Origin of the sequence: Hyphomicrobium sp. (assembly GCF_051860585.1) — a bacterium.
Taxonomy (GTDB): Bacteria; Pseudomonadota; Alphaproteobacteria; order Rhizobiales; family Hyphomicrobiaceae; genus Hyphomicrobium_C.
In genome coordinates this window covers 1-113086 of record NZ_JBHYDS010000005.1, presented here as the reverse complement: position 1 = coordinate 113086, position 113086 = coordinate 1, and the positions used below count along the sequence as shown (strand labels likewise).

Here is a 113086-nt window from a genome sequence, read left to right as displayed (position 1 = left end):
AAGTCCTCCGAGTGCCGAAGCGTCGAGCCCGCCTGCGCGCTGTGTTTGTCCGAGCACGCCCAACGCGACAGGGCCAAGCAAACCCATGAGACTCTTCGAAGTCCCCGCATCGATGCCGGCATAACGGCCGACTGCCTCTGTGAGCGTCGACATCGTCGTGCCGCCGAGAAGCGATGTAAGGGTGCCGGTGCCGCGATCGATAAGTGCTGTCTGCCCGGATCCACCGAGCATGCCGGATAGGCTCGAAAGCATGCCAGGGTCTTGCTGAGCCACAGCCTTGCTTAACGCAGTGGCGCCTGCAGGTTTTGAGACGAGCGAGGTTAACGCGGCCAGCAGTCCAGGGACACCGGCCTGGAACGCCCTCGCTACCTGCGCACTGTCAATGCCGAGGCTCGAGGCGACGCGCGTCGCGATATCAGAGCTGAGGACTTGGGTTATGGTGGAGACCAGATTTGTCGTCATGGGAACACTCCTTGCAGATGTGCAGATGTCCCCCCCGAAAATGCGACTCTCGATCTTTTCAATTGTAGACGGTTAAAAAAGCAAGTGAGGCTTCTTAATATATGTTCTTAGCTAGTTGATCTAGACGTATTCCGATGAAGCGGCGCTTTCGTGCCCGGTGGCCTCTGTCGCGGCGCGAGCGCATTCAAAAATTAACCGAGGACAACGACGACGCATTCAACGAAGGCCGCATCTCAACGAAGGATAGTGTCCAATGTCAGTTTCCCGAGCCGACGAACGCCGCGTTCTCAGTCATGAGCAGTTTGAATTGGTCGGTCAATCGCATCATCCGGCGATTTACGGCATTGACGCAAAGTCATTGCAGAGCCTTCAAACGCAGCTTCGCAACGAGCGCGATAAGGTGCGCACTCAGGTCAGGCAGAAGCTTCGCGAAGGGCGCGGCAAATCGGAAGCACGCGGCAAGAGCTTCCCCGGAAACACCGAACAGCCGCTCAAGCGCAAGCAGGCGCTCGCCAATGCGCTGAAACGGGTGAACAAGGAGCTGGAGCGCGTCAGGAAACTCGAAGCGCGCTCAGCCCATGTCCTCGAAGCGCGTACGGCCCATGTCGACGCCGCGCGCCGCGCGCTTGAGCTGCTCCGCAACGCCAAGTTCCATCCGACGCAAATGACGGACAAGACGCCCAAGGCGGGAATGGCGGCCCAACCGAGCACCAAACGGCGCCGGATCATCCCGGGCAGCCAGATCGGCAGCGTCTCTCAAGCAACCAAGAATGCCCAAGCCAAGAGGGATAACCGCGGCAAATCTTGAGATTGCCGAGGCGCCGGCGTCGCCTCATTTCAAGGCCGCCGCTGCCGCGCGCACGCCGGCCAGGGTTTCATTGGGCGTAATCGCCTCCGGGTCGAGCCGCACGTCGATGACGAACGGACGGTCGGCTGCCAGCGCCTCCGCGAGCACGCCGGCGAAATCCTCGCTCCGCGTCACGACTGCGCCCCCGGCGCCGTGCGCATGCGCGAACGCCGCGAAATCCGGATTGACGAGCGTGGTGCCGTTCGGCCGTCCGGGATAGCGCCGCTCCTGATGCATGCGGATGGTGCCGTACATGCCGTTGTTGGCGATCACGATCACGATCGGCAGATCGTACTGGACCGCCGTGCCGAGCTCGGTCGCCGTCATGGCGAAACAGCCGTCGCCCGCGAAGCACACGACGGGCGATTGCGGATGTTCGAGCTTGGCGGCGATGGCGGCGGGCAAGCCGTAGCCCATCGAACCGCACGTCGACGCGAGCCCGCTGCGGTACTCCTTGCACTGGAAGTAGCGGTGCACCCATTGCGAGTAGTTGCCCGCCCCGTTTGTCACGAGGCCCGTGTCGGGCAGCGCGGCGGAGATCGCGGTGACGACATCCTCCATGCGCACGGATCCGGGCGTTGGGCGCGGCACGAGGCTCGCTTCGTAGGCTGCGCGGAGATCTTGGCGGAATACACTCCACGCTCGATGGGCGCTCGCCGCCACCGCGCCGCCCCGTAGATGCGCCGCCACGTCGAGAAGCGCTTCCGCGAAGGCCGCGCTGGCGGCTGGAATGACGACGCTCGCCTCGCGGTACCCGAGAATGGCAGCGGGCTCCGGATGAACCTGCACGAACGTCTGGTCCGCCCCGCCGAGCAGCGCGTAGCTGTCGGTGGCGATATCGGCCACTTCCGCGCCGATGGCAATCACGAGATCGGATGCCTTGAGCCCGGCCTTGAGCTTGCGGTCCGTGACGAAACCGAGATGGCCGACGTAGCACGGGTGGCGGTTGTCGAAATAATCCTGGCATCGGAAGGCCGCCGCCACCGGCACGTCGAACGCGCGCGCGAAATCTTCGACGGCGCGCTTCGTTGCCCCGCTCCAGCCCGGACCGCCGACGATGACGAGCGGCCGCTCGGCCGCCGCGAGGCGCTGGGCGAGATCGCTCATGTCGCGCTGGGACGGCGCCGCGGGCGAGAGTGCCGCGGGCACGGAAGGGGAGACATCGCTCTCGGCCGAAAGCACGTCCTCCGGCAATCCGATCACCACCGGTCCGGGCCGCCCCGATAGGGCGACGCGGAAAGCGCGCGAGACATACTCAGGGATGCGATCCGTGGCGCGGATCACCGCCGTCCACTTGGCAATGCCGGAAAAGAGCGCCGTGATATCGATCTCCTGGAACGGCGCGCGTTCTTCGAGCGGGATCGTCGGCAGGCCAACGAACAGGATCATCGGCGTCGCGTCCTGCTGCGCCACGTAGACGCCGGAGACGGCATTGACCACGCCCGGACCGCGCGTCGCAAATGCAATGCCGGGCCTGCCGGTCAGCTTGCCCGTCGCTTCCGCCATCATCGCGGCGGCGCCTTCGTGACGGCAGATGATGGTGCGGATCGAGGGCGTGTCGGTGAGCCCGTCGAGCGCGGCCAGGAAACTCTCGCCCGGCACCTCGAATACGCGCCGCACGCCATGTGCCGCGAGTTGATCGATGAGGAGCTTGCCGCCGTGCGCCATGAGTAGGGATGTCCGTCTTGTGAGGGTTAGGGGAGGGATTGATTGAACACATAGGCCACGCGCTCCGCCCGGACCACCCCTTGATACGGGCAAGCGCCGAATTTGCTCTGAACCGCGCTGGCGGGAGGGAACGGATTAGTCACGTTGTAAACTTGGCGGTAACTACAAGTGGACGCGCGACATTTGGCAGGGCTCATGTTGCGCAAGCGCCGCTGGCGGCGGCCCCCCTCGGCCCGGTATTCTCCGCCCGACGGAGGCACGATGGCGGCGGCAATGAGGGCAGGGCAGACGTGGCGGATGCTCGTGGGCATCTTGCTGGCGTTTGCGCTTTCGGCCGTGAGCCTGAGCGGTTCCGAAGCCGGGACGTCCGCACCACCTGACGGCTTGCTCGCCGCGCGCGCACAAATCGTCCTGGAAACCTTTTGCGCCGAATGCCGCGACGCTGGCGCTGCCGCGATCGACATGGATGCCCTTGCGCACAACCCGCGTCTTGTCATGCCGAAGCGGCCGGACTCGTCGCGCGCCTACCTGCGCCTCTTCGCGCTCGTGGCGCCGACGCGCAGCAAGGCCGCCGATAGTAACGACAACAAACGCAACGGCGAAAAGAGCGAGAACGGCAAAGCCGCGAAGGACAAGGCGAACGGCGAGAGCTCCGCCCCCGAAAAATCCGAAGCGCCGCCAGCCGAGATCGCGCCAGCGCCGGCTGAGATCGAGAGCGTGCGCGATTGGATCGCCTCCCTCCCGGCGCGCGACGAGGCGTGTCGCGAGCGGTCACCCATCACGGCTGCCGAAGTCGAAGAGATGACCGACCGCTGGATGCATGCCGTCGGCCCGGCCGACGCAGCGGATACCCGGTTCCTCTCGCTCGTCCACCTGTGGAACGCGTGCGAGCCGGATGATCGCTTGCAGGCCGCGCGAACCGCTGCGATCGCGCTGCTCGCGGCCGTCGCGCGCAACCGCGGTGCACCGGAAACAGCGGAAATCGAAACCCTGGGAGACGAAAGCGCGCTTCTTGTCGTCCGCCCGAGCGCGCTCGCCATGCCGGCTGCGGAGTGGGATCGAATGACAGCGGCCGCGCCGTCCGCAATTCCGGACATCGTCCCTGCCGATTGGCTGGCCGCGCGCCTTCTCGCGCCGCCAAGCGAGACCGCTGACGACGCGATGAAGTTCGATGGCGCGATCCAGCAGCAACTCGAACCGCTGGCGCGCAGCTGGACGCAAAACGTCGACCTCGTGCGCGCGGCGGCCGAGCGCGACGTGAGCGCACGCGAGCTGGCCGAGACGCTGACGGCGCACGAAAACGACGACGGGTTCGATGCGCGGCGGCTCCTCAATCAATCGCTGTCGCGCGCGCAATGGGACAACCTCAATCGCACGCTCGACGGTGCCGCAGCGGCCGCGCCGCGCGAAAAGCCGTCACGTCCCGACAACGAGATCGACATCGTCGTCTGGACCGACAAACCCGTCTACCGCCCGCGCGATCTCGTTTCGATCGGCGTCTCCGTCAGCAAGGCCTGCCATCTGACCCTGATCGACGTCGACCGGGAGGGCAAAGCCCTCGTCCTGTTCCCGAACGAATTGCACCAAGACAATCTGATCGCCCCGGGGGTCGCGTTCCAAATTCCGGGCAACGATGCGGGATATCAGTTCCGGCTCGAGCGGGCGGGCGAGGAGACGCTGGTCGCGATATGCCAACGCCACGATCTGACCCCGGAAGGGATAGCCTACGACTACGAGAAGCAGCGCTTCCGGATTCTTGGCGATTGGCGGACGTTCTTGAGAACGGCCGCGGAGCACGAGCAGGAGATTCGCGCGGCAAGCAACGCCGAGACGAACCGCCGCCGCCGGAGAGGCCGCTCTGCGCCGAAGGTTGAAACGCCGGCAGCCGTAGCGCCCGCCGAGATCGCCGAGGGCCGCGCCGCCGCGCCCGTCATCATCGAGCCGGCCAGTCTTGCGCGCCCATAATCCCTTCGAATTAGAACTTTCCCTTCTCCAGCGCGTCGGCGGCGGGGTCGCGATCTTTCCCCTGTGTCCGGTAAAAGTGATCGCGCAGATCGGGAAGCGGCTCGGTCTTTTTCGTTGGCGGAATACCGATCGAGTTGGCCTGGTGCGCCAGAATAAGCCAGCGCCCGTCGCTCTGCTTTTCCAGGATGAACAGGGCCGCCGCAGCGTTTTCGTAGGTCTGTTGCGCGGCAAAAGCGTAGAAATACCCCCGCTCCCAAACGCTCGCCTTCGCGAACCGCTCGTCGATCTTGAGAGCATCCACGTCATAGGCAAACGTGAGGGCGCGCGCCGCAAGTTCATTCGAAATCGTGGGACTGCGCGCCCGGCTGTCAGGATAGATCTCGGTTTCACGCGGCCCGCCGTCGATGGCGCCCGGCGCGTAGAGCTGCCAGTGTTTTCGCTTCGCGAGGGAGGGGGGCTGCATCCCGCGCTCCTGCAGACTCGCATACCATTGTGCGATGACGTCGCGAATCGCCGCCTCGTCGGAATCCGGGGCCGGTGGTTCGGCGTGCGCGGGTAGAGCAAAGCTCAACAAGAGAACGAGAAGCAGAGCGCGCACGGCATTCCCTCAAGTTCGATGGGGAGAAGGCCTAAGCTTCACCCCCATCCCGACGAATTTTGGGCGGACGAATCGGATAACCGGGACGTCATGGTGGAAACGGCTCCAGATCGCCTGACGCAATGGCTCGACCTCCTGCGCGAACGCGTGGGACACGTCGCGGAAGGCCTCGATCCGATCGTGTTGGTCGGGTTGGGTGTTCTCGCCGCGCTTGGGTTCTGGATCGCGCTCGGGATGCGCCGGGCGACGCGGGCCGAAGCGCGGGCCGCCGCCCAGGCCGCGGAGTTCGCGGAAATCAAAGGCCGCCTGACCGCGATGAGCGAGATGACGGTGCGGCGCCAGTCCGATGAGGCGCATGCGTTCGACGATCGGATCGAGCAGGTCTCGTCTCGCGTCGGCAGCGCGCTCGAAGGCGTCAGCCGCCGCCTGTCGGAAAGCCTCGCCGAGACGCAACGCCAGAACGTCGACACCGTCGGCAGGCTGTCCGAACGCGTCGACATGCTCACCCGCCACATGTCGCAAACGCTCGACACCGCTACGTCGCGCATGGGCGACAACCTCGCGGAAGCAGGCAGGCGCACGACCGAAAGCCTCGCCACTCTCAACGAACGTCTCGCGGTCATCGCGGACGCCAAGCAGAGCCTCGCCGATCTCTCGTCGGAAGTGCTGTCGCTGTCGGGCGTGCTCGCCAACAAGCAGGCGCGCGGCGCCTTCGGCCAGCTCCGCATGGAAACGATCATCCGCGACGCGCTGCCCGCGAGCGTCTACGAGTTCCAGCCCACGCTCTCGAACGGCAAACGTCCCGATTGCGTGATCCGGCTGCCGAACACGCCTGAAACGCTCGTCATCGATTCCAAGTTTCCGCTCGAAGGGTTTGAGGCGCTTCGCGTCGCCCGTGCGCCCGACGAGGTGAAAGCCGCGCGCGACGCCATTCGCGAAGCGGTCGGCCGCCATATCGACGACATCGCCGAGAAGTATCTGATCCCGGGCGAGACGCAGGACACGGCGTTGATGTTCGTTCCCTCGGAATCGGTCTATGGCGACCTGCACGAACACTTTGCCGAACTGGTCCAGCGGGCGCACCGGTCGCGCGTGGTGATCGTCGCGCCAAACATTCTCATGCTCGCCGTGCAGACGGTCCAGGCGTTGATCAAGGATGCGAAAATGCGCGACCAGGCCGGCCTCATCCAACGCGAGGTGGGTTTGCTGCTCGGTGACGTGACACGGCTCGCCGAGCGCGTGACCGAGCTTGAACGCCATTTCGGACTGTCGGTCAAGGCATTGGAAAAGGTGTCGATTTCAGCCTCCCGCATCACCAGCCGCGGCGAGCGCTTGACGGCCTTGGACCTCGAGGACGAAGCTGCGCCGCCGGCGCCGGCCTCCTCGCAATTGACCTCCCGCGCCTCGTAGCCCTAACTGCGCGGCCCACACCAGAAGCACTTCCAGCAGGCACACTCATGGACAAGATCAATCAGCGGATTGCGGATGAATTGAGCGTGGGCGTGGGGCAGGTGGCCTCCGCCGTCGCGCTGCTTGATGAGGGAGCGACGGTTCCGTTCATCGCGCGCTACCGCAAGGAGAAGACCGGCGGGCTCGACGATACGCAGTTGCGCACGCTGGCGGAGCGCATCGTCTATCTGCGCGATCTGGAAGAGCGCCGCGCGATGGTTCTCAAAACCATCGACGAACAAGGCAAGCTCACGCCCGAACTCGCCCGCTTGATCAATGCCGCCGCGACCAAGGTCGAGCTGGAGGATCTCTACGCGCCCTACAAGCCGAAACGGCGCACCAAGGCGCAGATTGCGCGCGAGGCGGGGCTGGAGCCGCTGGCTGATGCGCTGCTCGCCAACCCGGCGCTCGATCCGGCGGCCGAGGCCGGGAAGTTCATCTCCGACGAAAAGGGCATCGCCGATCAGAAGGCCGCCCTCGATGGCGCTCGCCACATCCTGATCGAGCGCATTGCCGAGCGCCCCGATGTGGTCGGAACCTTGCGTGAATGGCAATGGACCGAAGGCGCGCTGACCTCGAAGGTCAAGAAGGCCAAGGAAACGGAAGGCGCGAAGTTCTCCGATTATTTCGACTTCGGCCAGTCGATCAAGGACATGCCGAGCCATCGCGCGCTGGCGCTGATGCGCGGTGTCAACGAGGGCATCCTCGAAATCGATCTCGACGTACCGCATGATGAGAAGCAGGCCCATCCCGCGGAGGCGAAGATCCGCGGCGCATTCGGCATCGCCGACAAGGGCCGCCCGGCCGATGCGTGGCTGGGCGAAACCGTTCGCCTCGCCTGGAAGGCGCGCCTCGCGACCACGACGACCGCCGACCTGCTGACGCGCTTGAAGGAGCGCGCCGACGCCGAGGCCATCTCCGTCTTCTCGTCGAACCTCAAGGATCTCCTGCTTGCGGCACCTGCCGGCCCGCGCGTCACCATGGGGCTCGACCCGGGCCTGCGCACGGGCGTCAAGATCGCCGTCGTGGATGGCACCGGCAAGCTCGTCGAAACGGCGACGATCTATCCGCATGAGCCGCGCCGCGATTGGCAGGGCTCGCTGGCTGCGCTCGCGGCCCTGTGCCTGAAGCACAAAGTCGATCTCGTCAGCGTCGGCAACGGCACAGGCAGCCGCGAGACCGACAAGCTCGTGGCCGAACTGATCGCCAAGATGCCCCAGATCAAGATCACGAAGGTCACGGTCTCGGAAGCGGGCGCGTCGGTCTATTCGGCCTCCGAGCTGGCCGCGAAAGAGTTTCCCGATCTCGACGTCAGCCTGCGCGGCGCCGTGTCCATCGCGCGCCGCCTGCAGGATCCGCTGGCCGAGCTGGTCAAGATCGAACCGAAAGCGATCGGCGTCGGCCAGTATCAGCACGACGTCGACCAGGGTGGCCTCGCCCGCTCGCTCGATGCCGTCGTGGAAGACTGCGTGAACTCGGTCGGCGTCGATGTGAACACGGCATCCGTGCCCCTGCTGACCCGCGTGTCCGGCCTCAACCAGACTTTGGCCGCGAACATCGTCGCCTTCCGCAATGAGAACGGCGCGTTCAAGGCGCGCACGGCGTTGAAGAAGGTGCCGCGCCTTGGGCCGAAGGCGTTCGAGCAGGCGGCGGGCTTCCTGCGCATCATGAACGGCACCAATCCGCTCGACGCGTCCGCCGTCCATCCCGAGGCCTACGCCGTCGTCGAGCGCATCTCGGAAAAAACGAAGCGCCCGTTGAAGGCGATGATCGGCGACCGCGCGTTTCTGAAAGCGCTGCGCCCTGCCGAATTCGCCGACGAAAGCTTCGGCATCCCGACCGTGACCGACATTCTGTCGGAGCTCGAAAAGCCCGGCCGCGACCCGCGCCCCGAGTTCAAGACGGCGACGTTCGCGGACGGTGTGGAAAAAATCTCGGATTTACGGCCCGGCATGCAGCTCGAGGGCACGGTGACGAACGTGGCCGCCTTCGGCGCCTTCGTCGATATCGGCGTGCATCAGGACGGCCTCGTGCACATCTCCGAGCTGGCCGACCGTTTCGTCAAGGACCCGCGCGAGGTCGTCAAGGTGGGCGACGTCGTGAAGGTGCGCGTCAAGGAAGTCGATGCGGAGCGCAAGCGCATCGCGCTCACCATGCGCTCCGGCGCGGTCGAGCGCGGCGCGCAGCCGGGTGGAAACGCCCCGCGCCCGCAAGGCGCGCCGCCCTCAAATCAATCCCGCACCTATGCTCCGCCGCCCCGCAAGGCCGAGCCGGAAGGCGAGAGCGCACTCGCCGCCGCTCTCCGCCGCGCGCGGGAAGGCAAATAGACCGGCGAAGCCGGTACGTTTGGCGGCGGCGCGGGTGTTTGCGGCCGGTTTGTCCGGTCGCCCAACCCCGCCGGCGCCATCGACAGACGACAGATCCGCTGTCGTCAAATTGTCACGCGATGTCCTTGGCGCCAAAGGTCTTTACATCGCGGCTCTGAGGTCCTAAATCCCCCTCACGCACGGCGGCCCTTCTCTCCCGCACGGCGCTTCTTGTCCAACCGTTGTTGGTGGAGGTCCGTAAGGATGGAGCGTTTTGCCTCGGCGGCTGATCTCATTGCCGCCCGCAAGCCCGAAGGCCCAGTCGTTTGCTCTCGCCCGCACGCTGCGGCGCGCGCGGCGCGTTGGTTCGTCGAAAATTTTAACGGCGACGTTGCTTACGCCTACAAGGCGAACAGCTCCGTCTTTCTCGTGGGCGCGCTGTACGGCGCGGGCATTCGCCATTTCGATGTCGCCTCGCTGCCCGAGATCGAGGATGCGGCGACGATCCCAGGCGCTGAACTGCACTACATGAACCCCGTGAAGTCGCGCGAGTCGATCCGCCGCGCCTATCACGAGCATGGCATCCGCAGCTTCGCCCTCGATACCGAAGACGAACTGAGGAAGATCCTCGACGAAACGCGCGGGCCCTCGGGTCAGGCGCGCGACCTCGTGCTGTTCGTCCGCATCTCGGTGCCGGCGATCAACAGCCGCATTCCGCTCGAGCGCAAGTTCGGCACCAGCGGCGCCAAGGCAGCCGACCTGCTCGTGAAGACGCGCCAGGCCGCGGCCGAGCTCGGCATCACCTTCCATGTCGGCTCGCAGACCATGACACCCGACGCCTACATTAACGCCCTCGCCGAGGTGCAGGGCTTGATCGGCAAGGCCGGTGTCGTCGTCGATCGCGTCGATGTCGGCGGCGGCTTTCCGTCGGTCTATCCCAACATGCAGCCCGCGCCTTTGGCGCGCTTTCTCTCGGCCATCGAGGAAGGCGTGAACCGGCTGCCCGTGCGCGAAAACGTTCGCCTAATGTGCGAGCCCGGCCGCGCGCTCGTGGCCGAGGCCGAGACCCTGATCGTGCGCGTCGAAGCCCGGCGTGGCAGCGACCTGTTTATCAATGACGGCGGCTACGGCGTGATGTTCGATGCGGCCCATCTCGGTTGGATCTTCCCCGCCCGCCTCGTCGGCCGCGAGGCCTCGTCCGACCAGCTCGTCCCCTACGAGCTGTGGGGCCCCACCTGCGATTCGATCGACCACATGAAGGGACCGTTCCTGCTGCCGTCGTGCATCAAGGAAGGCGACTATCTGGAGATCGGCAACGTCGGCGCCTACGGCCGCGCCATCGCCGGCGATTTCAACGGCTATGGCCGTTACGAGGAGGCGATCCTCGACGACGCTCCCATGATGACGATGTACGGCGACGCGAACGTGTCGCCCGCTCGGACGTCGTCGCGCTGATCGCAGAGGCCGGGGCGCCGCGTGGCGCTCCGCTGGCCCTGCAACTCAAGTCCATCCCTGAGCATAAGTCCGGCGCCGGTCTCTCAGCATGCTGGGAATCGGGTATCCGGGGTTATGCCTCAGCGAGAGCCCGTCATGGACAGCGACGCCGCCTTTTCCCGCATTCAATCCGCGTTGGAGACCTTCAACGCCGACGTCGGCAAGGCGACGGCGCAGCAAGCCGCGACCAAGGATACGATCGCCGCGATCGAGTACGAACTCGAACTGCTGAAGCAGCTGATCTCCGACAACCGCATGGTCGCCTGAGAGCTCACCCATGGCGGAGAAGCTTACAAAACTCGACGTTGCAAGACGGCAGTTGGTGACGGCGATCCGCCTACACTTCGCTGATCGAGATTCCGTCTCGGTCTTCAGTCTCGCGACGAATGCGCAAGAAGTTCTCTCAACGCTCTGCGCCAAAGGGAGCATCCGATCATTTCGAGAATGTATTGCTCGACCTGTTGGGATGTCGGACCAGCAAGTGCAGCGGACACTAATCAATCCAGTCCGCAACTTCTTCAAGCATGCCAACTATGATCACGATGCGGTTTCCGAGGAGTTCTCGGACAGCGACTGCGATCACGTCATTCTAATTGCGTGTATCGACATCCTTGAACTGGAGAGGAAATCACCAGTTGAAGTTCAGACGTTCCTCACATGGTACGCTGGGGTTTATCCAGACAAAGTGCCGCCAGATACTTTCATGGCAATCGCGGCCAACAATAAATTCCCTGGGCTGGCAGCACTTGATCGAGCGACACAAAAGGAGCGCGCGCTAAAGGTCCTTTCCATGGCACTAGACCACAAAGAACTCATGTCACACCCGGAGACCGACACTCGCGAGCTCGATCGCTGGAGAACTTCCGGATGAGAAATGGTGGGCGGTATAGGGATTGAACCTATGACCCCACGCGTGTGAAGCGTGTGCTCTACCGCTGAGCTAACCGCCCGATGTGCGCGTCTCGAAATTGACGGCGCCAGGAGTGTAAATGCGGCATGCGCGGCGGGATCGGCTGGAGCCAAACCGTGCGGCGCAAGACGCCCCTTATCGAAGGGGGCGACTCCGATGTCAAGGCCGCGCTCCGCGTCATGCGGCAGCGGCGAACGGAGCGGTTCAGCCTCCAGGCTCCGCCGGCGGCCCGGCCGATTCAATGAGGAAATGGTGGACGTTACCGTCCTGGGTCTGCGCGACGAGCCGGTGGCCGGTCACCTGGCACAACGCCGCGAAGTCCTCCGCAGCGGCCGGGTCGTTGGCAAGGACTTTGAGGACCCGCCCGGGCGCGAGAGCGGACAGCGCCTTGCGGGCCTTGAGCACCGGCAGCGGACAACGAAGGCCAAGCGTATCCAGCACCTGATCGGCGGCGACGTTCGGCATGGGTGGGCGGTTCCTCCGCGACGGCGGCAGAGGCGAAACTTAGGCCCATGCGGCCCGGTCCGCAACGCTCCGCCGGCATCCGGTAGCCCGGCTTGCGCCGTCAGCGGGGGAGGTGCGACCGTACGTCCCAAGCCGCGCGATTCGGGCGGTTTTTGACTTCGGGTTGTCGTGATGGTGATGGGGCGGTGAAGCCATTGTGCGGCTCGCGCGTTTGGTTGGGCGCGGCCGTGCGCAGTGAGACGAGTGCACAACGAGACGCGTGGCGCGAGACCTGTGCGCCGTGAGTTTCTGATTTCACAAGACGGGACCCCGCATGACCACACCCGAGATGCCGCGCCGGTCGTTTCTGTTTTCCTTTGGCCTGGAGCGCTTGGGCTTGGTGGCGCTGCGCGCGCCCTACGTCGCCGCGGCGCTGATCGTCATCCTGACGGCGCTCGCAATCCTCGGTGTCTCGAAACTGCGCGTCGACGACAGCCTGTCGGAGCTGTTCCGCACCGATACGGAGGAATTCCGCAAATACGAGCAGATCGACCGCCGCTTCCCGTCGAGCGAATACGACGTGCTGGTCGTCGTGGAAGGCAAGGATCTGCTCTCGCGTAAAAAGCTGGAGGCCTTTCGCGAGACGGTGATCGAGCTGCAGCTCACGGACGGCGTCGGCGGACTCGTGTCGATGCTCTCGGCGCGCGGCATTCCGGACGCCACGGGGTATGCGCCGCCGGTCGTGCCTGACGAGCTTCCGAAAAACGAGGCTGCCTACAAGAAGGTGATCGCGGCGCTGGCTGAGAACGACATCGTCAAAGGCAAGTTCCTGTCCGGCGACGGCGAGCTGGCCCTGATCGTGATTGCCTTGGACCGCGCGCAGGTGGAGCAGAAGACGGCGCGCACCGTGATCGGCGGCATCAAGGAGGTCATCGATCAGCAGCTCGCGGGCACGGGCCTCACCGCCAGGCTGACAGGCGCGCCGGTGATGCAACTCGAGATCCGCAATGCCGTCGAGCGCGACAGGCTCGTCTACAACGGGCTCGGCTTCGCCGTCGGCTTCGTCGTCGCCTATCTTTTCTTCCGCCGCCTCTCGCTCACACTGATCGCCGTGCTCGGGCCGACCATCGCCATCCTCTGGACACTCGGCGTGCTCGGCGGGTTGGATTTTCGCCTCAACCTGTTCATCAACGTCATCACGCCGCTGATCCTCGTGTCGGGCTTTTCGGACTCGATGCATCTCGTGTTTGCCATCCGGCGCGACATCCTCGCCGGGATGGATCGCATCGAGGCCGCGCGCAACGCGGTGCGCGAGGTTGCGCCGGCCTGCCTGCTCACGGCCATGAACCAGGCCATCTCCATCGTGTCGTTCGCGTTTGCCGACTCGGCCCTCATTCGCACCTTCGGTCTCGCCGCGCTGATCGCCGTCGGCATCTCGTACACTGCCGTTGCCGTCGTCGTGCCGACGTTGGCGGCCATCTTCGTCCGGCGCGAGCCGGCGGCTGCCGTCGATCCGCATGAGCGCGAGGAGGGCGGTGTGGGTGTCCTGCAGCGCCTCAGCGATTCCGTGATCGGGTTCGTCAGCGCCCGTCCGACGCCGTTCGTGCTTGCGGGCATCGTGGCGGTGCTCGTCACGGGCCATGCCTTCTTCAGCTTGAAACCCATGTACCGGCTGGCCGACCAGGTGCCGGACAAGGAGCAGGCGCTCGCCGCGACCGGCAGCCTGGACAGCAAGCTGACGGGCGCCAACCCCGTGCATGTCATGATCGAATGGAAAGGCGGAAGCGCTGATGCCAACGCCGGCTCAGGCGCGCCGCAACCAATTGGGCTCTATGACGTGGGCACGCTGGCCGTCATCGCCCAGGCGCACAACGTGCTCGAAAAGGAGGCCGGCCTCGGCAACGTGTGGTCGCTCGAAAGCCTGCGCCGCTGGCTCGACGCCGCGGGCGACGCGAGCATCCCGACCATCAAGAAGTATGTCGGCATCTTGCCGGATCATCTCGTGCACCGCTTCATCGCCGCGGACGAGCGCGCGGTGCTTGTGACCGCCCGCCTGCCGGATGTCGACTCGAGCGAGATCCTTCCCGTCGTAGACAAGATCGATCGCGCGCTCGATCCGGTGCGCAAGGCCAATCCCGGTTATGAGATTTCGGTGACGGGCCTGCCGGCGATCGCCGCGCGCAACTCGGCGACCCTCATCAGCGAGCTGACGTGGGGCCTGGTCGGCGACATCTTCCTGGTCTTCATTTTCCTAGGCATTGCGCTCCGCGCGCTCCTCGTCGGCGTGGCGAGCATCCTGCCGTCGCTGTTCCCGATTTTCGCGACGGGCGCGCTGCTGTTCTACACCGGGCAGGGGCTGCAGTTCGCCTCGATCGTCGCCATCACGGTGGCGTTCTCGCTCGCCATCGACTCGACGATCCACTTCCTCAATCGCTTCCGTCTCGAGGAAGAGCGCCTTGGCCCCGGTCCGGACAGCGCGCGCGAGGCGCTGTCCCGCACGGCGCATCACATTGGACCGGCCGTCATTCTCACCACCATCGTGCTGGCGCTGGGCCTTGGCGTCACGATGCTGTCGGACCTGCCGTCGCTGCGCCTGTTCGGCGAGTTGGCGTCGGTCTGCTTGTTCGCCTCGCTTCTCGCGCAGCTCGTCATCCTGCCGGCGGTCGTGGCGCTCTACCGAAAAAAATATCCGCTACGCGGCGAACCGCGCAGCGGACACATTGAGCGGAGTGCAGTCTGAGAATTACTCCGCGGCCTTCCACACCAGCGTATCTGTATGGATCTCGAGCAGGTTCGCCTTGCAGTAGTCGACATCGGCATCGAAATAGGTGCCGTCAACGAAACGGATCTGCGTCCGCACCGTGCACTTGCCCTCGGCGGTCTCGAAATCGAGGTTGACCGTGTCGCCCGGCTCGATGCGGTTCTCGACCCAGTTCTCGCTCCACTCGCCCTCTTCCTGCGTGCGGAATTCGACGACCGGCGAATTGCCCTTGTTGACGACATCAAACTTCCAGCTATCGGCGTGAGCTGGAGCGAACGCGGCAGAGACAATAGCTAACGGAAGCGCGAGTGTTGCGACGAGGCGAGCAAGAGTCATGGCAAAGGCTCCATAAAGAGAGATCATCACGGCGCGTCGTTTAGCACGGAAGCGCATCCGTAAATCCGGATACGGAAAATTACCTTGCTGAGTGTTCGCGTGGTCACACGGTTGAGTTGCACGTCAAAACCAACGCCTTACCAATCGTCCCGCCAAAGCGGATAGGCCATTGCTCCACGCGGGATCGTGATCTTGCCTGCGCGATCGATCTCGCCCGAGCCGCCCAGTTCCGCCGCGAGCTTGTTAGCGATGTCCACCTTGAGCCCGGCGCTCGCCGACTGCGTGTACTTGATCTGGTATTCGAACCGGCCGACCGCCTGCCGCACGATCTGGAACTGGAATTTCCCCTGGTCGGCCTTGGGGTTCTTGGAGCCGAGGCAGCGGGCACGAAGCTGGGCGAGCTTCTCCTCCGTGTACTCATAGATCGTGCCGGTGAACGTGAGAGTCACGTCCTCGACGTAACTGCCTTTGAAGTTCGCGTTGAGGAGGTTGGCCCAACCGGCCGAGAGCCCGAACGATTTCTGGTCCCGGATCGCGAATGCGGCGTTGTCGAGGTTCTCCTCGATACCGTCCTTGTCGAACGGAGCCCGGCAGCGCACGACGTTGAGCTTGAGCAGTTTCTCGCCGGTCCGCTGGAACGTGCGCTTGTCGAAATGACCGCGCGCGATGGTGCCGGGCGTGTAGGCCGCGAGCGGCGGGCTCATGCGGTAGACGTTGAGATTGTCCGCGATGGCGTCGGCCCGCGCATTCGCGCTCAGGCCCGTGATCGCAATTAAGCACGCCAGACCAAGCCGCATTGGCTTACACATTCTACTCACCCAACTGACCCCGCGAAACGAGGGCGGATGTTAGGCGGGCAGGGGGGCATCCCGCAATCGAGCGCGGCAAATGTTCGGCCGGTGTGCCGGGATTGTCACGGCTCTGAGCAAAGCCGGCGCGCATAGAACGAAGCGGCCCGGCGATGAACGCCGGGCCGCAAGTGTTTCATCATCTTGACCGGACGCGTCAATTGACGCGCGTGACCTCGACCAGATTGTCGGAGTACGTCGGCGCGCGACCGAGGCCCGACCAGGCGTCCGACGAGATCGAGTTCACCGATCCGTCCGAACGGTTGAGCGAGCGCCAGTATCCGAGCGTCGCGACGACGATGCCGGGATTGACGTCATCGGTGACCCGCGCCACGCCCTGGAAGTCGCCGCGGTTGTTCGCGACGCGCACCGGATCGCCTTCGCGGATGTTCCGCTTCTCGGCGTCCTGCGGCGAGATCATCACGAACTGCTCGCCCTGGCCGCGGATCTTGTGCGGCTCGTTGGCGTAGCACGAGTTCAGGAACCCGTGGCTCTTCGGCGAGATGATGTTGAGCGGATACTTCTTGGCGAGTTCAGGCAGCGCCTCGGCCGTCTCGCGCGGAGCGACATAGCCGGGCAGCGGATCGACCGGCGATCCGTCCTGCTCGCCGTCGTACATGGCGCGGAACGGGCCCGCGACGAAGTTCTTCATGTCGTCAGGCAGCAGCACCTCGACCTTGCCCGAAGGCGTCGGGAAGCGGCCTTCCGCGTGCGGCGTGCGCGTGTCCGCCGAGCCGACGTCGATTTTGAAGAAGCCGTGCTCCTTGAAGTAATCCATGCCCACGCCGGACATTTTCGGGTCGGCCCAGTTGATGTACTCGGCGCAGAGTTCGCTGTCCGTCATCTTGAAGACCGGATCGTCGAAGCCCATTTCGGCCGCGAGCAGCCGCCACATGTCGCTCGTCGGCTTGCACTCGCCCGGCGGTTCGACGGCCTTCTGATTGTACGTGAAGTAGAACGTGCCCCACGACCACATCATGTCCTCGGCTTCGCCGGCCATGGCGGCGGGAAGAATGATGTCGGCGTACTTCGCCGTGTCGGTGATGAAGTGCTCGGCGACGACCGTGAACAGGTCCTCCCGCTGCAGGCCCGCGACGATCTTGTTCGTCTCCGGCGTCTGGCTGACGGGATTGGTGCAGAACACGAACAGCGACTTGATCGGCGGATCGAGTTTCATGTTGCCGGTCAGCGCATCGCCGAGCCGCAGGTTGTTGACGACGCGCGTGCCGGGTTTGATGAAGTCAGGTCGCGCCGCCTTGACCCAATCGACCGGGAAGTCCCACAGCGGCAGCTGCAGCATGCCGCCGCCCACATGGCGCCAGGAACCGGCGAGGGCGGGAAGCGCATAGATCGCGCGCGAGGCCTGGGCACCGCCCGCCGAGCGCTCGATGGCGACGCCGATGCGGATGGCGGAGGGCTGCGCCGTCGCGAACTCGTAGGCGAACTTCCGGATGTCGTCGGCTTTGACGCCCGTAACCTTTTCCACATAGTCGGGCGTGAAGTCGGCGGCGCGCGCCTTCAGCTCCGGGAAGCCCTTCACGTAGTTGTCGACGTAATCCTGGTCGACGACGCCCTGCTCGATCATCGAATTGATGATGCCGAGCGCGAGCGCGCCGTCCGTGCCCGGCTTAGGGCAGATGTGCCAGTCGCCGGCCTTGGCCGTGCGCGACTTATAGGAATCGACCACGACGATTTTCGCACCGCGCTTCTGCGCCTCGAGCACGAACGGCCAGTGGTGCAGGTTGGTCGAGATCGTGTTGCACGCCCAGATCACGATGTACTTCGAATGCACGAAGCTTTCCGGATCGACGCCGCCTGTCGGCCCGTGCGTCATCAGCCAGGCCGTCGAGGAGCCCGACGTGCAGAACGTCTTCTCGTTCACCGTCGTGCCGAGTCGATTGAAGAAGGGGTCGCCGGAGTTGATGCCCTGCACGAGGCCCATGTTGCCGAGGTAGCTGTAAGGCATGATCGCCTGCGAGCCATACTCGGAGACGATCGCGCGCCACTTGTCGCCGATCGTCTTGATCGCTTCGTCCCAGGTGATGCGCTCGAAGGTGTTGCCGCCGTTCGGACCGGAGCCCTTGGCGCCGACGCGGCGCAGCGGATACATCAGCCGGTCTGGGTTGGCGTGATGGTCGTGGAAATCCTTCAGCTTCACGCACAGGCCGCCGCGGGTGAAGGGATGGTTCTTCTTGCCGCGAACCTCTACGAGCTTGCCGTCGCGCACATGGTAATCCATGGCGCAGGTATCTGGGCAGTCGTGGGGACAGGCGCCGTGAAAAATCTCGGATTTCAGCTGCTCGTTCATGCGTTTCCTCCGCCGCAATGTCTGCATGGCCCGTCTTTTGTCGTCCTCGCCGAGGACGCTGGGGCTCTATGCATTTCTGCGACACTCTGACACCTGAGCCGCGGATCATCAACCATCGTGTTGGCGGTTGTGAACCGGCTTTAGCTTCTGAAAAAGCTTGCCTATCCGGCGCATTTGCGCGCCTGCTGACGAGCGCAATGCGCGTGCGAATATAGCGCCTTACGGCGCGCACGATCCGTCAGTGCGATGCGTCGCGCCGCGCGGATCCGTGACCGTGCCGCCCGCGGCATCGACGTAAGCCGGCCCGATGGGCACCTTGCCGTGGCCGCCCGGGATATCGAGCACATAGGTCGGCATCGCCAGCCCCGACAGCCGCTGGCGCAGCGCGTGCATGAGGGCCTGCCCTTCGGCGACGCTCGTGCGGAAGTGCGCGGTGCCGGGCGCAAGGTCGCCGTGGTGAAGATAGTAGGGTTTCACGCGCGCCTCGACGAACGCGCGCATCAGCGCTTCGAGCGTGTCCACGGTGTCGTTCACCCCACGCAAAAGCACGCTCTGGCTCACGACCGGAATGCCCGCATCCACCAGCCGCGCGATGGCGGTTCGCGCCGCGCCGGTCAGTTCGCGCGGATGGTTGGCATGCAGCGCCACGTAGACAGTCGCATTGTCGGTGCGGAGGGCTTCGACCAACTCAGCCGTCACCCGCTCCGGCGCAACGACCGGCACGCGCGTGTGCCACCGGATGATCTTCACATGCGCAATCGCGCCAAGCGCCTGCGTCACGGCCGCGATCCTGCGGGGCGACATCACGAACGGATCGCCGCCGGTGATGATCACTTCCCAGATTTCGGGATGCGCGCGGATGTAGCCGAACGCGGTCTCAAGTTGGTCTGCTGTCAGGTTGGCCTCCGCACTGGGGCCAACCATCTCGCGGCGGAAACAGAACCGGCAATAGACGGGGCACACGCCCACGATCTTGAGCAGCACGCGGTCGGGATAGCGATGCACGATCCCTGTGACGGGGCTCTTCGCGAAATCTCCGATCGGATCGGCGCGCTCTTCCGCGCGCGTGTCAAGTTCACGAACGTCCGGCACGAACTGCCGCGCGATCGGATCGTCGGCGTCCTTCGTGTCGATCAGCTCCGCCATCGCCGGCGTGATCGCGATCGCGTAACGCGCGCCCACCTGCTCGATGCCGGCTTCCGCGCTTGCGGTCAGCAGGCCCGCATCGACGAGGTCCGAAGCGGAGGCGAGGGATTTGCGCAAATGCGTCATGCGGGTGGCCAGCGGTCGGTATCGTGATCGGGATGCTGAAAGGAAACGAGATCGGCGAGGAACGCCGCCGCATCATGATCGGCCTGGGTCGGCATCTGCGGCAACGCAGGCACATCGTCGACAAACGCGAGCTTGGCTTCGACACCCCATTGTATCTGGGGCGCGATGTCCTGCGGAGCATCGAAGGCGCCGATGGCGATGGCGACTCCGTCCGGCGCTTCGTAGGTGAGCGGCGTGCCGCAGTCAGCGCAAAAGCCGCGACGCGCCGCGTTTGAAGATTGGAACAGCTTCGGCGCACCACGCGTCCACGTGAGCGTGCCCTCGCGCACCGACACCAACGGCGCATAGAAGCTGCCGAACGCCTTCTGGCACATCCGGCAGTGGCAAACCGATGCATCGCCGAGCGGCCCGTCGACGCGGAAGCGCACCGCGCCGCACTGGCATCCGCCAGAGCGAGGCTGGCATCCGCCAGAATGGAAGTGGCCCCCGCCAGAGTGGGACTGGGTCATGACGATGCGTCTCCCTCTCCCCATTCGTCCTCTCGCGAATGGGGAGAGGGTCGGGGTGAGGGGCAGAAGCTGGTGTTATGGAGTGGGCTGCCCCTCACCCTAACCCTCTCCCCGCACGAGCGGTGAGAGGGGAGCAGCGCCCTACTTGCTCTCATCGGCCAGCGGAGTCCAGATCACCTGATCGACGGAGGACGCTCCCGCGGCGAGCATGACGAGCCGTTCGAAGCCGAGCGCGCAACCGGACGCCGCCGGCATGTGCGGCAGCGCTGCCAGGAAATCTTCGTCCAGCGGATAGCGTTCGCCGTAGATGCGGGCCTTCTCATCCATTTCGTGGGCAAGGCGCCTGCGCTGCTCCTCTGCATCCCCCAGTTCGCCAAAACCGTTGGCGAGCTCGACGCCCGAAACATAGAGCTCGAAGCGCTCCGCAACCTCGGGGCGGCCCGGCACCGGCCGCGCCAGCGCCGCCTCGGGTGCTGGGTATTCGTAAAGGATGGTCGGCCGCGGCGCGCCGAGATGCGGCTCGATCCGCTCGACCAACACGCGCGAGAAAATGTCGGACCAGGTGTCGTCGGATGCGGTGCGAATGCCGGCAGCAGTGGCGCGCTCCGCCAGTCGCGTACGCCCCTCCGCGACGCTGACCGTATCGAGCAGCGGAAACCCCGCAAAACACCGGAAAGCCTCGTCGAGAGAAATCCGCTCGAGCGCGCCGCCGATGTCCGCCTCGCGTCCACGAAACGTCCAGTGCATTCGTCCGGCCGTTTCGGCAGCGATGGCGAGCATCGCCGCGCAGTCGTCCCAAAGGGCCGTGTAGGGTGCGCCGGCGCGATACCATTCGAGCATCGTGAACTCGGAGGCGTGCAGCGCGCCCCGCTCGCGGTTTCGGAACACCGGTGCGAACGCGAAGATTTTCTGCTCCCCGGCGGCCAGCAGCTTCTTCATCGCGAATTCGGGCGAGGTGTGAAGGTAGAGCGGATGGCGGTCGAGTGCGGTCCCGATTTGCTCGGTGGCGAACGCGTGCAGATGCGTTTCGTTGCCGGGAGAAACCTGCAGCGCTCCGGCGTCGATCTCTTCGAATCCCTGATCCGCGAACCAGGCCCGCAGCGCGGCCTTGATCCGGTTGCGCAACACCAGCAACGGCCGCCGGTCCCGGTGCCGCTCGGCATCCCACCAGGGGGAGGGTGCTGTCATCTTGTCCGATCCTTCGGCCTGGCCAGGTTTCACGCGCACGAGTTTTCAAGCCAAAACGTTTCGGGTGCACCTTACTGACCGCCTCGCCGCCGTCTCAAGACGAATCCTCAAACCCTGTGGCTGCCGCGACGCGGCACCTTGCGACGCCCATGATGCGGAGCGTAACATCCGACGACGCATGAGATGCGTGTGGGGGGCACCATGAGCACGACATCCGCGACGGCCACGGAGCAGGGATTGCCCGCGCTCGATTCCCCGACCGTCGCGGCCGCCGGTGTCACGCTTGCCTTTGCTGTCCTGGCCGGCATTGCGATCGGCAACCTGCCTCAGAACGGCAGCCTCGGCGGGGCGCTCGATGCGCTCAAAAACGTCGTCTATATGCTGACGGTCCCGCTGTTCGATCTGTCGCGGCGGCATTTCGCCAAGCGCGCCACGCGCGTCGCGGCTGCGCCAACCTCGGCGGCCGAAGGCAAAGCGCCGGCCGAGCGTCCAAGCGTCCTGCGCACGGCGTTCGTCACCGCCCTCGTCATTTTCATCCTTGCCGAACTGATCGGCTGGCTCCTGGGCCTCGCGATGGCGATGACATGCAATGAACTCGGCCATCAGCCCGCGACCAGCGCGTTCGGAGTCTGCCTGGCGGAGGGCGTCGACGCGTTTATGAACGTCTTGATTGCGCCGATCATGGTCATGATCGCGGCCGCCGCGGGATGGCTCTGGCGCGGCTTGGTGCAATCTCGCTTCTGGGTCGCGCTTCTGATCTTCATGGTCGCGGTCGCGGCTCTCTTCGCCCTCGACTTCTTCATCATGCTTCAACAGACCACCCCCGCGACCGAAGCCGTCCGCGCCGACTACGCCGAGTTCGGGCCGGTGCGGCAGGTTGGCCTTGAGGTCTCGATTTTGACGGTGGGCCTGCTGATGGGATACGGCGCGCGCCGCCTATGGCAGGACCTGACGCGACGCATTGGCTAGCTGCCAACGGGACGCACCGGGCGAGAGATTGGCCCTGGGGCCCTTGGCCTCGCACCCGATCCAGAGTAAGAGACCCCCATATTTCCTGCCTGCACGGACGTTTTGTGGCGAAGTGGCCTTAACGGAGGCCGTCGGGCGCGGCCAGAACTTATGGAGAAGACCCGTGGTCAAAGTTATCGCCAGCTCGATCCGCAAGGGTAACGTTCTCGATCTCAACGGCAAGCTCGCCGTCGTCATCACCGCCGAGAACATTCACCCGGGTAAGGGCACGCCCGTCACGCATTTGGAACTGCGCCGCATCGCCGACGGCGTGAAGGTGACGGAGCGCTATCGCACCACCGATCAGGTCGAGCGCGCCTACCTCGACGAGAAGGACTACAACTACCTCTACGAGGACGACATGGGCTTCAATTTCATGCAGCCCGAATCGTTCGATCAGATCCTCGTCTCCAAGGACGTCATCGGCGACCAGGCCGTTTGGCTCCAGGAAGGCATGACCTGCAGCGTCTCGCTGTTCGACGGCAATCCGATTGCGATTGAGCTGCCCGCCCGCGTCACCTTCGAAATCATCGAGGCGGATCCGGTCGTGAAGGGGCAGACGGCGTCGTCGTCGTACAAACCTGCAAAGCTCGCGAACGGCGCTCGCGTCATGGTGCCGCCGCACATCGGGACTGGCACGCGCGTCGTGGTCATGACCGTCGACGGCTCGTATGTCGAGCGCGCGAAGGACTGATCTCTCGCATCTGGTCTAGCATCTAGAGGGGCGCTACAGCCCCGGCGGGAACGCGAACGGACCCCAAGGTCCCCACGGATACGCGTAATGGCGCCCGTGCTTGCGCGAGTAGTAGGCGCGGCGCCACTTCCGCTCGGAATACGCCCGGCGCGCGTCGGCGCGATCTTTGCTGCCGTAGGAATATTTGTAGGACCGGCCGCGATCGTCGCGATCGGCCAGCGCGGACGTGGTGGGAGCAACAGCCATGATCAGCGTTGCGGCCGCGGATGCGGCGAGAACGGTGGCGTACCGCATGGCATGACCTCCAGGGTTCGGCCTAACGACTATACCGGCTAAACGCACGGCCTCCCATTACGTTCGCATGCCGTCTGACGGCTCGTCCGGCGAGAACTCGTCGTCCGGTCCATAAGCGCCATAGTCGTCGTCATCACCGCCGTCTTCGTCAGAATCTCCATGTCGGCCATAGTGATCCGAAGGCCCGTCATCCTCATCGTCGTTGTCGTCCTGGTCGCCGTAGGTACGGCCGTCCGCGCGAAAGTCGTCGCCGCGATAATGCTCGCGAGGGTCCGCAGACACGGGCGTGGCGATCGAAGCGGGTATGGCAATCATGAGCACAAGAAGTAGCGGCGCAATTCTGGTCATGAGGGACCTCCTGAATACCGCCGCGACGGAGCGCGGCTGCCCCCGTCTAAAACCTGACCTGTGTCTAAAACTTGATGAGCGTCGCCGGTTCCTTTTCCCCGCTGCGCTGGGCGGCGATCTGCTGCACGCGCGGCACGATGTCCGCGGCGTCAACGGCGACGCTGAACGGCACTTCCAGGCCGGCGCGGATGAAGGCTTCGCTCTGCATGTGCGTGAGCAGCTCGAGGAACGGCGTCCAGAACCCATCGATGTTCGCGACGACGATCGGCTTGTTGTGCTGGCCCAACTGGGCCCACGTCATCTGCTCGACGAGTTCTTCGAGCGTGCCGATGCCGCCGGGCAGCGCGACGAACGCGTCGGAGCGCTCGAACATGAGTTTCTTGCGCTCGTGCATATCGGCCGTGACGACGAGGTCGGTCACCTCCTTGAGCATGTGCTCGCGCACGGTCAGGAAGTCCGGAATGATGCCGGTGACCTTGCCGCCCGCTTCGAGCGTCGCCCGTGCAACCTCGCCCATGAGGCCGAGGCCGCCGCCGCCGTAGACGAGGGCGATATCGTTTTTGGCGAGCGAACGGCCGAGCGTGCGGGCGGCCTCCGCGTAGATCGGCGAGCGTCCGGGGCCCGAGCCGCAATAGACGCAGATGCTGCGCACGGTGCTCGAATGGCCGGCGGGGGATGGCCGGGCGGCTCGCGCCGCCGCAGCTGGAGCCGTGCCATTCGCGAGGTCGTGATGTGAGGGAAGGGGAGTGAAACTATTTTCGCTTTTCAAATGTTTTTCCTTGTTGGAGCGGCGCCGGATAAACCTGCGCCGGGTCTTTCATAACATGGTGGCTCCACCGCACTTTGCAAATGAGAGCACGCCCCTAATGAGGCGGGCGCACGGCGGACAGGCCCTTTGGCCCGCGTAACCATAAAACCGCCAGTTAACTCCATTACGAAACGGGTGGGATTCGGCGCGGGCTCTTGTCCGCGATGGGGTAGAGTGCCGTAATATATGGGCCCGGCGTCTAGGAACGTGGTTCCGGCGGGTAAAAGGACGTGAGTGAGTTCGAGTGCGCGTGCGAAGGCTGAAATCTGCAAAATTGGCGAATGTGAGCGGCCGTTCGATGGGTCCGGCGGCTTTCGTCGTGGCTGTGCTGGCGCTCCTGCCCCTGGCCGGCGCGGGGGCTGCGGGCGAGGGCGAGGCTGCGGCGGCCAAACCTGCGGCGACGCCTGCCCAAACTCAGGCCGCGCCCGCCGCCGTCGATTGGCTCGAACGCGCCGCGCGGATCTACCAGGAAGAAATCGTCGCCAGGCTGGCCGTGCCGCGTCAGCCTGCTGCCAACGAAACCGTTGCGGGCGATAGCGATGACCGGGCGCCTCCGGGCGGGATTGCCGGCGCGCTCCGGCAAAGCGTGGCAGCGGCGCTCTCCTACATTTCATTCTGGGTGCAGCAGGCCAACGCCGTTCTGGGCGGTCCGCTCACCGAGCTGGCCTACGGCGTCGTCGGCACGCCGGCCGAGCGGGCTGCCCGCGAGGCCGATCAATTCGTCGAGGCGAGACGGCAGGCGGACGAGCATTGGAAACGCGCGGTCGCGCGCGCTGACGCGGCGGCTGCCGCGCGCCGCGTGGCGGGTCCCGGCGATTCGACGGGTGAAACGCCGGCCGAAGCCGAATTGAGGCGCGCCGAAGCGCGCAAAGCCGAACTGGCGAAAATCAAGGAAGACCTCGATCGGCGCATCTCCGAAGGGCTAAAGAAGCTCGAAGAGTTCCAGAAGCAGGAACGAGAGCGCCAGAAGATCGGCCTGCTCACGCCGCCTGCCGGACCGGATGCGGCCGAGCGCGCAGCGTCGGATGCCGAAAAGACGCGCGTTGCGGCTGAGGAGGAGCGGGCGCGCGCCGAGGCCGAGGCGGCGCAAAAGGCCGAGGAGGCGGGTCGCGCCGAGCAGGCGCGCCAACGAATGGTAGCCGAGCAGGCGCGCCAACAAAAGGTAGCCGAAGAGGCGACTAAGCAAAAGGCAGCCGAGCAGGCGCAGCAGCAAGCGGCAGAGAAAGGCCAGCGCGAAGCGGCAGCGAAAGCGGAACAGGCGCGACTGGCTCAGGACGAAGCGCGCAAGCTGGCGGAAGCGGAACTGGCGGCGCGCAAGGCCGAGGAGGCACGACGCTGGGAAGCGCAGGCCGCCGAGGAAAAACGACAGGCGGATACGAAAGCCGAAGCGGCTCGCGTTGCTAAGGACGCGGCTCGCGTTGCCGAGCAAGCCCGTCTTGCCGATGAACAGCGTGTCCGCGCCGAGCGCGAGGCGACAGAGCAACAGTATAAGCAAGCCGCCGAGGCCGAGCAGACGCGCCAAGCGGCAGAGGACGCGCGCCGGCGCGCCGACGCCAAAGCAGCCGAGCAGCGCGTCACCGAAGCACGCGAAGCGCAGGCCAAGCAGCGCTGGGCCGAAGCCCGCGCCGTTCCGGATAAGCGGCAGGCGGTCGAACCCGGCGCCGCCAAACGTACCGAGCCGCAACCGGCAGACCCCAAAGTGGCCGCGGCTCAATCGGCGGCGCCACAGGCGGCCGAAAACCCGGATGAAGCCGTCCGGCGACGCGGCGGAGACCTGCAAGCGTCCACGGGCAAGGAGGAGGCTGCGCGTCCGGTTCAGGTCGCGGACAACGCGGCCCCGAACGTCCGTCATCGCCGGACGGCCGCAAAGAAGGCTGACGTGCAGAGCGTCAGTCGCAAGAAAAAGCTCGCGTCGTCGCGTAGCCCTCGGCGCGACGTCGCCGGGCGCTGCATCCGCAAGAAAACAGCGCGCGCCGGCGGACGCCGCATCCATGTGGTTGAACGCGGCGAAACGCTGTGGACGATCTCCCGGCGCTACATGAAAAAAGGCGGGCGCTACGACGATATCCGCAGCGCGAACGGCCGTAAAATTCGCGATCCCGACCGCATCTATCCTTGTCAACGTCTACTGCTGCCCGCGCGCGCATAGCGCAGCCGGGCGCCGCGGCGCCGGTGTCGACGCGGCACCTGTGCCAAAATGCGCGTAAACAGGGCATCCCGGCAATCGAACGGCCCGCGACTGGTCACGGCACGCCAAAGAAGCTAAGTCTCCGCCGCCGGCCGCGTGCGAGCATCCAGCTGCGCCGCGCCGGTGATCGGCACGCGCGCGCCATCCGTAACGATCGAGAGATATGAGACCAACATCCGTCGCGACATCGTCGGCGAGCCGCAGCGAGCGCCCTGAGTTGCTCGGCCTGTCGGCTGACGCCAACCACTGGACCGTTCTTAAAAACCTGCTGCCTTTCATCTGGCCGCACGGTCGCCGCGACCTGCGCATGGAAGTGGCGGGCGCCTTTGTCGTGCTCGTCGTGGCCAAGCTGATCACCGTCGCCGTACCCGTCGCCTTCAAATGGGCGACCGATTGGCTGGCGCTCGATTTGGCGAAGCCCGAGGTCGCCGCGTCCAAAGGTCTCGCGCTCGGCATCGCCATGCTGATCGTCGCCTACGGCGCGGGCCGCGTCTTGATGATGGTGCTGAACCAGGTCCGCGATGTTCTGTTCACGCGCGTCGGCCAGCACGCCATTCGCGAGCTGAACAACCGCACGTTTCGCCACCTGCACAAGCTCTCCCTGCGCTTCCACCTCGAACGGCGCACGGGCGGCCTGTCGCGCGTCATCGAGCGCGGCACGCGCGGCATCGACCTCATCATGCGCATGGGCGTCATGCAGCTTGCGCCCACCGTGATCGAGCTCGTCCTCGTCGCCGGCCTGCTGGTCTACTACTTCGACTGGACCTACGTGCTCATTCTGATGGTCACCGTCGCCGCCTACATGTGGTTCACGTTCTCGGCCTCCGAACGGCGCATCGCCATCCGCCGCGAGATGAACGAAAGCGATACCGAAGCCAATACCAAGGCCATCGACAGCCTCCTCAACTTCGAGACGGTCAAATACTTCGGCAACGAGGAGGCCGAGGCGCGCCGCTACGACGTGTCGATGGCGCGCTACGAGAAGGCGGCCGTCAAAACCTACTATTCGCTCGGCTATCTCAACTCGGGACAGGCCGCCATCTATACGCTGGGCATGACGCTCGTCATGTGGCTGGCCGCGCGCGGTGTGATGGCGGGAACGCACACGGTCGGCGATTTCGTGCTGATCAATGCCGTGCTGATTCAGCTTTATCAGCCGCTGAATTTCATGGGCATGGTCTACCGCGAGATCAAGCAAGGCCTCGTCGATCTCGAGACGATGTTTTCGCTCCTCGCCGTCAAGCCGGATGTCGAGGACAAGCCGGGCGCGACGGAGCTTGTCGTCCGCGACGGCACCGTTCGGTTCGAGAACGTGTCGTTCTCCTACGACGCGGACCGGCGCATCCTGCACGACATTTCCTTTGAGGTGCCGGCCGGCAAGATGGTGGCGATCGTCGGCCCGTCAGGCGCCGGAAAGTCGACCATCTCGCGCATCCTGTTCCGCTTCTACGATATCGACAAAGGCCGCGTCACGATCGACGGCCAGGACATCCGGGACGTCACGCAGCAATCGCTGCGCCACGCCATCGGCGTGGTGCCCCAGGATACCGTGCTCTTCAACGATACGATCCTCTACAACATCCGCTACGGCCGCCCCGGAGCGCCGGACGCGGACGTGCACGAAGCCGCGCGTCTCGCCCAGATCGATACCTTCATCGCCACGCTGCCGCAGGGCTACAAGACCATGGTGGGCGAACGCGGCTTGAAGCTCTCGGGTGGCGAAAAGCAGCGCGTCGCCATCGCACGCACGATCCTCAAGGGGCCGCCGATCCTGATGCTGGACGAGGCGACCAGCGCGCTCGACAGCCATACGGAAAAGGAGATCCAGGACGCGCTCGACCGCGTCGCCGTGGATCGCACGACGCTCGTGATCGCTCATCGTCTCTCGACGATCGTGCACGCGGATTCGATCATCGTGCTCGACAAGGGGCGCCTGGTCGAGCAGGGCACCCATGCCGAATTGATCGCCAGCAACGGGCTGTATGCGAGCCTCTGGAGCCGCCAACGCCAGGCCGAGAAGGCGCGCGAGGAATTGGCCGCGGCGCTTGAAGCCGATGCGGCCATGATCTCCCCGCCCCTCGAAGGCGAACCACCGTCCGCGACAGAGTCGCGGACGGCAACTCCGGTAACGGAGCCCAGTCCTTTTGAATGACGTCTACTGAGCGATCTTCGCCTTCAGTTCCTCGAAGCGCTTGGTCGCCGATCCGGCAGGCTTGTAGCTTTCGAGCTGCGCCTTGTTGGTCTGGTCGCCGGCCACCACGGCGCCGATCATGCCCATCGGATAATGCGGCAGGCACTTGATGCCGTAGATGCCGGGCTTGTCGATGGTCAGCACGGCTTCCTGGTTGAGGTCGCCCTTGAACTCCGCCGCGCCCTCTGGCCAGAGGTCGGGGATCATTTCGGCGTTGTGCCCCTTGTTGGTCGGCACGAACTTCACGGTATCGCCAACCTTGGCGTGGACGACCTCCGGTTCGAACAGCATGAATTTGCCTTTGCCGTTCGCATTCATCATTTTGACGACATGCTCTTCCGACGAGGCGCTGCCGGCGAACGACCCGGCAGTCATGAGTGCAACGGCTGCTACAAGTGACGTACGTAAGATCATGGTTCCCTCGGGTTTCTGATTCTTGATCAAAAAAGTATAGAATATGAGCGTGCCTGTCAAATCGCGCATTCGCCGCGCCGGAGAACCATCGGCTTGTCTTGGCAAGACGTGCACGGAGGTCTCTTGTAAGGTCGTGTCGAGAGACGTGAGGCGGGCGTGACGGGAAAAATCACCGAAGGAATTGAGCATGCGTGGCAACGCATGCGCGCTGCTGTCGCGCACATTGGACCGCCGGCCGTGCGCCTGCTGCGTTCTTTCGGAGCATGGATCGCGGCCGCGATCGGCCTCGTGTTTCAAGTCGTTCTAGCCCTCATTCTCCTGTTCGAGGAATGGGGGTGGCGTCCACTGGCGGACGCGCTCGCCTGGCTGGCCCGGTTCAAGATCTGGGCACGCGCCGAACGCGCGATTGCAAGCCTGCCGCCGTACGGCGCTCTCGCAGTGCTGGCGCTGCCGACATCGGTGCTGTTTCCGCTGAAGCTGCTTGCCGTCTATCTCGTCGCGCAAGGAAAGCTCGTCGCGGCGGGACTTCTGTTCGTCGGCGCGAAGATCGCCTCGACCGCGCTCATCGCACGTCTCTTCATGCTGACCCGTCCCGCGCTGATGCAGCTCGGCTGGTTCGCGTCCGCCTACAACTGGATCATGCCGTGGAAGGAAGAGGTGTTCGCCCGCATTCGCGCCTCCTGGGCGTGGCGGTACGGGCGGATGGTCAAAAACCGCGTCCGCTTGGAGGCGAAGCAGGCTTGGACGCGGCTCAAGCCGAAGGTCGTGCTGGTCGTGGATCGCGTGCGCCTCGCCGTGCGTCACGCCTTCGGGCGGGCGTGAGGATGTGAGAGAGAAGTTACCTCCGAATATCGCTCTCAAGATCGGCGAGATCGACGAACTGGTCGGCCTGCCGGCGCAACTCATCGGAAACCATCGGCGGTCGAGTGGCCACTGTCGATAGAACGCTCACGCGCTTGCCGTTGATTTGCACCATCTCGACAAGGCGACGGAATTCGCCGGCCCCCGAAATGATCACGATATGATCGAGGGATTGAGCGAGTTGCATGATATCGACAGCGACCTCGACCATCATGCTGCTTTTCGCAGTGCGCCGGCTCAATTCGCAATCGGCCTTCGCGTGCTTTCTAACGGTTGTGTATCCGTTGTAGTCGAGCCAATCGAGAAGCGGGCGGAGAACGCAATCGCGCTCGTCCGTGATGATTGTGTAATAGAGTGCGCGCACCAGATGCGCCCGGTCGCGAAACAGATCGAGAAGACGTTTGAAATCGATCGGGATGTCGAGCGCCTTGCACGCGGCATGCAGGTGGAAGCCGTCTATGAACAGCCCGACGCGGTCCGACGGGGCGAGGAGCATTGTGTCGAGGGCGCTGCTGTTTTGTCGCTCGCGCCGGTCGGATTCGGTAATTGTGCGCGCCATATAGCGTTAAAAACTCGATCTTCAAGGTTGCTAAAAAAGTCTGCCGCGCGCTTTGCGAGCTCCACTCGAGCCGGACGCACGACAGCATCGCCGGCGAAGTAAGCGTGCGACTGACGCGACGCCCGGCTCAAGGGGGCTGGGTCTTCTGCGCCGTTTCGAGCGCCTCCCCCCGATCAGATCGGACCCAGCAATTCGTCGGCGGCTCTCGATCACGAAAGAGCAAGAAGGGGTGCGTCTCCTCCAAGCAGATATGATCTTGAACGTCGAAAGCCGCCGGTCTCGCATCGAAATGTCTCGCATCGAAATCGCGAGATCACCTAGCCGATGATTGTACGGATGGCCGTCGAGGCGCCATCCCCAGTTTGGGGGAGACTCTTACGGAATAGATATTATACTTGACGTACCACGCCCAATCTCCTATGCTGATTTGGATAGGAGATACCGCCATGTCTGACGTTCTCTCGCACAAGCGCTTTCACGACGAGGAAGCGGCGTACAAGTGGGTCGAAGCCCACCTCTGGCCGCACGGCCCCGAGTGCCCGCGCTGTGGCGGCACCGAGCGCAACACCAAGCTCCAGGGGAAGAGCACGCGCATCGGCACGTACAAGTGCAAGGACTGCCGCAAGCCCTTCACCGTCAAGGTTGGCACGATCTTCGAAGACAGCCACATTCCCATGCGCATGTGGCTGCAAGCGATCGCTCTCATGTGTGCGAGCAAGAAGGGCATTAGCGCGAACCAGCTTCACCGCATGACGGGCCTCACGCTCAAAAGCGCGTGGTTTATGAGCCATCGCATTCGTGAGGCGATGCGCGTTGGCGGTCTTAAGCCGCCCATGAGCGGCGATGGCGGCGTTGTCGAGGTCGACGAGACGATCTATGGCCGCACGTCAACGCACCCCAAAGGTCGTGCGCAGGGTCGTGGCTTCTACAATGCCATCCACAAGAACGTTGTTCTGTCGCTTGTTGAGCGTAACGGCGAGGTGCGTAGCTTCCACGTCGTGGGCAGCACCATCAGTCAGGTGATCCCGCTGGTGAATGAGAACATCGCGAAGGAAGCGATTGTCATGACGGACGGCGCGCCGATCTACGCGAACAGGCTTGGCAAATTTGCCAGCCACGATCGTGTGGACCACAGCGCGAAAGAGTACGTCCGTTACGAAGAAGGCCGCCCCGCGGTCCACACAAATACGGTCGAGGGCTATTTCAGCCTCTTCAAGCGCGGAATGCGCGGTATCTACCAGCATTGCTCTGAGAAGCACTTGCACCGCTATCTTGCTGAGTTCGATTTCAGGTATAATGCGCGCGTTGCGTTGGGTGTGGACGACAACCAGCGTGCCGCTAAGGCGCTCGTCGGTGCAAAGGGAAAGCGGCTCACGTATAAAGCCGCTGATAGGCCCTAACCCCGATCATGAGAAGCGTATAGCGGCCCGGAAATCGAGGGCCGATGCCAAAAAGAAAAGAACCTGAATTGACGCCCGCCGAGCAATCGAAGCGGTTTAACCAGGCCGCACGATCGGCGGGCGTCACAGAGTCAGAGGAAGAGTTCGGCGCGGTCTTCGCGAAGGTCGCACGCGGCGAACCTGCGACTAAGCCAAAGGCAAGCCGTTCTCGTCGAGGCGGGAAGCCACCTTCTGCATGAAACCCTTTGTTAGAGCGAATAGGTGCGTTGCCTCGTCATCAGTATAAGTGCTTTCGATATGCATCGTGTCGTCGCGGCACCCGTTTTTGATTGCAACAAGCATCATATGAGCCCCGTCAAAGAACTTTTTGTCGGCCAAATCTGTCCACTGCCTAAGGTGAGTAAGCTTCTCTCGCGCCTCGATCTCGGTCTTGATCACGTCCAGAGCAGCGCCCCATGCCTTGTGTTGACCTTTCGTCGGCCTCGGCAGACCAAGGCTCGTGCGAATACTTTCGAGCCCGATCTCTACGAGCCGCATTAGGTGGAACACGCAGGCCGTCGGCCTCTCAAGGGCTAGGCATTTTCCGGCCTCCGCAATCTCATGTCGGCCCCTCCTTTTGAACTTGAGATCAACATCGCCTCCGAAAAGCGGTGTGCTCTGGTCGTAAAGGTCAACTTTGTGACCGGGGACTATCAATGCGTTGCGCTCTTCGAGATCGGTTGGAATGCGGTTGCAAAGGTTACCTAGCGTGCTTTGAAGCCACTCCGTGTCCAAAGCCGAATAGGTTGCGCCCTCATTGTCGGTTGTCGCCCTGTCCAGCACAGCGAGCACCGCTTTCACATCAACAGATATGCCCCTCAGGCCAAGCTCATCGCCACATTCTTGAATCGCTTTCAAGTGCCCCTTCAACTGCGCCAAATCCGCAAGAGAGAAATGCACACTCGCTGGTGACGGTAGGTTCGCGGTCATCGTGTTGATGTTCGAAACCCAACTCGTAGCCCTAACAAGGTGGCCAGCGTTGATCAGATGCATAATGAGGTCCCGAAGGCTGACCAGCCTGTAGGGCATCTCGTCCCATGACGGCAGCTGACTGGCGCTATTCATCTAGCACCGTCTTGCGTGGTACGTAAAGTATAATATGCCCCTTACGGAATCAAATTGCGACGGATTGCCTGTGCGACGGCATGGGTCCGGGCTCGGACGCCGAGCTTGGATTGGGCCTTCTTGATGTGGCTCCGCACCGTCTCTTCGCCAAGGGCGAGCAGCTCTGCAATTTCGGCGGAGGGGTGTCCGATTGAAAGGAGACGCAGGACCGCCAATTCGCGTGGCGTCAGCGTGACGCCTTTTCCGATCCGGCTGACCTGCGGACCGATGACCTTCTGCAGGCGAATAGCCGCGAACGTGCCGCCCATGAAGAGAATGGCGCGAGCCTCGTCCGATAGGCGCTCGCACAGCACGTTCCGGGACCAGTAGGAAACGACCCAACGCCCACCTACGGGACAATTGAGCCGATCGCGCATGCCGTACTTCAACGCAAGCTCGAACGGCCAGCGGTCAATGGCCAGTGGCTCGATCATCCGCATCAGTTCGGACATCGTGAACGGCGCAAGCGACACCTGGGCGAACAAAAAGCCGTGGCCGGGGTGCGCGCGACTGAGCTCAATGTGTTCGTCCCACCATCCGGCTGGAACGCTTTTATGGAGAAAGACCGTCTTTCCCTTCTCGACGCTCTCCCAGTCGCCCCACTGCAACGGAAACAAGGCCGCGCCCAGTACATTGATTTGGCAGTTTGGGAGCGACACCTTGTGCAGACCATTCAGCACGGCCTCGGGAGTCGCACACTCGTCTATGCCGCAAATGAATTGCAGCATGTCCGCGCCGAGTTTTGAAACATCATCCTGCGTGATCGATGTCTTCATTGGCCGGAGCCGTTTCCCAGTCCCGATGGAGGGACTGCTTTGGAAAATGCGTAGACTGCCTTTTATTACCACGATGATTGAATTCGGTCGCTAGGATGATTTGAGCGAGTGCGAAGGCAATCAAGCGCGAAAGGCGTAAACCATAACCAAATTGGGCTCGCATCCGAAGCGGCCCTGCGCGCGCGGGGGGCGCTACGCAGGGCGCGGGCCGGTCCTGACCGGGGGGCGTTCAGGACCGTCACTGCACGATCTCACTTGTTGCCCGGCAGATCCTTCATTGCTTTGCCGGACAGGCTGTTGTCGCCTGGCTGCGCCGTCTGGGATCCCGTGCCGGTGCCGGAGTTGTTGCCCGGCTGGTCGCGCATTGCCTTGCCGGACTGGCTGTACTCTTCCGGCTTCTTCGTCGGATTGGCGGTTGTGCCGGCAGAATTGTTGCCAGGCTGGTCTCTCATTGCCTTGCCGGAAAGGCTATTTTCTTCGGGCTTCACGGGAGCACCGGCCAGTGCGACGGAACCGGTGAGGGCCAACAGAAGTGCGGCCACCAAAATGGGCTTGCTCATGATCATCTCCATTGTTTGTCGCACCATCGAGGTGCGTGTCAGATGTACGGAGAGAGACGGAGCGGGTTTCAAAAAAGCTGCGCTCAGGCAGCGAAGTTTTCGCGCGTATAGCCCTGCAGATAGAGGAGCGCGGTGAGATCGCCGTGGCGGATAACGGCCCCGTTGTCCGAAGCGCGCGCTTGTGCGGCGAGCATCGGCTTGGCGCGAAACGCGACGCCGAGGCCAGCGGCTGCCAGCATGGCGGCATCGTTGGCGCCGTCGCCGACGGCCAGTGTTTGGATCTGCTCGATCCCATGCGTGTTGGCCAAGCTGCGCAGTGTTTGAGCCTTTGCCTCCGGTCCCACGATCGGCGGTACGACGCGGCCCGTGAGGCGGCCGTTCTCGATTTCGAGCACGTTCGCGATCACGGTGTCGAAGCCGAGACGCTGCGCCACGGGCTCGGCGAAGATCGTGAAGCCGCCCGTGACGAGCGCGGTCTTGCATCCGTTTGCGCGCAGCGTCGCGATTAGCGTCTCCGCGCCCGGCATCGATGTGATGCGTTCGAGGAGAGGATGGAGCTTTGCGATCTCGAGACCGGCGAACAGCGCGACGCGGCGCGTGAGTGAGCCCTCGAAATCCACTTCGCCGCGCATGGCGGCTTTCGTGATTGCTTCGATCTCCGCGCGGCACCCTAAGAGGTCGGCCATCTCGTCGAGCATCTCCTGCTCGATGATGGTGCTTTCCATGTCGGCGCAGAGCAGTGTCTTGCGCCGCGCGGCGTCGCTTTGCAGAACAGCGACATCGACAGGCTGCGGGGAGATGGCGCGCTCGACGGCATCGCGTAACTGGGAAGCGCTCGCCGTCGTCACGATGCGCGCTTCCCACGCCTCACCCGGCGACAGCCATCGCACGCACGCGCCGCAGTCTCCGAAACCGGGAGCGCTGACCGCGCGGAGCGCCTTGGCTACGATCGCTTCACTGAGATGCCTCGATCCCGGCGCGGCAATGAGGACGAGCGTCAGGTCGGACGGCATTCCAATCAAACCTCGGCTTGCGGGAAGGGATGCGGAGGGCGGGCGGCTCGGATAGAAAGCGGCATGACGATACGCGCACCGATATTGATTGCAGGGCCCACCGCTTCGGGCAAGTCCGCTTTGGCGCTGGCTCTGGCCGAACGCCTCGACGGCACGATCATCAACGCCGACGCCATGCAGGTCTATCGCGAGCTGCGGGTTCTGACGGCGCGCCCCGGCGAGGCGGAAACGGAGCGCACACCGCATCGCCTCTACGGGCACGTGCCCGGCGCCGAGGCGTATTCGGCGGCGCGCTTCGCCACCGAAGCCGCGGCCGCGATCGCTGAGGCGCAGCAAGCCGGCCGCGTTCCGATCGTCGTGGGCGGCACGGGGCTTTATTTCATGGCGCTGACAGAGGGATTGTCCCCGATCCCGCCAATTCCGGACGACATTCGCGCGCACTGGCGTGGCCGGGCGGCCGAGATCGGACCGGCGGCGCTCCATGCTGAATTGGCGGAACGCGATCCGGAAATGGCCGCCCGCCTCCGCCCGTCCGATCCGCAGCGTCTGGTCCGCGCGCTCGAGGTGCTGGATGCGACCGGCGTCTCGCTTGCCGGCTGGCAGGCGAAGCCCGGCGAGCCGGTCGTGTGCTGGGAAGAGGGGCGCGCCTTCGTGGTCTCCCGCGAGCGCGACGATCTCAACGCCCGCTGCGACGCCCGCTTCGACGCCATGATCGCCGAGGGCGCGATCGAGGAGGTGCGGGCGCTTCTGCAACTCGGCCTCGACCCGGATTTGCCGGTCATGCGGGCGCTCGGCGTCAAGCCGCTCGCCGATGCGCTTGGCGGGCGGATGAGCGTAGAGGCCGCGTCGGAGGCGGCGAAAACGGAGACGCGCCGATATGTCAAAAGGCAGATGACTTGGCTGAGACGCAATATGATGTCGTGGCAATGGCTAAATGCGCAACAAATGGAAACATTACAGGTGACATTCGACAATTATGGCAAAGTGAGCCGTTGACCGCCCGCCGACTTCTGCTTAGGTTCCGCGCCAACATCGAACCAGGACCGCCCGGCCCGACGCGCCAGGGCGGTCGTCTTATTGCGCGGCTGGAGAATGGATATGACACGGACGATGACGGGCGCCGAGATGGTGATCAAGGCGCTCCAGGATCAGGGCGTCGAGCATATTTTCGGCTATCCGGGCGGCGCCGTGCTGCCGATCTACGACGAGCTGTTCCAGCAGGATAAGGTCAAGCACATCCTCGTCCGTCAAGAAGGCGGCGCGCTGCACGCGGCCGAAGGCTATGCGCGCTCGACCGGCAAGGTCGGCGTTGCGCTGGTGACGTCCGGTCCCGGCGCCACCAACGCTGTCACCGGCCTGACCGACGCGCTGATGGACTCGATCCCGCTCGTCTGCATCACGGGCCAGGTGCCGACCCACCTGATCGGCAACGACGCCTTCCAGGAATGCGATACCGTCGGCATCACGCGGCCCTGCACGAAGCACAATTGGCTCGTGAAGAACATCGCCGATCTGCCGCGCATCCTGCACGAGGCGTTCTACATCGCCAAGGCGGGGCGTCCGGGTCCGGTCGTCGTCGACATTCCGAAGGACGTCCAGTTCGCCAGCGGCAACTACGTCGGTCCGTCGAACATCGCCCACAAGACCTACAAGCCGCGCGTGAAGCCGGAGCCCACCGCCGTGCGCGATGCGGTCGAACTGATGGCGTCCGCAAAGCGTCCCGTGTTCTACACCGGCGGCGGCATCATCAATTCCGGCCCGAAGGCGAGCCAGCTGCTGCGCGAGCTTGTGCGCCTCACGGGCTACCCGATCACGTCGACGCTGATGGGCCTCGGCGCCTACCCGGCGTCCGACAAGCAGTGGCTCGGCATGCTCGGCATGCACGGCACGTACGAAGCCAATCTGGCGATGCACGACTGCGACGTGATGATCAACATCGGCGCGCGCTTCGACGACCGCATCACCGGTCGCGTCGACGCGTTCTCGCCGGGCTCGAAGAAGATCCACGTCGACATCGACCCGTCGTCGATCAACAAGAACATTCGCGTCGATCTGCCGATCGTCGGCGATTGCGCTTACGTGCTGGAAGAGATGCTGCGCGTCTGGAAGACGAAGGCGCCGCAGCTCGACAAGGCCGCGCTGAAATCGTGGTGGAAGGAGATCGATGGCTGGCGGGCGAAAAAGTCGCTTTCGTACCAGAACTCCAAAGATCACATCATGCCGCAATACGCCTGTCAGCGTCTCTACGAGCTGACCAAGGATCGCGACACCTACATCACGACCGAAGTCGGCCAGCACCAGATGTGGGCGGCGCAGTTCATCCATTTCGAGGAGCCGAACCGCTGGATGACATCCGGCGGCCTGGGCACGATGGGTTATGGTTTGCCCGCGGCCATCGGCGCGCAGCTTGCCCACCCGAAGTCGCTCGTGATCGACGTCGCGGGCGATGCATCGATCCTCATGAACATCCAGGAATGCTCGACCGCCGTGCAGTATCACTTGCCGGTCAAGGTCTTCATCCTGAACAACGAGTACATGGGCATGGTGCGCCAATGGCAGCAGCTGCTGCACGGCAATCGCCTGTCCGAAAGCTACACCGAGGCGCTGCCGGATTTCGTGAAGCTGGCCGACGCGTACGGCTGGACGGGCATGCGTTGCGACCACCCGGACGATCTCGATGACGCGATCAAGGAAATGATCAACACCAAGGGCCCGGTGATGTTCGATTGCCGCGTCGCAAAGCTGGCCAACTGTTTCCCCATGATCCCGTCCGGAAAAGCGCACAACGAAATGCTGCTCGGCGAAAACGTCTCCGACGAGGACGTTGCCAAGGCGATCGGCAAGGAAGGCAAGGTGCTGGTGTGATCAGGCTCCGCGCGTCTCGGAATGCAGTCATGGCCTTCGCCCGTGCGTTGACCGCCGGCGCATTGATCGCCGGCTGCGGCGCCGTGGCGCGCGCGGGCACCAACGCGGAGGAGCCGAAGCCGGCGCCGGTCTCGGAAGCCGCGACCTGGGATCAGGCTGCGAGCATCCGCGGAGCCGCCGAGCGCGTTGGACGTGTTCACCGGGCGCGCGGTGCAACGGCCGCCTATGAGCTGATCGAGAATTGCTACAAGACCCACAGTCTCGCATCGACCTATGGCGAAGGCTTCGAGTCGTGCATCGCCCAGGACTACCTGGAGACGCGCACGCTCATCCAGGTCTATTCGCGCATGCCGCCGGAAGCGCTGAAGCAGTCGGGCGTGCCGTCGCCTCAGCAGCTCGCCGATAGCATGGGGCACCGTATCTCGACTGCCTTCACGCACTACAAGAAGTCGCAAGCCTACGCCGACGAGGTGAAACGCCTTGTCGACGAGCACGGCCTGCCGATCTTCCTCTCCATCGTCTTTCCCGAGGCGGCGCAGGAGATCGAAAACAAGAGAGCCCAAGAGAAGAAGTAGACGCGATGATCAACACCAATCCCCAAACGCATTACGCCGGACCCTCCTTGAAGCAGGAGATCGAGACCCGCACGCTGTCGGTCATTGTCGACAACGAGCCGGGCGTGCTGGCTCGGGTCATCGGTCTGTTTTCCGGACGCGGCTACAACATCGATAGCTTGACGGTGACCGAGACGGAGCACGAGAAGCACCTCTCGCGCATCACCATCATCACCCGCGGCACGCCTGCCGTGCTCGAGCAGATCAAGCACCAGCTCGAGCGGCTCGTCCCCATCCACCGCGTGCGCGACCTGACCTTGGAAGGCGTCTCGCTCGAACGCGAGCTGGCGCTCGTCAAGGTCAGCGGTAAGGGCGAGAAGCGCATCGAGGCGCTCCGCATGGCCGAGATTTTTCGCGCCCAGGTGGTGGACACGTCAATCGATCACTTTGTCTTCGAGGTCACCGGCAAGCCCGGCAAGATCGAGACCTTCATCGGCCTCATGACCGAGCTTGGTCTCGTCGAGGTGTCGCGCACGGGCATCGCCGCGATCGGACGCGGCGCGGCAGCGATGTGATGCAGTCGGGCTTAGAGCCGCTGGCGTTTGCGCTTCGGGTCGGAGGCCGCATGCCGCTCCGCGACGGAAACGGCGAGACGCGAGAACACGAGGCTGCGGTCGTTCGCGAGCAGCACGTCCTTGCGCGAGGTCTGGAAACCGACGTCGTTCCCCTTGACCGGGTAGAGAGGCTCCGCGCGCGGCGTTGCGCCGAGCGTCACCATGAACGCCGAAAGACGGATGCGGTAATGCCCGGACGCGGAGCGCTCGCAGGCGCGCTCACCGACTGCTTTTTCGCAGTCTTCGAGGCTGGTGTAAGCCGTGGCCGTGGCTTCGTGGGCTTTGACGGCGCGCTCGATCGCGCCCGCGCAAGCGTCCACCGCGCCCGGTCCGAACGAAGCGCAATCCGAGGCGCTGGCGATCACGCCGCGCTCGTCTTTGGCGGCCGTCGGCGAACCGCTGTCTCCACAGCCGGCGAGGGCGGCAGAGATCCCGATCAGGGCGAAAACGTGAAGGATCGCGCGCATGGTAACCCACAATTCGCAAGGAAAATGGCGAGCTATTCTGGCGCGCGAAACGTTTCGGTTGGGTTAAGCACGTCTCCGATCCGCTCACTTCGGGGCACTGGCGCAAAAGCGCCCAGGCCCGTCTTGAGCGTTGAAACTGCGTCACGGGGCGGTGTAACGTCCGCCCACTTTTCCGGGGTGCCCGGTGGTTTAGCCATCCTGAGCCCCCACTCCACCTTCCTAGAGTCTCCAACCGCAAGAGAGAACGATGCGCGTCTATTACGATCGTGATGCCGACATTAATCTGATCAAGTCCAAGAAGGTTGCCATTGTCGGCTACGGCAGCCAGGGACACGCGCACACGCTCAATCTGCGTGACTCCGGCGTGAAGGATATCGCCGTCGCGCTCCGCAAGGGCTCGGCTTCGGCCCAGAAGGCCGAGAAGGAAGGCATCAAGGTCATGGAGGTGGCGGACGCCGCCAAGTGGGCCGATGTCATCATGATGCTGACGCCGGACGAACTCCAGGCCGACATCTACCGCGATCACCTCGCCCCCAACATGAAGCAGGGCGCGGCGCTGTTGTTCGCCCACGGTCTCAACGTCCACTTCAACCTGATCGAGCCGCGCGCAGACCTCGACGTCGGCATGATCGCGCCGAAGGGACCGGGACACACCGTGCGCGGCGAATACCAGAAGGGCGGCGGCGTGCCGTGCCTCATCGCGATCCACCAGGACAAGAGCGGCAACGCGCACGATCTCTTCCTGTCGTATGCCTCGGCCGTCGGCGGCGGCCGGTCGGGCGTCATCGAGACGACCTTCAAGGAAGAGTGCGAAACCGATCTCTTCGGCGAGCAGGCCGTTCTGTGCGGCGGCCTCGTCGAGCTGATCCGCGCCGGCTTCGAAACGCTGGTGGAAGCCGGCTACGCGCCTGAGATGGCGTATTTCGAATGCCTCCACGAGGTGAAGCTGATCGTCGACCTGATCTACGAAGGCGGCATCGCCAACATGAACTACTCGATCTCGAACACGGCCGAGTGGGGTGAGTACATGTCGGGTCCGCGCGTCATCACGCCGGAGACGAAGGCGGAGATGGGGCGCATTCTGAAGGAAATCCAGACGGGCCAGTTCACGAGCCAATGGATGCAGGAATGCAAAGCCGGTCAGGCGCGCTTCAAGGGTATCCGCCGCAACAATGACAGCCACCAGATCGAAGAGGTCGGCGCCAAGTTGCGTGCGATGATGCCCTGGATCGCGAAGAACAAGCTGGTGGACAAGGGCCGCAACTAGGACCGGTCCGTTTCCCGGGTCGCGAGCCGCGACCCGATATCGCTCGAAGCAGCAGCCCGCCTTTGTTGCGCGAAGTCCGCGCCGAAGGCGGGCTGTCGCGTTTTGGCGAACCTTCGCTGGAAACCCGGGCGGTTTCGGAGCATCCTTGCCGTGCATCAGCAAGTAAGGGAGTGCTGAAAATGAAACGAGCATTGTTGTCGTTGGGGATGGCTGCCGCTCTGGCGTTCGCCGGGACCGTGGCATGGGATCTGGCGCGGGGGCCCGATCACTCGGCTGCCGTCGCCGCGAAGGGGACGAAAACCTGCAAGGCGAAGACCAACGCAGGAAAAATGAAAACGTGGCGGTGCGGCGCGGATCAGGCGTGCTGCGTCAACCGCACCACCGATCAATATGTTTGTGGCATTCCGGGCTTGGGCTGCCTCTAACCGATTAATTCGAAACGCGAATTACGAACGGCCCGGCTCGATAAGCCGGGCCGTTTTCGTACCGGAAGGCTCGGCTTAGGGCGCTTCTTTCGAAAAAAAATCTCACAAAAATGATGCAGTGCAATGAAACGAAAGACAAAATTATACACTGTTCCCTAGCGGGAATTAGAATTTCAGCAACCGGTGGTGTGAAATAACAGGCGGATGTCGACTGTTTTTCAGGCGCTCCATTTCTGAAAAGAAATTTAGAGGAACAAGAAAATGCAGAGGCCCAGGCGGTGGCGCCTGGGTGAAGGAGAGGGCGCGGTGGGTTCGAGGAAGCGGAGCGAGAGCCGGAAAGTTGACGTTCGGCTCAGGGATCTGCAGCAGGAAGTTCTCGTTGCCGTGGCGTCTGGCGCTCCCCTCCCGAGCGTTATGAACCTGTTGTGCGAGCGCGCAGAGGTGCTTGCAGCAAGTGCCGTCTGTTCGATCATCCGGGTCGACGCCGCCGGTTGCCTGCGCCCGCTCGCTGGGCCGTCGCTGCCTAAGGAGTATTCCGAGGCCATCGATGGCGTGGCCATCGGCCCTATGATCGGATCGTGCGGATCTGCGGCGTTCCACGGCGAGGCCGTCGAGGTCACGAACATCAAGACCGACCCGCGCTGGCGCGATTTCAAGGACGCAGCCCTTTCGCTTGGTCTCAAGGCCTGCTGGTCGAGCCCAATCAAGTCCCACAACGGCCGGGTCGTTGGAACGTTCGCCTTCTATTTCCGCACGACGCGACGTCCCAGCCGGCTTGAAAAGCGCATCGTCGAATACTGCACGCACGTCTGCAGCCTGGCCATCGAGCATTGGGAAGCGCACGACCACATTCGCAAGTTGGCTTTCACGGACCCCCTGACGGGGCTGGGCAACCGGGCCTACATGGCCGAGACATTCCCGGAAATTCTGGCCCGCGCGAAGGAACGCGGCGAACCGGTCGCCGTACTCTACGTCGACATCGACGGCTTCCGGATGCTGAACGAAGCCCAGGGGCACAAGAACGGCGATCTCCTCCTTCGCAGCGTCGCCGATCGGATGCGCAAGATTGCGGCAAGCCAGGACGCCGTTGCCCGGCTCGGCAGTGACGAGTTCTTGATGGTCTGCGCCGGACGCGGACATCGCGTCGAGATCGAGGAATTGGCGACGAAATTGAGCAAGGCCCTTGCGGAGCGGCATGCGCTCGAGACCGGCCTGGACGTGAAAGCCGTCGCCTCGATCGGCATCGCCTGCTTCCCCGACAACGGCCACGACCTCCAGTCGCTCCTTGGACACGCCGACACGGCATTACGCCGCGTCAAGGCGAGCGGCCGCGCCGGGCACGCCTTCTACACCGCCCACATGGACGCCGAAAAGCTCGCGCAGCGCGCATTGGAACGGGATGTGTCCACAGCCGCGATGACGGGCCAGCTTTCGGTCGTTTACCAGCCGCAGGCCGACGCCGGAACCGGGGCGATTCAGGGCTTCGAGGCGTTGCTCCGCTGGAATCACCCGATCCACGGATTCGTTTCCCCGATGGTCTTCATCCCTGCCGCCGAGGCGTGCGGGGCGATCGAGGACATCGGCGCATTCGTTCTGCGTGAGGCATTGGCCCAGGCGGCCACATGGCCGCGCCACCTGCGCGTGGCCGTGAACGCTTCCTCGGCTCAGATTGTCCGCGCGGGCTTCGCCAAGCTCGTTGAAGACACGCTCGCCGCCACGGGCGTCGATCCCCGCCGGCTTGAGATCGAAGTGACGGAAAGCCTGTTCATTTACGACGCCCAGGCCGCCCTCGAGACGCTTCGGCGTCTGAAGGAGATCGGTGTCACCGTCGCCATCGACGACTTCGGAACCGGCTATTCGTCGCTCAGCACGCTGCGCTCATTTCCCTTCGACCGCATCAAGATCGATCGCAGCTTCGTTTTCGATATGACCGCCAACGGAGACGCGGCGGCGATCGTGACGTCCATTCTGGGATTGGGACGCGCCCTCGGGCGCCCGGTCGTGGCGGAAGGCGTCGAAAGCCAGGAGCAGCTCGATCTATTGCGCAGCCAGGGCTGCAACCAAGTCCAGGGCTATCTGATCGGCAAGCCACTGCCGATTGAATGCTATGCGAGCCTGACCGCAGCCAAAAGCAAACGGTCCAGTTCCTCCAACGCCAAACGTCCGGCGGCGCACAGCCGCGTCGCGATCGCCCGGCCGGCTGTCGCTTGATCGAGGCCGTGCTTCAGCCGCCGGTTCTTTAATCGCTCGTGCCGTACACGGAGACGCGATTGCGCCCGCCCGACTTCGCGTCATAGAGCTTCGCGTCGGCCCGCTGGACCAGCGCTTCCACGTCGTCACCGGGGCGATATTGCGCAACACCGAATGACGCGGTGAGCTGGCCGACCTTCTGGTTGGTTTCCCGTATCGTCAGTTTCTTGCCTTCGAATACCCGGCGCACCCGCTCGGCAACCATCTTCGCGGCGTCCTGGTCGGTCAGGGGAAGAATGATCGCGAATTCTTCGCCGCCATACCGGATCACGGTATCGCCCTCGCGGATGCCGGCCTCGATCACGCGCGAGAACATCTTGATGATCTCGTCGCCGACCTGATGTCCGAACGCGTCGTTGACGCGCTTGAAGTGGTCGATATCGCAAATGATGAGAGAGAGCGGCGTCTTCTTCTGCGAGCATTCGACGATCGCGCGCGCCATCGTGGCATCGAACGCGCGACGGTTGCCGACGCCGGTCAGCGGATCCTGCAGTACGAATTCTTGCGCTTCGTTGAGGCTCGAGCGAAGGGTCTCAACCTGCTTGCGCGCATCCTCGAGGTTCTTGACCAGCTCGGTGCTGTCGCGCCGCATGCGTTCGTTCTCGGCAACGAGAAGGCTCACGATCACGCGTACCTGCTCGGCTTCCGTCAAGCCCTGAAGACGCGATTGCGCCGTTGCCAGCGACTTCGCGTAACTGTCGTTGGTGGTGACGTGGGCACGGATCAGCTCCAGCACCTTGGACAGCTCGCCGTCGAGTTTGCGGCTGGCCTTTACGACGCGGTCCGTCGGTTGACCTCCGGCCGCGCCGGTAAGCTTCGGCATCAGCCAGAAGAAAAGCCCCGCGAGACCGCCGATGACCGCGAGGCCGATGGCAGCCACTCCCAGGATCGCGAGCGGATTGTAGGTCGTGTAAACGACCGTTCCGCCATCGCCGATGGTGGACGTTTGCAGCCTGCGAAGTAGCGTGAGGTCGAGGTCGGACGCGGCAATGAGAAATGAAAGCGTGACGCAAAGAACCGCGGCTCCGGCAACGAGCAACCCCCGCGGCGCATTCAAAAGGTCATCGAATGATTTCATGGGGCACTTTAAAAGGATCGGAATGAAACGTGGCCGTGGGATTTACGGCATGTCGACGCGCCGAACGCTGACATATGATGATGTAGACTATAAGCTAGACGAAAGTACCGTGCACGCCCTGCGGCGTGGGTCGACTGTCGAAACTCAGTATGAGCAGTATGCGGGCCACACCCGAACGAACGCACGGCACCAGCAATTGGGACCAGCATACCGTACGATCAAGTCCAGGTAGCCTAACCGATTCGCCGCAACAAGAAACGTCGCTGAAATTGCGCGCTGTCAAGGTGATCGTGCCGCGACGAACTCGTATAATTCAATTGGCTTGGGCGTAGGTTAGCGCAGGTCGTGTGTGCACGCCGAAGAAGATCAGCGGGCGGATCTAGCCTATCCGATTCGAGAAATGTCGAGCGCAAGATCGTAGGCCATCGGCGCCGCACTGGCGACGAGCAGCAGCGCCATGGTGAGATTGAATGCGAAGATGGCGCGCGGATTGTCGACCATTGCGCGCATAACGCCGCCAAATGCAGCCCAGACCGTGAGCGCGGCGAGGGCGACCACCGCGAAGATGGCGGCGAGCCAGAACAGGCGGTGCGGTTCAGCCCCTGGCGTCGAGAACGCCGCCGTCGCAGAGAGTGCGATGGCCCAAGCCTTCGGGTTCACCCATTGAAAGGCTGCTCCGGCGATCGCGGACAGCGGACGTGTGTCGTCGGACCCGGTCGACGAACGCGCATCCAGTGTCACGGGAGCGGTTGCGACCTTCCAGGCCAGCCAGAGCATGTAGCCGAGACCCGCGGCCTTCGTGGCCGTGTGCAGACCGGGATGGGTTTGGATGACGGCGCCGAGCCCGAACCCGACCGCCAGCACCATGAAAGCAAATCCGAAGCTGATCCCCGCAACCAGCGGTAGAGACGCGCCCACGCCGTGGTTGAGCCCGGATGTCATCACGAGCAGGTTGTTCGGACCCGGCGTGATCGACGACGCGGCGGCAAACCCGATGATCGCGATGAGAATGTCAGGTGACACGGCGGCCCTTCGAGAATTGAGATCGCATCGACCGGCGGCCCGCGCCCTACCGCCCGGGAGGCAGATCCCAAAACTTACGCCCCGCCTCACCATCCGCATCCGCGCGGCTGAGACCGATGTCTTTCAACGCGTCAGCATCCAACGCCATAAGCTGGCGGCGCTCGCGCGCAACTCGAAATGCAAGTTCGAGACGAGCGAAGACCCGGCCGGCGCGAACGGCAAGTCCGTTGTGGCGCGCGGCGGCAAAGGTGTCGGAGAGTGCGTGCTCCATTGACGTGCTCCAATCAAAAGGAAGCCTGTGGTAGGGCACATGTTGACATTAGTGAAGCAAATGTATTTCATCGGCGATATAACAAACGCTTATGGAGCGGTTGATGGCCCGAAACATCGACATCGGCTTGCTGCGTGCCTTCGCGACGGTCGTTGAAACCGGTTCGGTCACGGCAGCGGCCGGCGCGCTGAGTCTCACGCAGGCCGCGGTGAGCCAGCAGATCAAGCGCCTCGAAGACGTGTTCGGCACGGCCGTTTTTCTTCGCAAGCAGCGCAAGCTCGTGCTGAGCCCCGACGGCGAACGCCTGTTGACGTTTGCCCAGCGGCTGATTGCGCTCAATGATGAAACCTGGCGCGCCATGACCGCGCCCGCCTTCGAAGGCGAAGTCCGCCTCGGCGTACCCTACGATCTGGTTGCCCGCTTTTTGCCAAAGGTTCTACGCCGCTTCGACAAGCGCTTTCCGAACGTACGCGTGTCGCTCCTGACGAGTACGTCGCGGTTCCTGCTGGATGCGCTCCACCGCGGCGAGCTCGATCTCGCGCTGACGACGGAAATGACGAGCCCCGCGCGCGCGGAAAGCCTGCTCGTGGATCAACTTGTGTGGGTCGGCGGCATCGGAGGCGATGCCTACCTGCGCGACCCGCTGCCGGTCTCGCTCGGCGCGGAGACCTGCGCCTTCCGCCCCTATGCTCTGGCGGCTCTGGCCAAATGGCAGCGGCAGTGGCGCCCTGTGAGCGAGAGCAACAGCCTCGAGCCGATGATTGCGACCCTCGAAGCAGATCTTGCTGTCGCGCCGATGCTGACGTGCGCCGTGCCCAATGCGCTCGAGATCTTGAATGACGCGACGGGGCTCCCGAAATTGCCGGTGTGCCACGTCAATCTCTACCTCCCGAGAAACACGCAAAACGACATGGCGTCGGAACTGGCCGCCGTGCTGCGTGACGAGTTCGGCAGCGTCGCGACCGGGCAAAAAGTGTCCAAGCAGAAGAAGGCCGCTGCCGCCTAGATCGACCCTCCGTTTTTCAGAGCCTGCCGGCACGCCCGGCGGCGAACTCCAACCGAAGGACATCGCATGAACTTCGAACTCGCCAACAAGACCGCGCTGGTCAGCGCGTCCTCCGGCGGCATTGGCCTCGAAATCGCCCGCTCGCTGGCCGCCGAAGGCGCGCGCGTCGTGATCAACGGACGCACGCAAGCGAGCGTGGACAAGGCCGTGGCCGATCTTCGCGCCACCCAACCGAATGCGGTTCTCGTCCCGCTCGCTGCCGACAACGCGACCGCCGCCGGATGCGCCGCGACCATCGCCGCGCTGCCGGATGTCGACATCCTCGTCAACAACCTCGGCATCTACGAAGCGGTCGGGTTCTTCGAGGAGACGGACGAATCCTGGCAGCGCCTGTTCGACGTCAACATCATGAGCGGCGTACGCCTGACGCGCCATTATCTGCGCGGCATGCTCGACCGCGGCCATGGCCGCGTGGTGTTCATTTCGAGCGAGTCCGGTGTCACCCCCGCTCCCGAGATGGCCCATTACAGCGCCACCAAGACGATGCAGCTGTCCATCGCGCGCTCCCTCGCCGAGCTGACCAAGAATACCAATGTCACCGTGAATTCGGTGCTGCCCGGCCCGACGCGCACGCCGGGCGTCGAGGAGTTCATCGGCGGCATCTATCCGGGCGTCAGCCAGGCCGATGCCGAGCGCCAGTTCATCGCGCAGAACCGCCCGACCTCGCTGATCGGCCGTCTGATCGACCCCAAGGAGATCGGCGATACGGTCGCGTTCATGTGCTCGGCCCGCGCCTCCGCCATCAACGGCTCGTGTATTCGCGCCGAAGGCGGCCTCGTCCGCACGGTGTTCTAGTCATGGCCCAAGTCCAGAAACTCGTATCTGTTATGAGATGGAGCATCCGGTCGGGCCCAACGACCAACCGTTGAGTTTTAAAATTGAGCTGTACGTGGATCTCGCTTTACCGCGCGCGTGTTTCGCTACGACGTGTTCCGGTTGTCTCCAGCATTTGGCCCAGCGAGTAATACCGGGGCCGACCATGAGATGGCTGTGTTGGATCCAATGTTCGACAGGATTGAAGTCGAAGCAACAAACAGCGAAAAGGCGCTAGATGCCGTTTTAAATAGAATCCAATCGCAGTTCAGGGCGAGCTAGGACCTGGCTCATTGGAAACCCAATCGTGTCATGTGCCGAAATTTGCGTAGGTGCCGGCCTTCGCCGGCATGACGGGTGTATTGGCCTGACACCCAAACTCAACGTCACCCCGACGCAGGTCGGGGCCTACGCAAGCAAGCCAGGAGCGCGGCGGTTGTGCGCGTGCTGATCGCTATCGGCGGGGTAGCCAGCTCAAGTCCACCGCCATCAAATTGCCGGATCGGCGCGTTAGGTCGCGTGATGTGGCGAGGCGCACACCTTGCCAGCAATCGGAGCGGCTGTTATAGGGGCCGTAGCAACTCAACCCGGGAGGACAGCATGACGACCACGCGCTTGCTTCGCAGCCCGGTATCAATCCGCGTCCGCCACTCTTAAGTCGTACGCGCACGGGCTCGCCGAAGCGACCCATTGCCCTCAGGGGCTTTCTCACAATTTCAAATCGGATCGCCGGCGCCCCCGCGAGGAGCGCCCCCGTCAGCGGTCCCCATTCTTCGGAGTCGGCGCCTTGCGCCGGATAAGACATGACAACGCATCGCAAAAAGCCCACGCGCTCGGCCATGGGCGCCGTGTTCGCCTACACCGCGCGCCATTGGGCCCGCCGCAAGAGAATGCTGGCCACCGTCGCCGGCGCGATTGTGCTCGCCACCCTGGCCGACGTGTTCATCCCCTTCTTCTCGGGACGGCTCGTCGACGCCCTGCTGCTTGCCGATACGGCGCGCGATGTCGCGCTCTCTCGCGCGCTCGAGGCGTTCGCCGCCATGGTTGCGCTCGGCGCGGGCATGGTCGCGTTGCGCCACTGGGGCTGGATGGGCATGATCCCGCTGTCGCTCGGCATGATGCAGGACATCGCGCAGGAGACGTTCGCGCGCGTGCAGCGGTTCTCGACGGACTGGCATGCCAACAGCTTCGCGGGCTCCGTGATGCGCAAGGTCACGCGCGGCATGTGGGCCGTCGACCAGTTGAACGACACGCTGCTTCTGGCCTTGCTTCCGTCCGCCTTCGTGCTCGTCGCCACGACCATTCTCTTGGCTGTGCAGTGGCCGCTGATGGGCGCCGTCGTCGCCATCGGCGCGCTCATCTATGTGGCGACGACGGTCGTTCTTGCGACGACCTACATCGCGCCGGCCTCGAAACTCTCCAACGCGTGGGATACGCGCGTCGGCGGCACGCTGGCCGATGCGCTGGGCTGCAACGCCGTGGTGAAAGCCTATGGCGCGGAAGACCGTGAGGACGCGCGGCTGGCTGCGGTCGTCGCCCGCTGGAAGCGGCGCTCCGCGCGCACGTGGTATCGCCACACGTTGTCGGGCACCGGCCAGCACGTCGTGCTGCTCACGGTTCGTTCGACGCTGGCGGCTGTGGGCTTGTGGCTGTGGTGGCGCGGCCAGGCGACGCCCGGCGACGTGACCTACATGCTGACGACCTACTTCGTCGTGCACGGTTATCTCCGTGACGTCGGCATGCACGTGCACAACCTGCAGCGGTCCGTGAACGAGATGGATGAACTCGTGGAATTGCACGCAACCCCGATGGGTATTTCGGACCATCCGAATGCGGCGCCGATCGCCATCACGGCCGGCGAGGTGCGGTTCGATGCGGTCGATTTCCATTACGGCGCGCACACGACGCCGCTCTACGAAGGTCTCTCCATCACGATCAAGGGCGGGGAGCGCGTCGGTCTCGTGGGTCACTCGGGGTCCGGCAAGACCACCTTCGTCAAGCTCATCCAGCGCCTGTACGACGTCACCGGCGGGCAGATCCTGATCGACGGTCAGGACGTGTCGCAGGCGACGCAGCAATCGTTGCGATCACGGGTCGCTATCGTTCCGCAGGAGCCGATCCTGTTCCACCGCACGCTGGCCGAGAACATCGGCTACGGGCGGCCGGGCGCACGGATCGACGAGATCGAGCGCGCGGCGCGGCTTGCCAATGCGCACGATTTCATCGCCCGCCTTCCGAAAGGATACGAGACGCTCGTCGGCGAGCGCGGGGTGAAGCTGTCGGGTGGCGAACGTCAGCGCATCGCGCTGGCGCGGGCGTTCCTGGTCGATGCGCCGATCCTGATCCTGGACGAGGCAACCTCGAGCCTCGATTCGGATTCGGAGCAGCTCATCCAGGCCGCGATTGCACGGTTGTTGAAGGGCCGCACGGCGATCGTCATCGCGCACCGGCTTTCGACGGTTCGGACGCTGGATCGCATTCTGGTGTTCGACCAGGGCCGCATCGTCGAGGACGGACCGCACGGTGTGCTGATGCGCAACCCGAACGGCCGGTATCGCCACCTGTTCGAGCAGCAGACCGGCGACCTCCGCGCCGCGGAGTAACACTTTCCCTCTCCCCGTTCTCACGGGGAGAGGGCCAGGGTGAGGGGCAGCAAAAAGGACGGGCGAGGGGAAGTCGGGCCACACGCCGGTGCGAGCTTCTGCCCCTCCCGGTCATTGAGTGGAACATTCCGTTCGAACGCCACCTGTTCCTCCCCCCTCGCGCCGAAGGCGCGGCTGCGCCGCGACGTGGGGGATGTTAGGAGGGGGGGGGATTGCAGACCGGCTGTTGTCGGGCTTCCCCCCACCCCTAACCCCTCCCCACAAGGGGGAGGGGAATGGATCGCGCTTAGTGCATCGTCGCAGCCGTCGTTGCGAAGTTGCCGCGCTGGAAATCGAGCATCGCCTGCTTGATCTCGCCCACGGTGTTCATCACGAACGGCCCCTGCGCCACCACCGGCTCGTTGATCGGCTCGCCGGTGAGAACGAGGATCGTTGCATCACCGTTCGCTTCGACGGTGATCTCGCCGCCCGTGCGGTCGAACCACACGAGCTGCGAGCCGCGCACGACTTGCTCGACATTGACAAGAACCGTTCCGGCCAGAACCACCATGGCGGCCGTGTGGCCCTCCGGTGGTGCGAACGTCGTGGTCTTGCCGCGGTTGAGCCGCACGTCCCAGATGTTGATCGGCGTGAACGTCTTCGCCGGTCCCGCCTGGCCCGCAAACGCGCCCGCGATCACGCGCACCCGTCCGGCATCTCCGTCGAGTGTGACGGACGGAATGTTGCGGTCGAACAGCGTCTGATAGCCGGGGTTCGCCTTCTTGTCCTTGCCGGGAAGGTTCACCCAGAGCTGGATCATCTCGAGCGTGCCGCCCGTGCGCGTGAATGTCTCCGAATGAAACTCCTCGTGCAGAATGCCCGAAGCGGCCGTCATCCACTGCACGTCGCCGGGACCGATCGTCCCGCCGCCGCCGGTGGAATCCTTGTGCTCCAGCTCACCCTGGTAGACGAGCGTCACGGTCTCGAAGCCGCGATGCGGATGCTGACCCACGCCGCGTGGCTTGTCGGTCGGCGTGAAATGCGCCGGCCCCGCATAGTCGAGCAGCAGGAACGGACTGAGCATGCTATCGGGCGACAACAACGAGCGCACCGGGAAGCCGTCGCCAACCCAGTGCTGGCGCGGACTGTCGGTCACTCCAAGGATCTTACGCATGTTCGGATCTCCTTTCCGGCTGCACCCGCACGAAGCAGGGAGCCTGCTTGTTCAGGCAAGTTCCTGTGTCATTTCCAGGCAATGCCTGTGTCGACCGTTAAATGCGCATCGGTGGTCGTCGCAGCAAGGGCTCGGCGGTGCCGCACCGGTTCCGGTTCGGCACCAGTGAAAATCGCCGCGGCACCTTCTGCGGCGATGCGTCGGCGGCCCGTCCACATGCGGTAAACGCTGCGCGCGGCGTTCCGTGCCGCCGTCCTCGATCGGCAGGACGACAAGTCACTGCAAGGAGGACGTCGTCGTGAGCGATCGGGGCGGCATGACGCTGTCACCCGCGGTGGCGGCCGCGAACCGCGCCGTCCGCGCCGACCTCGAGCGATTCCGCCCCTATCTGTCCGGCGGCGTGCGGTTCGAAGCTGCGAATGCCTATGAGGATCTTTGCGCCGTGCTGGCCTAAGCCAGCGCCGGTCGATGCGGACTTCATCCGCCGTACCATTGCGGCCGCGCGCGACGTCTGGGCACAAGAGATTGAGCCGGGCGTCGCGCGTACGATTTGAACTCAGGACGTGCGGTCGCGCCACGCGCGCGGCCGGCCCACGTCTGCGGCCGGTTTGTCCTCGCGCAGTCCCTTGAACGCCGCATGCCGGAGCAGGCCGTCACCAGTGATACTGCGGTACGCGATCTGCGCCACGCGGTCGGGCCGGACCCACACGACGCCCCGGCGCTGATCGGCAGTCAGCCGGCCTGCAAATGGAGAGGCAGTGACTTTCGCGGGCGAAAGCTGCTGCCACAGCCGCCCGGCGACGGTGCGCGTGAAACCCGTCCCGACCCGTCCGGCATAAACGAGGCGTCCGTTCTCGAAGGTCCCGAGCACGAGCGCGCCCACGGCTTTCGCGTCCACGCTGGACACCAGAAATCCGCCGATGACGAACTCGTCGGTCAGAATGCATTTCGACTTCAGCCAGTCGGAGCGCCGCCCCGAGCGATAGGGAAGATCCGCGCGCTTCGAGATGATGCCTTCGAGACCAAGCTTGCAGGCGGCTTCCAGCATGGTCGATCCGTCGGATGCGAAGTGCTCGCTGTAGCGCAGCCGCTTCGAGCGCGAGGTTTTCATGATCGCAGCCAGCAGGCCTTTTCGGTCGCCCAGCGGCGCGGACGTGACATCGACCCCGTCGAGATGCAGAAGGTCGAAGGCGATAAACAGCATGTCGTCCGAGCGGCCGGCTTCGAGAGCGGCGACAAGGTCCACGAAGCTCGTCGCGCCCCCGGCCGTCTCGACCACAACCTCGCCGTCCAGCAACGCCGACGTGACCGCGAGTTTCGCAAGCGCCTTGGCGACGGACGAAAACCGCCCCGTCCAGTCGATGCCGCTGCGGGTGAGCAGCGTGACCCGGCCGTCCGCAATCCGCGCCTGCAGCCGGTAGCCGTCGTACTTGATCTCGTGGACCCAGTCTGTGCCGTCCGGCGGAGAGTTTACGAGCGTGGCGAGGCACGGCGGCACGAACGGGGGCGGCGGCGCAGACTTCTGCGCGGGCGCGCGGACCTTGCCGGATGCGGCGCGCGCCGACGTTTTCGCGCGCACGCGGTGCGATGCGGCTTTGCTCACGGGAACTTCCGACGTGCAATGAGCATTAGATACTGCCCCGTCGCCGGTTCGGGAGACGGGCGCTCCGGGAGACCATCCATGATCGTAACCACCGCCATTGGCACTTTCATCATCCTTATCGTTATCGGCATCGTCGTGGGGCTCGTCTTCAATCGATATGGTCGAAGCTGGCTCGGACGCCAGGTCGCCGGTGCGACCGGTGCGGGCGACATCACCTACGCCCTCGTCGGAATCGCAGGCTCGTTCATGGGCTTTCATATCGGCGTCATCCTGGGCCTGCTGCCCTCGATCCTTCTCTATGTCGCGGCCATTCTCGGTGCCGCGGTAACGCTCTGGCTCTGGCGCGGACGCTGAGCGCATCACTCAGGACGCGATCAGACGCTTGATCGCGTCCTTGAGCGGCCGGCCGGCTTTCGCATAGCCGTCCCACGCCTTCGATTTTGCGAGCAATCCCGGCACCGTCTTGATCGTGAAGCGCATCGGATCGAGGCCCTTGCGCACCTGCGCCCACGTCAGCGGCATGGACACCGGCGCGCCGGGTCGAGCCCGCGGCGAGAGCGGAGCAACCGCCGTTGCCGTGCGGTCGTTGCGCAGGTAGTCGAGGAAGATCTTCCCGTTCCGCAGCTTCTTGGTCATCGTCGTCAGGTAGCGGTCGGGGCTGTCATGGGCCATCGCCTCGCAGACCGCATGCGCGAACGTCTTGGCCTCGTCCCAGCCGAGCTTGTCCCGGGCGTTGACGACGAGCGGCGTCACGACGTGGAGACCCTTCCCCCCTGTGCTCTTGCAGAACGGCGTGAGCCCGAGCGCTTCGAGGCGGTCACGCAGCTCGCTGGCCGCGGCGACCACCTCGTCGAATGCGACATCCGGCGCGGGATCGAGATCGAACACGAACCGGCCCGGCGTTTCCGGCGCGCCCGGCGCACAGTTCCAGGGATGGAATTCCAGCGCCGCCACCTGGGCCATCGCGACCAGTCCCTCGACGGAGTCGATCTGAATGTAAGGTTCTCGGTCGCCGGCCACCTTGACGAGCGTGACGTGCTCGGACGTTCCTCGCATCGCGTGGCGCTGGAAGAAGGTCTGGCCGCCGAGTCCGTCCGGAGCGCGGACGACGGAGCAGGGCCGCCCGGCGATGTGATCGACCATCCACGCGCCGACGGCCTCGAGATAGCGCGCCAGATCGATCTTGCTGTGCGCGGCCTCGCCTTTGGTCTTGGGCCAAAGCTCCTTGTCGGGATTCGAGATCGTGATGCCGCGCACGACGTTCGGCCCCGTCGCCGCCGCGTTCGACGCAGCCGACGTGCTGGACGATGCGCCGGCGTTGGAATGCCACACGGCATCGGCTTTCGCTTTCGCGGCCTGTCCGAGCATGAACGGCTTCGGCGCGTTGCCCTTGCCTTTCGCGATGTCCGCCATGCTGCGGCCGGATGCAACGGAGCGATCCTGACCGAGAATACCTTCGCCATCGCCGGACTTGGCATAGTCGTCACGATGCTTGATCAGCAGCCAGTTCGTGCGTTTGCCGCCCATCCGGTCGCTCTTCATGCGAACCAGCACCCAGCTTCCCTGCAACTTTGTGCCCGCCAGTACGAACTTGAAATCGCCGTCGCGCAGCGCCTTTGACGGGGAGGCGTCGCCCTCGGGCAGCCAGAAGCCGCGGTCCCACAGCATCACCGTGCCGCCGCCGTATTCGCCTTTGGGGATGGTGCCTTCAAAATCGCCGTAGTCGAGCGGGTGATCTTCGACCTCAACGGCGAGGCGCTTCTCGGACGGGTCGAGCGACGGACCGCGCGTCACCGCCCACGATTTGAAGACGCCATCGACTTCGAGCCGCAGATCGTAGTGCAGCCGCGTGGCGTCATGCTTCTGGATCACGAAGCGGGGATACTTGGCGGCCGAGACGGCGTGTTTGCCGGACGGCTCCGCCGTTTTCTTGAAGTCGCGTTTGGCCCGGTATGTGGAAAGCTTTTTCGCGGCTTTGCCCATCTCCGGATCCGTCTGCCTCTACCTGCTCCGGCGTTGAGCCGCTCAAGCCCGCTTTTTCGTCGTCTTGGCTTTCGGTTTGCTGGGAGCCGGTGACTTGGTGGATTTGGGCGATCCGCTCGCGCCGACGCTCTTCTTGAGCGCCTCCATGAGATCGACGATGTTGCCGCCCTTCGGCCGGTCCTGCTCGTGCGCCACGATCTTGCGGCCCTTGAGCTTGTCCTGGATCAAAGCCTTGAGCGCCGTCTGGTAGTGGTCCTCGAACTTCTCGGGCTTGAACGCCGCCGTCTTCTTGCCGATCAATTGCACGGCGAGATCGACCATTTCCTTGTCGGGCTTGGTGCCGGGAACCTCATCGAAGAAATCGGCTGGCTTCCTGAGCTCGTCTTCGTAGCGCAGCATCTCCATGACGAGGCCGTCGTCCAGCGGCGCGATCGCCACGAGCCATTCGCGGCCCGAGATCGTGATCTGCGCCAGGCCGACCTTGCCCGTCTTTCGCAACGCGTCGCGGATCACGACGTAGCCCTCGCCTGAAAGCTCGTCGGTTGGCGTCACGAAGTAGGGGCGCTCGAAATAGCGGTAGTCGATATCCTCGGCGTCGACGAACTGCACGAGATCGATCGTCTTCTTGCTCTCGAGCTTCACGGCGTCGATATCTTCGGGATCGAGCGTGATGTAGGTGTCCTTGTCGACTTCGTAGCCCTTGACGATGTCGGCGTTGTCGATCTTGCCGATGCCCTGGACGACCTTCTCGTAATTCACCCGCTTGCCGGAGGGCTTGTGGATCTGCCGGAACGAGATGTCCGCTTTCGACTCCACGGCGTTGTAAACCTCGACTCCGATTGTCACGAGAGACAGCCGGAGAAATCCCTTCCAATAGGCGCGGGCGTGCTTGGGCATGACGCGGTACTCACGAGCTTGAGGCCTGCCCCACAACATCTGGGGGTGAGACCATGATAACAACGCCATATGGGCCAGCAAGGTTCAATCTTCTCGGTTTCACTGACGAGCGCGGTTAACGGCAGGCGGCCGCTCCATTTGGCGGGTCGCGTGTTGGCAGGAGGAGAACTGAAGGTTGACCGGAGGGGGCGCTGTTGCAACTCTCCGCGCGACCGAGCCGGGGGGCACCCATGACGACGAGCGACGCAAAACCGGATGACGCGTCCCCCACCGGGACGGAACCCGCTCTGCACCGCGTCATGGGGCCGTGGCTGCTGCTCCTCTTCATCGTCGGAGACATTCTCGGGACCGGCATCTATGCGCTGACCGGCAAGGTGGCGAACCTCGTCGGCGGGGCCGTTTGGCTGCCGTTCCTGATGGCCTTCTTCGTGGCGTTGCTGACGGCCTTCAGCTACCTCGAACTCGTCACGAAATACCCGCGCGCCGCAGGTGCCGCGCTTTATACGCACAAGGCTTTCGGCATCCATTTCATCACCTTCCTGGTCGCCTTCGCGGTCATGGCGTCCGGCATCACGTCGGCCTCCACCGCCTCGCGCGCCTTCGCCGCCAACCTGTCGGACGCCCTCGGCCTCGGGCTCGCCGGCGGCATCGGCATCACCGCCATCGGACTGGCGTTCATGGGCCTCATCGCGGCCGTCAACCTGCGCGGCGTCGGCGAAAGCGTGAAGCTCAACGTGGTGCTCACCGTCGTCGAGCTGACAGGCCTGCTCATCATCATCGTCATCGGCTTCTGGGCCATTGCGGGCGGGCAGGGCGATGTCTCGCGCGTATTCGAGTTCAAGGCTCCCGAAGGCAGCAGCTGGCTTTGGGCGTCCGTCGCCGCCACCACCCTCGCGTTCTTCGCCATGGTGGGCTTCGAGGACAGCGTCAACATGGCGGAGGAAACCGAAGACCCGACGCGCACCTTCCCCAAGATCCTCCTGCTCGGGCTCGTCATCACGGGCACCATCTACGTGCTCGTGTCCATTTCCGCGATCACGCTCGTCCCCCCCGCTGAGCTCGGCGAAGGCGAGACGCCGCTCCTCAAGGTGGTGGCCGCGGGCGCGCCGAACTTCCCGCTCGCCGTGTTTGGCTTCATCACGATGTTCGCGGTCGCCAACAGCGCATTGATCAACATGCTCATGGCGAGCCGGCTGGTCTACGGCATGAGCCGGGAGCACGTGCTGCCGCCCGTGCTCGGCAAGGTCCATCCCACCCGCCGCACGCCGTACGTCGCCATCGGGTTCACAACCCTTCTCGCGTGTGCGCTCGTGACGTTTGTCGGCGAGGTGCCGGCGCTGGGCGGCACGACGGCGTTGTTGCTGATCTGTGTGTTCACTGTCGTGAACGTCGCCGTGCTGATCCTGCGGCGTGACGCGGTCGAGCATAAGCATTTCCGGACGCCGACGGCGCTTCCGGTTTTCGGCGCGGTCTGCTGCGCCTTTCTCGCCGGGCCCTGGACCGGCCGCGATCCGGTGCAATACAAGGTGGCCGGCATGCTCCTCCTAGTCGGTATCGCGCTCTGGTTTGTTACGGTTTGGATCAACCGCAGGAGCGGCGTGCATCCCGCCGATCCGCTGCCGGAAGATCTGAGCGGCCGAGGCACCCGTAACTAGCCGATCCAATTGCGGAACCTCGCATTTTAAGCCGGAACCTAATCCCGGCTCGGCGCGTTGCTTGAGGGCTATCCTCAAATCCTCTCCCAAGGAGACGTGTGATGAAGGACCAAAAACGCACTCCTGCCCAGCAGGGCGGCGCTTCTCAGCGTGACCAGCAGACCCAGAAGGACAAGGACCGTCAGGCCGAGCGGAATAACCCCGGCAACCCGGCGCGGCCCGGCGAGCAGGCCCCGCGCCGCAGTCCGCAGCAGGGTGACAATGTCGATGAAGGTGAGCAGCAGCGTGCTCGCGATGAGCGCCGCGATCAGCATCGCTAGTCATTCGAAAAAACAACAAAAAGACTCGGACTGCAAACTCGTGGGGCCGCGTGAGCGGCCCTGAATTCTGTGCATCGCAGGGCGTCGGCTGCGGGAGGCTACGTATTGGTTCGTGAAAACCTAGTCGGTATAGAAAGTTGACCTCAGACAGCATCGCCCGCAGTCCCGCGGAAAACGCCCAGTCACCCTTGCGGCGTCGGCCCCGTTTCCCGGAGGTTAAAGCGATTAATTCATTCGCCGATCTGATGCGCCGCGCGACGCTACGCGGCCCATCCATCAAACCAAGCGCGGTCAACTCGATCAGTCTCATCGCGCGCTACGGTGCCATCGCTGCGGCGATCGCCGTACTGGCGATCACTTTGCTCGGCCCGCTGCTCACCTCATTGATCGACGACTGGTCGCGCCGCGATGTCGAATCCCGCTCTGCCCTCGTCTTCAATTCTATCGGCGGCCCGCTCTCCGCGATGCTGACGAACGGCGAGGGCGAGCAGATCAAGGCGCTCTTCGAGCGTGTCGTCGCCGATCCGCGCATCGTCGCCGTCGGCGTCTGCCGCGGAGCCAGCACGCCCCAATATGCAACGCCGCTGATGCCGCCCGCCATTTCCTGCGAAAAGATCGCGCGCACGGAGTCCGAAAGCTTCTCGTCGATTACCGTCAACGGCCGCCGCATGTTGATCGGCACATTCCCGCTCGGCACGGAGCCGGCCAGCGGCCACTTCATCGTCGTCCACGACCTGAGCTTTTCCGAGCATCGCGGCCAGGAAGCGCGCACCTACGTCACGATCATGCTGGGCGGCGTCATTCTCGTCGGCGGAGCTCTCGCGGTCGGCCTCGTGCTCTACTTGATCCGCAACTGGATGCGCAGCTTCCGCGAAGCCGTCATCGGCGCCGTCGCCCGGGGCGGGGTGCCGGAAATCGCTGGCTCCATCGGGCCGATGGACAAGGAAGTCCGCCAGATCCTGCGACAGCTCGAGATGAGCCATGTGAACGTCGACCGCGATCAGGCCAATTGGAGCAAGGAGACGCTGCGCGAGATCATGCAGGAACTGCCGGGCGTCGAGGTTCTGGTCGTTGCCAATCGCGAGCCCTACATCCACAACCACGGGGCCGACGGCATCGAGATCCAGACGCCTGCCAGCGGCCTCGTGTCAGCCGTCGAGCCCGTCATGCGTGCGTGCGGCGGGACGTGGATTGCGCACGGCAGCGGCACCGCCGACCGCGACACCGTCGATGCGCACGATCGCATTGGCGTGCCGCCTGAAAATCCCGAATACAACCTGCGCCGCATCTGGATCACGGAGGAGGAGCAGGACGGCTACTATTACGGTCTGGCCAACGAAGGCCTATGGCCGCTCTGCCACATCGCCTTCACGCGGCCGGTGTTCCGGGAAGCCGACTGGCGCACCTACCGCGCCATCAATCAGCGCTTCGCCGATGCTGTGGTCGCGGAGGCGAAGACAAGCGCGCCGATTGTTCTCGTGCAGGATTATCACTTCGCGCTGCTGCCGCGCATGGTGCGCGAGAAACTGCCTGACGCGACCATCATTACGTTCTGGCACATTCCGTGGCCAAACTCGGAGACCTTCGGCATCTTCCCATGGAAAGAGGAGATCATCCACGGCCTGCTTGGCAGCTCGATCATCGGTTTCCACACGCAGTTCCACTGCAACAACTTCCTTGAGACCGTCGACCGCTTCATCGAAAGCCGCATCGATCGCGAACAGGAATCCGTGACGCTACAGGGCCACGAAACGTTTATCCGGCCGTATCCGATTTCCATCGACTGGCCGCCGGCCGGGCTTGTCGGGCAGAAAAGCATCGCCGAGTGCCGGCAAAACGTGCGCGAACGGCTTGGCCTGCCGCAAGATACCAAGCTGGCGGTCGGCATCGAGCGTTTCGACTACACGAAAGGCGTGCTGGACCGCATCCGCGCGGTGGATACCTTGCTCGAGGAGCATCCCGAATGGCGCGGCCGTTTCGTGATCGTCCAAGCCGCGGCGCCCACGCGCAGCAAGCTGCAGACCTACAAGGCCTTGCAGGACGAGGCGCTGGCGCTCGCCGACGAGATCAACGCGAAATACGCCGACGTCACGCCGAAGCCGGTTCAACTCATCATTCGCCATCACGAGCCGCGGGAGGTCTTCGAACTGTTCCGAGCGGCCGATGTCTGTATCGTTTCGAGCCTGCACGATGGCATGAACCTCGTCGCCAAGGAGTTCATTGCCGCGCGCGACGACGAGCAGGGGGTGCTGATGCTGTCGCATTTTGCCGGCGCGTCGCGCGAGCTTGCGGAAGCGCTGATCATCAACCCCTACGATGCCCATGCCACCGGCGAGGTGCTGCACAGCGCGCTCACGATGCCCGAAGCCGAGCAGCACGAACGTATGCGCCTCATGCGTGCCTACGTCAGCTCGCGCAATGTCTATCGCTGGGCGGGACGCATGCTTCTCGACGCCAGCCGCTTGCGTAAAAAGCGGCACATTCTCGAAATCGCCGGCACCGGCGCGCACTAAGGCTGGCACGGACTAAGGCTGAGGCGGATTAAGACTAAGGAGCGTCGGCGCCCGAGCTGCCGAGCAGCGCCGCGACGTGGTCCGCGCACGCCGCGCGCTGGGTGGGGGCAATGTGCAGCCCGGCCTTTGTACGCCGCCACAGCACGTCGTCCGCCGTCAGGGCCCACTCATGATCGCGGAGGTAGAGGACTTCCGCCGCCGTGAGCGCGCTACCGATGGCGGGCCCCAGGTCGCCGTCCGACTGCGCGCCGCCGAGCACAAGATCGGCCCGCGTGCCGTAACGCTGGACGAGACGGCCGAGCGTATCGGGGGAAATGCCGGAGTAGCGGCGAAGCAGCGCCTGCCGATAACCCGCAACACCTCCCGGTCCAAAATCGCCGCCCGGCAGCGGCGCTTGCGCCGTCCATGCCGGACCCATGCCCGGAAACGTCGGCGCGAGGCGCGCGAGAACAGCCTCTGCCAGGCGACGGAACGTGGTGATCTTGCCGCCAATGACGTTGACCAGCGGCGCGCCTCCCGGCGGCTGGATCAGATCGAGCCGGTAATCGCGCGAGACGGCCGAGGCCTTGGCCGTGCCGTCGTCGACCAGCGGCCGCACGCCGGCGAACCGCCACACGATGTCGTCGCGGGCGAGCGGTTGCGCGAAAAACCGCGCCGCCGCGGCCAGCAGATAGTCTTCCTCTTCGGCGCTCGTCAGAAATCCGTCGTCGGGCGTGGAAACAGAAACGTCCGTCGTGCCGATCAGCGTAAAGCGCTGCTCGAAGGGAAGTGCGAACACGACGCGGCCGTCGCCATTCTGCAGGAGGTAGGCGTCGTCCGCCCCCGCGATGCGCGGCACGACGATGTGCGATCCGCGCACGAGCCGCAGTTTCGGCACACGATCCTGAGCGGCCTCGAGTCCCGCGACCTCTGCACACCACGGCCCGGCGGCATTGACGAGGGCCCGCGCACGAACCGTCACCACCCCGACTGGCGAGGAGGCCGTAACCCGCCATTCGTCGCCAACGCGCGCGATCTGCGTGACGGGAGTGCGCGTGCGGATTGATGCACCGCGTTCGCGGGCGTCGAGTGCGGCGGCGATGACAAGGCGCGCATCGTCCGCCCAGCAGTCGTAGTAGGAGAATCCGGAGTGCATCTCGGGCCGCAATGGGCGCCCCGCGGGATCGCGCGTCAGATCCAGCTCGCCGGACGCGGGGATGAGCCGCCGCGCCGCAAGCCGGTCGTAAAGGGCAAGGCCGATCCGCAACAGCGCCCGGGGCCGCATTCCTCTCGCGTGCGGGATCACAAAGCGCAACGGCCAGATGAGATGCGGCGCGCGCTGCAGCAGCACCTCGCGTTCCGCCAGCGCCTCGCGTACCAGCCGGAACTCCCAATGCTCGAGGTAGCGCAATCCGCCGTGAATGAGCTTGGAGCTGGCAGACGATGTGCCGCCGGCCAGATCGCCCTTTTCGAATAAGACCACCTTGAGCCCGCGGCCAGCCGCATCGGCCGCGATGCCCGCGCCGTTGATGCCTCCGCCGATTACCGCCAAGTCGAAGAGTGCGTCGCTCATGGCCCCCGCGCGTCGATCCGCCGTGGAATCACGTTTCAGCACCATACGCGAGGCGAAAGAAAAAGGCCCCCGACGGTCGGCCGAGGGCGCAAAGTTTAAGTCAGGGGAACGAAGCCCGGGCCGTGAGGGTCGATCGCCAGCGTCGGGCTCGGCTGCTCAACAACTGACGATGGTCAAGGGTTCCCCGCGCGGCTCGAAGCTACCGCTTCGGCAAGCCGTGCCCACGCCGATCGCGTGCAGCGTCCGGGGGTTGCATTCGCAAGAAATTCGCTTCGGTGTGGAAGGAGTCGTCGTCTTTCCTCGCAACTCCCATGCAGGCGGCGAGGAGAAAACCTACGGCGCCTCCGATCTGCAGACCGATCAGAAAGTAGGTCATCGAAACCTCCATTTTTCCGCGGCCGTAAACGTCTCAATGCGCGGAGTATGACCCACAAACCATTGAATGGTTGAGATTTAGGAAGCGGAGAGTGAATTCATGTAAACGATCGATGAATGCCCGGCGGGAACCGCCTCCCTCGGCGACGTGTTGTGCATGACCACGCCAAGGAGGCCGCCGTCATGAAAGCTCTCGTCGTCGCCACGATGCTGATCCTTGCCGCGCCGATTGCCATGGCCGAAGACGCGAGCACGTCCGGCCCGGGCGTCGAGCCCGCGCCTGGCGTCGGTAAGACCGAAAAACCACCAACCCTCGATGCAGCCGGGCCGAACATCACCGCGTCCGATCCCGAGAAGGGCTCGCAAAGCTCTGGCGAGAACGCGGCGGACATTGCGAAAGGCGAGCGCGGCGCGGAGCATGGCCAGCGCGACCAGGACAACACCGCCACCCCATCGCAGGACTCGAGCGGCCAGCAAGGCCCGCCCGACACCCGCACCGGCCCGTCGACAAAAAATCCCTGATCTGAGCATCTTGCCGCGGTGAACACCGTGGTTCAGGATGGCGGCCATCCGTGCGGTGAGCGCACGTCCGATCCAGGCTGGAGGCCATGCCATGAGGCGCGCCACGATTGCAGCAATGGCGCTGTCGCAGGTGACGGCCGCGTTTGCCGGGCAGGGCGGAATCCCAAGCGCTGTCTCCGTCGCCCGCGCGACGGCCATTCCGGCCTGCACCGTTTACGTGGATGCGGCCGCAAAAGGCGGCGACGGCACGGCCCAATCGCCACACAAGACGATTGGGCAAGCGCTTGAGGCGGCGGAGTCCGGAGCGGTCATCTGCGTCGCAGAGGGCATCTACGCCGAGCAATTGAAGCCCGGCGAGAAATTTCTGACGCTCGCGGGGGGATTCCAAAGTGGCTCGGGCTTCAAGGTCCGCGACAGCGCCAAATATGCCAGCAAGGCGAAGGGGAAGGGTGGGTCATTCATCCGATATGAAGACCCTGCGCCGAACGGCCAGCTCACCGCGATCGACGGCTTCGACATCAGCGGCTACTCGCAGGCCATCAACCGCGATTTCTACGAGTCGCAACGCTTCGACATCACCAACAATTTCATCCACGACAACACCTGCAGTGATGAAACCCTGGCCGGCGCGGGCGTTGCGCTCGCGAACGTCTCAGGCACGATCAAGGGCAACGTCTTCGCCGCCAACGCGTGCGGCCGGGGTGGAGCGATCTTCCTTAACGACGGCAAGAACGAAAATGAGGTGGCGATCGAAGACAACCTCATCACGGGCAATTCCGGGACAGAAGCCTCGGGCGCCCACGGCGGCGCGCTCTATCTGTTCGGAAACACGCTCACCATCACCGGCAATGCGTTCATCGGCAACAGCGTGACGCAATGGGGGGGCGGGCTTTACATCGGCGCGTTCACGCCCGGCAATCAACCGACCACGGCGACCATGAGCAGGAACCTCTACCGAGGCAACCGCGCCGGTGACGGAGGCGGCGGCTTCTTCTGCGACGATGGCGCGACGTGCATCGCCTCGCACGAAATCTATGACGGCAACTGCGGCGGCAACATCCTGGTCGACGGCGGCTCTAACGGGTCGGGTCCTACGACGACGCGTTTCGATCACATCACCAACGTCGGCGCCCTCGCGCCCGGCTGCAAAGGACCGGGCATCGGATTTTTCATCGACACCTATCAAGGTGTAGCGCCGGATTCGCACACGGTCACCAACGCCATTTTCTGGGGCAACGCCGAGGGCCAGGATTTTGCCGTGGCCTGCGAAAGCGGCTGTGCGCAGTTGAAGGTCAGCGTTTCGCAGTCGATGGTTCAGACGAAATATGCCGATGGCAGCGTGAAAATCGCGTTCGGCGCAGGGATTGTCCCGCCGGCCGATCCAATGTTCGTCGATCCCGCGAAGGGAGATTTCCGGCTGAAGCCCGGTAGCCCCGCGTCGGGAAAAGGCAAGTCAGGAACTGACCTTGGCGCCTTGCAAGGCGGCGGCGCGGCAACCGCGCCACCGTCAGATGCGCCCGATGCAGCCACGCCACGCAGAGACGAGCTTCCCGTGGAAGCGAACACGCCCCCTGCAGAAGAGCCGGCGAGCGACGCCGCGCCAGTTGAACCGGCGAAAAAGACTCCTCCGCCCAAGAAGGCGGACGCGCAACCGAGCCACGCGGAGATCCCCGCCAAGGATGCGTTCGAAGCGGCTAAAGAACTCGGCACGGTAGACGCCTGGACCGCCTTCGTGGAAGCCTACCCCGACGGATTCCGCGCCAACCTCGCCCGCGCCTATCTCAAGAAGCTCGGCGCAAAGTAGCAGCGACGCAGCAGGAGCCTCGCGTCCGCCACGCGACCCATCACGAGGGCTTGGGCAACATGCGATCGCTGATGATGCGGCGCTGGATCTCGCTCGTGCCTTCGAAGATCGTCGTCAGCCGCGCATCCCGCCAATAGCGCTCGACCCGCCGTTCGGTCGTGTAGCCGTTGCCGCCGTGCAATTGCATGGCCTGATTGGTGACGCGCACGGCCATCTCCGTCGCCAGCAGCTTCACCTGCGCCGATTCCGCCTCCGCAGCCTCGCCCTGGTCCAACAAGTGCGCGACCTGCTGCCAGAACGCGCGCGCCTGGGCCACCTCGGCCGCCATGTCCGCGAGCGCGAACCGCAGCGCCTGGAAGTCGCCGATCGGATGGCCGAACTGCTCGCGCTCCTGCAGATACACCCAGGTGTCTTCGAGCGCGCCCTGCGCGACGCCGACCGCGCGCGCGGCCGTATGCACACGGGCGATGTTGAGGCCGCGCTGCACGGCTGCGAAGCCGCCTGAGTCCGCGTCCGCCCCGCCGTCGCCGTAGAGCCCCGTCAGCCGGTCGCCCTCGGGCACGCGCACCCCGTCGAGCTCGAGATGCCAGGTGAGGAAGCCGTGGTAGCCGATCTTGTCGATGACGTGCCCCGTCATGCGCTCGGGGAACGTGCCGGGCGTCTTGACCACGAGGAACGGCTCGAGTCCCGCCGAGCGGGGTTCGCCGTCCTCAGGATCGCGCGTCCGCGCCAGCACTTCGATGAAATCCGCCGCGAGCGCAAAGCCCGCCCAACGCTTGGTGCCGGTAAGCACCCAGTGATCGCCGTCGCGCACGGCGCGCGTCTCGACGCCGGCGAGATCGGATCCGGCCGTCGGCTCGGAGAGCGCGATGCCGCCGATCCATTGTCCCTTCGCCGAGCGTTTCAGCAGATCGCGCCGCCGCTCGTCGTCGAGCGTCTGCGTGCCAAGCCCCTGGCCGCGCGCCAGGATGCTGCCGACGGAGAGCCATGCGCGCGCAAGCTCTTCCGACACGAGGCAGTACTCGAACACGCCGAGACCGAGACCGCCATGCTCGGCGGGAATGGTGATGCCGAACCACCCCTTGGCGGCCATCTGCTCGATGAGCGCGCGGGGCATCTCGGCTTTCTGCGGATCGAGCGTGTCCGCGATCGGCAGCACCACGTCACGTGCGAAGGCGCGTGCCTCGGCTTGAAGCGCCACGCGCGTCTCGGTCTTCCACGGTGACATCAACTCGGCGGGTCGAGGATTAACGCTAGGATCGCGCGTCTCGATGTTCGGCATGCAACCTCTCGGAAGGTGAAATCAATTCCGGCGCAGGGGCCGGGCGGATTGCGCCGCAGGCACCCGAACACCCGCCTGGGATGCTGGTCTCGCGTTCGGGGGTGGAGGGCATTGAGGCGGGTGCGGTTGGGCGGGCAAGTGACGGCCAATGAAACTCCCGAGCCGCATCTGCGTTCCATAACGGCTGACTGCACAAAGGAAAACGCGATGGACAATCCCGACGAAACGACAGCCTTGATCTCCGCCGGCAAGGTGACGGGCACCCCCGTCTTCAACACCGGCGGCGAACAGCTTGGCGAGATCTACGATGTGATGCTCGACAAGAGGTCGGGTCGCATCGCCTATGCCATCATGTCATTCGGCGGCGTGCTCGGCATCGGACTGCGCTACCATCCGCTGCCCTGGGACTCGTTGAAGTACGACACCCGCCAGCAGGGATACGTCGTCGGTCTGACGATCGCGGAGCTCGAGGAGGCGCCGGAATTCGACGTGGCCGTCACGCCGCTATGGGCCGCCGGTGCAGTCTAGCGGCAACGCTGCGCGACGCGGGTTAGAGCAGACGCGTGTTAGAGCAACTGAATGTCCTGGGCGCGAACGACGATGCTCGTCTGTTTGAAGGCCCGTTCGAGACCTTTGCGATACTTTCCCCACCACTTGGGATCCAGCGTCCCCACCATGACCTCGATGACGACGATGTCGTCTTCGCTGGCCGGATGCTCCCCCGGCTTCCATTGCCCCTCGGCCGGCGTGCGCGTGAACGACGTCACGCCGCCGAAGAGGTCGGTCAACTCGGCCGCAACCGCTTCGTACTTGGATTTCGGGAATCCCCGTCCCTTGGCGTCGTGAAGCGGCAGAAGAATTTGCACGAGGTGCATGGGGTGACGTCCTGTCCTCAAGGCATTTGCAAAACAACTGAGACCGGTGCGTGATCGCTTGCGCCCTCCATGCCCCGCACGGCGCGGTCAACACGCGCGCTGACGAGCCGGGACGCAAGCTCGGGGCTCAGAAGGATATGGTCGAGGCGCAGGCCCGCGTTCCGCTCCCACCGTTTCCGCAGATAGTGCCAGAAGGTATAGACCCGCTCGTCGCCGTGCAGGGCCCGCACCGCATCGGTCCAGCCTTGGTTCAGCAGCCGGGCATAGGCGGCGCGGCTTTTGGGCTGCACGAGTGCATCGTCGTCCCACGACTTGGTTGGATAGATGTCGATGTCGGTCGGCGCGACGTTGAAGTCGCCGGCCAGCACGACCGGCGCGCCCGAGCGCAGCAGCCTGCGGGCGTGAGCGTTCAGCCGCCGGAACCAGGCCAGCTTGTAGTCGAACTTGGGACCCGGCTGGGGATTGCCGTTCGGCAGGTAGAGGCTGCAGATCAGAATGCCGCCCACGGCCGCCTCGATATAACGGGCCTGCTGATCGTGCGCATCGCCGGGAAGCGCCGTGCGGGTGACGATGGGCTCCCCCCGCCGGGACAGAATGGCGACCCCGTTCCACGTTTTCTGCCCCTGCCACACGGCCTCGTATCCCGCCTCTCGCAATTCCGCGGCGGGAAACTGATCATGCGCCGCCTTGAGTTCCTGGAGGCAGACCACGTCGGGCGTGGCGGCCTTCAGCCAGCTCAGCAAGTTCGGCAAACGCCGGTTGATGTTGTTGATGTTGAAGGTCGCGACCGTGAGCGTCGCGGCCCTCGGCTGTCTCTTGGTCGGCTTGGCCCGGCGTATGCCCACGCTGCCTCACATCGGAAGTTCCAGCTCCGGCATCACCCTAGCAGGCTCTGCCGGGGACTGCTGCTCGCGGCGCGAGGCCGGTGCCGGGAAAAATCGGCAATCCGCCAATCGGTTGACCGGCGCAGTCATCGGGAAGAGCGCCGGTTCGGCCGCGCGGCTTGACGAGAGCGGGAATCTCAGCCCTTCACTGAGACGTCTTACAGGATCGTTAAGCGGGAACGCTGCGAAGATCCGCACGAGCCGAGTTTTTCGAAAAGCCAGAAAGGCACTGACACCATGATCAATGACAAGCGCTATTACATTCCAGCTCTCGCACCGGTTTACGGCTCGTTCCACGAGATCGCAGAGACGCTGCTGAGGGTCTTTGTCGGCTTCCTGCTGGTGCTGCACGGCGCACCCAAATTCGGGAATCTCGACGGCGTGATCGGAATGGTCGAAAGCCTGGGCTTTTATCCCGGCGGCGTGTGGGCGCCGCTGCTGGCCGCCACGGAAACCATCGGCGGTTTGCTGCTGATCATCGGCCTCTTCACCCGGCCCGCCGCCTTCGCCACCATGATCGTGCTGCTGGTGACGGTCTACTTCCACTGGGTCTTCAAGGCCGAAGGATTCGGCGGCGCTGAAAAGTCCCTGATCTGGGCGGCCGTGCTGTTCTTCTTCGTCATTCGAGGCGGGAACGCCCACTCGGTCGACGCAAAGCTCGGCCGAGAATTCTAGTCCGCACAACGGAAACGGCGGCGATGCGTTCGCCGCCGTTGTTTTGCGATCAGGCCGCTTCTTTCGTCTCAGGTGTCCCGCGACCTTCGCGGAGCCGCTGGAACACGACGTACAGCATCGGGATGAGGAAAATTCCGAACACCGACGCGAAGGCCATGCCCGCGAGCACGGGAATGCCGACCGCGATCATGCTGTCTGCGCCGGGACCCGTCGCAATCACGAGCGGCACAAGTCCCATGATGAACGCGATGCTCGTCATCATCACCGGCCGGAAGCGCAGGCGCGCGCCGTCGACCGCGGATTCCAGCAGCGTATCGCCGGCCGCCCGCCGTTCGATCGAGAACGCGATGATGAGGATGGCGTTCTTCGCTGCCAGCGCGATCAGCACGACGATGCCGATCTGGACGTACAGGGTAAAGCTTTCTCCCAGCATCCAGAGCGTACCAACCGCGCCCATGATCGACACCAGCACCGACAGCAGCACCGGAATTGGAATGTTCCAGCTCTCGTAAAGCGCGACCAGAAAGAGGTAGGCGAACAGCAGCGCGAGCCCGATCACGATCGGCGTCTGCCCCGCCGATTGAAGCTGCTCGAGCGCCTGTCCCGTCCACTCGAACGCATAGCCGCCCGGCAAGCTGGCGTTGGACACCGCGGCCATCCCATCGATGGCCTCGCTCGGCCCGCGCCCCGCACCGGACGAGCCGTTGATCGGCACCGCGCGATAGTTGTTGTAGCGCGTGAGTGTGCGCGGCCCGACCTCGAGCTTGGCGACCGCGATGGCGGACAGCGGCGTCATTTCTCCTGCGGCGTTTTTGACGTAGATGCCCGAGATGTCGTTGATCGATCCCCGGAACGCCTGCTCGGCCTGCAACTGCACCGTCCAGGTTCGGCCGAACAGGTTGAAGTCGTTGACGTAGTAGCCGCCGAGCGTTGCCTGCAGCGCGGTGAAGACGTCCGACAGGTTGATGTTCAGCGCTCGCGTCTTGTCGCGATCGATGTCGAGCCGGATCTGCGGCGTCTCGGCTTCGAACGTGGAGAACACGCTGGAAAGCTCCGGCCGCTGGTTCGCCTCCACGATCAGCCCGCGCATGACGGCGGCCATTTCGGACGCGCCCTGTCCTCTGAGAGCTTCGAGCATGTATTCGAAACCGCCGACCTGGCCGATGCCGGAAATGGCCGGAGGGTTGAGCGGGATGAGGCGCCCCTCGGAGACAGCAGCGAGCGCGCCGAACAGGCGGCGCACGACGGCGGTCGAGTGCATGTCGCGTGAGGTGCGCACGTCGTAGGGTTTGAGGCGCACGAACATCACGCCGGCGTTCGACGCCGCGCCGCCGCCGAGGAAGTCGAGTCCGAGGATGGTGGTGACGGCATCGACCGCCGGATCCTTGCGGATGATCGCCTCGGCTTTTCGCGCCGCATCCGAGGTCCGGTTCAGCGAGGCGCCGGCCGGAAGGTTCAGCACCGTCATGATGAAGCCCTTGTCTTCATCGGGAAGGAACCCTGACGGCGTTTTCGCGAACACGAAATAGGTGACGCCCGCGATGGCGACGAGCGCCACGAGGCTCATCGCCGAATAGGTCACGAGCCGCCGCACGACCGCAGCGTATCCGTCGGCAACGCGGTCGATGGATTTCGTGATCCGGCCCATGATGCCGGTCGGATGGCCGGGCTTCAGCATCACCGCGCAAAGTGCCGGCGTGAGCGTGAGCGCGTTGATCGCGGAGATCACCATGGCCGCCGAGATCGTGACCGCGAATTGCCGGAACAGCACGCCGGACGAACCCGGCAGGAACGCGATCGGCACGAACACGGACAGCAGCACGAGCGTGATGGCGATCACCGGCCCGGCGATTTCCGTCATCGCCTTGTGCGTTGCTTCCGCCGGTGTGAGGTCCGGCTCCTCGTGCATCACGCGCTCGACGTTCTCGACCACGATGATCGCGTCGTCGACGACGATGCCGATGGCGAGCACAAGCGCCAGCAGCGAGATGGTGTTCGCCGAATAGCCGAGCGCCAGCAGAACGGCGAACGTGCCGATGATGGCGACCGGGACGGCGATCAGCGGGATGAACGTCGGCCTGAAACGGCCGAGGAAGACGAATACGACGATGGCGACGAGCACGAACGCTTCAAACAGCGTGTGGACGACCTTCAAGATCATCGCGTCCACGAATTCAGCGGTGTTGTAGACGTAGGCGAATTCGACGCCCTGCGGGAAGCGGGTCTGCAGCTCTTCGAGCCGCTTCGAGACCGCGGCCGCGACGCTGACGGCGTTCGCACCCGGCGAAAGGTAGACGCCGATGGGCGCGGCCGGATGGCCCTCGTAACGGGCTTCGGAGTCGAACGTCTCCCCCGCCAGTTCCACCCGCGCGATATCCTTCACGCGCACGAACGACCCATCGCTGGCCGCCCGCACGATGATGTTTTCGAATTCCTCGACCGAGACGAGGCGGCCCTTGGTTGTCACCGTGAGCTGCAGGCGCTGATCGGCGGAGAGCGGCGCGGCGCCGATGCGGCCGGCGGCGGCCTGCACGTTCTGCGACTGGATGGCCGTGATCACGTCCTGCGCTGACAAGCCGAAATTGCCGAGCTTGGTCGGATTGATCCAGATGCGCATCGCATAGTCGCGCGATCCGAAGATCGAGGCGTCGCCCACGCCCGACACGCGCTTGATCTCGTCGAGAATGTTGAGCGTGACGAAGTTGGACAGAAAGAGCTGATCCTTGTCCTTGTCTTTCGAATAGAACAGGAAAACCTGCAGCAGATCCGTCGAGCGCTTGGCGATCGTAAGGCCGGTACGCCGCACCTCCTCGGGCAGTTTCGCGGTCGCGAGGTTCGCCCGGTTCTGGACGTTGACCGTCGCGATGTCCGGGTTCTCCGAAAGATCGAACGAAACCGTGAGCGAATAGGAGCCGTCGTTGGCCGAGGTCGACCGCATGTAGCGCATGCCCGAGACGCCATTGATCGCGTTTTCGAGCGGCTGGGCGATGCTCTCTTCCACCGTGTTCGCGTCCGCGCCCGCATACATGGCGCTGACGCTCACCGTCGGCGGTGCAATCTCGGGATACTGGGCGACCGGGATGACGGTGATGGCGATGAGGCCCGCCAGCGTCATCACGATCGAGATGACCATGGCCAGCCGCGGACGGCGGATGAAGACATCGAAGATCATGGTGCGATCGGGCCCGTGGTGGCGAGGGTGTCGGTTGCAATCTGGGCGTCGACGACGATCCCAGGCCGGACTTTCTGCTGGCCGCTCGTGATGACGCGATCACCCGGAACGAGCCCGTCGAGCACGATAATCTGCGCGCCGTGCTGGTCCCCGAGCTTGACGCGCTTGGCCACCACCTTGTCGTCCTTGTCGACCGCGAGAACGTACGCGCCCTGCTGATCGAGGATGATGGCGGATTGGGAGATCACCATGCGCTCCTCCGGCTTCTTGTTGACCACCTGTACTCCGACGATCTGCTGATCGACCAGCAGGCGCTGGGGATTGGGGAACGAGCCGCGCACGACCAGCGAGTCCGTTTGCGGATTGGCCTCGACGTCCGAGAACGCGATCTTGCCGTCCTGGTCGTAGGTGGTGCCGTCCGGCAATTTCAGCCGCACCACCACGCTGTCTTTGGAAACGCCCTCGCGCCGCACGCTCAGGAAAAGCCGCTGCGGAACGGGAAAGGCCACGTACATCGGATCCTGCCGGACGAGCGTGACGAGCGGGTCGCTGGTCGGGCCGACGTATTCGCCGACGGAATACGTCGCGCGCCCGGCAGCGCCGGCCATCGGCGCGCGGATCTCGGTGTAGCCGAGGTTGAGCTTGGCGGTCGTGACGGTCGCCTTCTGCGCTTCCACGTTGGCCTTTGCCTGGGCCAGCTGCGAGCCGGCCTGGTCCAGCGCCGCTTGCGAGGACGTGCCCCGCTCGGCGAGAGGCCGCGTGCGGTCATACGTGAGTTGGGCCAGCGAGAGCGCCGCTTCGGCGTTCGCGAGGTTGGCTTCGGCGAGGGCAAGCGCCGCCTCGTAAGGCTCTCGTTCGAGCTGGAACAGCAACTGTCCCTCGGCGACCTCGCTGCCTTCGTCGAAACCGCGCTGCTTGATGAAGCCCGCGACGCGCGCGCGGAGCGTGACTTTGTCGATGGCTTGCACGCGCCCGGTGAAGGCCGATTGGTCGGTGATGTCGCGCATCTGCGCGATCTCGACAATGACGCTCGGCGGCGGCGCGGCGGCCCCGGTGCCGGGCGCCTGCGCGCCGGCGGGGCACGTCAGCGCGGCAAGCAGCAGAACGGGGAGAAAAGCTGAATGACTGATCTTTGAAGAAGTGGGCCGCCAAAAACAGTGCAGGCTGCGAACCATTCGTGACGTCATCGAATTTGTCCTCAAGCAGTAAGCCCTCAAGCAGTAAGCCCTCAAGCAGCAAGCCCTCAAGCAGCAAGCCCCAGGCAGCAAGCCCAGGCAGCAAGCCAAGTGCGGCCACCACGGAAGAGGCGCACAGCGGCACGTTAGCAAGTCGCGCCCTCCCTGCCATAAAATTCGGTCGCGACGGTGCGACTTAACGGACGCCGTGGACGAACGGATGACGGCGAGCGGATGACAGAGCCGCGTTTGTCGTCGCGACTGCGCAGCCATCGGACAGACACCGTCACGGCGGGCCGTCGATCGCCGGTGTCGCGGTACTTACGGAACAGAGCAGGGTCTCTCGGAGTTGAACGGGTCCAACACCATGGGAGGACATATCATGGCAAGCCCCTATTCGGACTCTCTCGGCAACGCCTCCGAAGACGCCGGCCGCGCCGCCGGCTACGCCGACCAGGCCGTCAACGCGGCGAAGGATGCAGCAGCCGAGGCCGCTGATCGGATCACGACGATGGCCAAGGACGCGATGGATAACCCGGAGCGGTTCGCGCGCGACTCCTACAACAGCGTCACCCGCTACACGCAGGAGAAGCCGCTCGAAGCGCTGGCCATCGCAGCCGGCGTGGCCTTCGTCATCGGCGCTCTTTGGAAGAAGTAAAGGCCGCGCCGCCCGTCCGCATGAAAACAGCGAGATTTTCGCAGCGTCCGGTTGTGCTCCCCACCGCTTGATCGCGGAACGCTCAATGCGTTCCGCGATTTTCCGATCACGTCAGAAAAATACGGCTTCAGGCCGTTGCAAAGCGTGGCGAATTAAACGTCCGCCGCCGTTAAAAGAATTCACCGTCTGTGACCGCGGATGTCGCACTGCGCTCAAAAATCTCGCGCTGCACTCAGAAAATTGGGGATAGATTCGGCTCGCCCAAGATGATTTAGTATTTTCAGCAGCGTTTGGTCTTGGTCAGTCACGGCTGCAGGAAGTGACTGTCGAATGGGACTGCGGGTTCACAAGCCCGCTCCTGATGGGCGCGATGGCGTCCTGGAGGTACCCACTCATGACGATCCCCTCGAACTATCGTATCCTTGTCGTCGATGCCCCGACGACGCGTGCGTGCAATCTCCGCGAAGCTTTGGTGCGCGCAGGCGCCAAGGTTCACGTGGTGAGCACGCCTGGGGCAGCGCTGATGTTGATCAACAGGCTGAGCATCCACACGGCGTTCGTTGCTTACGACATGGGCGTCGCGATGAATGAATTCTGTGCTGCGCTGACCGAGCGAAATATTCCCTACATCCTGACCGGATCGTCCGCCGAGATGCCAACCGCAAAGCAGTGTGCGTTGGAACTGGCGGCCTAACCCTCTTCATCAGAAAATCTGAACGCGTCGCGGCCTGAATGCGCCGCGGCCGTATCGTGGCGGAGTATCAGGCTCCGCCATCGCCGTTTCAAGCCTGGCGCGTCGTTTGGCGTAGACGCCGTGAGAGCGTGCCGATGCAGCATGCCGCGAAACATCCCGCGAGGCCGTCTTTTCGTTGCAGTGGACCGGCCTCGCCCGAGCTGGCGGGGGCAGGTTGCCAGGGCTGGCCGAAGTAGGGTCGGCTCGGCGTCTGCCCATGGCTGAGTATTGGCGGCGGTAGCCGGCCGGGGTATCGATCGGACTCCGAGCACGCCATCGGCGGCTTGCGGCCGCCCGCGACGTTGCTCGGACTCTCTTATGCTTTCCGCTTCTTGCGAGCGGCGTACTTTGCGTCGCGAATGGCCTTCTGTTCGGCGGCGCGAGCCACTTCCAGATCGGCCATTTCCCGCTCGTCGCGCTTTTTCTGTTCGGCGCGTGCGGCGATGTCCAAGGCCTGCTGCTCGGCAAGTTCCTTCGCGGTCTGCGCCTTCTCGATCGCACGAGCCTCGCGAGCTTCCACGATCGCCTGGCGCTGCGCTCTGCGCTCGATCTCGGCCGGGTCATCCGGCGAGGGCCGCGCGGCTTTCGAAAGCATGGCCTTCTTCGCCTCCGCGGCAGTCTTAAGCCGGTCGCTCAAGTTGTCCTTAAAGTCTCTCATGAAGCTCCATAGAGTGGTTGGGCAATAGAAGGCGTACTCCTAGCCCGCGCGCGGCGTGCTGGAAAGCATTTGATGGGAAATGTCACTCGGCGATCTGCCGCACTTACAAAGCCAAGCCTGCCCCGATTGAGCTGAGAGGGCGGATGCGCGCGCAAAGACAAGCGCTTTTGGGTTGTGCGCGAATGTATCGAGCGTTCACTGCTCACCGGGACCTGGATCTCGCCCCGGTTGCCTCACCCTTGGATTCAGCAGGGTGCGCCGAAAATCAGCCTTTGCTGCGTGCGGCGGGCATGTCGCGCATCACGTCGTTCTCCGTGAGCAGCTTCTCGAAGTAGGCGACGGTGCGTTTCAAGCCGTCGCGCAGGGGCACCGTCGGCTCCCACCCCAGCCGATCCTTCGCAATCGAGATGTTCGGCTGGCGCTGCAGGGGATCGTCCTGTGGAAGGGGCAGGAACACCAGCTTGGACTTGGAGCCCGTCATCGCGATCGTGAGCTCTGCGAGTTCCTTGATCGTGAACTCTCCCGGATTGCCGAGATTGACCGGCCCGGTGACGTCGCGGGGCGACTGCATCAGCCGGACGAAGCCCTCGATCAGATCGTCCACGTAGCAGAACGATCGCGTCTGGCTGCCGTCACCGTAGATGGTGATCGGTTCGCCTTTGAGAGACTGGACGACGAAGTTCGACACCACCCGGCCGTCGTTGGGGTGCATGCGCGGACCGTAGGTGTTGAAGATCCGCGCGACCTTGATGTCGAGCTTATGCTGCCGGTAATAGTCGAAGAACAGCGTCTCCGCGCATCGCTTTCCTTCATCGTAGCAGGATCGCGGGCCGATCGGATTGACGTTGCCCCAATAGTCTTCCGTTTGCGGATGCACCGACGGGCTCCCGTAAACTTCCGACGTCGATGCCTGGAAGATGCGGCACTTGAGGCGCTTGGCGAGGCCGAGCATGTTGATCGCGCCGTGCACGCTCGTCTTTGTCGTCTGCACCGGGTCATGCTGATAGTGGATCGGCGAGGCCGGGCAGGCCAGATTGTAGATCTCGTCGACCTCGATATAGAGCGGGAAGGTCACGTCGTGACGCAGCAACTCGAAGCGCGGCTCACCAAGGAGGTGCTCGATATTCTTCTTCCGGCCCGTGAAGAAGTTATCGAGGCAGATGACGTCATGGCCATCCGCAATCAGGCGATCGCAGAGATGAGACCCGACGAAGCCGGCTCCGCCGGTGACCAGGATAGTTCGGCGAGACATGGTTTTGATCGCGAGGTTGTTTGCCCTGAGTGGAGAACGTTAACACGGGTTTTGTCCGTTGTCGGCGTAGCCCCTCATTGAGATTAATACGGCATTTGAGCTTTAGGCGCGGTGGGCAGAATAGTCAGGCCCGGCCCAAATGTGCAGTCGGCCCCCCGCCGGTTCGAGTCGCAAGACGCTAAAACGGGCTACCTACAACCCACCGCCGACCTGTGGCCGCGATGCAATCCTCGCCCGCGATTGCGGGCCCGAGGGCAAAGCCTTCCGTCGGCTGCATTCCGGCTCTGGTAGGCTGTGTGCATCCGATTCTCCGGGGAGCATCGACATGGCAGGCCGACGTCTATCGCTTTTCGCAGCGCTCATGGCCGCGACGCTGGGCCAGGGATGCGCGCACCAGTCGCCCGAGCCTTACGCCGCAAATCGCGAAGTTGTCGATATCGCCGGCGAGCATCCACACCTCAACCGGGCGTCGAGCTTCTGCACGCAGCACGAAATCCTGTGTATCCTTGGGGGCATAGCGGTATTCGGCGGCACGGTCGCCGCGCTGCGGGATTGATCCCGGACACACTCTAAAACGCTTGATAAGGCGCCCTCAGCGGAGCCGTGCGCTGGCGCGCGGCCTCGTTCATGCGCGGCTGCCGTTCTAGGCGGCGGGTTCGCGCGCCCGGCTCGCCCTCCGAATTGATCCGCGAAATGCATTCAAAAATCGTGCGCATTGAGGGGCGCAATGCGAATTCGGAAAAGCAATCAAGCGCACGTCAGGAAAATGTAATTTAAAGAAACCCATGCGCCGTCGTTTTGGGCGAGTGCTGCCCGATTTCAGGGCGATTACCTGTTATCATTTGCAATCATAATGTGAGTCTTACCCCGGTAAGCGGTAACGATCCGAACTGGAGAGGACTGGAAAGAAAGTGGCGACTGTCTCTCGCGATGATCCCGACGACGCGCGCCGGGAATTGACGGGAACGGCGAAAGTTGCCGCGCTTCTGCTTGCAATGAACAAGCAACATGCCAGCCGTTTACTGAAATATTTCGACGAAGACGAAGTGAAGATCATCGCCCAGGCCGCGAACGATCTCGGCAAGGTCAGCAAGGAAATTGTCGACGCTCTGATCGAAGAGTTTGCGCACGATCTCAAGCATGGCGCGGACCTCACCGCGACAACCGAGAAGATCCACGGGCTTCTCGAGGGCGTTCTCAGCCCGGACCAGATCGCGGCGCTCCTCGCGCAGACCGGGACCAAATCCGCTCATGCCGTTTGGCAGCAGCTGCCGAAAATTTCACAAACGGTGCTGACGCAATATTTGATGAAAGAACATCCGCAGGTCATCGCACTTGTTCTTTCCCGCGCCGAGCCGCTTATATCCGCAGCGCTTTTAAAACTGTTGCCGCGATCCGTTTCGAAAGAGGTGGTAGCGCGAATGCTCGCGATCAGACCGGTTTCCGAGCGTGCATATGTTTTGCTGGAAATCTCGTTCCTCCAGGACCTGCTCATTAACCGGCGGCGGGATTCCGATCTCTCGCCGCACACGCGCATGGCGGAGCTCATGAACAAGATGGACCGCAAGCTCATGGACGAATGCCTGCAGGCGATCGGCGTCTACAATGAAAAAGATGCAGAGCTCATTCGCCAGCAACTCTTCACATTCGATGATCTTGGAAGGCTGACCGAGGCCTCGTTGGTAACGGTCTTCGACCAGATAGCGGCCGATGTCGTCGTGAGGGCCCTGCACGGCATCCCGAAGCCGATGCAGGAGCAGATCCTGCAAGCCGTTCCAAGCCGCGCACGCCGCGCCATCGAAGCAGATCTCACCGATGGCCCGGCGGTCAAACCGCGCGAGGCCATGAAGGCGCAACGCGCCATCGCGGACATCGCTCTCGATATGGTCGAGCGCGGCATCATCGAATTCCAGGGCAACGAGGCCGACGAAGCCGAAGGCTAGGCGCCCAGAGCGCCATTACCGTCCGTCTCGTGCACGCGCGAGCGATGCGTCTAGGCCGATGGTGAAGTTTTAGGAAGACGCACAGTCGCGCAGCGGTTCGGCTACGGCTGCCCGCTCGTGAAGTTGCGTGAAGCCCGCGTTCCTGCAGGAACAGCGGAGTCCAAATCCCTTCCGTATACGTGTCCTTGCCGGTTCACTTGGGGTGGTCTGGCGGGAAACACAAAGGAGCCTTCACATGTTGAAGACGTCACTTCTGAGCCTTGCCGTCGCCACCGCACTGCTCACGTCCGCTCCGACTTTTTCATCGCCAGCAGAAGCTGGATCGTTGCGCAAGGCCGCGAAGATCGGTGCGACTGTGATCGTCACCGGCTTGGTCATCCGCTGCGGTGTCAGAACGGTCAGCGGAAGATCCTGTCTCTAAGCCTGTCGATCTCCTTCGCAAGGCGAGTGCCGTCGCTCGCCTTGCGCCGCTTGGACAAGGCTGGAAATGACCGCCCTGTGGAATGTCGACGACGATGCGTAAATTGACGTTCGGTCCCGCGCGGACGGATTGACTATCCTGCGCGCAAGGGGAATGCGCCAACTCGATCACTGGAGCGGCGAACGGCATTCGACATTTTTTGGAATGAGTTTTACGCGGCGCACGCCTGATCGGCAGAAGCTGCGGTAAGGCTGGAAAGGGATGGTGGGTGATCACAGGCTCGAACTGTGGACCCGCTGATTAAGAGTCAGCTGCTCTACCAACTGAGCTAATCACCCATCCAAAAAACTGACGTCGTTTGGTTTCGACGCAGCGCCGGCACTTGAGGGGTCAACGACCTGCAAGGACAGCAATGGGGCCCCGAACGAGTGCTCTAGGGCCCCAATGCGGTTCGTCTACCACCGGCTGGTGCACCTGTCTAGTCGGTTGTCCGGCCGAAGTGCGGTTTTCCGGAACCCCGAATGAACAAGCGCCGCCGTTCAGCCGATTTGCTCGGCTTTGGCGGTTTTTTGCCGCTTCACCATCAGCTTGTTGAGGGCCGCCACGTACGCGCGCGCCGAGGCCACCATCGTGTCGGTGTCTGCGCCGCGGCCGGTCACGACACGCCCGTCCTCGGCCAGACGGACAGACACCTCGGCTTGGGCGTCGGTGCCCTCCGTCACGGCCTGCACCTGGTAGAGTTCGAGCTTCGCCGTGTGCGGCACCAGCATCCGGATGGCCGCGAAGGTGGCGTCCACCGGGCCATTGCCGTTGGCGTGCACGGTCTGCTGCGCCCCGTCCACGTCGAGCGTGAGGGTTGCCGACTGCGGACCACTGGTGCCCGCGATGACCTGCAGAGCCACCACACGCATGCGGTCGTGCGCGTGCGCGATCTCTTCGTCGACCAGCGCCTCGATGTCTTCATCGTAGACGTGCTTCTTGCGGTCCGCGAGCGACTTGAAGCGGTTAAACGCGTCCTCGAACGCGTTCTCGCCCAATTCGTAGCCGAGCTCGCGCAGCTTGGTGCGGAAGGCGTTGCGGCCCGAATGCTTGCCCATCACCAGCGACGTCTTGCCGACGCCGACCGATTCCGGCGTCATGATCTCATAGGTCTGCTGATGCTTGAGCATGCCGTCCTGATGGATGCCGCTCTCGTGCGCAAACGCGTTCCGTCCGACGATCGCCTTGTTGTACTGCACGGGGAAGTTCGTCACGGCCGAGACGAGCTTCGACGCGCGCGCCAGCATCGTCGACTCGATGCCCGTATGGAACGGGAGCGCGTCGGCGCGCGTGCGCACCGCCATGACGATCTCCTCGAGCGCCGCATTTCCGGCGCGCTCGCCGATGCCGTTGATCGTGCATTCGATCTGCCGCGCGCCCGCCGCCAACGCCGCCAGCGAGTTGGCGACCGCGAGCCCGAGGTCGTTGTGGCAGTGGGTCGAGAACACGGCCTTGTCGGAGTTCGCGACCCGTTCCCGCACGGCCCGGAACATGGCGGCATACTCTTCCGGCGTGGCATAGCCGACGGTATCGGGCAGGTTGATCGTGGTCGCGCCGGCCTTGATGGCGGCATCGACGCACTGGCAGAGATAGTCGATGCCCGTTCGCGTGGCGTCCATCGCGCTCCACTCGACGTCCTCGACGAGATTGCGCGCGCGCGCCACCGTGGCCGAGATGATGTCCAGCACTTCGGCTTCGGACTTGCGCATCTGGTGCGCGAGGTGGATCGGCGAGGTCGAGACGAACGTGTGGATGCGCCCGCGCTGGGCATGACGCACAGCCTCGCCCGCGCGATCGATATCGGCGTTGATGGCTCGCGCCAGCCCGGCGATCGTGGCCCGCTTCACGCGCTTCGAAATCGCCGACACGGCCTCGAAGTCGCCGTCGGACGCAATCGGAAATCCGGCCTCGATGATGTCGACGCCCATGCTGTCGAGGCAGTCGGCAACCTCGAGCTTTTCCTCGAACGTCATGGTCGCGCCTGGGCACTGCTCGCCGTCGCGCAAGGTGGTGTCGAAAATGACGACGCGGTCGGAATGAGCGTCAGCGGTTTGGTTCGTCATTGCGAAATGGTCCTTCCTCGGGGGCCGGCCCTATCGGCTTGAAGCGCGTCAAGCGGGCGCCGGCGGTCAATCCTATCAGCGGTTGGTCGCGGATCCCCTGAGCACCTGCCCGGCCGTGGCCGGGCCCCCGGTTCTCAGGGGCTGATAAGGAGGAGGTTCAGGAGGCTGGGGGCGAGCGCGAGTCCGCGGCCGCGCGCTGCGAAGCGGGCGGTCAACAGGTCGGATCGGGCGGCCTTGCAGCTCATGGTGCGCGGTTTCCGGGTGCGCGGATGGACGACTAATCCTTTGACACATACGCGAATCCGCCCCCCGGACGCAAGGGGGCGGCCGGTTTCGGGCGCCAACCGCAACGAAATGGCGCAATTTGCGTGTCGGTTGGCGTGGCCCCCGTTCGTCCTGGGGCAGAGGCGGGCCGGGCAGCGGCCGCCTGGGATACTTTTAGCAACTGGAGGACATGGTCGTGGCCAGGGCAACCGTCAAATCGAAGCCGGAACCGAAGAATGGCGCGCCTAAGAAGGAGGCCGGCACGCACCTCAACCGCATGCCCGCCGTCACACCCCACCTCGTCGTCGCTGGCGCCGCCAAGGCCATCGACTTTTACAAGAAGGCATTCGGCGCGAAGGAACTCATGCGCCTCGAAGGGCCGGACGGCATGATGTGGCACGGCTGTATCGAAATACTCGGATCACCCGTGATGCTGGTCGATGAGTTTCCCACGATGGGATCGCTGGGCCCCAAGGCGATGAAAGGCACGCCCGTCACCATCCACCTGAACGTCCCCGACGCCGATGCCTTCGTCGCGCACGCCGTGAAAGCGGGCGCGACGTTGAAGATGGCCGTTGCCGAGGCATTCTGGGGCGATCGCTACGGTCAGATCGAGGACCCGTTCGGGCACCGCTGGTCCGTCGCGACGCACGTCCGCGATCTGACGATCGACGAAATCAAAGCGGCGATGCCGACGCAGTCGGACTGCGGTGACCAACCATCCGCCGGTTAAACGCGCAGAACGCCGATGCGCGCGCAACTGATCTGCAAATCAGGAGGGGACCAGGCCAGTGCCCGATCCCCTTCTGTGAGTGACCAGATAAGGTATGAGTTGGTCACCAGGTGAGGTGCGTCTTCAGCAGCACGACGCGCCCTTCGCCGTAGGCGCAAACGTCTTGACCTTGACACGAGGCGACATAGCTTTCGTCTGCAAGGTTCGTCACGTTGAGGTCGATACCCCAGTTGTCGTTGAACTCGTAACCGATCTTGGCATCGAACAGCGTCACGTCGGGAACCTTCAGCGTGTTCAGCCGATCCGCATAAGACGATCCGATGTAGCGAACACCGCCGCCGATGATGATGCCGTCGAGCGCGCCGCCGCGCACCTTGTAGTCGAACGACGCCGAAGCCAGCACTTCGGGCACGACGAACGGGCGCTTGCCGACGAACGCCGGATTGAAATCCTTCGTCACCTCGAGGTCGTAGGCCGTGAATGCACCCGTGACCTTCAGGTTTTCGGTGAGGTTGGCGCGGGCTTCCAGTTCAAGGCCGCGCGAACGCACCTCACCGACCTGGATTTGCGTGAAGGGAGAATTGTTGGTCAGCACGTTCTGGCGCGTAAGATCGAACAGCGCCGCGGTGAAGATGCCGTCGAAGAACTTCGGCACGTACTTCACGCCGACTTCATACTGCTCGCCGGTCTCGGGAACATACAAATTCCCGGTCAACGGGTCAGTTCCGATCACAGGATTGAAGAACGTCGCCACGCTTGCATAGGGCGTCACGCCGTTTGCGAACGTGTACCCGATGCCTGCGCGTCCTGAAGCCTGGCTATCGTTGCCCGAAAGATCGGGCGGCGTGCCGAAGAGGGGCGAGTAGAAGTTCGGGCGGTTGTCCGCCTCGGTCCACACCCAGTCATAACGGCCGTTGAGGGTGACGATCCATCCGCCGCCGAACCGCATCTGCTCCTGCAGGTAAACGCCGAGCTGCTCTTGGGTGAGATCCTGGTTCAGGTAGGAAGCAAGAGGTGGTTGCGGCAGTCCATAGATTGGGTTCACCACGTTGATCGGAGTAGCGCCCGCTCCCAACGCCGGATCAAACAGACCCGATGACTGAACCTGGTCGATGTTGAAGTACTTGTAATCGACGCCCGCGAGCAACGTGTGGTTCACGGCGCCGGTCGAAAACTTGAGCTCAGCCTGATTGTCGATAAGCGCGGTAGCCACGGACGTGTCGTGGTCGAAATACACCCGCGCGAGCCAGGGCTGACCGAGCGTGAGATCGTAACCATTGCCGTACAGCAGAGACTCGCTGATGTCCGCGGCAGCGAAGCGCGCGTTCTGGCGCAGCGTAAGCCCGCTGTTGACCTTGTGCTCCAGCTCGTAGCCGATCGCGCCTTGTTCGCGATCGTAGTCGTCCAATCCCGGCTCAGTGAAGTTCGCGTCGCGACGGATACGGCCGAATGACGCCGGCTTGACCGTTCCGAAGTATGGGAGGAACGCGCCGCCGCCGTGGTTCTCGTCGATGTTCGTGTAGTTGGCGAGCAAGGTCAGTCGGGTCTGATCGTCATGCCATGCAATCGTAGGCGAAATCGTCCCGCGGAACCCGTCCTGGAAATCGCTGTAGGTCTCGCCGCCCGCAATCCGCCCCGTCACGCGGTAATCGACCGACGAGCTTGCCTTGTCGCCGATGTCGAAGCCGAGGTAGGCGTTACCCGCATCGTTGATGCCGGTCTCGAGATAGCGGATCCGCTCGCCGTCCGGATGCTTGCTCACGTAGTTCACGATGCCGCCGGGATTGCTGCCACCGTAAAGAACGGAAGCCGCACCCTTGAGAACCTCGATCCTCTCGAGATTGAAGGAGTCGATGTAAAAGGCGCCGAAAGCGAAGCTGTAGTTCTGCAAGCCGTCTTGATAAATGCCCGTCTGGGTCGCATCGAAACCGCGAATGAACAGCCAGTTGGTGTCGCTATCCGTACCAAACGGCTGGGTGAAAACACCCGCCGTATAGCGCAGCGCTTCGTCCACTTTCTGCGCTCCGCGGTCGTCGATTTCCTGCCGGCCAACGACGGAGACCGACTGCGGGATGTCTTGGATCGGCGTGTTGCTCTTCGAGCCGACGCTCGTGTTTTTCGCGACATAGCCATTCACCGGCCCGATGGCGCTCTGCATTCCGCTTTCGCGGGGCTCGGGTGCAGGCAACGGCTGCGGAGAAGCCTGTTGCACCGGCGCGGCGGTGGTCTTCGTGACTGCCTTCTTCTTCGCGGCTTTCTGCGCTTTGGCAGTGACCTCAAGTGGCGGAAGCGATTCAGCCGGTGCGGGTTCGGCTTTCTTCGGCGCGGCGTCTTGGGCAATCGCCCAACCCGTTGGGTCGCTTATCGCCAAAACCACCAACGCGGATCGCAGACCTTTGCCAATGACCACGGAACACCCCCTTACAGTACGACAGTAAAACTACGTACTCTAAGTTTCCAAAAAAAGTCAGCAAATAGCAGGGAACGACATGTGACGATCGTATGAATTACGAAGGGATGTGGCGTGCCCGTTACACCGGTGACTGGTCAGCGAAAGAGATTGACGAAATCAATCGATCGGGATCACGCATCGTGCCCTCGCAGTCCGCACCGGCGGGCGTGTTTGCCCAGAGACCCGCGGGAGATGCGCCTTGCCTGAAAACGCAGGCGCCTGTGACCGGATGTGTCGGACGGCTAATTTTTGGCAAGCGGAAGCGCCCTAGACGGTGAGCGTTCCATCGCTTACGCGCACCGCGTCTCCGCCGATGCGAACCGAGGTCAACTTGCCGCCTGTCATGACGATCGTGAGGGCGATCTGGCTCGGCCGGCCCATTTCGTAACCCTGCTCGACGATGCGTTTGTGCGTGCCATCCGGCAGGCGGTCGAACAACTGCACGAGCCCCGTTAATCCCACGGCCGCCGAGCCCGTCGCCGCATCCTCCGGAATGCCCACTTGCGGCGCGAACATGCGCGCGTGGAAGGCGCTTCCATTGTGCTCGCACTGACGCGTGTAAAGATAGACGCCGACCACGCCCTGCTCTTCGAATGCGCGTTCCCAGTGCCCGGCGTTGACGCGCGCCCGCCGGATCGCTTCCAGGGTCGCGACGGGCACGAAGGCGAACGTATTGCCCGCCGCGAAGCAGAGCGGCTTGTGGTTCTCGAAACCGATTTCGCTGGGAATGAGTCCCAGCCCCGCGGCGATGAGGTCGACGGGCGGGAGCATGCCGGCCTCGGCGGGAAGCTTCGGCGCGTCGAATTCGGCGAATGCCGCGGCACCCGGTCTCGTCCGCACGCCCACGCGCACGGTGCCGATGGCCTGCTCGAGCACGATGAGCGCGTCCTGCTCGCCGTTGTGAAGCGGCGCGTTGAGCTCCGCGAGCAACGTGGCGGTGCCGATGGTCGGATGCCCGGCGAACGGCACTTCGCTGTGCGGCGTGAAGATGCGCATCTTGGCCGAGTGCGCCGGGCGCTCGGACGACTGCACGAAAACCGTCTCCGACAGATTGAACTCGCGCGCGATGGCCTGCATCTGCGTATCGGCGAGGCCATCGGCGTCGAGCACGACAGCAAGCGGGTTCCCGGCGAAGCGGCGATCGGTGAACACGTCGAGCGTGTGAAATTTGAGCGTCGCCATCGTGCCTCTCGGAGCAGGCGGGCCATGGATCATGGCGGCGCCATAGGATTGAGCGGCCGCACTCTGCCCCATTCGGCCCGGCCCTCCAAGTGGTCGCGTGCCTCAGGCGAGGCTTTTCAAGACCGGGAGATTGGCGATCAGTGTGCGCGTGTAGTCGGGCATGGCGATCTGGGCCGTATCCGCACCAGGAGCGAGAAGCCGGGCGCTTGCCAGCTCCGCCGTCGCGTCAGCGGCGATGTGACGGTCGATGAAGGCCATCAGATCCGTGTCCGCGAGCCGGGTTTCGAACGATACGCCGATCGAGAGCACCGGCCCGGTGAGCGTCACGACATAGCCAGGTCGGCGCTGCAACTGATCCAGCCCGAGACCCAGTTCCTCGTCGATCTCGCGGCGAACGCTATGGTCGATGTCGATGGCGCCGTCCGCGGTCACGTCGCTGGCGTCGATGAATCCGCTCGGCGGATACCAAAGCCCGCCATTGAGATGTCCGTCGCACTGTTGGCCGAGCAGCAGCTTTCCATCTGCCGAAAAAATCAACGCCGAGCCGAACGCATCCATCACCGTGCGGTCCGGCCAGCCGCGCTCCCGCCAGAAAAGAAAGCTCTTGAAATCCGTGCGCACGAAGCGCGCATCGAGGCAGCGGTCAGCGGTCACCTCATAGCTGGCGAGGACCATCACAGCTCCATCGAAGAAGCTCGGCTTCTCTCGCTTGCGGGCCATCCAATGGGCGTTGATCGCCTCTCTGGCCTCGAGCGCAAACACCCACGGCTGGTCGCTCGTGGTTAACCGGACCGACGCGACGTCGAACACCCGCTTGTCGTCGTCACGCCACACGTGCAGCTCTCCCTTAGCCCTGATGGGTGCCCTTGCCGGACAAGGCTCCGCCCCAATTACAAGGCATTAAAGAGCCTGCCTCATACTCTGCCATGCCACGCCCGCGATAGGCTATGGTTCCCCACGGAGTTTTCCGGGGGGCGACGCCCATGTGCTAGAGAGTTGGAAAGCACGGGTCGAACGAATGCCGCGGGTCAACACAATCAGCTTCGCAGGAGACGGCGCATGCGTCGCCGGATGGCGTGCCGCATGTGTGGCGGCGCGCGCCTGCGCAGCCGTGCTGGCCGCCACGCTCCTGTCCGTGATCCTGGCTGGCTGCGCCACCATCGAAAGATTGCCGGCTGTTCCGCTTTCCATGGGACACGACATCCGTCCCCTCGATATCCCCTATGGTCGCTTTTATTACGATGGCGATCCGGCGGAGCTGCGCGCGCTTGCCCACGAGGTGATCGCGAAATCGCGCGCCACGCGCGGCGAGTCGAGTGACAAGGCAGGAACCCGGGGCGCGGCGACATTCCTTGCCATTTCCGGCGGCGGCGACGACGGCGCATTCGGCGCCGGCCTCCTGGTCGGATGGACCGCCCACGGCGATCGACCGGAATTCAGTGTCGTGACCGGCATCAGCACCGGCGCGCTTTCGGCGCCATTCGCGTTCCTCGGTCCCGACTACGATCACGCGTTGAAAAGCGTGTACACCGAAACGTCGGCGTCCGACATTTTCAGCGACGAGAACCCGGTCGTCTCCATCCTCTCCGGCGATTCCGCGGCCGATACGACACCCCTCAAGAATCTCATTGCGAAATTCATCGACGAGCAGACGATCCGGCGCATCGCGCAGGAGTATGAAAAGGGGCGTTTGCTGCTTGTTGCGACGACGAACCTCGATCAGGCGCGATCCGTGATCTGGAATATCGGCGCCATCGCCCAAAGCACCGATCCGCGTGCGCGCGCCTTGATCATCGAGGTCTTGCGCGCCTCCGCGTCCATTCCGGGCGCGTTTCCGCCCGTCATGCTGGATGTCACCGTGGACGGCAAACACTACGAGGAGATGCACGTCGACGGCGGCGCAATGACCCAGATGTTCCTCTATCCCCCGTCGCTTCGCCTGAAACAGGTGGAGAAAAAGACAACGGCGAAGAAGGACGTCGCCTACATCGTTCGCAACGGACGCCTCTTCCGTCCCGAGCAGCAGGTCAAGCGCCAGACGCTCGCCATCGCCGGCCAGGCCATCGCGACGATGACGGCAGCCAACGGCATGAACGACCTCTATCGCATCTACCTGACGACCGAGCGGGATGGCGTCGACTATAACCTCATCTACCTGGACGACGAGTTCAACGTTCCTTACGAAGGTCCCTTCAACAAGATCTACATGAACACCCTGTTCGAGTTCGGCTATCGCAAGGGCGCGGCCGGTATCGCTTGGCATAAGCAGCCGCCCGGCTACGAGAAGTAGCGCGGCTCACGCATCGGAAGAGACACGTGACAGAGAGCACTGAAGGCCAGGCGCGCCGGCTCTATTTCGAAGACCTCGAGATCGGCCGCCGATTCCAAACGGGCTCCGTGGTCGTCGAGCGCGACGCCATCAAGCGCTTCGCAGCCGACTTCGACCCGCAGCCCTTCCACCTCGACGAGCGCGCCGCCGAAGGCACTTTTTTCGGCGGACTTGTCGCCAGCGGATGGCACACCGCGGCAATCACGATGCGCCTCCTGGTCACCAGTGGGTTGCCGATTGCGGGCGGCGTGATCGGCGCGGGCGGCGAGATGGTCTGGCCGAAGCCCGTCTATCCGGACGACGAACTGACCGTCGGCGTTGAGGTCGTGGCGTCGAAGCGCTCCGCGTCCCGGCCGGACCGGGGGCTGGTGACGGTCCGCAGCGAGACCCGCAATCAGAACGGCGAGATCGTGCAGGTCATGACGGCCCGTCTCGTCGTTCCAGCCCGTGACGGCGCCGGCGCCGGCACCGGCTAACGCCAGGAATTGCAGCACGTTTCGGGGGCGAGGATGCGAACCCGAGTGTTACACAATAGCATCAGGGTCACTTATGACCGATCACGGAAAATACGATTGGCCGGGGGCGGCGGGGCCGGATACCTTCAAGCTCATAAAGGGGCAGGACAATTGATCTCGCCTTTAACATTAGGAGAAACGCCATGAAGACCTGGATGAAGCCCTCGGTTCGCGAGCAGGAAGTCGGCCTCGAGGTTACCTCGTATCTGCCGGCTGAGATCGACATCATCTAAGTCGATTAGCTTTGGTAATCGAGCGGCGGTCGCAGAAGCGGCCGCCGTTTTGTTTTCTAGCCCCGCTCACGCTCCAGGCGTGAAACTTGCCCGATCACGCCTTCGGCGTGAAACTAGCAAACAGCTTGCGTACCGGCACCGTGCTCGACCAGCCGGCGGTGGCGCCGTTGGGCACGAAGCACGTGTCCCCCGCGACGAATGTCTCCGCCCGCCCATGTCCGTCCGACAGTGTCATCTCGCCGTCGACCACATGCATCAGCTCGTGGCGTGCGGACACGACCGGCTGTCGCGTGTAAGGCGTCGCCGACCAGATGCCGGCCCAGAGCTGTCCCGTCAGATCCGTGAACGCGACGCTCTCGTGGCAGACCGGGGCCGGCCCAACCAGCAACGAAGCGGGCGGTCCTTCGGAGGGCGTGAGCGCTGCGCCGAAATCGATCTTGCGCGCCTTGAGCGCCGTTGGGTCCGCCGCGCTCAGGCCCGAGCTGTCGGAATGGATGACGAAGAACTTCTTGAGATCGACCTCCTGCCGCCACGAGCAAAGGGTGCCCTTCGGAATGAAGAACGCCTCGCCCTTCGAGACGGTGATCGAAGAGCCATCCGCGTGATCGATCGTGACGGCGCCGTCCAGCAGAACCATCACCTCGTTCGTTGACCACGCATCCATGCGGCCCGTCATCGGCGTGCAATGCCAGACGCCGACCATCAAGCCGGTGTCCGCGTCGTCGAGCCAGAGGCGGCCATGCTGTTGTCCTGTGCCTGCGACCAATTCGTCACCGGGCATCGCGCCCCAATCTTCCAGATCACCTGCGCCATCCCAAGCGAGGCGCACGAAGCGTGTCATCTTGATCTCCTGTAAGCCTCTGCGGTTGAGGCGCTTTGACGTATCACGTCGTCGAAATGTTGCGCTGCGTCATTGCAGTTTTGCGTCTCCGCGACGGTCGATGTGCCTGACAATGTTGTGAAGTGGCGCGGGACAAATGCCTCTTTGCCGCCTCATGCGCGAACTATTAATTGGGCCACGGGGAGCACTGGACTTCAAGTCGAGGAGCTACGACCGAGCCGAAAATGATCGGCCAACACAGGACGAGGGAACCGGGCGAAACGTGGAGAGTTGTCGCCCGGCAACTGAGAAAATGAAGCGCAAGGAGTGCTCGCCTCATGGAAAACTCAGCCGCTCTTAGCAATAGGACATCGACTGCAGCTTACCTCTCACTGAGAGAGCATGCGATCAAAGCGTCAGACATCCCGGCCTACATTCGCTTTCCCTGGACGGAAGAACTTGAGCGCCGCCGCAGAGCGGTTGCACGCTGGAGAGGCAACGATACCGGCCTCAAGGAAGCGATGACGAGGGAGTAGCATTCGCCGTCAACGGCGAACGCTCCGATCCATCCTCAACCCATGACCCAGAAGCCCAATTAATAACCCAGAAGCTTGACCGCAGCCGGCTCAATGATGGCTGTGGTCGTGGCCGCTTTCATTCCCGCCCCCGCTCGATGCACCGAGTGCGCGGACCGGTAGCGCGACCGTCGTGACCGCGCCGCTCTTGAAGGTCAGCGTGACGGGCAGCGTGCCGCCTTCGACGAGACGCTCCTTGAGCCCCAGAAACATCAGGTGCATGCCGGCGGGCTTCAGCTCGACGGTGCCGCCGGCCGGGATCTCGAGCCCGTCGGCGAGGTGGCGCATGCGCATGACGCCATCGTCCGTCATGGTCATGTCGTGGATTTCGGCGCGTTCGGCTGCGGGTGTCGAAACCGATAGCAGCGTGTCGGCGCTGGCGCCCGTATTGCGAAGCGTGAGGTAGCCGGCGGCGACCTTGGCTCCTTCGGCGGTCGCGCGCGTCCAGGCCCCTTCGATCGCGAGCGCGCCCGCCCCCGCCTGTCCTGCGCCCTCCGCGGCGGCTCCCTTGGCCGCCTTGGCGTCGCCATGCTGGTGCTTGCTGTGATCGTGCTCCTCGGCTTCAGGCGCATCGCCGCCGGCGATTTTGAGCACGGCAGCGGGCGCAGCGAGAGCGTGCGGATCGACGCCCTTGTCCGGAATGTCGACCCAGCGGAGTTCGCCCTTGTCACAGACCTGCACGACTTTGAAATAGAGTGCGTCGGCTTCGAGTTCCTTGGCGACATAACCGGACGCAATGAACTCGTCATAATAATCGTCCGGCAGCGAGCCGCCTGACCATTCGATCTGCGTCACGCCCTCCTTGAGCGGGCCGTGGTAATAGCCGTACGAGCGCGCATAGTCACCGCGTTGCGTTTTGATCGTCCAGCCGGCTTTCGGCATCGGCTTCACGCCGATGAAGCCCTCGGGGATCTCGACGCGCACGGTATGCGTCGCGCTGCCCTCGCATCCGTGCGGCACCTTGATCACGGCCTTGTAGGATTTGCCGCGCTCGGTTTCCGGTCGTTCGAGCGAGACGTGCGCTTGGGCATGCGGCGATGCCACGATCGCGAGGAGCGCGGCGGAAAGCACGGCTGACGGAAGTTTACGTTGGATGATCATGATGCAGGCCTTTGGCTCAATGCTGATGATGCGGAACGGGCGCAGGATGGTGTGACGGCGCGTCCCCTGTGACGGTTCCCTCGAACAGCGAAAACTTTGCGCGCCGCTCGGCAGGCTCGAGCGCCTCGGCAGTCGCGAGAGCGTTGGCCATGCGGTCGGCGTCCGCATGCGGAACGCCCGCTTCCGCAAGCCAGCCGGCAGACCTTAGCGGATCTCCGCTGCAAAGCGCGACGGTCCAGATGCCGCCGTTCCGGCGAAGAAGCGCGCGCCCGCCGCGGTCGCCCTGCGTCCAACTCGCCACGGCATGATCGCCGGAGACGACCACCGGGCGCGTCTCGACCTTGCTCCCAGGCTTGTCCCAGGTGCTGCCGATCACCTCTCGGATCGACGCGGCGTCATCGTGCGCAAGCGCGGGCGACGGGAAGGGGATGGCGCCGCTCAGCGCCATCCCCGCACACGCAAGCAGCGCCGCTGAGATGCGGGAGGATCCAGAGCGTTGCGAGCGCATGGATCTCACCACTTCACCTGCACGCCGCCGTAAATGGCGCGTCCCGTACCGGGCTCGAACAAGGTCGAGTTCGGGTTCGCGCGGTCGATGATGCTGGCGCTGGCGATGTAGGCTTCGTCCGACAAGTTCCGGCCCTCGATATAAGCGGATATTGGGCCACCGTTGTCGAAGCCGATCTTGGCGCCCCACAGCGCATAGGCAGCCGTCTCGAGTGTGTTGGCGCTGTCGACATAGTAGGCATCGGGCACCCATTCGACATTCGGCCCGAAGTAGACGCCGCTCGGATGCTTGTAGAGCAACTCGGCCCTCAGGAAATGACGCGGCGCACCCGGAAGCTCGTTGTTGCCGAACGTCGCGTCGTTGTCGAAGTAGAAGTCGTTGAGCGTGTAAGCGGTGTTGAGCCACAGCTTGTCCGGCGTCGGGCCATCCGCGAAGATCGATTGCAGCACGGCGACGCCGAAGCCGATCTCCAGTCCCTGATGAACCGTCTTGTCGGCGTTCGACACGTTGCAGTTGCCGAACGCGCTATAGAAGCACATCAGCTCGTTGTCGATCTCGGCGCGATAGGCCGCCAGATCCCAGGTGAAGTTCGGCCGCGCGCCGCGCGTGCCGATCTCATAGGTCGTGGCGCGTTGGGCTCTGATGTCGGTGAACGGGATCGTCGGCAGCATGAGGAATGGCGGCCCCGATACGCTTTCGCCGTAGCTCGGCACCTCCGCGCTGCGCGACACGTTGGCGAAGACCTGCCAGGCCCGATCAACATCCCAGACGATGCCCGCTTTCGGGCTCCATAGGTTGAACTCGGTCTCGCCGCTGACGGCGCCAAACGCGGCGTCGCGTTCGCGCGTGGCATGCAGGAACTGGACGCCGCCGACGAGCGCCACGTCGGGCAGCACGTAGAAATGGTTTTCCAGGTAGGCGCTGATATTGCCGGACTTGTCATCCGCATCGACGGTGGGATCGCCCTTCTCTCCGCCAACGTTCTTATACTGCTTCACGTCGGTCGTCCCGTAATGCAGGTTGACGCCCGCGATGACGCGGTTCGCGAAGCCTCCGATGCGGCTCTCGTCGGTGATGCGCGCGAAGCCGCCGTAGTCGTCGTAGCGGTAGTCGAGCCATTCGAAGATGGGATGGTCGAGCTGCCGGTCGACGTTGAACGCGCCAAGCTCGAGCGTCGTCCCAGGCATCAGCCGCACCGTCGTCTTGTTCGCAATTCGAACGGTGTCGATATTGCGCTGCCAGTCATTCAGCACATTGATTGGCGCCGCCGCCTTCGGATCGTTTAGCGCGGCATCGCGCGTCACGCTTCCAGGAATGCGTTGATCGACGTTGTTGGCGTTGAGGTAGAAGCGGGTCTCGACGTTCTCCGTCAGCCGGTAGCCGACGTTCATGACGCCGCGCACGCTTTCCCCGTCACTGTGGTCGCGGAAGCCGTCCTGCTCAAGCCATGTGCCGGCGATGAAGTAATCCGCCGCACCGGACACGCCGCCGGAACTGACCGAGAGCTTGTGGAAGCCGAAGCTGCCCACGTCCACGCGCGCGCCGAACAGATGGGAATCGTAACCCGTCGGCATCACGAAATTGATGGCGCCGCCGAGCGAGTTCGCGCCGAAGCGTAGAGCGTTGCCGCCCTTGTAGACCTCGATGTAGCGATAGACGCTGGGATCGATCTCCTGGAAGTCGCCGTAGCCATCGGCCGTGTTGATCGGGATGCCGTCCATGTAGAGCTGCAGCCCGCGCAAATGGAAATTGCGCGACAGGCCGGAGCCTCGGATCGAGACGCGAGAATCCTCACCCCACTTCGGCTGAACGAACACACCCGGCACATAGTCGAGCGCATCTTTGATCGTGGTCGCTGGGGTCGACTTTGCATACTCCTCAGCGGGCACGAGATCGACGCCGCCGGGTGCGAGTTGGATATCCGCTTTCGCCTCCGCGGCCGTCGGCACGGTGAGACTGCCGGCGCGCGTCCCCGGCGCGGGCAGTTTGCCTGAAGCGTTCGCCTCTGCCGCTTCGCTGGTCGGCGGGGGAACGACCGCAGGCGATGAAGTCGGTGCGGCCGTCTTCTTCGCAGCAGTCTTGGCCTTGGGTGTCGTCGTGGTGACATTCACAGGAGGCAGTTCCGTCGCCACCGGCTTCTGCTGGGCGGAGACGGGGGCTGAGACGACCGTGCACAGGCTTGTGAGCGAGGCGGCAGTGAGAATTTGAATGCGTTTGCTGAAAGCTAAAGCCCGAACGGGGCCAGGCGCGATAGGATCGAAGCACATGCTGAAATATCCGAATTGCAACTGATTATCGAGCTGCCGACACTTCGCCGGTTTTGGCGAAGTGCAGGCACGGACGACGCGTTACGAAACGCGTAACTCAGATAAGCTGCAGTGGAGGACCCCGGGCAGATGTGCTCCCGGGCTTCGGAGTTTCGTCGAACAGCGCGACGGCGAGCGTGTACGTCGCGGCCGCATAAACGGCGGTGTCGACGAGTGCTTGCGGGGCGTCCGTCACGAGCGCAGCGGCGCCGGCAGCGGCAAACGCGCAAAGACCATGGTCGTTATGATGCGGCTTGGCCGGGAGCGGGGCTCCGTCAGCGTCCACCGTCAGCATCTTCTGTCCGGCGCTCGTGCAGATGACGATTTCGAACGATCCGTCGCCCGCGTGCGCCGCCTGCAGCATGAATCCGGTCGGCAGCAGCGCGCGCATCGTAAGCACGAGCAGCAGAACGACGTTGATGTGCTTGCGCGTGAACACGGGGTGCTCTGGGTCCTTCGAGACCTTGGCTAAGAAATATGCCGCCGGTAGGGGCGAGCCGCACGGTACTGGCCGCCATGCCCGTTGGCAAGCTCGCGGCGGCGCTGCTGCCCGCCGCGCGTGCCTCTGACGCAACACCGCAGGACCAGCGCTCCGCCGTGGCAGCGAGCCGAAGCCCTAGCAACCACCCCACCGGCAAGGCTATGATCGCGCCGAGATGATCATCACGAAAGAGCAATAACAATGAAGTTTCGGGCTTGGGGCGCTGCGTGCGTTTTCGCGGCATGGGCGGTTGTTGCATCCGTGGGCGTCTCCGAAGCGCAGGCGCCGGACATGCCGGCCGAGGTCGACACCGCACTCATCGTCTCTGTGGACGTGTCCAATTCCGTCGACGAGCATCGTTACCGGCTTCAGATGGAGGGAATCGCCAAGGCCCTCGAAGACCCGGAAGTGCTGAAGGCGATCCTGAGCGGCCCCCAGGGCGGCATCCTGATCGCCATGGTCACCTGGGCGGACAAACCGCGCCTGTCGCTGCCCTGGCAGCGCATCGCCAACGCGGCCGACGCCGCCGCCGTCGCGGCCAAGGTGAGGGCGCTGCCGCAACAGACCGGCGAGTTTACGTGCGTCTCGGGAATGCTGCGATCGATCTCGGATAAGGTCGTGCCGCAGATCCCGGCCAAGGCGCTCCGTATCATCGTCGACGTCTCCGGCGACGGGCGCGAGAATTGCAATCCTGAACAGCAGCCGGCCGCCGTGCGCGACGAACTGGCCGCGTCCGGCGTGACCGTCAACGGCCTTCCCATCCTCGAAGGAGACGAAGGCCCCGCTCTCGAGCAGTGGTATCGCGAGAACGTCATGGGCGGCCCGGGCTCATTCATTCTGCCCGCCGACGGCTTCGGCGATTTCGGCCGCGCGATCCGTCAGAAATTCATGATCGAGATCAGCGGCGGATTTCCGCCCCGTAAGGAAGCGCGCGCCAACCGCTGACGAGCAAACCTGCTACATCCGGAACTTCGCCAACCCTCCCGGCGTTTCAACGAAAACGTTGGAGGACCGACATGGAAGAGGAGATCGAAATCAGGAAAGTCCCGGTCCAGACGCGAACGTCGATTCCAGCCATCGCCGTGACCGCAATCGCGATGATCGTAGCGCTCGGTGCAATCATCGCGATCCAGAAATACGCCAACGCTCCCCATCCGGCGCCGCAACCTGTCGAGCAGACGCAGCCGCACTGAACCGGCAAAAATCAGATGTCGTTGAGCGCGGTCGGCTGGCACTTCCAGCGCCGGATCCGCCACTGCGGATGCTCCTCAGCCCACTGGGCGAAATAAGGCGGAGCGGCCATCGTGCACTGCTGCGCATCCATGTCGACGTCGAGCGGGATCGCGAAATCCCGGCACTGGCCAGGATCGGTCACCAGGCACGCTGAAAGTATGATGCTGAGCATGCGGCGGTCTCTCCCTGTCCCCGATCGGCTGGTCCGGCCGCCGTTCCAAGCGGAATGACGCCTCCGGGTTATGTCACCCTACAGGAAGAGATACGCACGGACACGCCATCCGGTTTTGCCGGGGAGGCGGGAGATCGCGCAACGGGGCCCGAAGCCCCGAAATGAAGCCCCGCGGCAAAGGCCGGCCCCGAAGCGGCCGGATCAGCCCGTGAGGAGGATTTCGCCTTTGCCGATCGTGGCTTGGTCGCCGGCGAACTTCTGCACGAGCGCAGGCAGCGCCTTTGGCGCCAGCGCACCCAGCGTCTGCGCGACCGAGCGCGAAAGGATCCGCAGGATGACCGGGTCGATGCGTCCGCAGTCCGCAAACGTCGGCAGCATGTCGTCGACCTTGGGGCCGATCAGCGTGCCGCGTCGCAGGAGCGGGCCGGGACGCGGGCCGAAACCGGTCTCGGTCCACAGCGTGCCGCCCACCATGCGCGAGCCCGCCGCCGCGCCAAACTTGCCGCGCGCGATAATCATGCCGCGCCGCATGCGCTCGCCTGCGCGCTCGCCGATATCGCCCTCGACCAGCACGGTGCCGCCGAGCATGCCGAACTTGTCGCCGGGACGCGCCCCGCCGGCAAAGCTGCCGGCCGATCCCGTGACGTGGACGATGCCGCCGCGCGCATTCGAGGCGAGATAGGCCCCCGCGTCACCGCGGATCTCGAGCCGTCCGCTCCGCATGCCGCGCCCGGCATAGGCCCCGACCGGCCCTTCGACCGTGATCGATCCGCCGTCGAGGCCCGCGCCCACGTAGTCGAGGAGCGGCGATCCGCCGGAGATGACGACGGCGTCGCTGAGCGTGCCCGAAACCGAGAAGAGATCGCCGACCTTGAGCGCGCCGAGCGGCAGTCCCTCGATGTCGCCCGTCGAAAGCCCCGCCAGCTTGCTGGGAATGAGCGCCGAAAGATCGACGGCGGTTGCAGGCGCTTGCCGCAGCTTGAAATTGAGCGTGCTCATGATGGCAGCAGATCCTTCAGATGATAGTGGTGCTGGCCGAGCTTGCCGCCGTAGTTGCCGGCGGAAACGCGCGTCACGCCTTTGGCGGCGCCGACGTCGATCAGCACTTTGAGACCGACGCGCATGGCCTCGCCCACCGACTTGGACGTCAGTCCGTCGATGACGATTTCGAGCACGGCGATCGTGTCGGGGCTGCATTCCGTTGTTACCGCGCCCTTGAGCGTGGGGCAGAACGCTTCGTTGGTGGAGGCCACCGCGCCCTTATACTTCGATCCCACTTTGGAGCCGGAGCGCACGATGCCGCCGGGGAACGGCGTGATCACGTCGTCGAGTTTGTTGATCGCCTCGACGGCCGCTTCGGTCGCTTCGAGCAGGCCCGCGCGGTCGCGCCCGAGGATCAAGAGGTTGCCGCCGCCGACGGCGTCCGTCGTCAGCCCGCACTTGTCTTCGATGACGAACTCGCCGTCCATCGTCGGAACGCGCCAGAAGCGGCGGTCGCCGAGCTTCTTGGCCGTCTGCCAGCCATCGCCGAAGAAACGCGGACCGGCCGCGAGGCCGAGCGTGGTCTCGCTCTCGAGGCCGTTGTAGCAAGCCGAGCCTGGGCTGGTGAGCACGCACTGGCCGACGCGGTTGCGCAGCTGCGGCACGAGCGAATCCGGCGAGAAGCCGAACATCAGCACGCGCACGCCGGGCCGTCCGTCGGGCGTCTCGTCGGGCGAAAGCACACGGTCGATGCCGCATTCCGCGCCGCAGCCGATGACGGAGGTGCCGAAGCCCGTCATGACCTGGGCCGAGATCATCGCCCACTTCAAACTGTCGGCCGTGATCACGAGGCCGAGCGCGCTCATGCCGAACGCCTCGGCGAAGGTGTCGTCGATCGCGACGCCGTTGATGGTCTTGCCGCTCATAGTTAGATCCTTGGTCCGCACGGCTGCACGATGACGCAACCGCATTCCCCACCGGTATGGCCGCAATTGCTTTCGACGATCTCCTGATCGGAGAGTCGGAAGTTATCGAGCTTCACGGTGTGATAGCGATCGAAGTACTCACGCAGCGGCTTCTCGATCGCACGGTCGTATTCGGGGCGCGCGACGTGGGTCGCACCCGCGACGACTTTGACGACGCGGCCGTTCTTGACGATCAGTTCGCCGCCCTTGAACACGAACAGCGGCGTCTTGAACATCGCCTCGCGGTCGGTGTCGTCCGCGTAGACGGTGATGTCGGCGATCGCGCCGGCGCCGAGGTGGCCGCGGTCACGCAGCCCGAGGCTCTTGGCCGGGCCGGCGCGCGTCATGATCGCGATCTCGTAGAGCGTATATTCGCGGTCGAGCGACTTCAGGATCGTCGCCGCCTGCGCGCCCGGGTGCAGTTTCTCCAGCATTTCGTTGCGGAACGTGCGGTCCATCAACAGCCGGATGAGATGCGGATAGTAGTAGAACGGCGCGCCGTTCGGATGGTCGGTCGTCAGGAAGACGCGCCACGGATCGTTGACGAGCAGGAACAGCTCGAGGCCGATCGCCCACTGCAGCGCGTTGACGTAGCTCTTGTCGCGATACTTCATCGGCACGACACCGCAGCCGTTGTCGCATTCGATGTCCATCACCACCCACTTCTTCGGGTTGGCGGACTTCGTATTGCCGTACTGGCGCATGCTGTCGCCCGACGCCGTGCACGTCTGGCCGAACATGATCTGGCCGATGTCGATCGACACGTTCTTGTATTGGTTGATCAGCTCCGCGATCTGCGGCGCGCCGGACGAGAACTTCATGTCGCCTTCGGTGCCGTAGCTGTGGAACTGGATGTGCGTCAGATGGATCGGCAGGCCTTCCGAGCCTCGGATGGTCGCCAGCGTCGAATGCATGCTGCCCGGCGTGCCGAGATTGCAGCCGTGGATGTGGATCGGATGCGGAACGCCGAGTTCCTTGAGGCCACGCGCCAGCGTCAGGATGATATCGCGCGGGCTCATCCCGTAGTGGACATGCTTCTCATCGAGGTTCATCTGGCGCTGGTTGAACTTGAAGGCGCTGATGCCGCCCGGGTTCACGATCTTGACCGCGAGCGCCTGCGAGGCATGCATCGTCCAGGCGATGTAGTCCTTGATGAACGAGAAATCCTTCTTCTCCGCCATCGAGCGCAGGAAGAAATCGTCGTTGCCGAGCATCACGAACGCGCCCTTGTCGATCATGGGCGTGTCGCCCATCTCGAGGTGCGCCTGGCGCGCGTTGGCCGGCAGCATCGCGGGCTCGAACGCGGCCGTGTAGCCCATTTCCGCGTACCGGTAGCCGGTTGTCATCGTCGACGGCACGGCATGCCCGCAGCCCGAGCGCGTGAGGTCGGTGCGTTCGACCTCGTGGCCCATGTGGTCTTCCGGCAGCAGCATGCGCCCGATGGTGACCTTGCCGCCGCCGATGTGGCTGTGCGGATCGATGGCGCCCGCCATCACGACCCGTCCGGCCATCGAATACTCGGCGTCGATCTTCGTGCCGGGTTGCGGCGTAGCGACGATGCGGCCGTCCTTGGCGTAGATGTCCCGGACTTCGCCGTTCACGCCGTTCATGGGGTCGTAGACGGTTCCGCCGGTGAACTTGATCAGCATGTCTTTAGGTCCTTAAGGCGGGCTTGGTGCTTCGAAAGGAAGTGAAGCGACTGACGAAGATGAAGCACCATGTGACTAGAGGGCCGAACTTAGAGAGCAAGTTCGATGGCGCCGAGAAGATTGGCCACACTGGGAAGGGTCGAGCGTCCCAGGTTGCGCAACGGCAGGCTGACGACGTTGTCGACGCGAATGATGCGGCCCGCGTGATCCGCGCCGGGCGTGCCGATCGGGATATAGACGGACGGTGTTTGCGCCAGCTTGAGCCCCGGCGTGCCGAACACGACGGACGGGATCTTCGTTGCGGGCGGGCCCAGATCCGGACTGAACGAGGCGATCCAGACCAGCAGATCCCCTTGCCCCGACGCCAGCATGTTCGGAATGGAGTAGCGCAGGGCATCGTAGTCCGGCTTGCCGCTGGCGAAGCTCATGCGGAGCGGGTATCCGCTCTGCCACGACGACACGGCGCCGGCCGAGATCGCCCCTTCGTTGCCGCCGAGTGCGAGGCCGGCGGCCCGGCCCTTGACGTTGAGATCTTTAACGAGATCCGAGACCAGGCTGACGACGAGGTCGGCATTGTCGAATGCGAGGCTCGGCGGCGCCCAGACGAAAACAGGGTAGGCGGACTTCTGGCACAGCTCGGCGAGCGCGCGCACATCCGCGAGCGGAACGCCCGCCACGCTATCGCCGTGGAGCGGCGCGCCGCGCACCTCGGCCGCAAGCGCGCCGATGACCTCGCCCACACGGTTGAGTTCGCATGGCAGCGTGATGATGTTGCCGATGCGCGGCCCCTTGACCGCCGATTGATCGATCCCCTTGCCGATGAACACGACCGTGCGCTTGGCCGGCTGTTCGGTGAGCAGCGAGGCCTCCACGTTGACGATGCGCTCAAAGAAGCGCGGATGAAGTTTGTGGATGTCACTGCCGACGACGATGATGACGTCGGCGCGGTTGCGGGTCTCGGTGAGCGTCGTCATCACCCAGCCGCGCGTTTGGAGCACGCGGAAGTTCCGGTACTGTCCTTCTGACAGCGCGTGATCGACGACGCCGCCGGTCTTGTCGGCGAGCGCCATCACGGCGCGAATGCCGTCCACGTCGGTGCCGAGGCCGCCGAACAGCGGCAGCTTCGAAGCGCCGATGAGGTCGGTCGCGGCGCGCATCGCCGTCTCGAGATCCACATCGCGGCCATCGATCTGGGGCTTGGCGCCGTTCACGTTGCGCTCGAAGCCTGCGATGGCCTTTTCGCACCCGTTCTTCGTGACCTTGAGCCCGCTCTCGTCACGGGCCAGTTCAAGGTCGTCGCAGACGAGACCGCAGAAAGGGCAGGCGACATCAGTTATCGCGTTGGACTTCGGGCTGTCGCCCGGGCCCTTGGCTTGGGTCCAATTCGTCATTTTGATCGGGTCTCGTGATTTGATTTGGCGGCGAACAAAAGCATGGACTTACCACTAAAACAACACCGTTAAATGTTGCGCTGCGGATTATGCCGGCGCGGACAGATTGCGCGCGCCCTTCGCGCCCATTATTGTCCGGCGCCGGCTAGAGATAGCGGCCAAAGACGAAATCCCTCGGAGGAATACGAATGGTTAGATTGTTTGCTTCTTTGCTGGCGCTGGTCTGCGTTTGGCCGCTGGCCGCATCGGCGCACGGGCCGAGCCGGCAGAAGGTTGTCGAGACGGTTGAGATCAATGCGCCGGCGGACAAAGTCTGGGAAGTCGTCGGAAATTTCCAGGACATGAGCTGGCATCCCGCCTTCATCAAGACCGAAGGCAAAGGCGGCAACGAGGTCGGCGCGACCCGCACGCTCACGCTTGAGGGCGGCGGGCAGATCTTCGAAAAGCTGACCAAGTACAACGCCGAAACCAAGGTGGTCAGCTACGAGATCACCGAGGTCGACGTCAAGGTCGTGCCGGTCACCAACTATGCCGCCAGCATCACGGTGACACCGGCGGGCGACAAGTCGACCGTCGAATGGAAATCGGCGTTCTACCGCGGCTACGTGAACAACGACCCGCCGCCGGAGCTGTCGGATGAAGCCGCCGTCAAAGCCATCACCGGCGTCTTTCAGACGGGTCTCGCCGCCCTGAAGAAGAAGCTGGAAGGCGGTTGATGACGGGCGCCAGCCGAACGACGGCGGTGGTTGAGCGAAGCGCTAAACGCGCGCCCCTCACGGTCGCTGTGCTGGTTTCGGCATTGTCCTTCGCAAGTCCCGCGTCGCTGGCGGATCAGCCGAAAGCGGCGCGGGAAGCGTTCGTCACCAATCAGACCGGCGATTCCCTGTCGGTTGTCGATCTCGCGTCTGGGGCTGCCGTGGCCGAGATCAAGATCGGCGGCAAGCCGGCCGGCGTCGCGCTCTCTCCCGATGGCCGCATGGCCTACCTGACATCTCCCGAGAGCAAGGAACTGGTCGTCGTCGACGCCGAGGCGCGCAAGATCGCGGCCCGCCTGTCCGTAGGGCAGGGCCCGCTTGGCGTAGCCGTCAACCCTGTGAGCGGCCTCGTCTACGTGGCGGACTGGTACGAGCACAAACTCTACGTGGTCGACGCGGCAGCCGGAAAAATCGCTGGAACCGTCGAGGTCGGACAGTCGCCGTCCGGCATCGCTGTCACGGCCGACGGCAAAACCCTCCTGACCGCGGACCGGGACAGCAACGCGGTGTCCGTGATCGACGCGGGCTCATTGCAGCGCACGGCCGTCGTGACGGTCGGCGAGCGTCCGTTCGGCGTCACGGTCGATGCCGCGGGCCAGCGCGCCTACACGGCCAATGTCGGCAGCGACGATGTCAGCGTCATCGATCTCGCCGCGGGCAAGGTTATCGGCACGGTCAAAGTCGGCCACCGGCCCTATGCCGTAGCCCTCGCGGGCGGCCGTGCCTTCGTGACCGACCAGCATTCGGCCAGCGTCACGGTGTTCGACCAAGCGACACTGGCGGTCGTGAAGACCATCGACGTGGGCGACTATCCCGAGGGGATCGAGGCCGACCCGACCGGGGCGGCGATCTACGTGGCCTGCTGGGACGCGGACCGCCTGGAGCGGATTGATGCGGCAACCCTGGCGGTCACGGCCCGCATCCCGGTCGGCCAGGGTCCACGGGCGTTTGGCCGGTTTTTGAGGCCCTAGCCCCCGCCGTGCGGCGGCCGCGCGCGCCTGGGCTGTTACCTGTCTTGCCGAGATTTCATGTTCGGGTGATTGCCCCGGCACGGCCGCTGGCGTTAGAAGTCTTCCCAAGAGGCAGCCGGAACAGGCGCACTCCAGGAGGAAATAGTTCACATGACGATCTCGATACGTGCGTGGGCCCTGATCTGTTTGGCCCTATTGCCTGGTGCAGCCCCCGGTGCGGCCCAGGCGTCCGAGGAAAAGTCCGCCGTCCCGATCCTGTTCGAATCCCGCCAGCTCGATCTCATCGATAAGGGCAAGGAAGTCACCTATCGTTTCGAAAAGACCGGCTCCGACGAGCGCTTGGTTGGCAAGAACTTCGCCGACGATCTCCGCCTTGGCGTTGCCGACGTGGACGCCAAGGGCGCCCGCATGGTTGTCTTCAAGGTGTTCACCGGCGACAACGCCCGCGATCCGCAGAACTGGCCGGACCTGACGATCAACCCGCTCTTCATCTGGTATCTCGATCGCGCCGTGGGGACGTTCAATTCACTCGCGGGCGGCAGCCAGATGTACCTCAAGCACAAGATGCGCGAGGCGCTGGGCGCCGCCAAGGCCGAGGAGATCAAGGTCGACTACGACGGCAAGCAGGTCGATGCGCTCAAGCTGCACATCACGCCCTTCGCCGAAGATCCGAGCTCGCAGAAAATGCAGGGCTTTCACAAAAGCGCATTCACGATCATTGTGAGCAACCAGGTGCCCGGCTACTTCGTTGACTTGCAATCGGAGTTCGTGAGCACGCAGGCGGCTGGCCCCGAGCTTCGCGAACATGTGAAGCTCGTTGGCATGGGAGATGCGAAATGATGACAGGACGTTTTCCGGCAGTTCTGCTGGCGGCAGGCGCCGTGCTGGTCGCGCTCGGCGCGGCCGCTGTCGGCGAAGAATGCGCAACCAAGACCACGACCGCCATCCCGGCTGTGGTCAACGACTATCCGACCAACGTTCGCGGCGACTACATCTACGGCTGTATGCTGGTGAACGGTCAATCGCGCGATGTGCTCGACAAGTGCGCGTGCTCGATTGACGTGATTGCCTCGGCGCTTCCGTACAAGGAATATGAAGAGGCCGAGACCGTCATGGCCGTTCGCCAGCGCGGCGGCGAGAGCGTGGCCTACATGTATGCGCCTGCCTACCGCGCCAAGGTCGAAAACCTGAAGCGTGCCCAGGTCGAAGGCGAAATTAGCTGCTTCTGATCGCGACAGCGGCCAAGTGAGCGCCGATGCGCGAACAAACTCGGCGAGTGAACAAACTAAAAGGGCGCCCGATGCGGCGCCCTTTTTTCTTGTTCGATCCGATGATGCAGGGAGATCACGAGCCCTTGGGCGTCGCGCTGCCTGTGAACGTGCGCCCGTCGGTGTCTTCTGCGACGACTTTCAGTGTCTCGTCGCCACCGCCGGCGTAAGTGAAACGGATGTTCGGATTTTCCGACAGCGAGATGCCGCCCTCCATCCGGAAGACCCGGTCGCCGCCGCGCTGCACGTCGATGACGCGCAGGAACTTCGCGGGGATGTAGTAACCGGTCGCCTGGTTGAGCTGGAGCCCGGAATATTGCGGATGGCGGATCCTGAGCTGCGCCTCGCGCTGTCCGCCGCCGTCCGCCAGAAGCTTGATCTGCATCTTGCCGGCGTCGGCCAATGCCGCGTCCGTGTCCTTGAGCGCGGGGGCCGAGCAGCCACCGGCCGCCTTCACGAACTTTGTCGCCATGTGCAGCTTGCCGTCCGCCGTTTCGACGATCGCGCGGACGTTTGAATACATGTCGACGCGCACGCGCGTCTCGAGCGTGCGTTCGCCCTTGCCCGCCGCCGGACCGAACGTGAAGTCGGCAACGAGTGGGGCCGGGTTCTTGTCGATGACGAGCGACAGCTTCGTCACCGAGGCCGCAGCGCTGGCTGGAATGCGCACGAGAAGCGGCACGAGCGCCGCATCTTCCGCGCGATAGGGCGCTTCGAGCACCACCGTCGAAGGATCTTCCACGACCGTGCGATCTCCGAACAGGTCCTTCTGCAGCGCCGGCCAGATGTCCTCGTCCGCGTCGGCGGCATTGGCGCTGAACCAGCCGCCGGCAGCGATCGCGAAGGCCATCGCCAACGCTGCCACAACTTTCACGCCCGTGCGGTCAACGTGGATCATCTCGTCCTCCAGTTCGGCGCTAGCTCGCGCCTCGCAACGTCGAAGTGCGTCATGCCCGGCCGATTGCGAGCAAGCGGATATCATTCCCACTCGAGTTCCGCAAAGGCGGCCGAAACATTCCGCGCATGATAGTCGTCGAACAGCTGCCACGCATCCTTTTCCGAGCGGCCGACGGTGGCGACGGCGTCGGACAGCGTGCGATCGTCCTTCAGCAGCACGCGGATCTCGTCGGTTATGACCTGAATATAGTGCTGGATCGGCTTGGCTGCATCGGGCCACGCCATCGACGGCGGCCCATGGCCCGGCACGACGCGCTGGGCAGGCGTTGCGGAGAGCGCGTTGAGCACCGCCGTCCATCCGACGATCGATCCGTCGAGCGTGGGAATGTGCTCCGAGAACAGGAGATCGCCGAGAAATGCGGTGCCGGTGCGGCTGTCGCGCACGATCAAGTCGTTATCGGTATGCGCCGTCTTTTGCGGCTCCAGAACGATCTCGCGGTCGCCGAGATCGAGCTTTGTCGTCTCCGTAATCGGCATCGTCGGCAACACGATTTTTGTGCCGGCAAATGCCTCTTCGCCGATCGCCTCCTTGTTGATGGCGATGTAACGCTCGGTGCGCGCCGAGAGGCCGCGCGCCATCTTGTGATGCGCCACAAACGCGGGTTGATCGGCCTCGAATGCGGCGTTCCCGAACACATGGTCCGGATGCATGTGGGTGTTGATCACGTAGCGGATCGGCAGTTGCGTCACGGACCGGATCGCTTGGTGCAAGTTCGCGCCGACTCGCGCGCTGCCGCCGGTGTCGACCACAGCGACGGAATCACGCCCGACGATGAAGCCCGCGTTCGAGATGTCACCCCCGTTGGCGGGGCCGTACAGCGCCACATGGCCTTTGTGAGCATAAACGCCCGGCGCGATCTCGGAGACGAACGGCGCGTCTCCCGGCGGCTTCTCAGCCCAAGCCGGACCAATTTTGAGGACGGCGGCGGCGAGTGCGGCCGAGGCGGAGAGCCTTAACGCCGCCCTGCGATCGAGCGACCGATCGTCATGTCCGCGCATCTGCCGATCCTTCCTGAGCAAAAGCATAGCCTTCCCAGAGATGTAGGGATCGAAAGGGAATTCGGCAAAGCGGAAAGTGCCGGACGCCGGTCTCAAGAGGGGTTCAAAAGCGGCTCCGAGGGAACAACCCTTAGGCACAAAATTCACGAGAGGGGCAAACATAATGCATATCGGAAAATGAAAATCAATGGGACCACGCGTCAGCTTGCCAAGCGAAAATCTAGGCGTGCGCCGCAGCAAATTTCGCTGCAACGCAAAAAAGCCCAATGAAATGGGCGTTTTTTTGGGTCAGAATGCTTGTCCTAAAGGTGTTGCAAGAAAAAACGTCTCACGGATTGTCTTGCGGACCTCACGAGAAAGTGTCTAAAAGGGTCGCACGGTAGCGATGGCTTCCGAAGGCGCTTCAGTGCAGCGCTTTCATCTCGTAAGCCAGCGGAATAACAAGGGAAAAATCCCAACTAAAACCGTGAACTGGGCTGTGACACGCTGTCGTTCGCTGCCGCTTGCAAGCGTGGCAAGAACTTTAAGGAGGAAGCGCGATGCGCAGAAGTGCACTCGCATGCGGGTTGCTCGCAACTGTCGCTCTGACTTCGCCCACCTGGGCGAACGATGACGTCAAGAAGGCGACGTCTGACCCGAATAACTGGGCAATGCAGCAGGGCCAGTATGCCGGCTGGCGTTACTCGGAACTTGATCAAGTCAACACGTCGAACGTCAAGGACCTCAAGGTTGCTTGGCAGTTCTCGACCGGCGTTCTTCGTGGTCACGAAGGCTCGCCGATCGTGATCGGCGACCGGATGTATCTCAACTCCGCGTTCCCGAACAACGTGTTCGCTCTGGACATCTCGGACCCGTCGGGCCCGAAGATCCTCTGGAAGTACTCGCCGAAGCAGGATCCGTCGGTCATCCCCGTAATGTGCTGCGACACGGTTAACCGTGGCGTGCAGATCGCTGGCGACACCCTGGTTCTCGGTCAGGCTGACACCACTCTCGTAGCCCTCGACGCAAAGACGGGCAAAGAGAAGTGGAAGGCCGTGAACGGCGATCCCAAGAAGGGCGAGACCCACACGGGCTTCGTCATCATCATCAACGACAAGGTCCTCATGGGTACCTCGGGCGCCGAGTTCGGCGTTCGCTGCCACGTGACGGCTTACAACCTGGCCGACGGCAAGCGTGCATGGCGCGCTTACTCGATGGGCCCGGACGCTGACATCCTGGTCGATCCTGAGAAGACCCTGTCGCTCGGCAAGCCCGTCGGCAAGGACTCCTCGCTGAAGACCTGGACCGGCGACCAGTGGAAGATTGGTGGCGGTTCGACTTGGGGCTATGCCTCTTACGATCCGGAAGCCAACCTCGTTTATTACGGCACGGGCAACCCGTCGACCTGGAACCCGGCACAGCGCGCTGGACCTGACGGCAAGCAGATCGACCAGAAGTGGTCGATGACCCTGTTCGCTCGTAACCCTGACACCGGCGTGGCCGCCTGGGCATACCAGATGACCCCGTTCGATGAGTGGGACTACGACGGCGTCAACGAGTCGATCCTCACCACCCAGAACATCGGTGGCAAGGAACGCAAGGTTCTGACGCACTTCGACCGTAACGGTTTCGGCTACACGCTCGATCGCCTCAACGGCGAGCTGCTTGTCGCTCAGCCCTACGACGAAGACCTGAACTGGTCGACCGGCGTGGAAATGGACAAGTCGAAGCCCAACTACGGTCGTCCGACCGTCGTCGCTTCGAAGTCGACCTTCCTCAACGGTGCTGACGTTAACTCCAAGAACGTCTGCCCTGCCGCTCTCGGCTTCAAGGATCAGCAGCCGGCTGCCTACTCGCCGCTGACGAACCTCTTCTACATCCCGGTCAACAACGTCTGCATGGACTACGAGCCCTTCAAGGTTTCGTATACGCCTGGCCAGCCGTATGTTGGTGCTACGCTTTCGATGTTCCCGCCTGAGGGTAAGACGAACACCGGTCACTTCACGATTTGGGATGGCGCTGCTGGCAAGATCGTTCACCAGCACGACGAGCCCTTCTCTGTGTGGTCGGGCATTCTTACCACGGCTGGCGGTCTCGCCTGCCATGGCACCCTCGAAGGCTGGTTCAAGTGCCGCGATCAGAAGGACGGCGCTGAGCTCTTCAAGCATCGTCTGCCTTCGGGCTCGATCGGCAACGTCATGACCTACGCGCAGGGCGGCAAGCAGTACATCGGCCTCTTCTCGGGCGTCGGTGGCTGGGCTGGCATCGGCCTCGCAGCTGGTCTCGACAAGCCGACGGACGGTCTGGGCGCAGTCGGCAACTATGCCGGTCTGAAGTCCTACACCGATCTCGGTGGCACGTTCACGGTCTACACGCTGCCCTAATGGGTATCGGTTAGAAAGACAGGCCGGCGCGGGGAAACCCGCGCCGGTTTGTTGCATGAATGTAATCTTCAAATGGGCTTGTGCGCTGAGGCTGCGTCACCAAGTTTTGAAGACAGGGCAGGAATTTTTGACCATATCGTGAGATCCAAATTCCCGGTTTAGGAGTTGTCTCCTGACAGACGGGAAGATATGGCAATGAGGTTCAAGAAGAAGGGCGAGCGCGTGAAAAGGTTTGGATTTGGTTTTGTCGTTGCTGCGGGCTTGAGCCTCGCGACTCTTTCAGTTGGTTCGGCTATCGCGGCGGACGATGGAAAATCGCCCGTTCCGGATCCGGCTTTCGAAAAACAGTACCAGGAAGGCAAGAAGTTGGAGGAAGGCAAGTGGGTGCTCCCCAACGGTTCGCCGACCTATGACGTCAAGCGCAATCCCGAGAACACCGACCAGGTCGTCAAGGTAGACTGGTACACATATTCTGGTTGGCGCCGGTATCACGCCGAGTGCCACGTTTGCCATGGCCCGAACGCAGAAGGCTCGTCCTTCGCGCCGGCCTTGAAAGATTCCCTCAAGACCATGACATACGAGAAGTTCCTTCAGGTCGTGTCCAGCGGTCAGGAGCGTGACGTCGCTGGTACGAAGTACATCATGCCGGCTCTCGGCGATAACCCGAACGTCATGTGCTACGTCGACGACCTTTACGTTTATCTGCGTGCTCGCTCGACCGATGCCCTTCAGGGCGGTCGTCTGAGCGCAGATCAGCGCGCCGAGAAGCCGAAGGAAGCTCAGGAATACGAAAAGAGCTGCACGGGCGGCTGATAAGACCCGGCAGTTCGGCGCTGCCTCTTCAAACGGAGAGAAACAACAAAATGAAAATGCGCGCCGCACTGGCAGTTATGATCGGTAGCCTCTCTGTCGCCTCTGGCGGCGCCGAGGCCGCTGAAGGCCATCTTGCAGACGCGGTGAACCGGAATGTTCTCCGCGTCTGCGCCACCCCCGCCAACCTCCCTTACTCGGATGAGAAGGGCGAGGGTTTTGAGAACAAGATCGCGCAGCTCGTCGCCGAGCAACTGAAGCGCAAGGGCGTTGAAAACACATGGTTCCCGCAGGGGACCGGCTTCGTCCGCAAGACGCTTTCGGAAAAGCGGTGCGACCTCATCATGGGCACCGTGCAAGCCGATGAGTTCACGCTCAACACCAATCCCTATTACCGCACGACCTACGCGCTCGTGACGAAGCCCGGATCGGGCCTCGAGGGCGTGACGTCCATCATGGATCCGAAGCTCAAGGGCAAGAAGGTCGGCATTCAGGCTGGCGCGCCCGCGGCGGACTATGTCGCCAAGGCCGGGTTGATGGCCGACGCCAAATCCTATCTGTTCATCGTCGACACCCGCTACCAGAACCCCATGCAAGACATGGTCAACGACGTACGCTCCGGTGAGATCGACGTCGGCATCCTCTGGGGCCCGCATGCCGGCTGGTACGCATCGCACGGCGAAGGCGAGAAGCTCAGCGTCCAGCCGACGCTGGAAGAAAAATTGCCCGGCCTGCCCCGCCTCGAATATCGCATCACCATGGGCGTGCGCGCCAATGAGACGGCTTGGAAGCACGAGATCAACGACGTGATCACGAAGCGCCAGGGCGACATCGACAAGATCCTCTTGGACTACGGCGTGCCGATTATCGATGAGGACAACAAGCTCATCACCGAGCCGCGCATGACCAAGGGCACGAACTGACAGGACTGGGCCACCCGAGGCCATCGCCTCGCGGTGCCCAGCATTCCTCCCAAAGGCTCCTTCCAGCACAGGGACGAACATGGTGCGCAAGAGCGCGCTCGGCGGCGCGGTTGTGTGGCGCTTGGCGCGATGCGGACTGCTGGCCGGAGCGGCCCTGTCTCTTGTCCTTGCCGGTACGCCCGCGCAGGCGGCCGAGGGCGAAGTCCCTGAACCCGACGGCTACCGGACCGACGGCTACCGCACACCCGTCCCCAAGACGCTGAAAGGCGCGCGGGTCATCGGCGCGGATGAAGCCGAGGCGCTTCTCAAGGCGGGCGAGGCGGTTTTCATCGACGTCTTTCCGCGCGCCCCCAAGCCGCCGAACCTCCCTGCAGGCACGGTCTGGCGCGATCCGACGCACATGACGATGGACGGCGCACACTGGATGCCGAACGTCGGATACGGCGTGCTATCGCCCGAGTTCGAAAGCTATTTCCGGACGAGGCTCGCGCAGCTCACGAACAACGACACGGCCAAGCCGGTGGTCTTTTTCTGCCTCAAGGACTGCTGGATGTCCTGGAACGCAGGCAAACGCGCCCTCGAGTGGGGCTACAGCCGCGTGATCTGGTTTTCGGAAGGCACCGATGCCTGGCAACAGGCCGGCTTCGACCTCGTCAAGGCAACGCCTGTCCCATAGGGCACAGCGACCCTAAGCGGCGTCCCCTCACACGGCGTCCCACCAGCCAGTTGAGCGCGATGAGCGAGGCCAGCGGCCTCGATGCCCATCGCTTCGCAACTCAGCGGCAGGCCTCGCTAGCTTTTCATATTGGCGCGGATGGCGTGGCTGAACGCGTAGAGCCGTTCCTCGATCAGCACCGGCAGCTCGCATGCGAGCGGCATGGATGACTGGCGCTCCTGAAAGATCCGCTGCGCCCAATTGAACTTCTCGCGCGCGGCGGCAAGCTCGGGCGTATCGTCGATAATGCCGGGCGGCTGTTTGCTTTCCAAAGCGCCGATGTCGGTGCTCTGGCGTTCAAGCTCGCGGGCACGCTCTTTCTGCGACTTCTGATATTTCATGATGCCGGTCATGACGACCCGGCGCTGGCCCGCGATCTTGTCGAAAAGGCCCGCGAACAGGAGCGTGAGCTTTTCGTCCCGCTTGTCCTCCGGCTGCGCTTCGGCGAACGCCTTGATCGCGGCTTCACCGTCGGCGACGGGCACGCGGCGGCTCGACAGCACTTCGATCAGGTCCGAAACGTCTTTCTCGCGGAACCAGCCCTTGATGTTTTCGATTGGCGGGCCGTCCCAGATCTGCCCCACCGAGATGCTCTCGATCTTGCCCTGAACGCACGGCCATTCCGCTTTCATGTCGATCGGCGGCGGTGCGGCTTCCTTCGCGCCTTCGATCTGGGTCTCTCCACCGGCGCGGGCGGCCGTGGCAAGCGCACCCGTTAACATCGCTCCTGCCCCGAGCATCAGTAGGTTGGCAAACAGCGGCATACGATAGCGTCGAGCGGTGCTGGTCATGTTTTTAATCTCGCGTTGGTCCAGGTCGCTGAAGATGTCGTGTCAGCCCGCGCCGCCGGGTCCGCCACGTCGGGCGATGAGCCCCTTGGAGGGGTTATAGGCATAGATGGCCGCTCCAAGGAAGAACACCGTATAACCGATGCAAACGTACAAATTGGTAAGGTCGAGAGAGCCGTCTTCGAGCCGCGGCCCGATCTGTCCGTAAAGAGCGAAGCGGATCAGCTCGACGGCATAGGTAAACGGATTGAGACGGCAGATCTCGAATAGCAGCGGGCTGCTCTCCCGAATGCGCCACAGCGGATAGAGCGCGGACGACGCGAAGAACATCGGGAAGATCACGAAATTCATGACGCCCGCGAAGTTCTCGAGCTGCTTGATGACGGACGACAGGAAGAGCGAGATCGAGCCGAGCATCAGACCTGCGAGCAGCAGGGCTGGAAATACGGTGATGTAGTTCATAGAGGGCGCAGCGAGATTCCAATAGAAAATCGCCCCGACAAGAATCGCGATCTCCAGAACCGTTCCACCCCACAAAATACGGGACATGAACGCGTCGGAGAATTTGCCCGTAACCGAGTTAAGGATGTGGAGAGCGACGAGCAGCGCGGGCACCAGCAGCAGCAAGAGCTGCCCGGAGATCGTGATCCCCTCGGCAGAGCCGTTTGAGGAGAGCGCGTAAGGGATCGTGTAGGTCGGGATATCGGCTTCCCAGAAATAGAAGATGGCCAGGAATACGTACGCCTGGATCGCCGCCACGGCGACGCCGCCCGCTAGTTTCGACAACAGCAGGAAGGAGCGCGGGAACGGGCTGACGAGCAGCGTGCGCATGGCGCCGGTCTCGCGATCGTAGACCATCGAGAGGGACGACTGCATGGCGTTGAACAGCAGGATCATGCCGACCAGGCCCGGCACCACGTAGACTTCGTAGAGAACGTAGGTCTCGTAGGGGGGAATGATCGAGACGCCGAGCACCTGCCGGAAGCCGGCGGCGAAAATGAAGAGCCACACCAGCGGCCGCACCAGCGCCGAAAAAAAGCGCTCGCGCTGATGCAGGAAGCGCAGCACCTCGCGCCAGACGATGCCGCGGAAACAGTTGAAATAGGCGATCGGCCCGAGCCGGCGTGTCGTATCCGCCGCTTCGATGGCCGAGCCCTGGCGGATGATGTCCACGTTCATGCAGCCTCCGCGGTCGCAGGCGTGCCCGTCAGGAGGCGGAACGCATCAGCGGGCGACGCAGCACCCGTGCTGGCGAGGAATTCAGGCAGGCGGCCGGAAAAAAGAACCTTCCCCTTGTGCAGCAGCACGATGAGGTCGGAGGGTTGAATCTCGTCGATCAGATGCGTGGCCCATAACACGCCGAGTCCCTGGCGTGCGACCAGGCCGCGAACGATCGAGATCACGCTTTCACGCGAACCGATATCGAGACCCACCGTCGGTTCGTCGAGCAGCAGGCACCCCGGACGCTGCATCAGCGATCGCGCGATTTCCACGCGTCGGCTCTGGCCGCCGGAGAGGTTGC

At 63.8% G+C, this 113086-nt stretch carries 106 protein-coding genes and 2 tRNA genes (1 of these 108 cut by a window edge); 51 read left to right on the top strand and 57 right to left on the bottom strand.

Annotation, left to right across the window (positions count from 1 at the left end; all coding sequences use genetic code 11):
• A protein-coding gene (locus ACTIFK_RS09715) for a DUF937 domain-containing protein (RefSeq protein WP_439542869.1) crosses the window boundary here: on the bottom strand, positions 1-462 show its 5' portion. Its footprint begins 567 nt before the window's first position; only the first 462 of its 1029 coding nucleotides appear in the window; its start codon is at positions 460-462; the stop codon falls past the left edge of the window.
• A 253-nt stretch (positions 463-715) separates the two neighbouring features.
• Between ACTIFK_RS09715 and ACTIFK_RS09710 the strand changes: the two genes are divergently transcribed.
• Positions 716-1270: a hypothetical protein gene (locus ACTIFK_RS09710; protein ID WP_439542868.1), complete on the top strand. Its 555-nt coding sequence runs from the start codon at positions 716-718 to the stop codon at positions 1268-1270.
• 24 nt (positions 1271-1294) lie between these two features.
• Here ACTIFK_RS09710 and ACTIFK_RS09705 read toward each other — a convergent pair whose 3' ends face one another.
• A complete protein-coding gene (locus ACTIFK_RS09705; RefSeq protein WP_439542867.1) occupies positions 1295-2977 on the bottom strand; it encodes a thiamine pyrophosphate-dependent enzyme in 1683 nt (560 codons plus the stop codon).
• Positions 2978-3238: 261 nt separating this feature from the next.
• Between ACTIFK_RS09705 and ACTIFK_RS09700 the strand changes: the two genes are divergently transcribed.
• Positions 3239-4942, top strand: coding sequence for a DUF4384 domain-containing protein (locus ACTIFK_RS09700; protein ID WP_439542866.1), 1704 nt, complete (start codon positions 3239-3241; stop codon positions 4940-4942).
• A 10-nt stretch (positions 4943-4952) separates the two neighbouring features.
• Here ACTIFK_RS09700 and ACTIFK_RS09695 read toward each other — a convergent pair whose 3' ends face one another.
• Positions 4953-5516 (bottom strand): hypothetical protein, encoded by a 564-nt coding sequence (locus ACTIFK_RS09695; protein ID WP_439542865.1) that lies wholly within the window; start codon positions 5514-5516, stop codon positions 4953-4955.
• Positions 5517-5630: 114 nt separating this feature from the next.
• Here ACTIFK_RS09695 and ACTIFK_RS09690 point away from each other — a divergent pair, with 114 nt between their 5' ends.
• The 5 genes from ACTIFK_RS09690 to ACTIFK_RS09670 all read left to right on the top strand — a co-directional run bounded on the left by ACTIFK_RS09690 (position 5631) and on the right by ACTIFK_RS09670 (position 11660).
• Positions 5631-6950 carry a DNA recombination protein RmuC gene (locus tag ACTIFK_RS09690; protein ID WP_439542864.1) on the top strand — a complete coding sequence of 440 codons (1320 nt, stop codon included), beginning with the start codon at positions 5631-5633 and terminating at the stop codon, positions 6948-6950.
• 47 nt (positions 6951-6997) lie between these two features.
• Positions 6998-9316 carry a Tex family protein gene (locus ACTIFK_RS09685; protein ID WP_439542863.1) on the top strand — a complete coding sequence of 773 codons (2319 nt, stop codon included), beginning with the start codon at positions 6998-7000 and terminating at the stop codon, positions 9314-9316.
• 243 nt (positions 9317-9559) lie between these two features.
• The gene (locus tag ACTIFK_RS09680) at positions 9560-10750 is read left to right on the top strand and encodes a type III PLP-dependent enzyme (protein WP_439542862.1); all 1191 of its coding nucleotides are present in this window, start codon (positions 9560-9562) and stop codon (positions 10748-10750) included.
• Positions 10751-10885: 135 nt separating this feature from the next.
• On the top strand, positions 10886-11056 hold the full coding sequence (locus ACTIFK_RS09675; RefSeq protein WP_439542861.1) for a hypothetical protein: 171 nt from the start codon (positions 10886-10888) through the stop codon (positions 11054-11056).
• Between the two features lie 10 nt (positions 11057-11066).
• Positions 11067-11660 (top strand): hypothetical protein, encoded by a 594-nt coding sequence (locus ACTIFK_RS09670; protein ID WP_439542860.1) that lies wholly within the window; start codon positions 11067-11069, stop codon positions 11658-11660.
• 4 nt (positions 11661-11664) lie between these two features.
• Here the strand turns inward: ACTIFK_RS09670 and ACTIFK_RS09665 are convergent.
• Together ACTIFK_RS09665 and ACTIFK_RS09660 are read right to left on the bottom strand one after the other, a co-directional pair.
• Positions 11665-11739 (bottom strand) — tRNA-Val (locus ACTIFK_RS09665).
• Between the two features lie 164 nt (positions 11740-11903).
• The gene (locus tag ACTIFK_RS09660; RefSeq protein ID WP_439542859.1) at positions 11904-12164 is read right to left on the bottom strand and encodes a sulfurtransferase TusA family protein; all 261 of its coding nucleotides are present in this window, start codon (positions 12162-12164) and stop codon (positions 11904-11906) included.
• A gap of 313 nt (positions 12165-12477) precedes the next feature.
• Between ACTIFK_RS09660 and ACTIFK_RS09655 the strand changes: the two genes are divergently transcribed.
• The gene (locus ACTIFK_RS09655) at positions 12478-14883 is read left to right on the top strand and encodes an efflux RND transporter permease subunit (protein ID WP_439542858.1); all 2406 of its coding nucleotides are present in this window, start codon (positions 12478-12480) and stop codon (positions 14881-14883) included.
• Positions 14884-14886: 3 nt separating this feature from the next.
• Here ACTIFK_RS09655 and ACTIFK_RS09650 read toward each other — a convergent pair whose 3' ends face one another.
• From ACTIFK_RS09650 to epmA, 6 genes are all read right to left on the bottom strand, one after another.
• The gene (locus ACTIFK_RS09650) at positions 14887-15240 is read right to left on the bottom strand and encodes a hypothetical protein (RefSeq protein WP_439542857.1); all 354 of its coding nucleotides are present in this window, start codon (positions 15238-15240) and stop codon (positions 14887-14889) included.
• A gap of 137 nt (positions 15241-15377) precedes the next feature.
• A complete protein-coding gene (locus ACTIFK_RS09645) occupies positions 15378-16049 on the bottom strand; it encodes a hypothetical protein (RefSeq protein ID WP_439542856.1) in 672 nt (223 codons plus the stop codon).
• 196 nt (positions 16050-16245) lie between these two features.
• On the bottom strand, positions 16246-18396 hold the full coding sequence (locus tag ACTIFK_RS09640) for a molybdopterin-containing oxidoreductase family protein (protein ID WP_439542855.1): 2151 nt from the start codon (positions 18394-18396) through the stop codon (positions 16246-16248).
• 219 nt (positions 18397-18615) lie between these two features.
• Positions 18616-19668, bottom strand: a complete 1053-nt coding sequence (locus ACTIFK_RS09635; RefSeq protein WP_439542854.1) for a lysine-2,3-aminomutase-like protein — start codon at positions 19666-19668, stop codon at positions 18616-18618.
• A complete protein-coding gene (locus ACTIFK_RS09630; RefSeq protein WP_439542853.1) occupies positions 19665-20177 on the bottom strand; it encodes a GFA family protein in 513 nt (170 codons plus the stop codon). The genes ACTIFK_RS09635 and ACTIFK_RS09630 overlap by 4 nt, the downstream gene beginning before the upstream one ends.
• Before the next feature lie 141 nt (positions 20178-20318).
• On the bottom strand, positions 20319-21365 hold the full coding sequence (gene epmA, locus ACTIFK_RS09625; RefSeq protein WP_439542852.1) for an EF-P lysine aminoacylase EpmA: 1047 nt from the start codon (positions 21363-21365) through the stop codon (positions 20319-20321).
• Between the two features lie 201 nt (positions 21366-21566).
• Between epmA and ACTIFK_RS09620 the strand changes: the two genes are divergently transcribed.
• Entirely contained in the window at positions 21567-22334 is a 768-nt protein-coding gene (locus ACTIFK_RS09620) for a hypothetical protein (RefSeq protein ID WP_439542851.1), read from the top strand.
• A 163-nt stretch (positions 22335-22497) separates the two neighbouring features.
• The gene (gene efp, locus ACTIFK_RS09615; RefSeq protein WP_439542850.1) at positions 22498-23067 is read left to right on the top strand and encodes an elongation factor P; all 570 of its coding nucleotides are present in this window, start codon (positions 22498-22500) and stop codon (positions 23065-23067) included.
• Positions 23068-23100: 33 nt separating this feature from the next.
• On the opposite strand, the gene ACTIFK_RS09610 is transcribed toward efp, so the two are convergent.
• The 3 genes from ACTIFK_RS09610 to ACTIFK_RS09600 form a co-directional block, all read right to left on the bottom strand.
• Positions 23101-23361 carry a hypothetical protein gene (locus ACTIFK_RS09610; protein WP_439542849.1) on the bottom strand — a complete coding sequence of 87 codons (261 nt, stop codon included), beginning with the start codon at positions 23359-23361 and terminating at the stop codon, positions 23101-23103.
• Between the two features lie 57 nt (positions 23362-23418).
• On the bottom strand, positions 23419-23709 hold the full coding sequence (locus tag ACTIFK_RS09605; protein WP_439542848.1) for a hypothetical protein: 291 nt from the start codon (positions 23707-23709) through the stop codon (positions 23419-23421).
• 64 nt (positions 23710-23773) lie between these two features.
• Positions 23774-24361, bottom strand: coding sequence for a TIGR00730 family Rossman fold protein (locus tag ACTIFK_RS09600; RefSeq protein ID WP_439542847.1), 588 nt, complete (start codon positions 24359-24361; stop codon positions 23774-23776).
• Between the two features lie 454 nt (positions 24362-24815).
• Between ACTIFK_RS09600 and ACTIFK_RS09595 the strand changes: the two genes are divergently transcribed.
• Entirely contained in the window at positions 24816-26666 is a 1851-nt protein-coding gene (locus ACTIFK_RS09595) for a LysM peptidoglycan-binding domain-containing protein (RefSeq protein ID WP_439542846.1), read from the top strand.
• Between the two features lie 202 nt (positions 26667-26868).
• Complete coding sequence (locus ACTIFK_RS09590; RefSeq protein WP_439542845.1) at positions 26869-28857, top strand: ABCB family ABC transporter ATP-binding protein/permease; 1989 nt, start codon at positions 26869-26871, stop codon at positions 28855-28857.
• Positions 28858-28860: 3 nt separating this feature from the next.
• Here ACTIFK_RS09590 and ACTIFK_RS09585 read toward each other — a convergent pair whose 3' ends face one another.
• Positions 28861-29310, bottom strand: coding sequence for a pseudoazurin (locus tag ACTIFK_RS09585; protein WP_439542844.1), 450 nt, complete (start codon positions 29308-29310; stop codon positions 28861-28863).
• 156 nt (positions 29311-29466) lie between these two features.
• On the opposite strand from ACTIFK_RS09585, the gene ACTIFK_RS09580 reads away from it, so the two are divergent.
• Positions 29467-30132 (top strand): hypothetical protein, encoded by a 666-nt coding sequence (locus tag ACTIFK_RS09580; protein ID WP_439542843.1) that lies wholly within the window; start codon positions 29467-29469, stop codon positions 30130-30132.
• A gap of 16 nt (positions 30133-30148) precedes the next feature.
• On the opposite strand, the gene ACTIFK_RS09575 is transcribed toward ACTIFK_RS09580, so the two are convergent.
• Positions 30149-30730 carry a LabA-like NYN domain-containing protein gene (locus ACTIFK_RS09575; RefSeq protein ID WP_439542842.1) on the bottom strand — a complete coding sequence of 194 codons (582 nt, stop codon included), beginning with the start codon at positions 30728-30730 and terminating at the stop codon, positions 30149-30151.
• A 446-nt stretch (positions 30731-31176) separates the two neighbouring features.
• Here ACTIFK_RS09575 and ACTIFK_RS09570 point away from each other — a divergent pair, with 446 nt between their 5' ends.
• Positions 31177-32130: an IS1595 family transposase gene (locus ACTIFK_RS09570; protein ID WP_439542841.1), complete on the top strand. Its 954-nt coding sequence runs from the start codon at positions 31177-31179 to the stop codon at positions 32128-32130.
• Between the two features lie 186 nt (positions 32131-32316).
• Here ACTIFK_RS09570 and ACTIFK_RS09565 read toward each other — a convergent pair whose 3' ends face one another.
• From ACTIFK_RS09565 to serB, 4 genes are all read right to left on the bottom strand, one after another.
• Positions 32317-33198, bottom strand: coding sequence for a hypothetical protein (locus ACTIFK_RS09565; protein WP_439542840.1), 882 nt, complete (start codon positions 33196-33198; stop codon positions 32317-32319).
• A 77-nt stretch (positions 33199-33275) separates the two neighbouring features.
• Positions 33276-34049, bottom strand: coding sequence for a response regulator transcription factor (locus ACTIFK_RS09560; RefSeq protein WP_439542839.1), 774 nt, complete (start codon positions 34047-34049; stop codon positions 33276-33278).
• Positions 34050-34300: 251 nt separating this feature from the next.
• Positions 34301-34621, bottom strand: coding sequence for a hypothetical protein (locus tag ACTIFK_RS09555; protein WP_439542838.1), 321 nt, complete (start codon positions 34619-34621; stop codon positions 34301-34303).
• A 71-nt stretch (positions 34622-34692) separates the two neighbouring features.
• The gene (gene serB / locus ACTIFK_RS09550; RefSeq protein WP_439542837.1) at positions 34693-35622 is read right to left on the bottom strand and encodes a phosphoserine phosphatase SerB; all 930 of its coding nucleotides are present in this window, start codon (positions 35620-35622) and stop codon (positions 34693-34695) included.
• 63 nt (positions 35623-35685) lie between these two features.
• Between serB and miaA the strand changes: the two genes are divergently transcribed.
• From miaA to ilvN, 4 genes are all read left to right on the top strand, one after another.
• Entirely contained in the window at positions 35686-36618 is a 933-nt protein-coding gene (gene miaA, locus ACTIFK_RS09545) for a tRNA (adenosine(37)-N6)-dimethylallyltransferase MiaA (protein ID WP_439542836.1), read from the top strand.
• A 102-nt stretch (positions 36619-36720) separates the two neighbouring features.
• On the top strand, positions 36721-38487 hold the full coding sequence (locus tag ACTIFK_RS09540; protein WP_439542835.1) for an acetolactate synthase 3 large subunit: 1767 nt from the start codon (positions 36721-36723) through the stop codon (positions 38485-38487).
• A 29-nt stretch (positions 38488-38516) separates the two neighbouring features.
• A complete protein-coding gene (locus ACTIFK_RS09535) occupies positions 38517-39062 on the top strand; it encodes a hypothetical protein (RefSeq protein ID WP_439542834.1) in 546 nt (181 codons plus the stop codon).
• A gap of 5 nt (positions 39063-39067) precedes the next feature.
• Positions 39068-39616, top strand: a complete 549-nt coding sequence (gene ilvN / locus ACTIFK_RS09530) for an acetolactate synthase small subunit (RefSeq protein WP_439542833.1) — start codon at positions 39068-39070, stop codon at positions 39614-39616.
• Positions 39617-39627: 11 nt separating this feature from the next.
• Here ilvN and ACTIFK_RS09525 read toward each other — a convergent pair whose 3' ends face one another.
• Positions 39628-40122 (bottom strand): DUF1190 domain-containing protein, encoded by a 495-nt coding sequence (locus ACTIFK_RS09525; RefSeq protein ID WP_439542832.1) that lies wholly within the window; start codon positions 40120-40122, stop codon positions 39628-39630.
• A gap of 247 nt (positions 40123-40369) precedes the next feature.
• Here ACTIFK_RS09525 and ilvC point away from each other — a divergent pair, with 247 nt between their 5' ends.
• The 3 genes from ilvC (at position 40370) to ACTIFK_RS09510 (ending at position 44025) form a co-directional block, all read left to right on the top strand.
• On the top strand, positions 40370-41389 hold the full coding sequence (ilvC, locus tag ACTIFK_RS09520; protein WP_439542831.1) for a ketol-acid reductoisomerase: 1020 nt from the start codon (positions 40370-40372) through the stop codon (positions 41387-41389).
• A 62-nt stretch (positions 41390-41451) separates the two neighbouring features.
• On the top strand, positions 41452-41814 hold the full coding sequence (locus ACTIFK_RS09515; RefSeq protein ID WP_439542830.1) for a hypothetical protein: 363 nt from the start codon (positions 41452-41454) through the stop codon (positions 41812-41814).
• A 414-nt stretch (positions 41815-42228) separates the two neighbouring features.
• Complete coding sequence (locus ACTIFK_RS09510) at positions 42229-44025, top strand: putative bifunctional diguanylate cyclase/phosphodiesterase (RefSeq protein WP_439542829.1); 1797 nt, start codon at positions 42229-42231, stop codon at positions 44023-44025.
• Between the two features lie 28 nt (positions 44026-44053).
• On the opposite strand, the gene ACTIFK_RS09505 is transcribed toward ACTIFK_RS09510, so the two are convergent.
• The 3 genes from ACTIFK_RS09505 to ACTIFK_RS09495 all read right to left on the bottom strand — a co-directional run bounded on the left by ACTIFK_RS09505 (position 44054) and on the right by ACTIFK_RS09495 (position 46313).
• Positions 44054-45142: a GGDEF domain-containing protein gene (locus tag ACTIFK_RS09505; RefSeq protein WP_439542828.1), complete on the bottom strand. Its 1089-nt coding sequence runs from the start codon at positions 45140-45142 to the stop codon at positions 44054-44056.
• A 384-nt stretch (positions 45143-45526) separates the two neighbouring features.
• Positions 45527-46165 (bottom strand): LysE family translocator, encoded by a 639-nt coding sequence (locus ACTIFK_RS09500; protein ID WP_439542827.1) that lies wholly within the window; start codon positions 46163-46165, stop codon positions 45527-45529.
• 46 nt (positions 46166-46211) lie between these two features.
• Positions 46212-46313 (bottom strand): DUF1127 domain-containing protein, encoded by a 102-nt coding sequence (locus ACTIFK_RS09495; protein ID WP_439543073.1) that lies wholly within the window; start codon positions 46311-46313, stop codon positions 46212-46214.
• Positions 46314-46539: 226 nt separating this feature from the next.
• Here ACTIFK_RS09495 and ACTIFK_RS09490 point away from each other — a divergent pair, with 226 nt between their 5' ends.
• The 3 genes from ACTIFK_RS09490 to ACTIFK_RS09480 all read left to right on the top strand — a co-directional run bounded on the left by ACTIFK_RS09490 (position 46540) and on the right by ACTIFK_RS09480 (position 50918).
• On the top strand, positions 46540-47442 hold the full coding sequence (locus tag ACTIFK_RS09490; RefSeq protein WP_439542826.1) for a LysR family transcriptional regulator: 903 nt from the start codon (positions 46540-46542) through the stop codon (positions 47440-47442).
• Positions 47443-47508: 66 nt separating this feature from the next.
• Entirely contained in the window at positions 47509-48297 is a 789-nt protein-coding gene (locus tag ACTIFK_RS09485) for an SDR family NAD(P)-dependent oxidoreductase (RefSeq protein WP_439542825.1), read from the top strand.
• An 821-nt stretch (positions 48298-49118) separates the two neighbouring features.
• Positions 49119-50918, top strand: coding sequence for an ABC transporter ATP-binding protein (locus ACTIFK_RS09480; RefSeq protein WP_439542824.1), 1800 nt, complete (start codon positions 49119-49121; stop codon positions 50916-50918).
• Positions 50919-51204: 286 nt separating this feature from the next.
• On the opposite strand, the gene ACTIFK_RS09475 is transcribed toward ACTIFK_RS09480, so the two are convergent.
• Entirely contained in the window at positions 51205-52071 is an 867-nt protein-coding gene (locus ACTIFK_RS09475; RefSeq protein WP_439542823.1) for a pirin family protein, read from the bottom strand.
• A 298-nt stretch (positions 52072-52369) separates the two neighbouring features.
• Here ACTIFK_RS09475 and ACTIFK_RS09470 point away from each other — a divergent pair, with 298 nt between their 5' ends.
• Positions 52370-52525: a hypothetical protein gene (locus ACTIFK_RS09470; protein WP_439542822.1), complete on the top strand. Its 156-nt coding sequence runs from the start codon at positions 52370-52372 to the stop codon at positions 52523-52525.
• Positions 52526-52627: 102 nt separating this feature from the next.
• Here the strand turns inward: ACTIFK_RS09470 and ligD (ACTIFK_RS09465) are convergent, their stop codons facing one another.
• Positions 52628-53674, bottom strand: a complete 1047-nt coding sequence (ligD, locus tag ACTIFK_RS09465; protein ID WP_439542821.1) for a non-homologous end-joining DNA ligase — start codon at positions 53672-53674, stop codon at positions 52628-52630.
• Positions 53675-53752: 78 nt separating this feature from the next.
• Here ligD (ACTIFK_RS09465) and ACTIFK_RS09460 point away from each other — a divergent pair, with 78 nt between their 5' ends.
• The gene (locus tag ACTIFK_RS09460) at positions 53753-54028 is read left to right on the top strand and encodes a transglycosylase (protein WP_439542820.1); all 276 of its coding nucleotides are present in this window, start codon (positions 53753-53755) and stop codon (positions 54026-54028) included.
• Between the two features lie 9 nt (positions 54029-54037).
• On the opposite strand, the gene ligD (ACTIFK_RS09455) is transcribed toward ACTIFK_RS09460, so the two are convergent.
• Positions 54038-55657 carry a non-homologous end-joining DNA ligase gene (gene ligD / locus ACTIFK_RS09455; protein ID WP_439542819.1) on the bottom strand — a complete coding sequence of 540 codons (1620 nt, stop codon included), beginning with the start codon at positions 55655-55657 and terminating at the stop codon, positions 54038-54040.
• A gap of 42 nt (positions 55658-55699) precedes the next feature.
• Complete coding sequence (locus ACTIFK_RS09450; RefSeq protein WP_439542818.1) at positions 55700-56554, bottom strand: Ku protein; 855 nt, start codon at positions 56552-56554, stop codon at positions 55700-55702.
• Positions 56555-56784: 230 nt separating this feature from the next.
• On the opposite strand from ACTIFK_RS09450, the gene ACTIFK_RS09445 reads away from it, so the two are divergent.
• From ACTIFK_RS09445 to ACTIFK_RS09435, 3 genes are all read left to right on the top strand, one after another.
• Positions 56785-58209, top strand: a complete 1425-nt coding sequence (locus tag ACTIFK_RS09445) for an APC family permease (protein WP_439542817.1) — start codon at positions 56785-56787, stop codon at positions 58207-58209.
• Positions 58210-58310: 101 nt separating this feature from the next.
• Positions 58311-58529, top strand: coding sequence for a hypothetical protein (locus tag ACTIFK_RS09440; protein ID WP_439542816.1), 219 nt, complete (start codon positions 58311-58313; stop codon positions 58527-58529).
• Positions 58530-58774: 245 nt separating this feature from the next.
• The gene (locus ACTIFK_RS09435) at positions 58775-61042 is read left to right on the top strand and encodes an alpha,alpha-trehalose-phosphate synthase (UDP-forming) (RefSeq protein ID WP_439542815.1); all 2268 of its coding nucleotides are present in this window, start codon (positions 58775-58777) and stop codon (positions 61040-61042) included.
• 34 nt (positions 61043-61076) lie between these two features.
• On the opposite strand, the gene glpD is transcribed toward ACTIFK_RS09435, so the two are convergent.
• A complete protein-coding gene (gene glpD / locus ACTIFK_RS09430; protein WP_439542814.1) occupies positions 61077-62594 on the bottom strand; it encodes a glycerol-3-phosphate dehydrogenase in 1518 nt (505 codons plus the stop codon).
• A gap of 558 nt (positions 62595-63152) precedes the next feature.
• Between glpD and ACTIFK_RS09425 the strand changes: the two genes are divergently transcribed.
• On the top strand, positions 63153-63491 hold the full coding sequence (locus tag ACTIFK_RS09425) for a hypothetical protein (RefSeq protein ID WP_439542813.1): 339 nt from the start codon (positions 63153-63155) through the stop codon (positions 63489-63491).
• Between the two features lie 91 nt (positions 63492-63582).
• Positions 63583-65295 carry a DUF1565 domain-containing protein gene (locus ACTIFK_RS09420; protein WP_439542812.1) on the top strand — a complete coding sequence of 571 codons (1713 nt, stop codon included), beginning with the start codon at positions 63583-63585 and terminating at the stop codon, positions 65293-65295.
• A 40-nt stretch (positions 65296-65335) separates the two neighbouring features.
• Here the strand turns inward: ACTIFK_RS09420 and ACTIFK_RS09415 are convergent, their stop codons facing one another.
• Positions 65336-66577 (bottom strand): acyl-CoA dehydrogenase family protein, encoded by a 1242-nt coding sequence (locus ACTIFK_RS09415; RefSeq protein ID WP_439542811.1) that lies wholly within the window; start codon positions 66575-66577, stop codon positions 65336-65338.
• 207 nt (positions 66578-66784) lie between these two features.
• Between ACTIFK_RS09415 and ACTIFK_RS09410 the strand changes: the two genes are divergently transcribed.
• Positions 66785-67105 (top strand): PRC-barrel domain-containing protein, encoded by a 321-nt coding sequence (locus ACTIFK_RS09410; RefSeq protein ID WP_439542810.1) that lies wholly within the window; start codon positions 66785-66787, stop codon positions 67103-67105.
• Positions 67106-67143: 38 nt separating this feature from the next.
• Here the strand turns inward: ACTIFK_RS09410 and ACTIFK_RS09405 are convergent, their stop codons facing one another.
• Together ACTIFK_RS09405 and xth are read right to left on the bottom strand one after the other, a co-directional pair.
• The gene (locus ACTIFK_RS09405; protein ID WP_439542809.1) at positions 67144-67452 is read right to left on the bottom strand and encodes a hypothetical protein; all 309 of its coding nucleotides are present in this window, start codon (positions 67450-67452) and stop codon (positions 67144-67146) included.
• A gap of 17 nt (positions 67453-67469) precedes the next feature.
• A complete protein-coding gene (gene xth, locus ACTIFK_RS09400; RefSeq protein ID WP_439542808.1) occupies positions 67470-68297 on the bottom strand; it encodes an exodeoxyribonuclease III in 828 nt (275 codons plus the stop codon).
• Between the two features lie 276 nt (positions 68298-68573).
• Here xth and ACTIFK_RS09395 point away from each other — a divergent pair, with 276 nt between their 5' ends.
• Positions 68574-69011, top strand: a complete 438-nt coding sequence (locus ACTIFK_RS09395; RefSeq protein ID WP_439542807.1) for a DoxX family protein — start codon at positions 68574-68576, stop codon at positions 69009-69011.
• Between the two features lie 49 nt (positions 69012-69060).
• On the opposite strand, the gene ACTIFK_RS09390 is transcribed toward ACTIFK_RS09395, so the two are convergent.
• On the bottom strand, positions 69061-72183 hold the full coding sequence (locus ACTIFK_RS09390; protein WP_439542806.1) for an efflux RND transporter permease subunit: 3123 nt from the start codon (positions 72181-72183) through the stop codon (positions 69061-69063).
• A complete protein-coding gene (locus ACTIFK_RS09385) occupies positions 72180-73370 on the bottom strand; it encodes an efflux RND transporter periplasmic adaptor subunit (protein ID WP_439542805.1) in 1191 nt (396 codons plus the stop codon). Before ACTIFK_RS09385 ends, ACTIFK_RS09390 begins: the two co-directional genes overlap by 4 nt.
• 370 nt (positions 73371-73740) lie before the next feature.
• Here ACTIFK_RS09385 and ACTIFK_RS09380 point away from each other — a divergent pair, with 370 nt between their 5' ends.
• Both ACTIFK_RS09380 and ACTIFK_RS09375 read left to right on the top strand, forming a co-directional pair.
• Complete coding sequence (locus ACTIFK_RS09380; RefSeq protein ID WP_439542804.1) at positions 73741-74016, top strand: glycine zipper domain-containing protein; 276 nt, start codon at positions 73741-73743, stop codon at positions 74014-74016.
• A gap of 394 nt (positions 74017-74410) precedes the next feature.
• Positions 74411-74710, top strand: a complete 300-nt coding sequence (locus ACTIFK_RS09375; protein ID WP_439542803.1) for a hypothetical protein — start codon at positions 74411-74413, stop codon at positions 74708-74710.
• Between the two features lie 355 nt (positions 74711-75065).
• Here ACTIFK_RS09375 and ACTIFK_RS09370 read toward each other — a convergent pair whose 3' ends face one another.
• Together ACTIFK_RS09370 and ACTIFK_RS09365 are read right to left on the bottom strand one after the other, a co-directional pair.
• A complete protein-coding gene (locus tag ACTIFK_RS09370; RefSeq protein ID WP_439542802.1) occupies positions 75066-75407 on the bottom strand; it encodes a DUF6481 family protein in 342 nt (113 codons plus the stop codon).
• Between the two features lie 265 nt (positions 75408-75672).
• On the bottom strand, positions 75673-76659 hold the full coding sequence (locus ACTIFK_RS09365; protein ID WP_439542801.1) for a UDP-glucuronic acid decarboxylase family protein: 987 nt from the start codon (positions 76657-76659) through the stop codon (positions 75673-75675).
• Positions 76660-76984: 325 nt separating this feature from the next.
• On the opposite strand from ACTIFK_RS09365, the gene ACTIFK_RS09360 reads away from it, so the two are divergent.
• Both ACTIFK_RS09360 and ACTIFK_RS09355 read left to right on the top strand, forming a co-directional pair.
• Positions 76985-77215, top strand: a complete 231-nt coding sequence (locus ACTIFK_RS09360; protein WP_439542800.1) for a hypothetical protein — start codon at positions 76985-76987, stop codon at positions 77213-77215.
• A gap of 400 nt (positions 77216-77615) precedes the next feature.
• Positions 77616-78602, top strand: a complete 987-nt coding sequence (locus tag ACTIFK_RS09355; protein WP_439542799.1) for a flagellar motor switch protein FliG — start codon at positions 77616-77618, stop codon at positions 78600-78602.
• A 231-nt stretch (positions 78603-78833) separates the two neighbouring features.
• Here the strand turns inward: ACTIFK_RS09355 and ACTIFK_RS09350 are convergent, their stop codons facing one another.
• From ACTIFK_RS09350 to ACTIFK_RS09340, 3 genes are all read right to left on the bottom strand, one after another.
• The gene (locus tag ACTIFK_RS09350; protein ID WP_439542798.1) at positions 78834-78980 is read right to left on the bottom strand and encodes a hypothetical protein; all 147 of its coding nucleotides are present in this window, start codon (positions 78978-78980) and stop codon (positions 78834-78836) included.
• 305 nt (positions 78981-79285) lie between these two features.
• Positions 79286-79361, bottom strand: a tRNA-Lys gene (locus ACTIFK_RS09345).
• A 201-nt stretch (positions 79362-79562) separates the two neighbouring features.
• Positions 79563-81125 (bottom strand): 2-isopropylmalate synthase, encoded by a 1563-nt coding sequence (locus tag ACTIFK_RS09340; protein ID WP_439542797.1) that lies wholly within the window; start codon positions 81123-81125, stop codon positions 79563-79565.
• A 460-nt stretch (positions 81126-81585) separates the two neighbouring features.
• Here ACTIFK_RS09340 and ACTIFK_RS09335 point away from each other — a divergent pair, with 460 nt between their 5' ends.
• On the top strand, positions 81586-82122 hold the full coding sequence (locus tag ACTIFK_RS09335; protein WP_439542796.1) for a VOC family protein: 537 nt from the start codon (positions 81586-81588) through the stop codon (positions 82120-82122).
• Positions 82123-82225: 103 nt separating this feature from the next.
• Here ACTIFK_RS09335 and ACTIFK_RS09330 read toward each other — a convergent pair whose 3' ends face one another.
• The 3 genes from ACTIFK_RS09330 to ACTIFK_RS09320 all read right to left on the bottom strand — a co-directional run bounded on the left by ACTIFK_RS09330 (position 82226) and on the right by ACTIFK_RS09320 (position 86590).
• A complete protein-coding gene (locus tag ACTIFK_RS09330) occupies positions 82226-84280 on the bottom strand; it encodes a TonB-dependent siderophore receptor (protein ID WP_439542795.1) in 2055 nt (684 codons plus the stop codon).
• Positions 84281-84841: 561 nt separating this feature from the next.
• Positions 84842-85789 carry a PhzF family phenazine biosynthesis protein gene (locus ACTIFK_RS09325; RefSeq protein ID WP_439543072.1) on the bottom strand — a complete coding sequence of 316 codons (948 nt, stop codon included), beginning with the start codon at positions 85787-85789 and terminating at the stop codon, positions 84842-84844.
• A gap of 69 nt (positions 85790-85858) precedes the next feature.
• Positions 85859-86590 (bottom strand): NUDIX hydrolase, encoded by a 732-nt coding sequence (locus ACTIFK_RS09320; RefSeq protein WP_439542794.1) that lies wholly within the window; start codon positions 86588-86590, stop codon positions 85859-85861.
• 184 nt (positions 86591-86774) lie between these two features.
• Between ACTIFK_RS09320 and ACTIFK_RS09315 the strand changes: the two genes are divergently transcribed.
• The 3 genes from ACTIFK_RS09315 (at position 86775) to pqqA (ending at position 88833) form a co-directional block, all read left to right on the top strand.
• A complete protein-coding gene (locus ACTIFK_RS09315; RefSeq protein ID WP_439542793.1) occupies positions 86775-88046 on the top strand; it encodes a patatin-like phospholipase family protein in 1272 nt (423 codons plus the stop codon).
• Positions 88047-88072: 26 nt separating this feature from the next.
• Complete coding sequence (locus tag ACTIFK_RS09310; RefSeq protein WP_439542792.1) at positions 88073-88561, top strand: MaoC family dehydratase; 489 nt, start codon at positions 88073-88075, stop codon at positions 88559-88561.
• Between the two features lie 182 nt (positions 88562-88743).
• Positions 88744-88833 (top strand): pyrroloquinoline quinone precursor peptide PqqA, encoded by a 90-nt coding sequence (gene pqqA, locus ACTIFK_RS09305; protein WP_020087993.1) that lies wholly within the window; start codon positions 88744-88746, stop codon positions 88831-88833.
• A gap of 94 nt (positions 88834-88927) precedes the next feature.
• Here pqqA and ACTIFK_RS09300 read toward each other — a convergent pair whose 3' ends face one another.
• From ACTIFK_RS09300 to ACTIFK_RS09280, 5 genes are all read right to left on the bottom strand, one after another.
• Positions 88928-89674, bottom strand: a complete 747-nt coding sequence (locus tag ACTIFK_RS09300) for a cupin domain-containing protein (RefSeq protein ID WP_439542791.1) — start codon at positions 89672-89674, stop codon at positions 88928-88930.
• Positions 89675-90279: 605 nt separating this feature from the next.
• Positions 90280-91329 carry a DUF1775 domain-containing protein gene (locus ACTIFK_RS09295; protein ID WP_439542790.1) on the bottom strand — a complete coding sequence of 350 codons (1050 nt, stop codon included), beginning with the start codon at positions 91327-91329 and terminating at the stop codon, positions 90280-90282.
• 16 nt (positions 91330-91345) lie between these two features.
• Positions 91346-91837 carry a copper uptake system-associated protein gene (locus tag ACTIFK_RS09290; RefSeq protein WP_439542789.1) on the bottom strand — a complete coding sequence of 164 codons (492 nt, stop codon included), beginning with the start codon at positions 91835-91837 and terminating at the stop codon, positions 91346-91348.
• A gap of 5 nt (positions 91838-91842) precedes the next feature.
• The gene (locus tag ACTIFK_RS09285; protein ID WP_439542788.1) at positions 91843-94104 is read right to left on the bottom strand and encodes a TonB-dependent receptor family protein; all 2262 of its coding nucleotides are present in this window, start codon (positions 94102-94104) and stop codon (positions 91843-91845) included.
• Between the two features lie 97 nt (positions 94105-94201).
• Positions 94202-94582: a DUF2946 family protein gene (locus ACTIFK_RS09280; protein WP_439542787.1), complete on the bottom strand. Its 381-nt coding sequence runs from the start codon at positions 94580-94582 to the stop codon at positions 94202-94204.
• Between the two features lie 243 nt (positions 94583-94825).
• On the opposite strand from ACTIFK_RS09280, the gene ACTIFK_RS09275 reads away from it, so the two are divergent.
• Both ACTIFK_RS09275 and ACTIFK_RS09270 read left to right on the top strand, forming a co-directional pair.
• The gene (locus tag ACTIFK_RS09275) at positions 94826-95569 is read left to right on the top strand and encodes a DUF1194 domain-containing protein (protein ID WP_439542786.1); all 744 of its coding nucleotides are present in this window, start codon (positions 94826-94828) and stop codon (positions 95567-95569) included.
• Between the two features lie 71 nt (positions 95570-95640).
• The gene (locus tag ACTIFK_RS09270; RefSeq protein WP_439542785.1) at positions 95641-95817 is read left to right on the top strand and encodes a hypothetical protein; all 177 of its coding nucleotides are present in this window, start codon (positions 95641-95643) and stop codon (positions 95815-95817) included.
• Between the two features lie 11 nt (positions 95818-95828).
• Here the strand turns inward: ACTIFK_RS09270 and ACTIFK_RS09265 are convergent, their stop codons facing one another.
• The 5 genes from ACTIFK_RS09265 to ACTIFK_RS09245 form a co-directional block, all read right to left on the bottom strand.
• A complete protein-coding gene (locus ACTIFK_RS09265; protein WP_439542784.1) occupies positions 95829-96029 on the bottom strand; it encodes a hypothetical protein in 201 nt (66 codons plus the stop codon).
• Between the two features lie 201 nt (positions 96030-96230).
• Positions 96231-97028: a formylmethanofuran dehydrogenase subunit C gene (locus ACTIFK_RS09260; protein WP_439542783.1), complete on the bottom strand. Its 798-nt coding sequence runs from the start codon at positions 97026-97028 to the stop codon at positions 96231-96233.
• The gene (gene fhcD / locus ACTIFK_RS09255) at positions 97025-97936 is read right to left on the bottom strand and encodes a formylmethanofuran--tetrahydromethanopterin N-formyltransferase (RefSeq protein WP_439542782.1); all 912 of its coding nucleotides are present in this window, start codon (positions 97934-97936) and stop codon (positions 97025-97027) included. The genes ACTIFK_RS09260 and fhcD overlap by 4 nt, the downstream gene beginning before the upstream one ends.
• A 2-nt stretch (positions 97937-97938) precedes the next feature.
• Positions 97939-99624, bottom strand: coding sequence for a formylmethanofuran dehydrogenase subunit A (locus ACTIFK_RS09250; RefSeq protein ID WP_439542781.1), 1686 nt, complete (start codon positions 99622-99624; stop codon positions 97939-97941).
• Positions 99625-99713: 89 nt separating this feature from the next.
• A complete protein-coding gene (locus ACTIFK_RS09245; RefSeq protein WP_439542780.1) occupies positions 99714-101015 on the bottom strand; it encodes a formylmethanofuran dehydrogenase in 1302 nt (433 codons plus the stop codon).
• A 188-nt stretch (positions 101016-101203) separates the two neighbouring features.
• Between ACTIFK_RS09245 and ACTIFK_RS09240 the strand changes: the two genes are divergently transcribed.
• From ACTIFK_RS09240 to ACTIFK_RS09225, 4 genes are all read left to right on the top strand, one after another.
• On the top strand, positions 101204-101731 hold the full coding sequence (locus tag ACTIFK_RS09240) for an SRPBCC family protein (RefSeq protein WP_439542779.1): 528 nt from the start codon (positions 101204-101206) through the stop codon (positions 101729-101731).
• A complete protein-coding gene (locus tag ACTIFK_RS09235) occupies positions 101731-102741 on the top strand; it encodes an SMP-30/gluconolactonase/LRE family protein (protein ID WP_439542778.1) in 1011 nt (336 codons plus the stop codon). Before ACTIFK_RS09240 ends, ACTIFK_RS09235 begins: the two co-directional genes overlap by 1 nt.
• A gap of 150 nt (positions 102742-102891) precedes the next feature.
• Positions 102892-103581 carry a hypothetical protein gene (locus ACTIFK_RS09230; RefSeq protein WP_439542777.1) on the top strand — a complete coding sequence of 230 codons (690 nt, stop codon included), beginning with the start codon at positions 102892-102894 and terminating at the stop codon, positions 103579-103581.
• The gene (locus ACTIFK_RS09225) at positions 103581-103970 is read left to right on the top strand and encodes a hypothetical protein (RefSeq protein ID WP_439543071.1); all 390 of its coding nucleotides are present in this window, start codon (positions 103581-103583) and stop codon (positions 103968-103970) included. Before ACTIFK_RS09230 ends, ACTIFK_RS09225 begins: the two co-directional genes overlap by 1 nt.
• 115 nt (positions 103971-104085) lie before the next feature.
• Here ACTIFK_RS09225 and ACTIFK_RS09220 read toward each other — a convergent pair whose 3' ends face one another.
• On the bottom strand, positions 104086-104907 hold the full coding sequence (locus ACTIFK_RS09220; protein ID WP_439542776.1) for a quinoprotein dehydrogenase-associated SoxYZ-like carrier: 822 nt from the start codon (positions 104905-104907) through the stop codon (positions 104086-104088).
• Positions 104908-104987: 80 nt separating this feature from the next.
• Complete coding sequence (locus ACTIFK_RS09215) at positions 104988-105965, bottom strand: quinoprotein relay system zinc metallohydrolase 2 (protein ID WP_439542775.1); 978 nt, start codon at positions 105963-105965, stop codon at positions 104988-104990.
• Positions 105966-106504: 539 nt separating this feature from the next.
• Between ACTIFK_RS09215 and ACTIFK_RS09210 the strand changes: the two genes are divergently transcribed.
• The 4 genes from ACTIFK_RS09210 to ACTIFK_RS09195 all read left to right on the top strand — a co-directional run bounded on the left by ACTIFK_RS09210 (position 106505) and on the right by ACTIFK_RS09195 (position 110737).
• Positions 106505-108328, top strand: coding sequence for a PQQ-dependent dehydrogenase, methanol/ethanol family (locus ACTIFK_RS09210; protein WP_439542774.1), 1824 nt, complete (start codon positions 106505-106507; stop codon positions 108326-108328).
• Between the two features lie 195 nt (positions 108329-108523).
• The gene (locus ACTIFK_RS09205; protein ID WP_439542773.1) at positions 108524-109141 is read left to right on the top strand and encodes a c-type cytochrome, methanol metabolism-related; all 618 of its coding nucleotides are present in this window, start codon (positions 108524-108526) and stop codon (positions 109139-109141) included.
• A gap of 50 nt (positions 109142-109191) precedes the next feature.
• Positions 109192-110061 carry a quinoprotein dehydrogenase-associated putative ABC transporter substrate-binding protein gene (locus ACTIFK_RS09200; RefSeq protein WP_439542772.1) on the top strand — a complete coding sequence of 290 codons (870 nt, stop codon included), beginning with the start codon at positions 109192-109194 and terminating at the stop codon, positions 110059-110061.
• Positions 110062-110140: 79 nt separating this feature from the next.
• On the top strand, positions 110141-110737 hold the full coding sequence (locus tag ACTIFK_RS09195) for a PQQ-dependent catabolism-associated CXXCW motif protein (protein WP_439542771.1): 597 nt from the start codon (positions 110141-110143) through the stop codon (positions 110735-110737).
• Positions 110738-110853: 116 nt separating this feature from the next.
• Here the strand turns inward: ACTIFK_RS09195 and ACTIFK_RS09190 are convergent, their stop codons facing one another.
• The 3 genes from ACTIFK_RS09190 to ACTIFK_RS09180 form a co-directional block, all read right to left on the bottom strand.
• A complete protein-coding gene (locus ACTIFK_RS09190) occupies positions 110854-111567 on the bottom strand; it encodes a hypothetical protein (RefSeq protein WP_439542770.1) in 714 nt (237 codons plus the stop codon).
• Positions 111568-111609: 42 nt separating this feature from the next.
• On the bottom strand, positions 111610-112743 hold the full coding sequence (locus tag ACTIFK_RS09185) for an ABC transporter permease (RefSeq protein ID WP_439542769.1): 1134 nt from the start codon (positions 112741-112743) through the stop codon (positions 111610-111612).
• Positions 112740-113086: ATP-binding cassette domain-containing protein (locus tag ACTIFK_RS09180; RefSeq protein ID WP_439542768.1), on the bottom strand; the 347-nt coding region annotated here is incomplete at its 5' end. The genes ACTIFK_RS09185 and ACTIFK_RS09180, both read right to left, overlap by 4 nt.

Coding starts and splice junctions, on each gene's coding strand:
- ACTIFK_RS09710 (WP_439542868.1), top strand. CDS start 716: ATGTCAGTTTCCCGAGCCGACGAACGCCGCGTTCTCAGTCATGAGCAG.
- ACTIFK_RS09705 (WP_439542867.1), bottom strand. CDS start 2,977: ATGGCGCACGGCGGCAAGCTCCTCATCGATCAACTCGCGGCACATGGC.
- ACTIFK_RS09700 (WP_439542866.1), top strand. CDS start 3,239: ATGGCGGCGGCAATGAGGGCAGGGCAGACGTGGCGGATGCTCGTGGGC.
- ACTIFK_RS09690 (WP_439542864.1), top strand. CDS start 5,631: ATGGTGGAAACGGCTCCAGATCGCCTGACGCAATGGCTCGACCTCCTG.
- ACTIFK_RS09685 (WP_439542863.1), top strand. CDS start 6,998: ATGGACAAGATCAATCAGCGGATTGCGGATGAATTGAGCGTGGGCGTG.
- ACTIFK_RS09680 (WP_439542862.1), top strand. CDS start 9,560: ATGGAGCGTTTTGCCTCGGCGGCTGATCTCATTGCCGCCCGCAAGCCC.
- ACTIFK_RS09675 (WP_439542861.1), top strand. CDS start 10,886: ATGGACAGCGACGCCGCCTTTTCCCGCATTCAATCCGCGTTGGAGACC.
- ACTIFK_RS09670 (WP_439542860.1), top strand. CDS start 11,067: ATGGCGGAGAAGCTTACAAAACTCGACGTTGCAAGACGGCAGTTGGTG.
- ACTIFK_RS09660 (WP_439542859.1), bottom strand. CDS start 12,164: ATGCCGAACGTCGCCGCCGATCAGGTGCTGGATACGCTTGGCCTTCGT.
- ACTIFK_RS09655 (WP_439542858.1), top strand. CDS start 12,478: ATGACCACACCCGAGATGCCGCGCCGGTCGTTTCTGTTTTCCTTTGGC.
- ACTIFK_RS09650 (WP_439542857.1), bottom strand. CDS start 15,240: ATGACTCTTGCTCGCCTCGTCGCAACACTCGCGCTTCCGTTAGCTATT.
- ACTIFK_RS09645 (WP_439542856.1), bottom strand. CDS start 16,049: ATGTGTAAGCCAATGCGGCTTGGTCTGGCGTGCTTAATTGCGATCACG.
- ACTIFK_RS09640 (WP_439542855.1), bottom strand. CDS start 18,396: ATGAACGAGCAGCTGAAATCCGAGATTTTTCACGGCGCCTGTCCCCAC.
- ACTIFK_RS09635 (WP_439542854.1), bottom strand. CDS start 19,668: ATGACGCATTTGCGCAAATCCCTCGCCTCCGCTTCGGACCTCGTCGAT.
- ACTIFK_RS09630 (WP_439542853.1), bottom strand. CDS start 20,177: ATGACCCAGTCCCACTCTGGCGGGGGCCACTTCCATTCTGGCGGATGC.
- epmA (WP_439542852.1), bottom strand. CDS start 21,365: ATGACAGCACCCTCCCCCTGGTGGGATGCCGAGCGGCACCGGGACCGG.
- ACTIFK_RS09620 (WP_439542851.1), top strand. CDS start 21,567: ATGAGCACGACATCCGCGACGGCCACGGAGCAGGGATTGCCCGCGCTC.
- ACTIFK_RS09610 (WP_439542849.1), bottom strand. CDS start 23,361: ATGCGGTACGCCACCGTTCTCGCCGCATCCGCGGCCGCAACGCTGATC.
- ACTIFK_RS09605 (WP_439542848.1), bottom strand. CDS start 23,709: ATGACCAGAATTGCGCCGCTACTTCTTGTGCTCATGATTGCCATACCC.
- ACTIFK_RS09595 (WP_439542846.1), top strand. CDS start 24,816: ATGGGTCCGGCGGCTTTCGTCGTGGCTGTGCTGGCGCTCCTGCCCCTG.
- ACTIFK_RS09590 (WP_439542845.1), top strand. CDS start 26,869: ATGAGACCAACATCCGTCGCGACATCGTCGGCGAGCCGCAGCGAGCGC.
- ACTIFK_RS09585 (WP_439542844.1), bottom strand. CDS start 29,310: ATGATCTTACGTACGTCACTTGTAGCAGCCGTTGCACTCATGACTGCC.
- ACTIFK_RS09575 (WP_439542842.1), bottom strand. CDS start 30,730: ATGGCGCGCACAATTACCGAATCCGACCGGCGCGAGCGACAAAACAGC.
- ACTIFK_RS09570 (WP_439542841.1), top strand. CDS start 31,177: ATGTCTGACGTTCTCTCGCACAAGCGCTTTCACGACGAGGAAGCGGCG.
- ACTIFK_RS09565 (WP_439542840.1), bottom strand. CDS start 33,198: ATGCCCTACAGGCTGGTCAGCCTTCGGGACCTCATTATGCATCTGATC.
- ACTIFK_RS09560 (WP_439542839.1), bottom strand. CDS start 34,049: ATGAAGACATCGATCACGCAGGATGATGTTTCAAAACTCGGCGCGGAC.
- ACTIFK_RS09555 (WP_439542838.1), bottom strand. CDS start 34,621: ATGGAGATGATCATGAGCAAGCCCATTTTGGTGGCCGCACTTCTGTTG.
- serB (WP_439542837.1), bottom strand. CDS start 35,622: ATGCCGTCCGACCTGACGCTCGTCCTCATTGCCGCGCCGGGATCGAGG.
- miaA (WP_439542836.1), top strand. CDS start 35,686: ATGACGATACGCGCACCGATATTGATTGCAGGGCCCACCGCTTCGGGC.
- ACTIFK_RS09540 (WP_439542835.1), top strand. CDS start 36,721: ATGACACGGACGATGACGGGCGCCGAGATGGTGATCAAGGCGCTCCAG.
- ACTIFK_RS09535 (WP_439542834.1), top strand. CDS start 38,517: ATGGCCTTCGCCCGTGCGTTGACCGCCGGCGCATTGATCGCCGGCTGC.
- ilvN (WP_439542833.1), top strand. CDS start 39,068: ATGATCAACACCAATCCCCAAACGCATTACGCCGGACCCTCCTTGAAG.
- ACTIFK_RS09525 (WP_439542832.1), bottom strand. CDS start 40,122: ATGCGCGCGATCCTTCACGTTTTCGCCCTGATCGGGATCTCTGCCGCC.
- ilvC (WP_439542831.1), top strand. CDS start 40,370: ATGCGCGTCTATTACGATCGTGATGCCGACATTAATCTGATCAAGTCC.
- ACTIFK_RS09510 (WP_439542829.1), top strand. CDS start 42,229: ATGAACCTGTTGTGCGAGCGCGCAGAGGTGCTTGCAGCAAGTGCCGTC.
- ACTIFK_RS09505 (WP_439542828.1), bottom strand. CDS start 45,142: ATGAAATCATTCGATGACCTTTTGAATGCGCCGCGGGGGTTGCTCGTT.
- ACTIFK_RS09495 (WP_439543073.1), bottom strand. CDS start 46,313: ATGGCGTTGGATGCTGACGCGTTGAAAGACATCGGTCTCAGCCGCGCG.
- ACTIFK_RS09490 (WP_439542826.1), top strand. CDS start 46,540: ATGGCCCGAAACATCGACATCGGCTTGCTGCGTGCCTTCGCGACGGTC.
- ACTIFK_RS09485 (WP_439542825.1), top strand. CDS start 47,509: ATGAACTTCGAACTCGCCAACAAGACCGCGCTGGTCAGCGCGTCCTCC.
- ACTIFK_RS09480 (WP_439542824.1), top strand. CDS start 49,119: ATGACAACGCATCGCAAAAAGCCCACGCGCTCGGCCATGGGCGCCGTG.
- ACTIFK_RS09475 (WP_439542823.1), bottom strand. CDS start 52,071: ATGCGTAAGATCCTTGGAGTGACCGACAGTCCGCGCCAGCACTGGGTT.
- ACTIFK_RS09460 (WP_439542820.1), top strand. CDS start 53,753: ATGATCGTAACCACCGCCATTGGCACTTTCATCATCCTTATCGTTATC.
- ligD (WP_439542819.1), bottom strand. CDS start 55,657: ATGGGCAAAGCCGCGAAAAAGCTTTCCACATACCGGGCCAAACGCGAC.
- ACTIFK_RS09450 (WP_439542818.1), bottom strand. CDS start 56,554: ATGCCCAAGCACGCCCGCGCCTATTGGAAGGGATTTCTCCGGCTGTCT.
- ACTIFK_RS09445 (WP_439542817.1), top strand. CDS start 56,785: ATGACGACGAGCGACGCAAAACCGGATGACGCGTCCCCCACCGGGACG.
- ACTIFK_RS09440 (WP_439542816.1), top strand. CDS start 58,311: ATGAAGGACCAAAAACGCACTCCTGCCCAGCAGGGCGGCGCTTCTCAG.
- ACTIFK_RS09435 (WP_439542815.1), top strand. CDS start 58,775: ATGCGCCGCGCGACGCTACGCGGCCCATCCATCAAACCAAGCGCGGTC.
- glpD (WP_439542814.1), bottom strand. CDS start 62,594: ATGAGCGACGCACTCTTCGACTTGGCGGTAATCGGCGGAGGCATCAAC.
- ACTIFK_RS09425 (WP_439542813.1), top strand. CDS start 63,153: ATGAAAGCTCTCGTCGTCGCCACGATGCTGATCCTTGCCGCGCCGATT.
- ACTIFK_RS09420 (WP_439542812.1), top strand. CDS start 63,583: ATGAGGCGCGCCACGATTGCAGCAATGGCGCTGTCGCAGGTGACGGCC.
- ACTIFK_RS09415 (WP_439542811.1), bottom strand. CDS start 66,577: ATGCCGAACATCGAGACGCGCGATCCTAGCGTTAATCCTCGACCCGCC.
- ACTIFK_RS09410 (WP_439542810.1), top strand. CDS start 66,785: ATGGACAATCCCGACGAAACGACAGCCTTGATCTCCGCCGGCAAGGTG.
- ACTIFK_RS09405 (WP_439542809.1), bottom strand. CDS start 67,452: ATGCACCTCGTGCAAATTCTTCTGCCGCTTCACGACGCCAAGGGACGG.
- ACTIFK_RS09395 (WP_439542807.1), top strand. CDS start 68,574: ATGATCAATGACAAGCGCTATTACATTCCAGCTCTCGCACCGGTTTAC.
- ACTIFK_RS09390 (WP_439542806.1), bottom strand. CDS start 72,183: ATGATCTTCGATGTCTTCATCCGCCGTCCGCGGCTGGCCATGGTCATC.
- ACTIFK_RS09385 (WP_439542805.1), bottom strand. CDS start 73,370: ATGACGTCACGAATGGTTCGCAGCCTGCACTGTTTTTGGCGGCCCACT.
- ACTIFK_RS09380 (WP_439542804.1), top strand. CDS start 73,741: ATGGCAAGCCCCTATTCGGACTCTCTCGGCAACGCCTCCGAAGACGCC.
- ACTIFK_RS09375 (WP_439542803.1), top strand. CDS start 74,411: ATGACGATCCCCTCGAACTATCGTATCCTTGTCGTCGATGCCCCGACG.
- ACTIFK_RS09370 (WP_439542802.1), bottom strand. CDS start 75,407: ATGAGAGACTTTAAGGACAACTTGAGCGACCGGCTTAAGACTGCCGCG.
- ACTIFK_RS09365 (WP_439542801.1), bottom strand. CDS start 76,659: ATGTCTCGCCGAACTATCCTGGTCACCGGCGGAGCCGGCTTCGTCGGG.
- ACTIFK_RS09360 (WP_439542800.1), top strand. CDS start 76,985: ATGGCAGGCCGACGTCTATCGCTTTTCGCAGCGCTCATGGCCGCGACG.
- ACTIFK_RS09350 (WP_439542798.1), bottom strand. CDS start 78,980: ATGACCAAGCCGGTGACGATCACAGTCGCACCGATCTTCGCGGCCTTG.
- ACTIFK_RS09340 (WP_439542797.1), bottom strand. CDS start 81,125: ATGACGAACCAAACCGCTGACGCTCATTCCGACCGCGTCGTCATTTTC.
- ACTIFK_RS09330 (WP_439542795.1), bottom strand. CDS start 84,280: ATGCAGAGCGCCATCGGGCCGGTGAATGGCTATGTCGCGAAAAACACG.
- ACTIFK_RS09325 (WP_439543072.1), bottom strand. CDS start 85,789: ATGATCCATGGCCCGCCTGCTCCGAGAGGCACGATGGCGACGCTCAAA.
- ACTIFK_RS09315 (WP_439542793.1), top strand. CDS start 86,775: ATGCCGCGGGTCAACACAATCAGCTTCGCAGGAGACGGCGCATGCGTC.
- pqqA (WP_020087993.1), top strand. CDS start 88,744: ATGAAGACCTGGATGAAGCCCTCGGTTCGCGAGCAGGAAGTCGGCCTC.
- ACTIFK_RS09300 (WP_439542791.1), bottom strand. CDS start 89,674: ATGACACGCTTCGTGCGCCTCGCTTGGGATGGCGCAGGTGATCTGGAA.
- ACTIFK_RS09295 (WP_439542790.1), bottom strand. CDS start 91,329: ATGATCATCCAACGTAAACTTCCGTCAGCCGTGCTTTCCGCCGCGCTC.
- ACTIFK_RS09290 (WP_439542789.1), bottom strand. CDS start 91,837: ATGCGCTCGCAACGCTCTGGATCCTCCCGCATCTCAGCGGCGCTGCTT.
- ACTIFK_RS09285 (WP_439542788.1), bottom strand. CDS start 94,104: ATGTGCTTCGATCCTATCGCGCCTGGCCCCGTTCGGGCTTTAGCTTTC.
- ACTIFK_RS09275 (WP_439542786.1), top strand. CDS start 94,826: ATGAAGTTTCGGGCTTGGGGCGCTGCGTGCGTTTTCGCGGCATGGGCG.
- ACTIFK_RS09270 (WP_439542785.1), top strand. CDS start 95,641: ATGGAAGAGGAGATCGAAATCAGGAAAGTCCCGGTCCAGACGCGAACG.
- ACTIFK_RS09265 (WP_439542784.1), bottom strand. CDS start 96,029: ATGCTCAGCATCATACTTTCAGCGTGCCTGGTGACCGATCCTGGCCAG.
- ACTIFK_RS09260 (WP_439542783.1), bottom strand. CDS start 97,028: ATGAGCACGCTCAATTTCAAGCTGCGGCAAGCGCCTGCAACCGCCGTC.
- fhcD (WP_439542782.1), bottom strand. CDS start 97,936: ATGAGCGGCAAGACCATCAACGGCGTCGCGATCGACGACACCTTCGCC.
- ACTIFK_RS09250 (WP_439542781.1), bottom strand. CDS start 99,624: ATGCTGATCAAGTTCACCGGCGGAACCGTCTACGACCCCATGAACGGC.
- ACTIFK_RS09245 (WP_439542780.1), bottom strand. CDS start 101,015: ATGACGAATTGGACCCAAGCCAAGGGCCCGGGCGACAGCCCGAAGTCC.
- ACTIFK_RS09240 (WP_439542779.1), top strand. CDS start 101,204: ATGGTTAGATTGTTTGCTTCTTTGCTGGCGCTGGTCTGCGTTTGGCCG.
- ACTIFK_RS09235 (WP_439542778.1), top strand. CDS start 101,731: ATGACGGGCGCCAGCCGAACGACGGCGGTGGTTGAGCGAAGCGCTAAA.
- ACTIFK_RS09230 (WP_439542777.1), top strand. CDS start 102,892: ATGACGATCTCGATACGTGCGTGGGCCCTGATCTGTTTGGCCCTATTG.
- ACTIFK_RS09225 (WP_439543071.1), top strand. CDS start 103,581: ATGACAGGACGTTTTCCGGCAGTTCTGCTGGCGGCAGGCGCCGTGCTG.
- ACTIFK_RS09220 (WP_439542776.1), bottom strand. CDS start 104,907: ATGATCCACGTTGACCGCACGGGCGTGAAAGTTGTGGCAGCGTTGGCG.
- ACTIFK_RS09215 (WP_439542775.1), bottom strand. CDS start 105,965: ATGCGCGGACATGACGATCGGTCGCTCGATCGCAGGGCGGCGTTAAGG.
- ACTIFK_RS09210 (WP_439542774.1), top strand. CDS start 106,505: ATGCGCAGAAGTGCACTCGCATGCGGGTTGCTCGCAACTGTCGCTCTG.
- ACTIFK_RS09205 (WP_439542773.1), top strand. CDS start 108,524: ATGAGGTTCAAGAAGAAGGGCGAGCGCGTGAAAAGGTTTGGATTTGGT.
- ACTIFK_RS09200 (WP_439542772.1), top strand. CDS start 109,192: ATGAAAATGCGCGCCGCACTGGCAGTTATGATCGGTAGCCTCTCTGTC.
- ACTIFK_RS09195 (WP_439542771.1), top strand. CDS start 110,141: ATGGTGCGCAAGAGCGCGCTCGGCGGCGCGGTTGTGTGGCGCTTGGCG.
- ACTIFK_RS09190 (WP_439542770.1), bottom strand. CDS start 111,567: ATGACCAGCACCGCTCGACGCTATCGTATGCCGCTGTTTGCCAACCTA.
- ACTIFK_RS09185 (WP_439542769.1), bottom strand. CDS start 112,743: ATGAACGTGGACATCATCCGCCAGGGCTCGGCCATCGAAGCGGCGGAT.